The organism is Microcoleus sp. Pol7_A1 (assembly GCF_036701085.1).
Classification (GTDB): domain Bacteria; phylum Cyanobacteriota; class Cyanobacteriia; order Cyanobacteriales; family Microcoleaceae; genus Microcoleus; species Microcoleus asticus.
The window spans coordinates 179,815-295,157 of record NZ_JAUBQD010000002.1 but is presented as its reverse complement, the minus strand read 5'-3'; the positions used below and the strand labels follow the sequence as shown (position 1 = coordinate 295,157).

General features: G+C 43.6%; 93 protein-coding genes and 4 pseudogenes (1 of these 97 running past the window's edge). 58 read left to right on the top strand and 39 right to left on the bottom strand.

Going from position 1 to position 115,343, the window contains the following annotated elements; translation table 11 throughout:
- Both tnpC and QUA20_RS02825 read left to right on the top strand, forming a co-directional pair.
- Positions 1 to 1,238 carry the 3' portion of an IS66 family transposase gene (gene tnpC / locus QUA20_RS02830; RefSeq protein WP_333185210.1) on the top strand. The gene continues 208 nt to the left of window position 1, outside the view, so 1,238 of the gene's 1,446 nt are visible here — the last part of the coding sequence; the start codon falls outside the window, past its left edge; it ends in the stop codon at positions 1,236 to 1,238.
- Positions 1,239 to 2,057: 819 nt separating this feature from the next.
- Positions 2,058 to 2,357: a hypothetical protein gene (locus tag QUA20_RS02825; RefSeq protein ID WP_333185209.1), complete on the top strand. Its 300-nt coding sequence runs from the start codon at positions 2,058 to 2,060 to the stop codon at positions 2,355 to 2,357.
- Positions 2,358 to 2,486: 129 nt separating this feature from the next.
- Here the strand turns inward: QUA20_RS02825 and QUA20_RS02820 are convergent, their stop codons facing one another.
- Positions 2,487 to 2,615: a hypothetical protein gene (locus QUA20_RS02820; protein WP_333185207.1), complete on the bottom strand. Its 129-nt coding sequence runs from the start codon at positions 2,613 to 2,615 to the stop codon at positions 2,487 to 2,489.
- A 456-nt stretch (positions 2,616 to 3,071) separates the two neighbouring features.
- Between QUA20_RS02820 and QUA20_RS02815 the strand changes: the two genes are divergently transcribed.
- The 5 genes from QUA20_RS02815 (at position 3,072) to QUA20_RS02795 (ending at position 6,922) form a co-directional block, all read left to right on the top strand.
- Positions 3,072 to 3,770, top strand: a complete 699-nt coding sequence (locus QUA20_RS02815) for a thermonuclease family protein (RefSeq protein ID WP_333185206.1) — start codon at positions 3,072 to 3,074, stop codon at positions 3,768 to 3,770.
- 244 nt (positions 3,771 to 4,014) lie between these two features.
- A complete protein-coding gene (locus QUA20_RS02810; protein WP_333185204.1) occupies positions 4,015 to 4,686 on the top strand; it encodes a leucine-rich repeat domain-containing protein in 672 nt (223 codons plus the stop codon).
- A gap of 81 nt (positions 4,687 to 4,767) precedes the next feature.
- A complete protein-coding gene (locus tag QUA20_RS02805; RefSeq protein WP_333185203.1) occupies positions 4,768 to 5,811 on the top strand; it encodes a tetratricopeptide repeat protein in 1,044 nt (347 codons plus the stop codon).
- Positions 5,812 to 5,918: 107 nt separating this feature from the next.
- Positions 5,919 to 6,419 (top strand): thermonuclease family protein, encoded by a 501-nt coding sequence (locus tag QUA20_RS02800; protein ID WP_333185201.1) that lies wholly within the window; start codon positions 5,919 to 5,921, stop codon positions 6,417 to 6,419.
- A 287-nt stretch (positions 6,420 to 6,706) separates the two neighbouring features.
- The gene (locus tag QUA20_RS02795; RefSeq protein ID WP_333178684.1) at positions 6,707 to 6,922 is read left to right on the top strand and encodes a hypothetical protein; all 216 of its coding nucleotides are present in this window, start codon (positions 6,707 to 6,709) and stop codon (positions 6,920 to 6,922) included.
- Positions 6,923 to 7,282: 360 nt separating this feature from the next.
- On the opposite strand, the gene QUA20_RS02790 is transcribed toward QUA20_RS02795, so the two are convergent.
- Positions 7,283 to 7,918, bottom strand: coding sequence for a hypothetical protein (locus QUA20_RS02790; RefSeq protein ID WP_333185199.1), 636 nt, complete (start codon positions 7,916 to 7,918; stop codon positions 7,283 to 7,285).
- 236 nt (positions 7,919 to 8,154) lie between these two features.
- Here QUA20_RS02790 and QUA20_RS02785 point away from each other — a divergent pair, with 236 nt between their 5' ends.
- The 8 genes from QUA20_RS02785 to QUA20_RS02750 all read left to right on the top strand — a co-directional run bounded on the left by QUA20_RS02785 (position 8,155) and on the right by QUA20_RS02750 (position 17,190).
- Positions 8,155 to 8,454 (top strand): hypothetical protein, encoded by a 300-nt coding sequence (locus tag QUA20_RS02785; protein WP_333185197.1) that lies wholly within the window; start codon positions 8,155 to 8,157, stop codon positions 8,452 to 8,454.
- A 221-nt stretch (positions 8,455 to 8,675) separates the two neighbouring features.
- On the top strand, positions 8,676 to 8,840 hold the full coding sequence (locus QUA20_RS02780) for a hypothetical protein (RefSeq protein ID WP_333185195.1): 165 nt from the start codon (positions 8,676 to 8,678) through the stop codon (positions 8,838 to 8,840).
- Positions 8,841 to 8,916: 76 nt separating this feature from the next.
- Complete coding sequence (locus QUA20_RS02775; protein WP_333185193.1) at positions 8,917 to 9,090, top strand: hypothetical protein; 174 nt, start codon at positions 8,917 to 8,919, stop codon at positions 9,088 to 9,090.
- A 185-nt stretch (positions 9,091 to 9,275) separates the two neighbouring features.
- Complete coding sequence (locus QUA20_RS02770; RefSeq protein ID WP_333185249.1) at positions 9,276 to 11,501, top strand: DEAD/DEAH box helicase family protein; 2,226 nt, start codon at positions 9,276 to 9,278, stop codon at positions 11,499 to 11,501.
- Positions 11,502 to 11,508: 7 nt separating this feature from the next.
- Complete coding sequence (locus QUA20_RS02765) at positions 11,509 to 13,164, top strand: class I SAM-dependent DNA methyltransferase (RefSeq protein ID WP_333185192.1); 1,656 nt, start codon at positions 11,509 to 11,511, stop codon at positions 13,162 to 13,164.
- On the top strand, positions 13,161 to 14,417 hold the full coding sequence (locus QUA20_RS02760; protein WP_333185190.1) for a restriction endonuclease subunit S: 1,257 nt from the start codon (positions 13,161 to 13,163) through the stop codon (positions 14,415 to 14,417). The genes QUA20_RS02765 and QUA20_RS02760 overlap by 4 nt, the downstream gene beginning before the upstream one ends.
- A gap of 32 nt (positions 14,418 to 14,449) precedes the next feature.
- Positions 14,450 to 16,231: a DUF3696 domain-containing protein gene (locus tag QUA20_RS02755; protein ID WP_333185188.1), complete on the top strand. Its 1,782-nt coding sequence runs from the start codon at positions 14,450 to 14,452 to the stop codon at positions 16,229 to 16,231.
- A 2-nt stretch (positions 16,232 to 16,233) separates the two neighbouring features.
- The gene (locus tag QUA20_RS02750) at positions 16,234 to 17,190 is read left to right on the top strand and encodes a hypothetical protein (RefSeq protein WP_333185186.1); all 957 of its coding nucleotides are present in this window, start codon (positions 16,234 to 16,236) and stop codon (positions 17,188 to 17,190) included.
- Here QUA20_RS02750 and QUA20_RS02745 read toward each other — a convergent pair.
- A complete protein-coding gene (locus tag QUA20_RS02745; RefSeq protein WP_333185184.1) occupies positions 17,182 to 17,685 on the bottom strand; it encodes a TniQ family protein in 504 nt (167 codons plus the stop codon). The two genes, QUA20_RS02750 and QUA20_RS02745, sit on opposite strands and share 9 nt — an antisense overlap.
- Positions 17,686 to 17,755: 70 nt before the next feature.
- On the opposite strand from QUA20_RS02745, the gene QUA20_RS02740 reads away from it, so the two are divergent.
- A complete protein-coding gene (locus tag QUA20_RS02740; RefSeq protein WP_333185183.1) occupies positions 17,756 to 18,070 on the top strand; it encodes a type I restriction enzyme endonuclease domain-containing protein in 315 nt (104 codons plus the stop codon).
- A gap of 430 nt (positions 18,071 to 18,500) precedes the next feature.
- Positions 18,501 to 19,190: a leucine-rich repeat domain-containing protein gene (locus tag QUA20_RS02735; protein ID WP_333185181.1), complete on the top strand. Its 690-nt coding sequence runs from the start codon at positions 18,501 to 18,503 to the stop codon at positions 19,188 to 19,190.
- 1,600 nt (positions 19,191 to 20,790) lie between these two features.
- On the opposite strand, the gene QUA20_RS02730 is transcribed toward QUA20_RS02735, so the two are convergent.
- From QUA20_RS02730 to QUA20_RS02715, 4 genes are all read right to left on the bottom strand, one after another.
- Positions 20,791 to 22,737 (bottom strand): AAA family ATPase, encoded by a 1,947-nt coding sequence (locus QUA20_RS02730; RefSeq protein WP_333185179.1) that lies wholly within the window; start codon positions 22,735 to 22,737, stop codon positions 20,791 to 20,793.
- 6 nt (positions 22,738 to 22,743) lie between these two features.
- Complete coding sequence (locus tag QUA20_RS02725; protein WP_333185177.1) at positions 22,744 to 23,283, bottom strand: hypothetical protein; 540 nt, start codon at positions 23,281 to 23,283, stop codon at positions 22,744 to 22,746.
- Complete coding sequence (locus QUA20_RS02720) at positions 23,280 to 24,569, bottom strand: dsDNA nuclease domain-containing protein (RefSeq protein ID WP_333185175.1); 1,290 nt, start codon at positions 24,567 to 24,569, stop codon at positions 23,280 to 23,282. The genes QUA20_RS02725 and QUA20_RS02720 overlap by 4 nt, the downstream gene beginning before the upstream one ends.
- 224 nt (positions 24,570 to 24,793) lie before the next feature.
- Positions 24,794 to 24,967, bottom strand: a complete 174-nt coding sequence (locus QUA20_RS02715; RefSeq protein WP_333185174.1) for a hypothetical protein — start codon at positions 24,965 to 24,967, stop codon at positions 24,794 to 24,796.
- 367 nt (positions 24,968 to 25,334) lie between these two features.
- Between QUA20_RS02715 and QUA20_RS02710 the strand changes: the two genes are divergently transcribed.
- The 4 genes from QUA20_RS02710 to QUA20_RS02695 all read left to right on the top strand — a co-directional run bounded on the left by QUA20_RS02710 (position 25,335) and on the right by QUA20_RS02695 (position 28,856).
- The gene (locus QUA20_RS02710) at positions 25,335 to 26,150 is read left to right on the top strand and encodes a tyrosine-type recombinase/integrase (protein WP_333185172.1); all 816 of its coding nucleotides are present in this window, start codon (positions 25,335 to 25,337) and stop codon (positions 26,148 to 26,150) included.
- A 177-nt stretch (positions 26,151 to 26,327) separates the two neighbouring features.
- Positions 26,328 to 26,642 carry a type I restriction-modification system subunit M N-terminal domain-containing protein gene (locus QUA20_RS02705; protein WP_333185170.1) on the top strand — a complete coding sequence of 105 codons (315 nt, stop codon included), beginning with the start codon at positions 26,328 to 26,330 and terminating at the stop codon, positions 26,640 to 26,642.
- A gap of 263 nt (positions 26,643 to 26,905) precedes the next feature.
- A complete protein-coding gene (locus tag QUA20_RS02700; RefSeq protein ID WP_333185168.1) occupies positions 26,906 to 27,553 on the top strand; it encodes a type I restriction endonuclease subunit R in 648 nt (215 codons plus the stop codon).
- A 394-nt stretch (positions 27,554 to 27,947) separates the two neighbouring features.
- Positions 27,948 to 28,856 (top strand): GIY-YIG nuclease family protein, encoded by a 909-nt coding sequence (locus tag QUA20_RS02695; protein WP_333185166.1) that lies wholly within the window; start codon positions 27,948 to 27,950, stop codon positions 28,854 to 28,856.
- Positions 28,857 to 29,023: 167 nt separating this feature from the next.
- Here QUA20_RS02695 and QUA20_RS02690 read toward each other — a convergent pair whose 3' ends face one another.
- The 7 genes from QUA20_RS02690 to QUA20_RS02660 form a co-directional block, all read right to left on the bottom strand.
- Entirely contained in the window at positions 29,024 to 29,308 is a 285-nt protein-coding gene (locus QUA20_RS02690) for a hypothetical protein (RefSeq protein WP_333185164.1), read from the bottom strand.
- Between the two features lie 308 nt (positions 29,309 to 29,616).
- Positions 29,617 to 30,876: an MFS transporter gene (locus QUA20_RS02685; RefSeq protein WP_333185162.1), complete on the bottom strand. Its 1,260-nt coding sequence runs from the start codon at positions 30,874 to 30,876 to the stop codon at positions 29,617 to 29,619.
- Between the two features lie 640 nt (positions 30,877 to 31,516).
- Positions 31,517 to 39,175, bottom strand: coding sequence for a non-ribosomal peptide synthetase/type I polyketide synthase (locus tag QUA20_RS02680; RefSeq protein ID WP_333185160.1), 7,659 nt, complete (start codon positions 39,173 to 39,175; stop codon positions 31,517 to 31,519).
- Between the two features lie 162 nt (positions 39,176 to 39,337).
- Positions 39,338 to 39,613 carry a hypothetical protein gene (locus tag QUA20_RS02675; protein ID WP_333185159.1) on the bottom strand — a complete coding sequence of 92 codons (276 nt, stop codon included), beginning with the start codon at positions 39,611 to 39,613 and terminating at the stop codon, positions 39,338 to 39,340.
- Between the two features lie 888 nt (positions 39,614 to 40,501).
- Positions 40,502 to 40,711 (bottom strand): HepT-like ribonuclease domain-containing protein, encoded by a 210-nt coding sequence (locus QUA20_RS02670; RefSeq protein WP_333185247.1) that lies wholly within the window; start codon positions 40,709 to 40,711, stop codon positions 40,502 to 40,504.
- A gap of 3 nt (positions 40,712 to 40,714) precedes the next feature.
- Positions 40,715 to 40,846, bottom strand: a complete 132-nt coding sequence (locus QUA20_RS02665) for a nucleotidyltransferase (protein ID WP_333185157.1) — start codon at positions 40,844 to 40,846, stop codon at positions 40,715 to 40,717.
- Positions 40,843 to 41,151: a nucleotidyltransferase domain-containing protein gene (locus QUA20_RS02660; RefSeq protein ID WP_333185155.1), complete on the bottom strand. Its 309-nt coding sequence runs from the start codon at positions 41,149 to 41,151 to the stop codon at positions 40,843 to 40,845. The genes QUA20_RS02665 and QUA20_RS02660 overlap by 4 nt, the downstream gene beginning before the upstream one ends.
- A 267-nt stretch (positions 41,152 to 41,418) precedes the next feature.
- On the opposite strand from QUA20_RS02660, the pseudogene QUA20_RS02655 reads away from it, so the two are divergent.
- The 6 genes and pseudogenes from QUA20_RS02655 to QUA20_RS02630 all read left to right on the top strand — a co-directional run.
- Positions 41,419 to 41,877, top strand: a pseudogene (locus QUA20_RS02655) (GNAT family N-acetyltransferase); the annotation flags it as partial.
- Between the two features lie 139 nt (positions 41,878 to 42,016).
- Positions 42,017 to 42,250: a hypothetical protein gene (locus QUA20_RS02650; RefSeq protein WP_333185153.1), complete on the top strand. Its 234-nt coding sequence runs from the start codon at positions 42,017 to 42,019 to the stop codon at positions 42,248 to 42,250.
- Positions 42,251 to 42,681: 431 nt separating this feature from the next.
- Entirely contained in the window at positions 42,682 to 43,101 is a 420-nt protein-coding gene (locus QUA20_RS02645) for a GFA family protein (protein WP_333185151.1), read from the top strand.
- A gap of 429 nt (positions 43,102 to 43,530) precedes the next feature.
- Positions 43,531 to 43,881, top strand: a complete 351-nt coding sequence (locus QUA20_RS02640) for a hypothetical protein (protein ID WP_333185149.1) — start codon at positions 43,531 to 43,533, stop codon at positions 43,879 to 43,881.
- Positions 43,882 to 44,001: 120 nt separating this feature from the next.
- Positions 44,002 to 44,277, top strand: a pseudogene (locus tag QUA20_RS02635) (DUF6753 family protein).
- Complete coding sequence (locus QUA20_RS02630; protein WP_333185148.1) at positions 44,258 to 45,913, top strand: hypothetical protein; 1,656 nt, start codon at positions 44,258 to 44,260, stop codon at positions 45,911 to 45,913. The pseudogene QUA20_RS02635 and the gene QUA20_RS02630 overlap by 20 nt, the downstream one beginning before the upstream one ends.
- Positions 45,914 to 46,108: 195 nt before the next feature.
- Here the strand turns inward: QUA20_RS02630 and QUA20_RS02625 are convergent, their stop codons facing one another.
- A complete protein-coding gene (locus QUA20_RS02625; RefSeq protein WP_445304635.1) occupies positions 46,109 to 46,252 on the bottom strand; it encodes an element excision factor XisI family protein in 144 nt (47 codons plus the stop codon).
- Positions 46,253 to 46,323: 71 nt separating this feature from the next.
- Between QUA20_RS02625 and QUA20_RS02620 the strand changes: the two genes are divergently transcribed.
- The 8 genes from QUA20_RS02620 (at position 46,324) to QUA20_RS02585 (ending at position 58,975) form a co-directional block, all read left to right on the top strand.
- Positions 46,324 to 46,524 (top strand): hypothetical protein, encoded by a 201-nt coding sequence (locus QUA20_RS02620; RefSeq protein WP_333185146.1) that lies wholly within the window; start codon positions 46,324 to 46,326, stop codon positions 46,522 to 46,524.
- A 211-nt stretch (positions 46,525 to 46,735) separates the two neighbouring features.
- On the top strand, positions 46,736 to 47,425 hold the full coding sequence (locus QUA20_RS02615) for a VWA domain-containing protein (RefSeq protein WP_333185144.1): 690 nt from the start codon (positions 46,736 to 46,738) through the stop codon (positions 47,423 to 47,425).
- Positions 47,425 to 48,171, top strand: coding sequence for a PP2C family serine/threonine-protein phosphatase (locus QUA20_RS02610; RefSeq protein WP_333185143.1), 747 nt, complete (start codon positions 47,425 to 47,427; stop codon positions 48,169 to 48,171). Before QUA20_RS02615 ends, QUA20_RS02610 begins: the two co-directional genes overlap by 1 nt.
- The gene (locus QUA20_RS02605; protein ID WP_333185141.1) at positions 48,168 to 49,565 is read left to right on the top strand and encodes a protein kinase domain-containing protein; all 1,398 of its coding nucleotides are present in this window, start codon (positions 48,168 to 48,170) and stop codon (positions 49,563 to 49,565) included. The genes QUA20_RS02610 and QUA20_RS02605 overlap by 4 nt, the downstream gene beginning before the upstream one ends.
- A 5-nt stretch (positions 49,566 to 49,570) precedes the next feature.
- The gene (locus tag QUA20_RS02600; RefSeq protein WP_333185140.1) at positions 49,571 to 52,918 is read left to right on the top strand and encodes an AAA domain-containing protein; all 3,348 of its coding nucleotides are present in this window, start codon (positions 49,571 to 49,573) and stop codon (positions 52,916 to 52,918) included.
- A 10-nt stretch (positions 52,919 to 52,928) separates the two neighbouring features.
- Positions 52,929 to 54,461, top strand: coding sequence for a hypothetical protein (locus QUA20_RS02595; RefSeq protein WP_333185138.1), 1,533 nt, complete (start codon positions 52,929 to 52,931; stop codon positions 54,459 to 54,461).
- Positions 54,462 to 54,485: 24 nt separating this feature from the next.
- Positions 54,486 to 56,876, top strand: a complete 2,391-nt coding sequence (locus tag QUA20_RS02590) for a hypothetical protein (RefSeq protein WP_333185136.1) — start codon at positions 54,486 to 54,488, stop codon at positions 56,874 to 56,876.
- Positions 56,877 to 56,878: 2 nt separating this feature from the next.
- Complete coding sequence (locus QUA20_RS02585) at positions 56,879 to 58,975, top strand: hypothetical protein (RefSeq protein ID WP_333185134.1); 2,097 nt, start codon at positions 56,879 to 56,881, stop codon at positions 58,973 to 58,975.
- 629 nt (positions 58,976 to 59,604) lie between these two features.
- On the opposite strand, the gene QUA20_RS02580 is transcribed toward QUA20_RS02585, so the two are convergent.
- The 9 genes from QUA20_RS02580 to QUA20_RS02540 form a co-directional block, all read right to left on the bottom strand.
- The gene (locus QUA20_RS02580; RefSeq protein WP_333185132.1) at positions 59,605 to 59,880 is read right to left on the bottom strand and encodes a DUF1998 domain-containing protein; all 276 of its coding nucleotides are present in this window, start codon (positions 59,878 to 59,880) and stop codon (positions 59,605 to 59,607) included.
- A 206-nt stretch (positions 59,881 to 60,086) separates the two neighbouring features.
- Positions 60,087 to 60,809: a hypothetical protein gene (locus QUA20_RS02575; RefSeq protein WP_333185130.1), complete on the bottom strand. Its 723-nt coding sequence runs from the start codon at positions 60,807 to 60,809 to the stop codon at positions 60,087 to 60,089.
- Entirely contained in the window at positions 60,766 to 67,062 is a 6,297-nt protein-coding gene (locus tag QUA20_RS02570; protein ID WP_333185128.1) for a hypothetical protein, read from the bottom strand. Before QUA20_RS02570 ends, QUA20_RS02575 begins: the two co-directional genes overlap by 44 nt.
- A gap of 218 nt (positions 67,063 to 67,280) precedes the next feature.
- Positions 67,281 to 67,355, bottom strand: a complete 75-nt coding sequence (locus tag QUA20_RS02565; protein WP_333185245.1) for an element excision factor XisI family protein — start codon at positions 67,353 to 67,355, stop codon at positions 67,281 to 67,283.
- A 43-nt stretch (positions 67,356 to 67,398) separates the two neighbouring features.
- The gene (locus tag QUA20_RS02560) at positions 67,399 to 67,992 is read right to left on the bottom strand and encodes a hypothetical protein (RefSeq protein WP_333185126.1); all 594 of its coding nucleotides are present in this window, start codon (positions 67,990 to 67,992) and stop codon (positions 67,399 to 67,401) included.
- A 79-nt stretch (positions 67,993 to 68,071) separates the two neighbouring features.
- Positions 68,072 to 68,941: a 3'-5' exonuclease gene (locus tag QUA20_RS02555; protein ID WP_333185125.1), complete on the bottom strand. Its 870-nt coding sequence runs from the start codon at positions 68,939 to 68,941 to the stop codon at positions 68,072 to 68,074.
- Between the two features lie 498 nt (positions 68,942 to 69,439).
- Entirely contained in the window at positions 69,440 to 69,652 is a 213-nt protein-coding gene (locus QUA20_RS02550) for a hypothetical protein (protein WP_333185123.1), read from the bottom strand.
- Positions 69,653 to 69,686: 34 nt separating this feature from the next.
- Complete coding sequence (locus QUA20_RS02545) at positions 69,687 to 69,929, bottom strand: hypothetical protein (RefSeq protein WP_333054111.1); 243 nt, start codon at positions 69,927 to 69,929, stop codon at positions 69,687 to 69,689.
- Positions 69,930 to 70,543: 614 nt separating this feature from the next.
- Positions 70,544 to 71,128 carry a hypothetical protein gene (locus tag QUA20_RS02540; RefSeq protein WP_333185121.1) on the bottom strand — a complete coding sequence of 195 codons (585 nt, stop codon included), beginning with the start codon at positions 71,126 to 71,128 and terminating at the stop codon, positions 70,544 to 70,546.
- Positions 71,129 to 71,665: 537 nt separating this feature from the next.
- Here QUA20_RS02540 and QUA20_RS02535 point away from each other — a divergent pair.
- From QUA20_RS02535 to QUA20_RS02525, 3 genes are all read left to right on the top strand, one after another.
- Positions 71,666 to 72,307, top strand: a complete 642-nt coding sequence (locus QUA20_RS02535; RefSeq protein ID WP_333185119.1) for a Uma2 family endonuclease — start codon at positions 71,666 to 71,668, stop codon at positions 72,305 to 72,307.
- 161 nt (positions 72,308 to 72,468) lie between these two features.
- On the top strand, positions 72,469 to 72,879 hold the full coding sequence (locus tag QUA20_RS02530; RefSeq protein ID WP_333185117.1) for a hypothetical protein: 411 nt from the start codon (positions 72,469 to 72,471) through the stop codon (positions 72,877 to 72,879).
- 100 nt (positions 72,880 to 72,979) lie between these two features.
- Positions 72,980 to 73,192: a hypothetical protein gene (locus QUA20_RS02525; RefSeq protein ID WP_333054108.1), complete on the top strand. Its 213-nt coding sequence runs from the start codon at positions 72,980 to 72,982 to the stop codon at positions 73,190 to 73,192.
- Positions 73,193 to 73,306: 114 nt separating this feature from the next.
- Here QUA20_RS02525 and QUA20_RS02520 read toward each other — a convergent pair whose 3' ends face one another.
- A complete protein-coding gene (locus tag QUA20_RS02520) occupies positions 73,307 to 73,825 on the bottom strand; it encodes a thermonuclease family protein (RefSeq protein WP_333054106.1) in 519 nt (172 codons plus the stop codon).
- Between the two features lie 135 nt (positions 73,826 to 73,960).
- Here QUA20_RS02520 and QUA20_RS02515 point away from each other — a divergent pair.
- A pseudogene (locus QUA20_RS02515) lies at positions 73,961 to 75,032 on the top strand (IS630 family transposase).
- 71 nt (positions 75,033 to 75,103) lie between these two features.
- Here QUA20_RS02515 and QUA20_RS02510 read toward each other — a convergent pair.
- A complete protein-coding gene (locus QUA20_RS02510; protein WP_333185115.1) occupies positions 75,104 to 76,699 on the bottom strand; it encodes an IS1182 family transposase in 1,596 nt (531 codons plus the stop codon).
- Between the two features lie 301 nt (positions 76,700 to 77,000).
- Here QUA20_RS02510 and QUA20_RS02505 point away from each other — a divergent pair, with 301 nt between their 5' ends.
- From QUA20_RS02505 to dnaN, 7 genes are all read left to right on the top strand, one after another.
- Complete coding sequence (locus tag QUA20_RS02505; protein ID WP_333185113.1) at positions 77,001 to 77,126, top strand: hypothetical protein; 126 nt, start codon at positions 77,001 to 77,003, stop codon at positions 77,124 to 77,126.
- A 19-nt stretch (positions 77,127 to 77,145) separates the two neighbouring features.
- The gene (locus QUA20_RS02500; protein WP_333185111.1) at positions 77,146 to 78,237 is read left to right on the top strand and encodes an IS200/IS605 family accessory protein TnpB-related protein; all 1,092 of its coding nucleotides are present in this window, start codon (positions 77,146 to 77,148) and stop codon (positions 78,235 to 78,237) included.
- Positions 78,221 to 78,463 (top strand): hypothetical protein, encoded by a 243-nt coding sequence (locus QUA20_RS02495; RefSeq protein WP_333185109.1) that lies wholly within the window; start codon positions 78,221 to 78,223, stop codon positions 78,461 to 78,463. The genes QUA20_RS02500 and QUA20_RS02495 overlap by 17 nt, the downstream gene beginning before the upstream one ends.
- A 331-nt stretch (positions 78,464 to 78,794) precedes the next feature.
- On the top strand, positions 78,795 to 80,030 hold the full coding sequence (locus QUA20_RS02490; protein WP_333185107.1) for a hypothetical protein: 1,236 nt from the start codon (positions 78,795 to 78,797) through the stop codon (positions 80,028 to 80,030).
- A gap of 191 nt (positions 80,031 to 80,221) precedes the next feature.
- On the top strand, positions 80,222 to 80,602 hold the full coding sequence (locus QUA20_RS02485) for a hypothetical protein (RefSeq protein ID WP_333185105.1): 381 nt from the start codon (positions 80,222 to 80,224) through the stop codon (positions 80,600 to 80,602).
- Between the two features lie 269 nt (positions 80,603 to 80,871).
- Complete coding sequence (locus QUA20_RS02480) at positions 80,872 to 82,275, top strand: AAA family ATPase (RefSeq protein ID WP_333185103.1); 1,404 nt, start codon at positions 80,872 to 80,874, stop codon at positions 82,273 to 82,275.
- A 349-nt stretch (positions 82,276 to 82,624) separates the two neighbouring features.
- Positions 82,625 to 84,136, top strand: a complete 1,512-nt coding sequence (gene dnaN, locus QUA20_RS02475; RefSeq protein ID WP_333185102.1) for a DNA polymerase III subunit beta — start codon at positions 82,625 to 82,627, stop codon at positions 84,134 to 84,136.
- A gap of 169 nt (positions 84,137 to 84,305) precedes the next feature.
- On the opposite strand, the pseudogene QUA20_RS02470 reads toward dnaN, so the two are convergent.
- A pseudogene (locus QUA20_RS02470) lies at positions 84,306 to 85,019 on the bottom strand (DUF4058 family protein).
- A gap of 313 nt (positions 85,020 to 85,332) precedes the next feature.
- Here QUA20_RS02470 and dnaX point away from each other — a divergent pair.
- The gene (gene dnaX, locus QUA20_RS02465) at positions 85,333 to 86,748 is read left to right on the top strand and encodes a DNA polymerase III subunit gamma/tau (RefSeq protein ID WP_333185100.1); all 1,416 of its coding nucleotides are present in this window, start codon (positions 85,333 to 85,335) and stop codon (positions 86,746 to 86,748) included.
- Positions 86,745 to 87,695 (top strand): DNA polymerase III subunit delta, encoded by a 951-nt coding sequence (holA, locus tag QUA20_RS02460; RefSeq protein WP_194060984.1) that lies wholly within the window; start codon positions 86,745 to 86,747, stop codon positions 87,693 to 87,695. The genes dnaX and holA overlap by 4 nt, the downstream gene beginning before the upstream one ends.
- 212 nt (positions 87,696 to 87,907) lie before the next feature.
- On the opposite strand, the gene QUA20_RS02455 is transcribed toward holA, so the two are convergent.
- Together QUA20_RS02455 and QUA20_RS02450 are read right to left on the bottom strand one after the other, a co-directional pair.
- Entirely contained in the window at positions 87,908 to 88,108 is a 201-nt protein-coding gene (locus QUA20_RS02455; RefSeq protein WP_228057005.1) for a hypothetical protein, read from the bottom strand.
- A gap of 107 nt (positions 88,109 to 88,215) precedes the next feature.
- On the bottom strand, positions 88,216 to 88,476 hold the full coding sequence (locus QUA20_RS02450; protein WP_333185096.1) for a nucleotidyltransferase domain-containing protein: 261 nt from the start codon (positions 88,474 to 88,476) through the stop codon (positions 88,216 to 88,218).
- A 277-nt stretch (positions 88,477 to 88,753) separates the two neighbouring features.
- On the opposite strand from QUA20_RS02450, the gene QUA20_RS02445 reads away from it, so the two are divergent.
- Both QUA20_RS02445 and QUA20_RS02440 read left to right on the top strand, forming a co-directional pair.
- Positions 88,754 to 91,399, top strand: a complete 2,646-nt coding sequence (locus QUA20_RS02445) for a DEAD/DEAH box helicase (protein WP_333185094.1) — start codon at positions 88,754 to 88,756, stop codon at positions 91,397 to 91,399.
- A 215-nt stretch (positions 91,400 to 91,614) separates the two neighbouring features.
- A complete protein-coding gene (locus tag QUA20_RS02440) occupies positions 91,615 to 92,796 on the top strand; it encodes a hypothetical protein (protein WP_333185092.1) in 1,182 nt (393 codons plus the stop codon).
- 643 nt (positions 92,797 to 93,439) lie between these two features.
- On the opposite strand, the gene QUA20_RS02435 is transcribed toward QUA20_RS02440, so the two are convergent.
- The gene (locus QUA20_RS02435) at positions 93,440 to 93,766 is read right to left on the bottom strand and encodes a hypothetical protein (RefSeq protein WP_333185090.1); all 327 of its coding nucleotides are present in this window, start codon (positions 93,764 to 93,766) and stop codon (positions 93,440 to 93,442) included.
- 176 nt (positions 93,767 to 93,942) lie between these two features.
- Between QUA20_RS02435 and QUA20_RS02430 the strand changes: the two genes are divergently transcribed.
- The 3 genes from QUA20_RS02430 to QUA20_RS02420 all read left to right on the top strand — a co-directional run bounded on the left by QUA20_RS02430 (position 93,943) and on the right by QUA20_RS02420 (position 96,373).
- Complete coding sequence (locus QUA20_RS02430) at positions 93,943 to 94,245, top strand: hypothetical protein (protein WP_333185088.1); 303 nt, start codon at positions 93,943 to 93,945, stop codon at positions 94,243 to 94,245.
- A 597-nt stretch (positions 94,246 to 94,842) separates the two neighbouring features.
- Complete coding sequence (locus QUA20_RS02425) at positions 94,843 to 95,538, top strand: hypothetical protein (RefSeq protein WP_333185086.1); 696 nt, start codon at positions 94,843 to 94,845, stop codon at positions 95,536 to 95,538.
- Positions 95,539 to 95,686: 148 nt separating this feature from the next.
- On the top strand, positions 95,687 to 96,373 hold the full coding sequence (locus QUA20_RS02420; protein ID WP_445304634.1) for a response regulator: 687 nt from the start codon (positions 95,687 to 95,689) through the stop codon (positions 96,371 to 96,373).
- A gap of 344 nt (positions 96,374 to 96,717) precedes the next feature.
- Here QUA20_RS02420 and QUA20_RS02415 read toward each other — a convergent pair whose 3' ends face one another.
- Both QUA20_RS02415 and QUA20_RS02410 read right to left on the bottom strand, forming a co-directional pair.
- Complete coding sequence (locus QUA20_RS02415; protein WP_333185083.1) at positions 96,718 to 97,878, bottom strand: hybrid sensor histidine kinase/response regulator; 1,161 nt, start codon at positions 97,876 to 97,878, stop codon at positions 96,718 to 96,720.
- Entirely contained in the window at positions 97,878 to 99,812 is a 1,935-nt protein-coding gene (locus QUA20_RS02410) for a type IV secretion system DNA-binding domain-containing protein (RefSeq protein ID WP_333185081.1), read from the bottom strand. Before QUA20_RS02410 ends, QUA20_RS02415 begins: the two co-directional genes overlap by 1 nt.
- Positions 99,813 to 99,895: 83 nt before the next feature.
- Between QUA20_RS02410 and QUA20_RS02405 the strand changes: the two genes are divergently transcribed.
- Positions 99,896 to 100,960 (top strand): DUF5895 domain-containing protein, encoded by a 1,065-nt coding sequence (locus QUA20_RS02405; protein WP_333185079.1) that lies wholly within the window; start codon positions 99,896 to 99,898, stop codon positions 100,958 to 100,960.
- 3 nt (positions 100,961 to 100,963) lie between these two features.
- On the opposite strand, the gene QUA20_RS02400 is transcribed toward QUA20_RS02405, so the two are convergent.
- The 3 genes from QUA20_RS02400 to QUA20_RS02390 form a co-directional block, all read right to left on the bottom strand.
- Positions 100,964 to 101,602 (bottom strand): hypothetical protein, encoded by a 639-nt coding sequence (locus QUA20_RS02400; RefSeq protein ID WP_333185077.1) that lies wholly within the window; start codon positions 101,600 to 101,602, stop codon positions 100,964 to 100,966.
- Positions 101,603 to 101,998: 396 nt separating this feature from the next.
- Entirely contained in the window at positions 101,999 to 104,086 is a 2,088-nt protein-coding gene (locus QUA20_RS02395; protein ID WP_333185075.1) for a hypothetical protein, read from the bottom strand.
- Positions 104,087 to 104,189: 103 nt separating this feature from the next.
- The gene (locus QUA20_RS02390) at positions 104,190 to 104,411 is read right to left on the bottom strand and encodes a hypothetical protein (RefSeq protein ID WP_333185074.1); all 222 of its coding nucleotides are present in this window, start codon (positions 104,409 to 104,411) and stop codon (positions 104,190 to 104,192) included.
- Positions 104,412 to 104,753: 342 nt separating this feature from the next.
- Between QUA20_RS02390 and QUA20_RS02385 the strand changes: the two genes are divergently transcribed.
- Genes QUA20_RS02385 through QUA20_RS02375 form a run of 3 tightly spaced genes read left to right on the top strand, consistent with a single transcriptional unit; the run spans position 104,754 to position 105,988 of the window.
- A complete protein-coding gene (locus tag QUA20_RS02385; protein ID WP_333185073.1) occupies positions 104,754 to 105,005 on the top strand; it encodes a hypothetical protein in 252 nt (83 codons plus the stop codon).
- 39 nt (positions 105,006 to 105,044) lie between these two features.
- A complete protein-coding gene (locus QUA20_RS02380; protein ID WP_333185071.1) occupies positions 105,045 to 105,314 on the top strand; it encodes a hypothetical protein in 270 nt (89 codons plus the stop codon).
- On the top strand, positions 105,311 to 105,988 hold the full coding sequence (locus tag QUA20_RS02375) for a hypothetical protein (protein WP_333185069.1): 678 nt from the start codon (positions 105,311 to 105,313) through the stop codon (positions 105,986 to 105,988). The genes QUA20_RS02380 and QUA20_RS02375 overlap by 4 nt, the downstream gene beginning before the upstream one ends.
- 304 nt (positions 105,989 to 106,292) lie before the next feature.
- Here QUA20_RS02375 and QUA20_RS02370 read toward each other — a convergent pair whose 3' ends face one another.
- From QUA20_RS02370 to QUA20_RS02355, 4 genes are all read right to left on the bottom strand, one after another.
- A complete protein-coding gene (locus QUA20_RS02370) occupies positions 106,293 to 107,012 on the bottom strand; it encodes a hypothetical protein (protein ID WP_333185067.1) in 720 nt (239 codons plus the stop codon).
- A gap of 7 nt (positions 107,013 to 107,019) precedes the next feature.
- Positions 107,020 to 107,391: a hypothetical protein gene (locus tag QUA20_RS02365; protein ID WP_333185065.1), complete on the bottom strand. Its 372-nt coding sequence runs from the start codon at positions 107,389 to 107,391 to the stop codon at positions 107,020 to 107,022.
- A gap of 406 nt (positions 107,392 to 107,797) precedes the next feature.
- Positions 107,798 to 108,556, bottom strand: coding sequence for a peptidylprolyl isomerase (locus tag QUA20_RS02360; RefSeq protein ID WP_333185064.1), 759 nt, complete (start codon positions 108,554 to 108,556; stop codon positions 107,798 to 107,800).
- Between the two features lie 206 nt (positions 108,557 to 108,762).
- Positions 108,763 to 115,017, bottom strand: a complete 6,255-nt coding sequence (locus QUA20_RS02355; RefSeq protein WP_333185062.1) for a S8 family serine peptidase — start codon at positions 115,015 to 115,017, stop codon at positions 108,763 to 108,765.
- An 82-nt stretch (positions 115,018 to 115,099) separates the two neighbouring features.
- On the opposite strand from QUA20_RS02355, the gene QUA20_RS02350 reads away from it, so the two are divergent.
- A partial coding sequence (locus QUA20_RS02350; RefSeq protein WP_333185060.1) for a hypothetical protein occupies positions 115,100 to 115,343 on the top strand: 244 nt, incomplete at its 3' end.

The window sequence follows — 115,343 nt, the reverse complement described above, 5'->3', positions numbered from 1 at the left end:
CAACAGTCACACCAGAAGCAGACCAAAAAAAGAAACCAGGTGGACAACCAGGTCATCAGGGAAAAACCCGCAAAGGGTTTGGACGAGTAGACAGAACCGAAATTAGCTCACCCGACATCTGTCTCAATTGTGGCAGTACAGAATTAAGTCAAGTAATTAACATCCACTCTCAGCAAGTAGCAACTCTAGTCGCCAAACCAATCGAAGTCGTCGAATATCAGACACAATCGTGTAAATGCCTAGAATGTGGTGCAGTAGTCAGAGGAGAACCACATCAGGGAGTGGTTCCAGGCCAAGACTTGAGCGTTAATCTCCAAGCACTATTAGTCTGGCTGGGGAATTATGGGCATCTTTCCTACTCCAAGCTGACTGAATTGTTGTGGGAACTCGGCACGATAGAAGTGGGAGTAGGAACACTCCAAAAAACCAATCAACGAGTAGCAGCAGCAGTAGAGCCAGCTATCAAAGCACTGTGGGAATGGGCACCTCTTCAATCAAACGTTCATGTAGATGAAACGCCGTGGTGTGTGATGGGAGTCAAAGAATGGCTGTGGACGGCTAGTGGAAAAGGATTCTGTTTATTTCATGCCGCAGATACCAGGGGACGTGTGGAATTAGAAACCATGCTGGGCAAAGAATTTGCGGGAGTCTTAAGCTCAGATGATTTCAGCGTTTATAATGGTTGCCAAATCACAGCCCAACAGAAGTGTCTGGCTCATTTACGACGGCATTTCAAGAAAGTGCTGGGACTTCCTGGCAACAATAATAATGCAGCAGTCGCTCAAATATTTCTGTCATTAATTGATGAAGCTTTTCGGGCCCATGAGTCGTGGCGCAAGACGAAGGAGCAACTTACCTACGACACCTGGGCTGAGGATTTCAAAATACGATTGAATCAAGCTTTGGCCACTTGGTTCAACCAAGTTGGCTATGCAGCAGGTTTGTTACTCAAATCCTTACGAGATAAGGCTCAACAATGGTGGTATTTTCTCTCTGACCCATCGGTGCCTCCGGATAATAATTTAGCAGAACGTTCTCTACGGCTAGCTGTAACGAAACGGAAAGTTTCTGGCGGTTCTCGTTCGATGAAGCGATTTGAGGAAACTGCTAATCTTCTCAGTGTCATCCAAACCTGTCGTTTTCAAGCTCGTTCAGTAATGGCTTTTTTCCGTGAGGCTATTTCTGCCCATTCTTGTGACTTGGCTATGCCTGAGCTCATTCCCTTCTTTCAGACCTGAATCCTTACACTAATTGAATGGAAACCATGGAACTCTCTCCTTGAGAATGGTGTTTAGTTCTCCCCACTCGTTGGGAAACTAATTGAATGGAAACGCTTCAGGAGTTAAGGGAATCAGTTTACCGTCTTGTACTCCCCACTCGTTGGGGAAACTAATTGAATGGAAACCCAAAGATCCTCTAATTCTGAATCTGTTAGCTTTCTACTCCCCACTCGTTGGGGAAACTAATTGAATGGAAACACATTTCGGGGTTAGTCATTGTTTTTGTTGTAGTTGTCTCCCCACTCGTTGGGGAAACTAATTGAATGGAAACAAGGTCATGCAGACGCGAGTAGAAAGTGGTTAAACCTCCCCACTCGTTGAGGAAACTAATTGAATGGAAACTAATCGCACTTTTAGACTGGGATTCACATACTCGTCTCCCCACTCGTTGGGGAAACTAATTGAATGGAAACGTGATTGATTCCTTGCTGATTAGAGTTGCGTACATATCGTTACTCCCCACTCGCTGGGGAAACTAATTGAATGGAAACCATACGATCGACGGGGTGAGGATTAGGGGGTTCGGATCTCCCCACTCGTTGGGGAAACTAATGGAATAGAAAAGCCTGGATAGCCTATAAGGTGGCAGTCCGGGTTTTTCTGTCTTCACTCGTTGACGGCAATTAAACGATGACGCTAGAGAGTTTGCGATGGGTGCAACTAAATCAGGAAAATCTGTTGGTGGTTACAGAGCCCAAGGAGCGCGACAGATGAGGTGGCAGGGTCGGGGTCAGCTTGGACGTAGTACACTTTTTTAGACTGCACTACGGTGGCTCGGTGGATAACACACTAAAGTTGTGGGATTTGACAACTGGTACAGAACTTAAAACCTTGACGGGTCACACTGCCTACATCAATGCGATCGCAATTACCGGCGACGGCAATAGGGCTATTTCTGCGGATTTAGAAAGTGGGGAGGCGATCGCTAGTTTCAGCCTTATTTTGCTGCATCGTTACGTCGGATGGAGTAACAATCGTAGCCAGCGACGCATCCGATCGCGTATATTTCCTACGACTACCAGGGATAGAGCCACTAACATAAGTTTCTTACACAATCATCGGCAAGGCGTAATTTGAAGAGTTTCAGCATCTAAAAGTTGATGCGATCGCATATTATGAAAAGTCATCAAAAGTCATGAAAAGTCATAGCCGATCGCCCCTGATTAATCCCCGGTAGCTGGTGCGGAATTGCGCTTATTTTGACTTTTAAGTTCGATCGCCCCCAACTCCCCGGCAAATCTCGGACTGGGTTCGATCGAGATTATTCCCCATCCAAAATCTAAAATCCGTCACTTTGTCTGCAAAACGGGCGATCGGCTTGATCCGGTAACTCAATCACCCATCGTTATGCCCGGTTTGCCCGTGGATAAACCGTACTTTAGGCTGATTTTCCTTGACTTATTGTGATTTTCTTGGTTTACGTTGACTTTCCTTGATTTATTGTGGTTTTCTTGGTTTACGTTGACTTTTCTTGGTTTACGTTGATTTTCTTGATTTACGTTGATTTTCTTGATTTACGTTGATTTTTCTTGACTGATAGACCCATCGGCAACTATCGCGCACAGATTTTGAGCAGTTTGCTAAAGATTTTGAGCAGTTTGCTAAAGTTGTAAAAGTTAGATTTTGTTGTGTTTGGTTATAGTTTAAGCAAATATTCAGACTTTTGAGTCGGCTTAAGCCATGGTAAATGCCAAGTGTTGGGCAGCAAAAAACGGGAGAACTCGATCGCCCAAGCACCGCAGCAAATACAGCAATTGAGCACCTAGCAAACACTAACGGACTCTAGCAGTGATGTTTATCGTACCGATCGTCTCGACAATTACGGCTCAGGTTTCTCAGCCAAACAATCAAGCTATTAATGCCCAGGTAGTTAGCGTCGGCGATGGCGACACGCTCACGATCCGCAACGCTAACGGGCAAAACATAACCGTGAGGTTAGCTTGCATTGACACGCCTGAAAGAAATCAACCGGGAGGACAAGAGGCAGCCGATCGCCTTAGTGCGCTTCTTCCCAGAGGTGCATCAGTTAAAGTTCTACCAGTGGACAAAGACCAGTACGGGCGCACGGTTGGAGTCGTGTTCAGTGACAGAAATATTAATTTGCAGTTGCTACAAGAAGGGCAAGCCTGGGTCTACGAGGAGTACATCAGCAACTGTCGCACCAGCGCTCAACAATTGCGGCAAGCTCAGAGTTCGGCTCAACAGCAACGGCTTGGACTATGGAGCCAGAATAGTCCTTGCCCCCCTTGGAACTTTAGAAAAAATCAGTGTGCAGTAAAACCCGCTGCTGCACAAAAACCTGCACCAATTCCACAAAGACCTGCACCAGCTCAACAAACTAATTGTGACCCAAGTTACCCCGACGTGTGCATCCCACCTGCACCACCGGATTTAAATTGTGGCGACATTCCTCATCGCCGCTTTCGCGTACTACCGCCAGATCCTCACAGATTCGATCGCGACAAAGATGGTATAGGTTGCGAAAGGTAAAGGAAACCTGCCATTTTGAGTACAGTGAGGATAGGCGGGAAACTGTTAGATATTGATGAAACGGTAGCAGTTCTTCGGTGAACAAGGATAGGCTCCTTACCTAGAACATATTTATTACCAGATTATTTTTTGGCAAATGGTATTAGTGTGTTCTCTTGATGCCGTATCCTGATTCTTGCCATTTTTTCTAATAGGCTAGATTTAATTGTCACACTAAAATAAATACTACCCAGAGACAAAGGGCATGACGCGAGAGGAAGCACTGCAACGAATTGAGCGAGTTAGCAATAAAAAATTGATGCACCTGGATTTGTCGTGGCTGAAGCTGAAAGAATTGCCACCGGAAATTGTCAACTGTACGCATCTGACACGGCTTTTCCTCGGTGACAATCAGATTACCTGCATCCCAGAAACGATCGGGCAACTCCCCAATCTGACTGAGCTTCACCTCAGTGACAATCAAATTACCCAAATCCCAGAGGTGCTCGGACAATGGTCGAGTTTGAAACAGCTTTTTGTCCCTAGAAATCAGATTACTTCTATCCCAGAGGCGCTCGGACAACTGTCCAATCTGACAGTCCTTTACCTCAGTGACAATCAGATTACTTCCATTCCAGAGGCGCTCGGGCAACTGTCGAATCTGATATTCCTTGGCATCAGTGACAATCAGATTACTTCTATCCCAGAGGCGCTTGGGCAACTGTCGAATCTGAGAGGGCTTAACCTCAGTGGCAATCAAATTACCTCCATCCCAGAGGTGATTCGTGACATGGAAAAACTGGAAAAACTCGACTTGCGGGGAAATCCGCTCCCGATTCCTCCCGAAATCCTCCAAGGCGAAAGATTCCACGAGCCAGGCGATTTGCGTACCATTCTCGACTTCTACTTCCAAACCCACAATCCCAACAATACCTAAGAATTCAACGAAGCCAACTTTTGATTGTGGGGAAGAGGTCAATCGCCCTGACTTTTTCCTGACTTTACACTAAGCAGGCTAGTGATTAAGATTGAAGCAAATACAAAAAGGGTGGCTATGTTCGATCGCACTCAATGGTTTTTGGTCGGTATGTCGATCGCACTTTCGGTTCAGTTAAGTCAGCCAGTGGCAGCAACCGTACCCGTTGGTAAGGCTGTACAAATAGCACAAACTAACAGTAAGGAGGCTGCCCAGAAAGTATATGAAGAAGCCGAGAAACTCTACGAACAAGGAACAGTGGAAGCTTTAAGAGGTGCGATCGTCAAATATGAAGAAGCATTAAAACTGTATCGAAAAGCGGGCAATCGCAGTCGAGAAGCCCTCACCCTCCACAACATAGGTGGAGCCTATTTAGATTTGGGAGAACACCAAAAAGCGCTAGAGTATTACAGCCAGTCCCTTCCCCTGAAACGAACCCTTAATGATCGCGGTGGGGAAGCTACCACCCTCTACAACATCGGCGGAATCTACTTAAATTTGGGAGAAAAACAAAAAGCGCTAGATTATTACAACCAGTCCCTGTCGCTGTTTCGGGCAGTAGGCAGTCCTCACTGGGAAGCCGTTGCTCTTAACAGCATTGGCTTAGTTTACTCAGATTTGGGAGAAAAACAGAAAGCGCTAGAATATTACAGCCAATCGCTTCTCCTGAAACGGGCAATCAAGGATCAGCGTGGTGAAGCCACCATCCTGAACAACATCGGCAGAGTCTACTCAGATTTGGGAGAGAAACAGAAAGCGCTAGACTATTACAACCAGTCCCTTCCCTTGAGACGGGCAGTAGACGATCGCGGTGGAGAAGCTGTTACCCTTTCCAGCATGGCTTTTGTCAAACGCTCGCTAGGCAATTTTACCGAAGCTCTCACTGATATTGAAGCCTCTCTCAAATTAATTGAAAATCTCCGCAGTAAAATAGCCACCCCAGAAAGTCGCAGCTCATACCTTGCCACAACACAGGACTACTACGAATTTTACATCGACCTGTTAATGCAACTGCACCAAGCTAATCCTAACGCTGGTTATGATGTCAAAGCATCAGAAGCCAGGAAACGCGCTGTCAATCCCTAGAGAGCAACGCATAGCGAGAAATAAGATAGCACTGCAAAAAAACAGGCAACCCACAGCAAAATCAGCAATTAAGAATCGAGCAAATACTACACAAAATCTAGTAACTGATGTTCATCGTACCGATCGCCCCAACAATTACTGCTCAGGTTTCTCAGATAACAAACACTCAAATTAATGCCCAAGTAGTCAGCGTCAGCGACGGCGACACCCTCACGATTCGCAGCAGCAACGGTCAAAATATAACAGTAAGGTTAGCTTGCATTGACACGCCTGAAAGAAATCAAGAAGGTGGAAAAGAGGCATCTAATCGCCTTAACGCACTACTTCCAAAAGGTACATCAATCAAAGTTCAACCTGTATATAAAAACCTATATGGAGACAAAATATTGGTAGTTTTGGTAGTTTTCGGTAATAAAAATATTAATTTACAATTGGTGAAAGAAGGGCAAGCATGGGTCTATGAACATTACATTGGTATTGGTAGATGTATCAATATAGCTCAAGAATTGCGTCAAGCTCAGACTACCGCCCAACAGCAGCGAATAGGACTATGGAGTAAAAATAATCCTTGTCCACCTTGGAACTATAGAAAAAATCAGTGTAAATAAAGGCATTGCTTAATCAGGGTATGAAAAAAATAAGTTGAAAATATCCCTAAGCTTTGTCGATACTGGTTTCTATGACTTGCATATTTAGCCCTTCATACCCTAAATCAGCAACGCCCTTTACCTTTCGCTTCAAATCAATTCTACAGTTTCACGCTTGCATCGCCCACTGTCTCGGGCTATACCTGTGCTGACATAAGACATCCTTTGCTAATCTCAAAGTTAGTTCTTTACCGCAATTGCTCATGGGTAGCCAATCTACAGCCAAAACTATCTTTCTGGTCGCCTCTATGGTGGGCTGGCTTATCGTTGGTGCATCTTTGATGTATCTTTTTCCGGTCGTCGCAGATTGGTTAATATCCTCCGATCGCACCCATCTATGGATGCAGACCCTCAGCCGTAGCGGTTACAATCCTATGCTGGCTTGGGTAGGAGGAGGCATCACTCTGGTTATTACCGTGTCGGGGTATATCCTCTGGCATCAGAGGTTTGAAGGCAAGATTTAGAGCGATGGTCACAGATCGATTTGGGAGCGATCGAGTTCTGAGTTCAAAGAAGTGTGGGAGGCTTTTGCGGTGAGGCGTAAAAAAAGCCTGCCAAGACGACTATCAGAATTTTAGATATTTATGAGTGCTGGTTTGATATACAGTGCTTACTTTTTGGACAACAGCGAGTGCTATATTTCTAACAGTTTTTGCTGATGTCAAACATTATACTCTGATGTATCTGAAGTGGCAACCGCTAGTAAATTCTCAGTGATTTAGTCTTGAAGTTTCTGCTAGATGACCCTTAGCTCTTAATAAGGGCATGGTAGTGGTTTGGAAAACTTAACTTTTATTTACAATATGCTTTCTATCCTATCTACTTTATGTCAAGCGTCTTCTCATTTGCGAGAGCGCTTGATTCAACCCCTCGCTGTGAATCCAGCCTACGAAGCCACCGTAAATCATTTTGCCATCGCGATCGGCTAAAAAAATGTGGTCAACGCCGAGGGGGTTTTTCCAAGTCCTAACCGCTGTTCCATCCCTAAGTCTGATAATCGGATTGGAACTGTTAAAATCCCTGTGGTGTGCTGGTGTCATTCCTGGGACAGCTTCTAAAATGGCGCGAGCCTCCCTAGTAACATCTGAAATGTTTGCAGCGCTGGCTGCTGAAGGGCCACATCCATCTGTCACTGTTTGCTTGAGCCTTTCTTTGATATCGCCATCAAACAAGGATAATTGCTCAATCTCATCTAAAAGTTTCCCGTGTGGCTCCGATAAGCGCCTTTGGCAATAAATTGCTGTTAGCAAGTCCTCTAACCCTACTTTGGTCAGAGCATCTGCAATCAATCCCGTCAAACCTAGTACGGCAATACCTCCGAGCATTCCTGCCGGGCCACCTAGAAATGCTAGAGCTGCTGTGATTGCAGCCGCTCCTGTTAAACCTGTCGCAGCCATCGTTACTACCAGGATGATACCTGGTAAACCCAAGGCAGCTACTTTCTTGACGACTTCATCCATTTTACCAACCTTCGGTGTTGCTTTCTTTCTTTTATCAACCAGTTGCCAGCACAAAAAACCTGCTAGCGCAACAAGTTATTTATTATATCCTGACCTTGCCGTAGCAGTTTCGAGTTGTAGATGGAAAGATTAGATTATCCTGATGAATCTGTAGCGGTTTCAACCCCTAGGCTGGAGAATATAACAAAGCTGACAAAGTACCAGAAAAGCAACGAATTAAACTAACGAAACTACCTATGACAATTGGCAAACTTGAACTTATCATCAAAATTAACGAACTTCCTACCAACGTAGAGACTAACAAAGACAACTGGAAAACCTTTGAGCTTGACTGTGACGGTCGGGTAGTGTCCGTTACTGTTAAGCCAAAAATATGGAAGAAGCTTGAGGATGCTGCTGCCAACTATCCCATGTGGGTGGCTGCTATCGGTGGCAAGATGGGTGAATCAACCTCTAACGGCTTTGTGCTATCAGACCCAAATATCCAAGTCTTTGAGAAAAAACCGAAGGAACCTAAACCTGAAGCAGAGCAGTGAGAGAAGTTTGAGTAGCAATTGTGCAGAAACTTGCGAACAGAGCTGAAAGCCTTGTTTAGCAAGAATTTCAGCTAAATCAGCAAGCCAATTTGAGGTAAATGGCTTGCAGCGCTGATCTAACCCACATTCCGCACCCTTCACTGTCACACTACGAATTTTCGGAGTTTGGCTAAATTGAATTGGCGAGCGCAAGTCCAATTTCCCACTTGTGTGTATAAAAAATGACCAGTCGGGTTCACAAAATTCCGCAAAAACCGATTGTGACAGTGAAGGGTGCGGAATGTGGGATCAAGAGTGCTGAGGATCGAAATATCTATTATTCGCCAATGGACTTGTTGGCGCTGACTGTGATGGAATATTATGCTGTCTATGGGTTAGAGTTTTGAGCTATGTCAGGAAATACTGGAAACTCTCACAGCTATTGAGTCGTAGCTGTTTCAGCCGTCTGTGTTAGAAGAGCAGATGAAACGGTTTATGCTGTTATTGGATTTAAAGCGGCGATGTTTGGTAAGCTTTGACAGTGGTTTGGCGTTGAAAACGATTAATCAGGGTTTGCCTGTTGTACCGTTTTGGAGCGATCGCATTCATCAACGCTTGCGAGAGAATCTCAGTAGTTTTGGACAACAGATGAGTTGAGTGCTAATGCTTCAAGCTAGTGAAAGTGTTTCTGAGTAATGATGATCGTCTCTTGAGATGAAGGTAAGTGCTGCGATCAAAAGTTGGCACTAAATTTGGAAACCAGCTAAATCTTGCGGAATAAAGCAGAAAAGGTATTTAATCTGAGGACTTTGTGCTAATTTTGGTAAGACAGGGGTGATTTGATGAGCAACTTTAGCAAAGAGACAGACGCACGGATTAATATTGATGATCTTCTCCGCCAAGCAGGATGGAATCCGGCTGATAAATCTCAGGTAATGACTGAGGTTTCGGCTCAAATGGCAGATGGTGGGAGAGGTAGAGCCGATTATCTACTGCTTGATCAAAGGGGTCGTCCCTTGGCAGTCGTTGAAGCTAAGAAACGGGCTATTGAGCCTTATGTCGCTAAAAATCAAGCACTTCCCTACGCCCAAAAGTTGCAAGCACCGTTTATTTTTCTCAGTAATGGTGAACTAATTTATTTCTGGGACTATCAAAACGATGATGCCCGGATTGTTAATTCTTTTTTCTCACGGCGGGATTTAGAGCGATTAGTGGAAATGCGCTCAACTCGTCAACCCCTTGCTACTGTTGAAATTCCTGAATATTACACTCGACAGGGAGAAACTCGCTTCGTCCGCCCTTATCAAAAGCAAACTATGCAAGCTATGGATCATGCCGTTGAATTGGGCAAACGGCGATTTTTACTCGAATTGCCTACAGGAACAGGTAAAACAGATTTAATTTGCTTGCAACTAAAACGTCTAATTCAATCGGGATATGCTGAAAAAATCCTGTTTTTAGTAGATAGAGAACAATTAGCAAAACAGGCATTAGAAGCAATTCAAGATGTTTTAAATCAGTATGGTAGCTACTGGCTCAAACCAAGTGTAATCCGTCAAGAGCAGCAAATTACAGTTTGCCTGCTCCAAACCATGATTAGCCGTTATCAGGAGTTTACTAGCGGCTATTTTGATGTGGTTGTAGCTGATGAATGTCATCGTTCAATTTATGGGGTTTGGCAAACGGCACTTACTCATTTTGATGCCTTCCATATTGGATTAACTGCCACACCAGCAGCCTATATTGAACGTAATACTTTTGATTTTTACAACTGCCGCAATGAGCAGCCAGATTTTACTTACTCTATTCAAACAGCATTTGAACAAAAGTATCTTGTTCCCTATCGGTTCGCTACTGGCATCACTGAAATTATTGCCGAAGGCGCTGAAGTTGATGATGTTTATTATGACCCAGCCGCCTTTGAACGCAAATGGACGAATGAGGCGAGTAACCGCCTAATGATGGATGAATTTGATAGACTGGCTTGGGAGAATTACCAAGAATTAGCACCAGGACAAAAGATTGGACCTGGTAAATCAATAGTATTTGCTTTGACAAAAAATCATGCAGCACGGTTAACCAGATATCTGAACGAGTTACATCCAGAATGTAAGGGGCGTTACGCTGAAGTAATTACCAGTGATGTTGCTAATGCTGATGACTTAATTCGCCAGTTCAAATATGAGGATTATCCACAAGTTGCGGTCAGTGTTGATATGCTAAATACTGGCTTTGACTGTCGAGAAGTTTTGCATTTAGTGATGTGTCGCACTGTGCGAAGTCCGATTCTTTATCAGCAGATTCGTGGACGGGGGACAAGAACTGCGCCACATATTGATAAACAGAAATTTGTGATTTATGATTTTTTCGGAAATCACGAATATTTTAATGATAGTGATACTGATATTTATGCTGAAACTGGTAGAGGTCACGTATCAAATAAAAGCAAACCCCAACAATCCCGTTCGCGTTCAGAATTAATTGAATTAGGACTAAGGGATAGATGGCAGCAATATGTCAGTTATGTAGAAGTAGGTACAGAAGGGGAACGGGTTGATAAGCGGGATTATCTCACTAACTGGGAGCAAACTATTCAATCTGCTGTAACTAATGATCCAACACTCCAGAAAATACGGGATGGAGAATTGTTGACAGAAACAGAAGAAACGGAACTCGTGCGGCGTTTGAATACACCCCGATATTACTTTAATGAAGAAAACTTGCGGCGAGCTTACCGCAATTATAATGGCAGTTTGATTGATTTTATTCGGGCTGCATTGGGAATATTAAAGCTGAAAAGCCAGGAAGAATTACTAGAAGAAAACTTTAGAGCTTGGTTAGTTTCTCACTCTTTCGCACCTGCCCAAGCTCAGTATCTCTCATTATTAAAAAATCGGGGTATTGCCAAAGGACAGATAACCATAGATGATCTATTCTTGCCACCCCTTTCAGTTCTCAATGCTGCTGGTTTAGGTATAGAACTGTTTGGTGAGCAGGGATTACGGGATGTTTTTGATGAATTAAACCGTTCTGTGTTCGCGGTGGATGCTACAGGTACAGAGGGCTAAAAACAACATGGATCAAGAAATTCGTTGCAAACTCAAACATATTACTGATACTTTATGGGCTGGTGGGGTAACAAATCCTGTCACCTACATTGAGCAGATTTCTTATCTGATATACCTGAAGTTGTTGGATGAAGAAGAAGCAAATCGGGAATTACGCGCCCGTCTTACAGGTAGTAATAGTAATAATGCTAAATTACTATTTCCTCAGCAAGCAGAACGTTATCGCTGGTCGAAATGGCGTTTCAAAAGTGGTACTGAACTGCGGGATTTTCTGCGGGATGAAGTTTTCCCCTATATGGCAAATTCTTTGGTGAAAGATGAGCCAAAAGTGGCAGAATATTTCCGCGATGCGGTTTTAGAAATTAATGATCCCAATGTTCTCAAGTTGGTAGTTGATGAACTCGATACTTTAGAATTATTGAAAATGGGTCAGGATGTCAAAGGTGATATTTTTGAGTATTTATTAACCCATTTAGGTCAATCTGCGCTTAATGGTCAATTCCGTACTCCCCGACAAATACGGGCGTTTATGGTGGAAATGGTTGATCCTGATTTGGGGGATACTATTTGCGATTTGGCTTGTGGAACGGCAGGATTTTTAATTGATAGTATTGAATATATATTAGCTAAATATAGTGAAAATCCGATAGAAGTACCGATTTATGGTGAAGATTGGCTAGAAAAAAAAGGATTAAGTTTAGCAGAAGCAAAACAACAAATTCCCAATCTTCAAACTTATCGCAAGGGAAATGGGGATAGATTACCTGACTGGAAACTTTTGGAAGAGTCAATTTATGGCTTTGATGTTTCCCGGCAAATGATGCGAATTTCGATGATGAATTTGGTACTGCATGGAATTCGCAACGCCAAATTAAAAGTAGCAAATGTTTTGTCAGATATGGGAGGACTGACAGAAGATGATTTGCGTCGTCGCTATAAAGTAATGTTTGATAATCCTCCTTTTGCGGGAACGTTACCGAAAGATTCTATTCGTGGGGATTTACCGACAAATTCCAAAAAAAGTGAATTGCTGTTTTTAGCTGCAATCATGAAATCTTTGGTAGCGGGTGGAATGTGTGCGGTGGTTGTGCCAGAAGGGTTACTGTTTGGTTCTACGGGCGCTCATGTGGATTTGCGGAAAAAATTGGTGACAGAATACGATGTATTAGCGGTAGTTTCTTTACCTGCGGGGGTGTTTAAGCCATATACGGGGGTGAAAACGGCGGTGTTGGTAATTCGCAATCCTTTGGAGTCTGCGGTACGTCAGGTGAATCAAGTTTGGTTCTATGAAGTAAAAAATGATGGTTACGATCCTGATAAGATTTCTGGGGGTGGTAGGCCAGAAACGCCAGAACTTAATGATATTCCTAATTTATTAAAGCAGTGGAAGGTTTATCGGGAATCGGGTTTTATGCAGCCTCCAGGTTTTGAAAAAGGGGAGTTGTTAAAGTCTGGAAGTGATGAACCCCAATGTTGGTGGGCATCTTTGGAGACTATTGCTGAAAATGATTATAATTTAGCGGCTGGGCGTTATAAGCCACGGGTAACTGAGGTTGTTTCTGATGATGATCCGGTTGATTTGATTCGAGAAGTGTTGGAAATTGAAAAAGGTATTGCATCCAGTTTAGAAAAGCTGCTTCGTGATGTGGAGGCAGTTTCATGAAGTGGCCTATTGTACCCATATCCGATTTTTGTAAAACAGGAAGCGGTGGAACTCCATTAAGATCCAAATCTGATAGATATTATGGAGGTCACATTCCTTGGATAAAATCAGGGGAATTAAAAAAAGACGTAATTACTGAGACAGAGGAATATATCACTGATGCAGCTTTAGTTGAAAGTAGTGCCAAACTTATTCCATCTGGAGCAATTTTAGTTGCTATGTACGGAGCAACTGTTGGTCAAACCTCAATTTTAGGTGTTGAAGCTACAACTAATCAGGCTATATGCCATATTTTACCTAATCCACAAATAGCTATTCCTCAATTTTTATGGTATGTGTTACGTTCTAAATTATCAGAACTTTTATCTCGAAGATTTGGGGGCGCACAACCAAACATTAGTCAACAAATTATTAAAAGTACACAAATTTCTCTTCCTCCACTGTCTGAACAACGCCGAATAGTCGAGATTCTAGATCAAGCTGATGCACTGCGAAGAATGCGGGTTGAGGCTGATGCAAAAGCAGAGCGAATTTTGTCTGCGCTATTCATCAAAATGTTTGGTGATCCGGCAACTTGGACAGATGCTAATACTAAACCTCTAGGAAGTTTAGTAAATATTCAGAGTGGGGGAACACCCTCGAAAAAAAATCCAGATTATTGGGATGGTGATATTCCTTGGGTATCTGCCAAAGATATGAAACAAGATATTATTTTTGATTCTATTGATCATATCTCTCAAAAAGCGATAGAAGAAACGAATATAAAATATGTAGAACCTGGTGCAATCTTAATTGTAGTTAGAGGTATGATTCTGGCGCATACTATTCCTATTGCATTAGCAGCTACTAGATTAACAATTAATCAAGATATGAAAGCACTTTATCCTAGTTGTAATGATATTGATTCAACATATCTACACGCTGCCTTAAAAGCATCTAGCCGTAAAATATTATCCCAAGTGGGTACAGCAGGACATGGCACAAGAAAATTTGATACCGATGAATTACTAAATCTGCCAATTTTAATTTCCTCTCCGGAACAGTTGAAGAAATTCCAGATAGCAGTTACAAAGTGTAGAGCAAGTTTAGCTGGTATTAGTAGAACAAAAGAAAAACTAGAAACATTATTAAATGTTCTTCTCCAACGTGCTTTTTCTGGTGAACTTACAGCCAAATGGCGAGAAGCGCATATAAAAGAACTGCTTGCAGAAATGGAAGAACAAGCAAAAATCCTCTCAGCTAAGACCAGCTAGAAATATTAACAATTTATACTATGATACAAACTATGACTAACAATGCCCTAACTGCTATCCGACTAGGTAATTTCAAAGCTTTTGCTGAACTCCAGCGCGTTCCGATCCGACCGTTGACTCTTATTTACGGTCCCAACAGTGCCGGCAAATCCAGTATTATTCACAGTCTTTTGCTGGCAAGTCACGGCATTGAAACCGGAGAGTTAGATGTTTACCGCACTAATATAGGCGGTGAGGCGGTTGATTTAGGTGGCTTTGGGCAATATGTTTATAAACATGATCGACGACAGTGTGTAGAGTGGGCAGTAGAATTAGACAGAAAACACCTACAAGTGAGCGAGCCACTTTCCCATATCCTAAAGTCAGTGCATCTGTTGACAGTCGGAATTACTATCGGGACAGGATTCACCAGTGATCAGCTAACTCTTTTTGGGGATTTTGATCGGGAGATAGACAAAAATCAACAGGTGCGGGTGGAATCTTTTTCACTTGAGGCAGATGGGCAAAAAGTGCTTATTATGAGTCTGCGCCAAGATGGTATATTGAGACTCGATAGTCTTGACTACACACACCCCCTAATTAAACACTTTTTTGATGCAATTCCACTCACAATCTCCCCTGAGTCTGAGCCTCTAATTAAACAGGTAATATATGATTTAGTTCCCAATATTACAGCTAAAGTTTCTTGCCTACTTCCAGAAGGCATATTAGTTAATGGGAAGCCAGTAGAAATTGTCTCAGATTACTCGTCTTTACTGAGCGAGCAGCCTCTTGCCGAGCAGATACGTTTTTCGCTACCTCACCTCTTGCAAGATTTGATTAGAGGAATAAAAGAGGGCGTAGAACGCGAAATGATACGTTTACGATATTTGGGACCATTTCGGTCTTATCCACCGCGTCACTTTGCTTCTAATCGGCAACAGGATGCAAACTGGAACGCAGGTGGTGGGCGTGCCTGGGATATTCTTCTCTCCAACCCTCTGATACTCCAGAAAGTTAACGATTGGTTAGGGGATAACAAGATGAAAACCCATTATCAATTTGCAGTGCGAAATTTATTGCCTAGCTCTCAAATTGCTGGTAATTTGTCACGATTTTTAGAAAAAGGTTATCACGACCTAACAGCCAAATTAATGCTTTATGTGTCTGGATTTGGCAATAATATTCAGCAAGAACTAGAGCGGCTAACTACTGAATTGGAGAGTGAATGGGGAGATATTGGTACAGGGTCTTATAATGTAGATAATCTAATTGTTGAAATTCGTGAACTTGTTTCAACGCTTACCGATGTTGACGAAGATTCTGAGAAATGGAGTGAAGAAATTACAGAAAGCAGCACCGAGAAGTTTCCTGATTTGGTGCTTTTAGACACCCGGATACAAATACCAGTTAGTCACCGCGATGTAGGAATTGGCATTAGTCAGATAATTCCTATTCTCGTTTATTGTTATAGCTTTTCTAATGCTTTAATAGCCATAGAACAGCCTGAAATTCACCTACATCCAAAGCTTCAAGCTGAACTTGGAGATGTCTTGATTGAGTCAGCTTTGGGAGCAAACAAAAATACATTAATTGTGGAAACCCATAGTGAAAATTTGCTTCTTCGCATTATGCGGAGGATGCGGGAAACTTTTAATGAAGAACTACCCCAAGGAATTCCACCAATAACACCTGAAGATATTTCTGTACTTTATATAGAGCCTCTTAGAAAACAGAGTATAGTGCGAGAAATACCCTTAAATGAATGTGGTGAACTTCTGGAGCTATGGCCAGACGGTTTTTTTGAAGAGAGATTAAAGGAGATATTTCCCTAACTATGCTTTCTGAATACTCGCTAGGTTCATGTATTTTTGACATTGATTGTTATGTTGGCGATGATAAAGAGCGCCGCCAGTTATGCTATTCAAAATTGAAAGAACTCAAAGAAATCATTTTAGAAGAAGAAGCCCTAGTTCGTGATTTAAGAGATGGGGCATGGAGTAAGTACATTCTCAATCTTCACAAACAGAAACATCTAAATATACATCAAAATACCAAATATATAATAGAAAGGCTTAGATTGCGAAAAATTCAAGCAGCTCAAGCTACAAAATTACCATCTAGTCATGATGAGTGGTGTCAAGAAGCTATTGATTCTCATAGAAATGAGCCTTTAAATGCTATTCTAACTTCTCAGAAAACAGCAATAAATTTTCCTAATGTAGCAGAAGTTTGTTCTATTGAAGAACTAACTATTGCAAGATGGTTGCAAACCCATAGTTGTTCTGTTCGTCTCAAAAGAAATATTCAAGAATATCTAAAGTATTTGGAAGTGGTTCTAAATCAAGCTAGAATGATTAAATTTATTGACCCATATTTCGATCCAGATCCAGTAACAGGAAAAAGTTACAGAGATTTTCATCATCTTATCAACGCAGCAAGAAAAGACATAAAAGCAGCTAAAAAAAATATTGAAATTCACTTAGTTAAGAAATTTTCAGAAGCAGATGCAAAACAACAATTTCAAACTCTTTCTCCTGCTTTAAAGAACGCACATCTAACTGCTCAAGTTTTTTTCTGGGATGATTTTCATGATCGTTATCTGATTACAGATATCATTGGTATTAGCCTTAATAATGGTTTTAACACAGACAATACACTGACTACATGGACAAAATTAAGCAAGTCAGATCGGAATAATATAAATGACGAGTTTAAACCAGACTCTTCGCGTAAAAAATCTTTAGTAGGTAATCACCTATTGTGTTATGAGCTCAGTTTGCCGTTAAGCTAGTTTTTGATATACAGCTAATTCTGCAAATTTTGCCCGACAGCGATCGCATCTCCCATGCTCCCACAGTGCAGGTATCTTGAATCGTGCTTCACACTGGGGACACTTAGCTAAAAGCTTAAGCTGATGGCGATCGCACTTCCAAACAGACTTAAACTGCCACTCAATCCGATGACAAGGCGACTGGGCATAACAAGCACCACATACCCGAATCGGTTCGCACTTCATTCCCTCCCCCATTGGCGGCAGCATTTCCCATAACCCCTCAACCTCAACCCCTACCTCCTCCGCCAAAGCCTCAAATTCCTGCTGAGTAGGATAAGGATTGAAATGAAAGCGTTCCCAACGTACCACTACAGCCCCAATTTTCGCTATCTGACCTAAACTACTAGGCGTTAAGTGGTTGCATTTCCTAAACCGCCCTAAAAAATGACTTAAACTTTCTCCTGGCAAAGGCGCGATCGCAAATAGCCAAAGCTGAATTTCACTATAAGTCATGCGTACTCCCTAGCCATTCTCTACAAAATAATCTTTTCAACCTTCTTAAACCCTCTGGATAAAGACTTAATTGCCGTCTCCCTTAAAATCTCATCCAAGCAGCAAATCTGGGGGTAACAACCAGGCCCAAGCCCAGAGTACGCGGGACGTGATGGGACAAGATCAACTGCGAGAATTGGCGATCGTCCTGGTAGCACGGATACGCAAAAACGCTTCTATCGACTGGAATCTCAAAGAAAGCGTCCGAGCGAGAATGAAGGTGATGGTTAAACGTCTATTGAGACAATATGGCTATCCGCCCGATATACAAGCTCTTGCGATCGAGTTGATGTTAGAGCAGGCAAAGGTTTTCACCGAGTTTGAAGTAGAGACAAATCGTTCCTAATATTACGCAGGACAACCGAAACTCCAGTAGCGAAGCTGTAACATAGAGATAAGGATGGTATAGGTTGCGAAGGGTAAAGGAAACCCGCCATTTAGAGTACAGTGAGGATAGACGGGAAAGCTGTTATATTCTGATGAAGCTGTAGCTAGTTTTAAGCCCGGGGTCAAGATATGTACCTATCCTGATGTAGTGGGGGGAGTTCTATGGGTCTAGATGGGGATACTCCAATTTCTGATGGAGCGGTAGCGCTTTCAAGTTATAGATGGGAAAATTTTTAATTACCTCTCTCGAACATATTTAGCGCTGATTAAAATTTTGGAAACGGCATTACTGTGCTCTCCTGCGGTCGTCTCCTAATTTTTGCTGCCTTTCTCTAAACCAAAATTACTGTCACAATAATAAAAAGGAATACTACTGAGAGACAAAGGACATGACGCCAGAGGAAGCAGTGCGACGAATTGAGCGAGCGATTGATGAAAAATGGACAAAATTGGATTTGTCGGATTTAGGGTTGGAAGAAGTGCCACCAGGAATTGGCAAGTGCACGCATCTAGAATGGCTTAACTTCTGTGCAAATCAGATTAGCGAAATCCCAGAGGCAATTGGGCAACTGTCTAATCTGATAGGGCTTAACCTCCTGAACAATCAGATTACCTCTGTTCCAAAAGCTCTCGGACAACTGTCCAATCTGGAAGAGCTTAAACTCAGTAGAAATCAGATGACTTCTATTCCAGAAGTTATTGGGCAACTGTCCAATCTGACAATGCTTAGCCTCACTGGCAATCAGATTACTTTCATCCCAAAAGCGCTTGGGCAACTCTCCAATCTGATAGAGCTTAAACTCAATTTAAATCAGATTACTTCCATTCCAGAGGCGCTCGGACAACTGTCCAATCTGACAAAGCTTAACCTCGGGAACAATCAGATTACCTCCATCCCAAAAACGCTCACGCAACTGTCCAATCTGAAAGAGCTTAACCTCAGTTACAATCAAATTACCTCCATCCCAGAAGAGCTCAAACAACTGTCGAATCTGACAGAGCTTTGGGTCAGTGGAAATCAGATTACCTCCATCCCAGAAGCGCTCAGACAACTGCCGAAGCTGAAAATATATGAATAGGCTGACGAAGCTGTAACAGTTTCCAGCTCTAAATGGGGAAATTTGATATCCTGACGGAGCTGTCCCACTTCCAAGCCTTGGCTTCAAAAATACTAATATTCTGAAGCCTTTATAGCGGCTGCCCGAGTAACCCTTACGCACCAGACCTCAGCATCGAACTCGGTCTGGTAGGGTGTGTGAAGCACAAGTACAACCTTGTACCAATGCACGGTATTAGATATCGCGATGCACTCTCCAACTACTGGCACACGCCCAAATTGAAGTTTTTTTGCGTTTTCTTTTTCATATTCGCCGGGTCGCGGACGTGTAAAAACACTCTCATTAGGAATAATGACTCCTTTAGTAACATGATTTCAAACCCTATCAGGGATTGAAACCAAGCAGGAATGTCCAGCTCTCGTTTTGGCATGAATTTACGCGCAAACAACCTAAACTCGTATCAGAGATGGAAACTCCTTCGTTACTTACTGCGTTACTGCAAACCGCCACCAAAAACCTAAAGCCCTATCAGAGATTGAAACTTGACTGACTTTGATTTGGTTTGATTCCTGCTTTTTGACCAAAAAGAGCGGCTGGTATTCTGTTCGCTGGTGGCAAGTACGATCACACTTGGCGAGAATTGCCAAAACCAAAATCCCTCAATTACTCGAAAGTTGGGGGATTTGTCTTGGCTCAAAACATCCCATCAAGCATTTCAGTAACGTCTCCTTGGTCACGACCCCGATTGTCATCGTAAATCATCAAGGTGTCTAGCTTCCTGTGCCTGCTATGTTTCTGAACCTTCCGCGTATCCCCGTCTGTTGCGTCCAGCGTTGCGACCGGGGTCAGACTCAAGAGGAATAGGAAGTGGCGCAAGAATCGATCGCCTGCACCTACCTCACACAGATTAAACACGTTTGAGAAGAGTAAACGGGCGATCATCCGCTAAAATCCATAATCGGGAATGTTTGTCTGATAGCTGGTGGCTACTGAATAGGGGTAAAATGAGCAACCGAACAGAAAGTTACGCTAAGAAATTGATTGTGCCGTTTTGAATATTGCGATCGCCTCTTATAAACCTGTACCAATTGATCTGTCTGAAATTTAAAAGCCTCAAAGCCTTACTGTGCCGTCAACAAAAGCTGTACCAAACAAACTATGCTCTAATTGGTACAGTTTAAATTTCAACTCTTCAAGTTTTTGAGAGACAAAAAGAGTGATTCCCAGAATGCTTATCCAGTAAAACTTTCAGCCTTAGCGTAAGTTTCTGTACGACTGCTCATTTACCCCCGAATATGAGTGATTACCCCCCAAGGGTTACAGGAAATGTTACCGTTTTCTGGTGTAGGGATGAAGTTAGAGCCGATTCGGTTGTGTAGGGCTTGTTATGCCCAGTCCCTTGTCACCGGATAGAGTGGCAGTTTAAGACAGCAACGGAATGCGATCGGCATGGGTTGAGGTTGCTCTCTGAGTGTTTTAACTGTGGGGCGAGGTCTGAGATTCTGGCTTTGTGGGTGGATGGGTGATGTCAGAGGTGTTTTATGAGTTTTGCAGAGGCGAATAAATACCAAAAGAAACTATTGATATAAAATTTGAAAATATTTTTACTTTCATAATAAAATTATGCCCCACGATAATAACGTATAAGAGGCGGATAATTCTCATCTTTGGGAGTCATAAACCTAGTGATAATATTTATCTCAGGAGAACTAGGTGGAAAATATTCTTTATCAATGATAATAAACTGCGTTGTAGCAAGTGAATTTTCAGCAAGATTATATAAATAATTATAAAAAGATGTAAAAATATTTTGATTAACATCTTCTCCTATATTTTTCATGGGAGTATCTATAATTAAAAAATTTGGTAGGGGCAAATTATTTTCTGAAGCTGTTTTGTGTAATGCTAATGCGTAACAAACATTAAATAAAGACTTTTTACCGCCACTCCCAGCATTCTTAAAACTCCACTTAAGAGCTTCGTCACCAGCAGGTAAAATATATGGAATCCATGTTTTTCGGTTAATCTTAACTTCATAATTATCTTCTACCCCTGGTATACCTACTGCTAGTAAAGCTTCTAAAAAGTTATTTTCTAAACAAGCTATATTTTGATCGGCATTGTTCAAATTACTCTGCTCTTCTTGTATTTGTTGTTGTAGTTGCTTTTCTTCAACTCTCAATTGAGCAATTGCTCTCTCTGTTTCATTAATAGTTTCTGTTATTCCTGTGATTTTTTCTAAACCACGTAATCTTTCTTCACAAGTGGCAATGAGTCTTTCTATTTCTCTAAAATGAGCTAGAAAAGCAGAATCATAGTGATTAAGCTCCTCTGTAAGTTGTGCATCTAAACGATTTTTTTCTTGCTCGATATACCTAACGATCTCTTTTTGCTGCTCAGCGCTTTTTATGTGTCTATTTATAGATCCCTCAAGTTCATTTATTCGAGAAATTAGATCCCGTCTAACAATCTCAGACTGATTTATCGATTGGTTATCTACTGGATCTGGGTGCTTACCACACAGGTAACATAAGTTGTTAGAAGAGTCTGGATCATTGGTTGGTGTTCTACAAGCAGGGCAGAATTCAAAAAATATTCCATGTAAAATTGATGAAGCAGATTCAGTTTGGGCTAATTTAAACTTTGCGGAAACTAGCTCGGCTTTCAAAGATGTTTCCTCTTCAATCCTCTCTCTTAAATCAACTAATACTTGTTTGTCATTATCCAGTTGTTCATTAAGCTGACGAAGCTGTTCTCTTAGCCGATCAGCGAAATGAGTTTCTATTCTATACTGCTCTCGAACTCTTGCTTGTTCTGAACGAGCTAAATCTAATTCTCCTCTCACACTGTCTATTTCTTTTGTAACTTCTGTTTCAGAATTATAATTAAGTTTTTTAAGAAATTCTTTGATCTGTATAATAGCTTCACTCTTTCCTGATAATTGTTTCTGAATTTCTGCCAATTTTGTCTCTAGATTATTGAGTATTTCATTATAGTAGCCCATCACAAAACGCATAACATCACAGCTTTTTAGTTTACGAAAGCTATCTTCCATTCTATAAAAAGAAGAGTCCAAATTATCTTGATCAAGATAGCAATACCACATTATATCTCTGAAGCTTAACCGTACTAAAGGAGATTGGCTCTCTGTTTTACTTTTACGGACTTTGAGTGGATTTAAACCAAGAAAATAGAATATTAAGTCACTGAAGTTATAAATGTTATTACCCCAAATAGCTTGTTCAGTAGGTTGGAGCGGAGCTAAGACACTAGCATTAACATTATTGTTATCTTTCCAAGTCACCTGAATTTGATTGGATTTCTTTGCTTCTCGTTCAAACAGTACATCATATTCATTAATACTAGCAGCAAGTCCTACGGAAACTAATTCACTAGCAATTGCAGGAGTAGTTTCAAGACTACCCCCTAAACAGAAATCAATCAGTCGGACTATGGAAGATTTACCTGCTGATATTTGTCCGTGAAAAAATGATATTTGATGTGAAAAAAAAATCACTTCCTTTGAAAGTTTACATTGGAGTGTTAGTGTTAAAAGTCTAATTTTCATAAAGTTCTATTTCCTGTTTACCCGAAAGGTTTGTGTTTCTGGAAAGTTTTCATACATAAAGGTTATCAAATTTCTTGAACTTAAGTTAAAATTTTGTTTTAAAATGGAGGCTCTTTTTTCTATGATATAATATGATTCTTTTTTAGATAAGCTATTAGCAACTTCAATACCTTTTCTGCTTAATGTAACTTTAATTATATTTTTTTCAAATTCAAGACTTACTAAGTCTTTCGCTACTAAAAGACTAATGAAACGTCGATATTCTACACTCCAAGGTTTGTAACTGTAGTACGCTGTATTTGCTTCTATGCTCTGACGTTCATAGTCCTTAATATCCGCTTTATTCGATGATGTCCCACGAGCGGGTAAAGCTCTCTCTAAATAGACAGGATAACGAAGAAAAAAGTCTAATTCTGCTAATTTGTCTAATCCATCAATTGCTATATTTTGTTTTTGTCCGGCAAAAGTTTTTAGTAAAATCAATATCCTTCCCAAATGCAACTCGTCATTAGTCTCAATATTAGCAACAATTAAAAACAGGGTCATTTACTTTTCTCCTCATTAATGTCAAATTCTTCGCTATTAATGTCAAATTCTTCACTCCACCATATTTTACACTCTTCAGTCAAAATTCCGGCCATTCCTAATAAATGCTCATACCTTAAACCAAATAATGAACAACCCTCTTTATTCTTATACACTAAATCCAGGCATTCTCTCACTTTATTTAACATTTTGTTACCAAATAACTCATTATTTATTCGTGTCAAATCATGGGCTTCTTGGCATTGATTACGAACAATGATTCTTATATGCTCATATTGCTCTTTGGTTTTGCGTTCTCCTTTTTTATAAAGCCAAGTCACCAACTGGTTTTCCATTGAACTTTTAAGATCTTTAATATTATCTATATTATTTGCTGATATTCCCCCAGCAGCCATTTTTAATTCTAATTTTTTCATTCCTTTTGGCATTTTTGAAAGTGGTATCGAATTGCCTGTAGAAAGGAGGAATTGGTCATTTTCAACTTCTCTAAGTAAGGCTAAAATAATTTCTTTTGTAATTTGCTTACCCTTAATAATTAACTTTGTTCGTTCTTCATTAGGATTAGCCAAAATGCTATAATAACCTTCTTTAGGCGAGTCGCATACAAGTGAAGCAGCATTTAAACATTTATCAATCAATGATTTTGTGATGCGATTAACTTGATCAATTCTTAAATCTTTAATGTTTGAGAATTGAGTTAATTTCCTCAATAGGGTGGCTTCTATATCATCTAGTCCTGGCGATTGGATCAGGGTTACTTTCTTTAAAAAGTTTATTAATGTTGAAGAATCGTATTCATTAGTTAAAATTTTATTTTCCTTTAAAAGATTATAAATTTTATCAATAAAAGAATTCAAGGCTGTAGGAATGTTTTTAAAATCTGTAGTTGCTCCCGCTAATTCTAGGATATAGTATAAATTGGCTCCATTTTTCTTGTCATGCCAGAATCCACAATTGGCTGCTAAAACATACCTTGAAAAGCTATTGCCAAACATACAATCATGCTCATAGAATCTTTTGATTGATTTTTGGATATCCTCATCATTAGCTTTGAATGGTTCTTTGCCATTAGCTCTCGTCTTAACTTGAATCCCTACAAAAGTTTTATCTTGTTTTTTTACTAAAATATCCTCGTGGTGTTCACAATATATTGAACAAATTTCAGAATCTTCAAGTAATGATAGAGACTGTATCGCAGCATACACAGCCTGATAACGAAAGCGTTTTTGTGTTTCATCTCCTGGGTCATTACTTAGTACATTTTCTGGTGTAACTTGTTGATTCATAAGTCGAGTTAAAACAATTTAATTTTGCTAGTAGAATTATAGATTTATGCGAACACATTGCTTTTAAAGCTTAATGTAATTAAATAATTACCTCCTACTCACCTAACTTTTAAGGTAAATGCTGATAAATGTGAGCTAATTATACAGAAATCATAGACTAACCCGCTTTCAGTAAAGCAATCGCCTTGTCCAAATCAAACTCTAGCAGTTCAAGTGATCGCACTCTACCCCTTCACCTTCTCACGCAACCGCCCATAAATCACATCTAACCAAATCGGTACTACAAACTTACCCTCAGCTCTAGCTGCTACTTGCTCCACATCGAACTCTACCAGCTTAGAATCTCCTGCCGGCGACTCCTTGACAAAAATTAACCGGTTTGGCTCCCGATCGCTCAAAGCCCCGGATACTTCTTCTGAAGATTTTTTAGAACTTCTCTCGCAACCTCAAACGTAAAACCTACTGACAGCCAATACTCTATCGTCGCCAATGCCACAAAATCTAGGGCTTGAGCGCAGGCAAAAACAAGCCCTCATCAATGGATTATTGACACCAGCCTGTAAAAATACTCAAAACATAGAGTCAAGCATTTCGGTAACGGCTTGTTGGTCGTGGCCCCGGTTTTTTCGTCTCAAAGCATTACCCCACAGCAGCCGAAGCAAAGCATAATCGTGCTTACCAAACAAATTTGTGCGATCGCGTTGTATGACGGTCAGCCGAGGAACGGACTAATTTTCTTCAGTCCCGTCTTGAACCAAGCGACGGATGCTCTGTGTATTCTACGCCCGCCATCCAGAGCTGGACTACCACGTTAAGAAATCCCCGAGCGATGCAGTAATGCAGTATTTGCGGCAAACTTTGTGGTATCGGGTCGAGTTTACCAAGATGAAGATAGAACGGCACGGCCAAGCCAAAATACTCACGCAACAGGAAATCGAGCTTTTGTTCAACAAAGGTTTGCAAACCGCTCGTGATCGCACGCTCTTCGGCGTCTGTCTCTATACCGCTTGTCGGATTGCCGAAGCTTGTTCCCTGATGGTCAAGGATATCTACACAAACTCTGGCACCGTCCGTTCTACAATTAACTTCCGCAAAGCCAACACCAAAGGAAAACTTCAAACCAGAACGATTCCGGTCATTGAAGACTTGCGAAGTCTCCTAATATCTTGGCGTTCTCACGCCGGCCAGACTTATTTATTCCCCGGCCGCCACCCGTCCCATCATTGGAAGCATCTGCACACCAACTCAGCGGATCAGATTTTGAGAGAAGCGTTCGAGCGAACCGGCATCGAGGGAGCCTCCACCCACAGCTTCCGTCGCACCGCCCTGACTCAGATGAGCAACGCCGGAATTCCGCTGCGGATTATTCAAGAAATCAGCGGCCACAGTAACCTCGAACAGTTGCAGCACTACTTAGAGGTGAAGCCGGATCAAGTCAAAGGAGCGATCGCCTCTTTATCGATGCTTTCCTACACGGGGAAACCTACATTTTCCCCTGTAGAGGATGAATTGTCTGCTGTGCCGTTACCAAGAGAGCAACTGTCACAACTGTCACAACCCGAAGCAGACTCGCTTGCCTGAAGAAATTCCTGATTGGTGACGATCGCTTGAACCTGCGCCTGAAGCTCTCAATCCTGAGCTGGTTACAATTGTTCGTCATTCAGACGATCTCGCGTAAAATAAGAGCTTGTACGAGGTGGTGCTGTTTGTTGCCGAAGACTAGAGAATCAATCAAGGACGTAGGAATTTAACGCGAAGATGCCAGCCTTCTACACCGAACTCGAAAAACGCCTTTGGGAAGCAGCAGACGAACTCAGAGCAAACTCTAAACTCAAGCCTTCGGAATATTCCGTACCCGTTCTCGGGTTGGTTTTTCTGCTGTACGCTGACTATAAGTTTGGCTTGGTTTCACAGCAAATTGCAGCGGGAAGTAGCAGGCGGCGCACGGTGGGTAAGACGGATTACCAGGCTCTCTTGGGCACTTTATTTGCCGGAAACTGCCCTTACCTTGATTATTTGATCGATCGCCCGGAAGCTACAGCTTGGAAAAACCGATTTTGCGGGAGCTGTTGAAAATCTTAAATCGGATTCCCCGAAAGAATATTACTGAGGATGCCTTTGGGGAAATTTATCAGTACCCGATCGAATCAAGTCGTTTAGTATAGCTTTGCCTCCTCCAGAAATTAGCAATAAATTTGAGATGATAACAGGTTCGTTGAGCAGAAAGATTGTTTTATTAAATCAAAAAAATACCAACCTTCGCCAAACCTCATATAATATAGATAGATTCCACGGACACACTCTACCAATTACCAACCCTCACTTGCATTAGAGTTATGGTTCAAACTAAACCGATTTCCAAAACCATCACCAGTTTGCTTAACCTGCGAGAAAGATTTAATCTTACTCCAACAAGCAACGCTCAATTTTCTCCAGAATTTACCCAAGACTTACCCGAACTCACAGACTCGGAAACAGCCACATTAGACCAAATCAGAAACCGATTTTTGCGCCATAGAGAACGCGGTTCCTTAGCCGAAGGAACCATCAATCACTTAGTCATTTCTCCCTTATTAACCTTAGCCAGCTTATACGACGAACCCTTCTTTGTCACCACAGAACCCGAAGTCGAACTCTTCCTAGAAGACAGAGACGAAATACTCAGAGGACGCATCGACACCCTAATTATTCAACAGCAACTCTGGGTATTAGTTGTAGAATCTAAATCAACTATAGCCTTTTCTGTTGCTCTACCCCAAGCCCTCACCTACTTGATGGCAAACCCCAACCCAGAACGCCCCGTTTATGGATTAATCACCAACGGTGACGAATTCCAATTTATTAAACTTTTAATCCAACCTAACCCGAACTACGATTTATCTAATATTTTCTCCCTGCTACTCCCCCATCGCAATCAACTTTATGACATTATGCGAATCCTCAAACAAATTAGACAAATAATGGTTCAAACCACTGTTGAATAATATTAAACTCAGTAGAGTAGATTTGATTTTTCATGAGTCAATCCAAAATCTCAAATCTCAAATCTCAAACTCTTTCGCTACAACAGCACCGTCCTCCTTTAAGCTTGAACGCGAGCGGCAATTATTAACTTTATCAACTAGCGCCATCGGATTATTAGTTACATTGTTAAGAGTAGCGACCTGCAATAAAAACTTCGTTGTATCGAACAGACGGCAGCGATGGGGCACATTGTAGAAAATTCACCGCTCGCCCCGATGCGGAACCAGCGATCGAGTGACCTGCGATCGCTTTCTCCCCCAAGGCAGAAGCCCTAACCCCTGGATTTGTTAGAATCGTCGGTCATGTGGAGCGGGTGCATCTACGAAAACCGGCTCAAAGGAGAATTGACAGACAATGTGGCTAAAATTTGGTGTTGCTCCCGACGGTAACTTGGCGAGCATTGATGAGGTTGTGCGCGGAAAAACTAACCTCGTTTGTCTCTACTGCGGTGGCGGATTGACAGCAAAAAAGGGTTCGGTGAAAGAACATCACTTCGCACACACAGAGGACACTTGCAAGCCCGTGTCACAGCGGATTAAAACTAAAGCTTTCCCATCGCTGCCCCTCTACGACAGCTTCAACATACAACTTAAGGGTGATGAACTAGAACAGTTGAAGGTGCTGTGGAAAGAGTACGGGGCCCAAAATTACGGCATTCCCAAAGACTTGATAAACTTTCGGTGGGAACTCAAAGGATTGCTAGAGTCGGAGGGCGATCGCTCTTATCAGTTTACCGACTTGGGTAAAATCCCCGTCGGCGCGCTTCCCCTGGCGTTGTTCAACAAAGTCCAAGAACCGCTGCTGCTGTCGGAGTTAATGAAGTTGGAAGGCTCTGTAGAGATTGCGGAAGCTGCGGGTTTATCTTGTTTGGAAGAACGGCGGGCTGATTTGCTGATTTATCGAGCGCAGCTTCGTCGGATTCTGGTGAACTCGCTCTACTTTCTGGAGGTAAAAGCGGACGGCCACTGCTTCTATAAGATTGGGGTGACAACTCGATCGATCGAGGAACGCATCGCCGAGGTGCAGCGGGATGTGAGGGCGCATTATTCGGATGTGGTTGTCAATTTGCTAGGACTTTGGGAACACCGGGGGAATGTGGAGCTGTACTTCAAACACCGATATCAACCCTTTAACTACCGGATTGGGAAACTGACGGAGTATTTTCAATTTCCGAATGTCAAGGCGGTGCTGAATGATTTGTACGGGATGGAACCCAAGGTTCTGTCGGCTGTTGAGTCGGATGCGATCGGCGGAGCGAGGTGAGGAATTGCGATCGTATTTTCCTTAAATTTGACTTGGTAGGTGTTTTACTCATCCACTTAGAGGACAACTACCTTGAAACTGAATAACGGCAGGTTCTTGATTGAAGGAGGATTTTCTTTGCCCGCGCAACTTCACAGAAATAACATGGCCCTTAATTAGACCAAGTTTCAATTCCAATATTCTTCAACAGTCCCGCTCATTTTTAAAGAATAAACTGCTACAAGACGTGCATGAGATAAAAACTTACTGGGCGGAATTTTCCGCTTTTTCCACACATCAGGAAAGATATTTTTCTTGAAATTGACAAGATGGTTATAAGATGCCTCAACCCAAGAATCTATTTCCGACAGATTGTTTTCTTTATGAATAGAAGAGGTTTCGTTAAGTAACAAAAGACGAGCGCGTAACTTAGCCATTTGATCGGCACTGTAGCCATTTAAATTGATTTCCATACTGCTGCTTCTTTGTGAGCTACGAACTCGACTTAAAGTAAGGATAAAAATTGTTTTGCCTTTAAGAGATTTAGGTCAAACACTCTCTATATGAGGGGCGAGTGTTTGACCCTTGCTGTGGGTCGGGGGGATGTTTGTGCAGAGTGAGAAATTTGTGAAGGCGCATCAAGGCGGCTGGATGATATTTCCATCTATGGGCAAAAGAGCAACGAGACGACCTACAAGCTGTCCTGTTCAAAGTCTAGTTGGATTTTTAAAGCAGCAGGCATGATTTAAGCTTTACGCGCCGTTCTCTATTTTACGTTTTTTTAGGTAGAGCTATTTAAAATACCTAATTTAATGTAAATTGGGGCTAGTAATCGCATTATTTCTGGAAGTTTTTGTGAAAAATAAACTGTTCCTAAAATACAAGCTATCCCAGAAATAGCTAATGTTTTAGTTACTCCAATATGACTAGCTAATGCTCCAGCAAATAAATTCCCTAAAGGGAGCATACCCAAAAATGCCATTGCGTATATACTCATCACTCTACTGCGTTTATCATCTTCAACAATTGTTTGTAACAAGGTGTTGCTAGATGTGAATTGCATAATAAAGCCAAAGCCAACTATTAACATCATTAGCAAAGATAAACTCAGGATTCGAGACAAGGAAAAGCCAATTAAACCAAATCCCATAACTGCTGGAGAATAAGCAATAAAATTACCTAATCCGATGACGCTTTTACGACTCATTAAATAAACTCCACCTATTAAAGATCCAACTCCTGCTGCTGACATCAAAAAGCCGAGCGTTTGTGGCCCTCCCTGAAGCACTTCAGTTGCAAAAATCGGTACTAAAACTGTATACTGCATTCCCATAAAGCTAACCAATGCTAGTAGCATGATTATTGCTTTAATAGGCGGGAAATTGAACGTATATGCAAATCCTTCTTTAAAGCTTTTCCAGGGATGACTATGATTAGTTACGAGTTTTCTAGGCTTAAGCTCCATAGCTAGTAATGCTGCTATTGCAGCTATATAACTAAGACCATCAATTAAAAAACAAGCGCCAGAACCAACAGCAGCAATAACTAAACCTGCAATAGCTGGCCCAATTAATCGCGCCCCATTGAACATAGAAGAATTGAGTGCGATCGCATTTGCTAAATTTTCTTTTTTCTCAACTACTTCCATGATAAAAACTTGCCGGGCCGGTACATCAAATGCACTTATACTCCCTTGGACTAAACTTAAAAATATTAGATGCCAAATATTAATCAATCCTGTTAGCGTCAGAAATGCTAGTGATAAAGATTGAATCATCGACAATACTTGAGTTGCCAATAATATACGGTGTCGATCCCATCTCTCAGCCAACACGCCTGCTATTGGTAGTAAAACCAAGCTGGGGATTTGGCTAGTAAACCCAACAACCCCTAGTAACCAAGGCGAATTACTCAAATGATAAACCAGCCAAATAGTAGCAACTTGTGTCATCCAAGTTCCTACTAAAGAAAGACCTTGCCCGCAAAAAAATAGGCGACAATTTCTCGATGTTAATGCTGGAATATTTGGAATTATTCTCATCTTTGTTACCCTCAATTTAGACAAATTGTTTTATTTTTTAAGACAAAAACATTGTGATATTTTCAACTCTTTCTGATGGTTAAAAATAAGAAGTAAATTCCTAATTTTTGCAAGAAGACGTTCATTTATCCGGCGTAAAATTAGGAGGTGTGATCAACGTCAAATTGCCTTTTGTGTAAACAATTAAGTAGCTCCACCTAATTAAATATAAAACGTTCGACATTATTGCTGAATACAGGTATGAATTAAAGATTTCGGAAGGGCTATAAGCCAAGTAGGGTGAGTTTTGTAACTTCAAGCCAAAAGTTGATTCATACGCCAGAATCAGCAACGCCAAACGTTCAACTGGGTAACAAGCATGATTAGCTCTGTTTTCAACCCCAGCTACAATCGCCATTGCTAGGTCATATCCAACGCCACCCTTTTTTTTGAGGATATGTCACACTTGCTCCTATCCTTGTTTAATCTTGCGTTCGCTTGCTGGTCTTTGGCTAATCTGTGCAGTGCCATTGCTCGTTCTTTTACTCTTCTGGCTATTCCTTTGGCACTGCTTAATTCTCTTAGTGTTCGGTCTTGTTCAAAGTCTAGTTGGATTCTTAAAGCAGAGGGCATTTTTTGCAACAGAACCATCTACACAGACCTACTTTAGACAGACTTTCAACTTTTCAGCGAGAACTGAGACATGAGGTGGTTGATTCATGGTGATGTGATTACCAGAAACTTGGTGAATTTCTATCCCTTCAAACGCCAAATCTATCCAAGCTCGTTCTGGATGATGAGGAAGAGTATCATCCCGTTCGCGAGCGCGGAAGAAAACAATTCGACCTGGATAAACTTTAGGGATATAGCTAAGCATGGAGCGAACGTTAACTTTAAAGATATGGAGCAAATGGCGAAACTGCTTTAGGTCAGACTCCGAAAACCGTTGATGAGCGTTTCTTATTGTTAAGAACTTCCTTATCTGTTCGTCTGGTTCGAGTTGATGAATGTCATCCAAGGAAACTGAACCATCTCCCAGCATATTGATAAAATAAGCAAGGATTTGGGCATCTGTCTCTACTTTATGCCCGTCTGGTAATTGACCAGGCCCGGGTGTATCGAGCATAGCTAGTAATGCTACAACTTCCTGTTGCTGGTGTAGTTGTTGGGCGATCTCGAACCCAACCATCCCTCCAAAAGAAGCACCACCTATGTAATAAGGCCCTGTTGGCTGAATCAAACGCATTGCTTCAATATATTGAGTGGCCATTGCTTCAATCTCAGTCAATGGTTCGGCTTTTCCATCTATCCCTTGGGCTTGCAATCCATAAACAGGTTGCTCAGTTCCTAAATCTTGAGCCAAATAGCGATAGAAATAAACGTGACCGCCTACTGGATGTATCAAAAATAGAGGGGGCTTTAGGCTATTTCCCTTTTGAATTTCAACCAAACAGGAAGGAAGATTTGGTTTTTGAGAGAGACTAACTTTAAGAGTTCCAGAAGTGGAAGGATTTGCTTCAATTAACTCAGCCAATTCGGCAATAGTCGGTTGACTTAATAAACTATTGGGCGATAGTTCAATTAGCAAAGCATCTTGTAACTTGGAAATTAGCTGAAGTGCTAGTAAAGAATCTCCTCCCAACTCAAAAAAGTTGTCGTATATTCCCACTTGTCGGAGTTTGAAAAATTGTTGCCATATTTCAGCAATTTTTTGTTCAGTCTGATTGCGAGGAGGTACATAACTTTTTCGCATCTCGGGACTGAAGTATTCCTCTTCGGTCGTCGATGGTGTTATTTCAGACTTGGGCAAAGCCAATACCTTCTCAACAGGCTTGGCGGTTAATCCTGAAAGCTTGGATGGTGGAGCGATCCAGTAACGTTGCCGTTCAAAGGGATAGGTAGGTAAGGGAACGCGGCCAGGTTGCTGCGGGCGATAAAATTCCGACCAATTTATTTCTACACCTGCCAGCCAAAGCCGACTCAAAGTGGTGAGCAAAACTTCTACATCTGCTTGGTGTTCTTGAGGATGGCGCGTTGAAGTTAGTACAATCTGTTCTGTAGACTTGTGTGAATGCTGTTTGGCTAATGTGCTTAGCGATCGCCCTGGTCCTATTTCTAGCAGAATTTGTTCGGGTTTTTGGAAAAGTTGTTGCAACCCTTCAGCAAAGCGTACCGTACTTCGCAAGTGTTTCGCCCAGTAATAGGGGTCAGTGGCTTGTTCGGCTGCAATCCAAGTGCCGGTGACATTGGAAATGTAGGGAAATTGTGGCGGCTGAAGGTTAACCTTTTCCATCAATTGCGTGAAGGGCTTTAAGATAGGTTCCATCATCTGAGAGTGAAACGCATGGGATGTCTGCAAGCGACGATACCCGATACCTTTGGAACTCAACTTGTTTTGTAAGGTATCTATAGCTTCGATCGATCCCGAAACCACGCAATTAGACGGTCCGTTAATTAAAGCCACTTCTAGAGGCGCTTCCAAGAGGAGTTGCAAGTCTGCTTCTGGAAGTGGAACGGCAAGCATTGCGCCTGCGGGCATTTGCTGCATCAATTTTCCCCGCATCGCTACGAGAGCTAATGCGTCTTCGAGGGAGAAAACACCAGCCAGACACGCGGCTACATATTCACCAATGCTATGCCCGATCGCACAAGTAGGATACACTCCCCACTCCATCCATAGGGTTGCTAGGGCGTACTCAATGACAAATAGAGCGGGCTGTGCAATTGCCGTTTGTTTCAGTTGCTCGGTTGCGGCTTCGATATCCGCTTCCCTGGGATAGAGGACATCGCGCAAGTCCAACTGTAAGTGAGGTTTGAGCAATTCGCAACACAGATTGACTTGTTGGCGAAATATGGATTCAACCTCATAAAGTTCCCTCGTCATATGCACATACTGGGAACCCTGTCCGGAAAACATGAAGGCGACAGGACGAGTTTTGGATTCGTAAACGTTGGTAAACACTCGTTGGCTGTCGAGAGTAGTTAGAGATGCGATCGCATCTTGAAGATATTGACAAACAACAACCCGCCGATGATTAAAAGCCTTACGCCCCTTACTGAGGGTATAAGCGACATCAGCCAAATTAAGTTCAAGATGTTGCTTTAAATATTCCGCTAAATTGGCAGTGGCTTTATCGAGTGCCGTACTGGTTCTTGCAGATAAGACCAACAACTGGCACTTTCTCCCCGGTGCATCTGCTTTCTCTCGGGCCTGTAATGGCGATTCTTCCAAAACTACATGGACATTGGTACCGCCAATACCAAAAGAACTAACTCCAGCACGACGGGGAATGTCATTTGTTTCCCATGCCATTAGCTTGGTATTAACATAGAAAGGACTGTTAGCGAACTCAATCTGAGGATTGGGTTGCTCAAAATGCAAGCTGGGGGGTAGCAATTTGTGTTTCAGCGCGAGGGCAGCTTTAATCAAACCTGTTACGCCGGCAGCAGTATCCAAATGTCCGACATTGGTTTTCACCGAACCAATCGCGCAAAAACCCTTTTTCTGAGTCTGGCTGCGGAAAGCCGTTGTCAGCGCCGCAATTTCGATGGGATCGCCGAGTGGGGTGCCAGTGCCGTGCGACTCGATATAACTGATAGCTTCGGGTTCAACTCCTGCTGTCGCAAGTGCGGCGGCGATAACCGCTGCTTGCCCTTCCACGCTGGGGGCAGTATAGCCAACTTTTAAGGAACCATCGTTATTGATAGCAGAGCCTTTGATAACGGCATAAATGTGATCGCCTGAAGCAATGGCATTGTTTAATCGTTTCAAAACCACAACGCCCGCGCCATTCCCGCGAACAGTTCCCTGCGCCTTCGCATCAAAAGCGCGGCAATGACCGTCGGGAGACAAAATCATTCCTTGTTGATACAGATAGCCAGCCTCTTGCGGGAGTTTGAGAGAAACGCCGCCAGCTAAAGCCATGTCGCATTCGCCGTTGAGCAAACTAGAGCAGGCTACATGCACTGCAACTAATGAAGTTGAACAGGCCGTTTGTACGTTGATAGCAGGACCTTTGAGGTTGAGTTTGTAAGCTACCCGCGTGGACAGAAAATCTTTCTCATTACTAATCGTTATTTGGTAAGAGGAGGCTGGGTCGGCCCACTCGATATGGGGAGCTAGATTCTTAAGCAGATAATTGTTCATACCTGCTCCGGCATAAACTCCAATTTTCCCGGAGTATGTAGCCGTGTCATATCCCGCATCTTCAATAGCTTCCCACGCGCACTCTAACAACAGGCGGTGTTGGGGGTCTGTCACTTCGGCTTCTCTGGGACTAAATCCAAAGAAGGAAGCGTCAAACATCTCCGAATCTGGCACAAAGCCGCTTGCTTTGACGTAATTAGGCTGCCCCAGCATAGCCTGGTTCACTCCCAAAGAGAGCAGTTCATCGTTAGAGAAGAAGGAAATCGACTCGACACCATTTTGCAGATTTTGCCAAAATTCATCGATGTTTTTAGCGCCAGGAAAACGACCCGCCATGCCGATAATCGCTATAGCTGTCTCATCTGTTCTTTTACGGAGCAGATTTATCTGGGTGCGTGAAGGGCTGGAGGCTAAATCAATTTTTTGACCAGACTCCTGGCTGAATAATTTAGCTAAAGATTGGATGGTTGGATATTGGAACAGGTCAACGATGGACAGCTTTTGTTCCAATATTTTTGATAATTTGTTGTGAACCTGAACTAGCAGTAAAGAATGACCGCCCAGATCGAAGAAATTATCGTGAATGCCTACTGTATCTAATTGAAGTATCTCTTGCCAAACCGTGGCCAGAATTTTTTCGAGTTCGGTTTTGGGCTTGCTATCGTCGGCGAGCGGGGCTTTGGGTAGCGCTTGGGGAATAGGTAGGGCACGATGATCGACTTTGCCGTTCGGCGTGAGTGGAAAAGCTTTCATTAACACGAAAGCGGATGGCACCATGTAGTTGGGCAACTTCTTCTGAAGGTAATCCCGAAAGTTTTGATTCGCTGTCCGCTGCAAAGATTGCCACAATCCTTGGCTTTCCAGAAGATAATCTATCCCTCGATCGATTAGAGCTTGTTCTGTAGGGTCAAGATGTAAGGCAATCCCAGCTTGTTGCTCTTGGCACCACTTCACCGTTCCTTGTAGATAAATGGCTTCCGAAGCTCCAGGTAAAAGCAGGCGCAAACAAATAGGCTTGCCTGGGCTAAATGCGGGAGGGGTTCCCCCTAGCTTAACGCCGGTCTGGGAGATATCCTGAGTCCGAAGTAGGAATTTATCGTTGTCAATTTCTACCACGCACTCGCTCTCGTAAAGAAGGCGTTCGGGGATAAGCTTGGAGATAATATACCCTACCAAACGCTTGTCGCCCGGTCGGTCTTCTTGTGCTATTACTAAGCATTGCTCAACATCGGGATGTTCCTCTAAAACAACCTGGATTTCGTCTAGTTCAATGCGGAACCCACGAATCTTTAATTGGCGATCGGTACGACCAAGATACTCAATGTTCCCGTCTGCAAGGTAGCGGGCTAAGTCTCCGGTTTTGTAGATCCGCTCTCCCTGTTTGCTGTGAAAAGGATTGCTAATAAACCTTTCGGAAGTTAAATCGGGTCTGTTCGCATAACCCCGCGCTAAACCGACACCGCCTATATATAACTCTCCAGACACGCCAATAGGAACAGGTTGCAAGTGGGCATCCAGCACGTAAACTTGGGTGTTAGCAATTGGACGACCAATAGTTATGGGTTGGCTGCCATCAGTTAATTCAGCAGCGGTGGCACAAACCGTTGTTTCTGTTGGCCCGTAGGCGTTAAAGAAGCGACGACCTGGTGCCCAGCGAGTCACTAGATCGATAGAGCAAGCTTCCCCCGCAACAAGAATTGTCCGTAGCGAAGGCAAATCCTCTAAAGGTAATAATTTCAGGACTGCTGGAGGAAGCATGATAGTCGTGATAGCGGCATCCTGCAATAGTTGAATCAAACCCTCTCCTGGAAGTAAAGATTCTTTTTTTGCTAAAACTAATGCCGCCCCTGCTACCAGCGTCTTTACAATCGCCCATATAGAACCATCGAAGCCAAAGGAAAAGAATTGCAGCACCCGACTATCTGGCTGTATGTCAAGTTCTATCTGCAAGGCTTTAGTAGCTTGGTTACACAACCCTTGGTGTTGGATTAACACGCCTTTTGGTTGGCCTGTCGAGCCGGAAGTATAGATAACGTAAGCTAGATTGTGAGGATGTACGCTAATAGTTAGATTTCGCTGACTTGGTCGGGAAATTTCTTCCCAATCTGTATCCAAGCAAACTGTAAGCCCCTGATAATCGGAACATTGGTCAACTAATTTTTTCTGAGTTACGAGCACTGATACTTGCGAGTCTGACACTATATAAGCCAGACGTTCTTGGGGATAATCTGGGTCTAATGGTACATAAGCCCCACCAGCTTTAAAAATTCCCAGAATCCCTACGATCATCTCGATAGAAGGCTCGACGCATAGGCCCACCAATACTTCCGGACCTACTCCTAAAGTTTGCAGGTACTGTGCTAATTGATTGGCACGACAATTTAACTCCCTGTAGGTAAGCTGCTGTTCTTCAAATACAACTGCTACAGCATCAGGAGTTCGCTCCACTTGGGCTTCAAATATCTGATGGATACACTTGTTTTCGGGATAGTCTATCTGGGTGTTATTCCACTCCACCAGTAGCTGATGCCGTTCCGACTCAGTAAGTAGTGGCAATTTAGAAACGGGATATTCTGGGTTGGCGACAATTCCTGCTAGTAAAGTTTGTAAATGCCCTATCATTCGGTGAACGGTTGCTGCTTCAAACAGATCGCTACTGTATTCCCATTCCCCGGATATTCCTGTCTCAGTCTCCTTGAGTGACAGGGTTAAATCGAATTTAGCTGTGTTATTTTTGGGTTTTACAGCAGTTAAAGTGAGATTTGGGAATTCCAGCTTCTCTGGCGGGGTGTTTTGTAGGACAAACATTACCTGGAAGATAGGAGTGTAGCTAGCAGATCGTTCAGGCTGCAATACCTCTACTAACCGTTCAAACGGAAAATCCTGATGAGCGTGAGCATCCAGGGTAATCTGCCGTACCTGAGCAAGCAAATCTGCGAAAGTGGGATTTTCTTGCCCCTGAATTCGCAGTGCTAGGGTGTTTACAAAGAAGCCAATCAGCGGCTCTATTTCGCTGCGGAAACGGTTAGCAATGGGAGAGCCAATAACAATATCTGACTGCCCACTGTAGCGGTGTAATAAAGTGAAAAAAGCGGCCAGGAGTGTCATAAATAGAGTCACCCCTGATTTTTGGCTAAAAGTCTTTAGCTTTTGCGTTAGCTGGGCACTCAAGTTAAAGGACTCCGTAGCCCCTCGAAAAGTCTGTATGCTAGGGCGCGATCGATCTGTTGGTAGTTCTAATAAGGGCGGTGCCCCCGCTAGCTGTTGTTTCCAGTAAATCAGTTGAGTTTCTAGCAATTCTCCAGTGAACCACTGTCGCTGCCAGCAGGCAAAGTCAGCGTACTGGATGGGGAGTTCTGGTAAAGGCGAAGCTTCACCTTGAAAGAATGCCTGATATAAGATACCCAACTCCCGGAAAAATACTACCCACGACCAACCATCGCCAATAATATGATGCATCGTTATTAGCAGTACGTGGGATTGTTCTGCTAGTTGGAGCCGAGTAACGCGCAGTAGGGGACCGTTGACTAGATCGAAAGGTTGGTGGGCTTCGTAGTTAGCCAACCGCTGCACCTCCGCTGCCTGTTCTGCTTCTAGTAAATGCTGCAAGTCCACCATTGGAACAGTTACAGCCAAACTAGCCGCGATGACTTGCATGGGAGCGCCATTGACGCTGCGGAAAGTGGTACGCAGAATTTCATGACGACGCACGATTTCTGTCAAACTTTTCTCTAGAGCGACTACGTTGAGATACCCTACCAAATGTAGTAGTCTATGCATACTGTAAGTAGCACTTCTCTCTACAAATTGCTCAAAAAACCACATTCGCTGCTGGGGAAAGGAAAGTAGCAATTCTGTGGAGCGGGATGCTGGTTCGATAGTGGTTACTGACAATCCAGGTTCAGCTTGGTGAAGAGCTTCTATCCGAGAGCTTAACTCAGCAATTGTAGGTGATTCAAAAAATAAATTTAGGGTCAACAGCACACCCAAAGCTTTCTGTGTAAGAACAATGATTTGGGTTGCGTTTAAAGAATCTCCTCCTGCTTCAAAAAAGTTGTGTTTTCTGCCGACTTCTACCCCTAAAACTTGGCTCCATATAGCTGACAATACTTCTTCAGTTGGAGTGGATGGCGGGATATATTTGGTGCTGTATAGATCGGAATCAGGATGCATACTGATGTACCTTGGTAAAATCAAATTGGAACAATGATGAATGAGGGGGTCACCGTGCCGAAAGAGAAAAATTGTACGTTAAGGAATTAGTATTAAATCCCAAGTCCTGAAAATACGTTAATTTAACCCTGCTATTAAGCTCAATTCCATTAACTCTTGCAATTATTCGGGCAATTGCGGGTGATAATAGGCAGAAAAAATGCTGAGAATTAGTGCCCGTTTTTGTTCCAGAGAAATAAACGTGGAAAACTCATTGTCTTCGCTGATGGCTTCCAGCATTCGATCGACTAAACCACCGACGGGGCTAGTCATCGCAGCATGAAAACGTGGATTTTGCCACAACAAAGCTGCCAGCTTTGTAGAACCTGAGCGAGGTAGTCCAGATATGAAGTGAACTTTTACTAACCTCGCGTTGCAATGGGTTTGTATAACTGACATTTGAACTAACTATATCATACAAATGGCATATTTTTTGTATCCGCTCAATAATTCGGGGCGGACTACTCACTCAGGAACGATTTTGCGTCATTTGAAGTACATCGTTGAGCGATTTACCCCGGATTATTGAGCAGATACTATTTTTTTTATATTAATTTTTTTATTTAAAAATATTTTGGAACACAACATCAAGGTTTACTTTTGCTATCTGTATCAGGGCTTGGAGCCTCTGCCTGCCAGAAAAGTCAGATCTTGGCCATAAGTACAGAATTACTTTGGAAATTTAACAGCAGATGTCGGCGGCTGAACGCGGATTAAGCTACAGCTTGTTTCAATGTGCCTATATTTGTGAGTAAATACCATAACTCCAATGATGAGTACCAAATTTGCTCAAGTTCATGCTTGAGCAAAACCAGCAAGAAGCCCGACTTGTAATGAGCTAGCTAGTGTCGGGCAGTTGAGTAATATCAAATAAAACTCAGTAAATAAATAACTATCCTAGCTATAGCAATCCTAAATGGGTCGTAAATATTTTACCCCACCAAAAACCGCGGGGAGAGAGTAAGAAATTCACAAATAATTTAGGATTGCTATATATTTGTGAAGGAGTTAGTTGGGAAAGCCGAGCGAAAAACCACTTGAACCCGCAGTGAATTCAGTAACGCTTTCAAGGCTGGCTTCCAGTAAATGCAGTCGATGTGCACTTCGCGAGCAGAATACCCGATCGTGAGCCCAGGCATTGAAATCCCTCAGTCCTCCGTTCCACCCACTTCTGTGGGAATAAAGACGCGGGCGAGTGCGGAGCGACCGCGGGGCGCTTTTACCGTCATCAGAAATTCTTGGGAAAACCGCTGCTGCCAGGAACGCGAAGGTTTGATAGTGCTGAACTCACGTATCTAGCAACTCCTGTAAAATCTGTTCTACTGTTATTTTCAACGGAGGTAAATTATTATTCTGTACGATCGCCCAAACTAGGTTTAGCGACACTCGGAAATATTCATGGACTACCAGATTCCTAAACGCTACGATTTGCGCCCACGGCACTTGGGGATATCGACCTCTCAACTCGGACGATAACGCATTTGTTGCTTCTCCAATAATTTACAGGTGATGAACAACCCAAATTTGAATCAGTTCTTGGCTGTCAAATTCCTGCCTGCCAAGGCTAGCATATCGTTCAATTGCAGCTATTGCATCTAATATATCTTGCAGCCGTTCCGCTTCTCGCCTCATAGTGGTACAGCTTCCTGCAAAACGCGCTCGCGAATCCGTTCTTTGAGCATATCGACTGTGGCGATATCGACCTTGCGATTGAGTAGTTGTTCCAAATCAAGCAATAGCCCACCTGGAAACCAAGGCGTGATTTTTTCTAAATCGTAATCCACTAACAAATCAATATCGCTTTCTGGGGTCGCTTCGCCCCGCGCTACTGAACCGAATACGCGCACGTTGTAGGCTCCGTGCTTTTGGGCAATGGCGAGAATTTGCGATCGCTGATAATACAGTAATTCTTGAATGCCTAATCCTGTTTTTTTCATCAAGCCCTCCTCAAGTGGGGTCATTGCTCGTTAATCAGCGAAAGTAGCATAAATCTGTAAGCATTCAAAGCCAAGCTATTAAATATTGTAGAGTATTGTAGTATGCTCTCATAAGCTTTCAGAGTTAACAGGAATTCATCTGGGAATGCAAATTGAACCCTACGACCCTCACCACCAAGATGGCTGTTATTCGTCTTTCGCGGAGAGCATGGGCTCCGGTCTTTGATTCGATTCAGAAGGCGATGAACGCGCTCTGTTTACCAAGCATTCTATCCCAATCATTGGCGTGTGAGCCAGCAAAAAGCTGTCGAGGATGTGTGTGCTGCGGAAGACACGAATGTATGGGTTGCGATCGATGCCGGTTCTACTGTGGGCTTTGTAGCCGTGAAACTACACTCAGAGGACAGCATGGGTGAAATCTACATGGTTGCCGTCGATCCAGAATTTCAAGGTCGCGGCATGGGTAGCGCTCTGATAGAATTTGCTCTGGCTTGGATGAAAGACACTGGGATGTCTATTGCGATGGTTGAGACTGGAGGCGATCCTGGTCATGCTTCAGCCCGTCACACCTATGAAAAGGTGGGCTTCGAGCTATTCCCAGTCGCCAGATACTTCAAGAAGCTCGCTTGTGCAGATGTTAAGTCTCAAGGTTTACTTGGTTCTATAGCTAGTCAATCGCGATCGCCCGTTCATTCTTGTAAATCGCTGTTTAGAATCCATCTCTAGTACAGTTTTGGCTCAATTAGTGTTTGTTTAGGTAATGGTACAACCAAATACGATAAGAGCATGGAATCTAATGATAGAGGAACATATGCGGACAGACTTGCAACAACGGCAATGGATTTGTGATCTAGAAGATGTTAATTTGGTACCACAAGGAGCTTCATTTGTTAGCTTGTGGAAACAGTATACAAATGGCGTTGCTATTACGCTCTCTATTCACTCTGAGGACGGTCAGTTTGCGTTATATCGAGATGTCGGTCATGCGGCATCTGGAACAAAAAGAACTAATTGCGGTACATTTTCAACCGCAGATGCTGCGGTACATCAACTGATTCAAGAGTGCTATAGCTGGGATAATACGTGGGGAATGGAATAGCATCAAGGTATTTGAGGTATGAGAATGTGAGCTATCTTAGTTTGTAGCTCGCGCTCGCATTCTATCCTTGCAATTTAATGCGAGCGCCCGATCTTGTAGGTTGGGTTGAAGGATGAAACCCGATATTCATTACTGCTTCTCAATCTCAACCCCGGTGCGAGCGTCCAATCGAGCCATGTTTGGTTTCACCTTACCCTGATTCACAAGCAAGGACGTGGCAAGCTCAACTAAACCTAGGGCAATAGGCAATTGCACTTGAGGATATGCGGAAAAATTCAGCCTTTCCTCCAGAAAATACTTAATATACGGAACAATTCTACCTATCCACTAAATTTAAAATGATATACAGAACGATTCTGACTATCCATCTAGTTCTGGTGGATACGTAGAATTGTTCAGCCTAATAATATTTAGACACTCGGAGAGAGCAGATGGATAAGCCCAGCATTCACGGTAGTTGCCTTTGCGGAACTGTGACCTTTGAAGTGAACCCACCGTTCCAGAAAATGGCTCATTGCCACTGCTCGCGGTGTCGCAAAGGCACGGGTACAGGCCACGCCACAAATCTAACCGTTGAGCCGAGCCAGTTCCGATGGCTTTCAGGGGAGGAAGGCATCACACGTTATGACCTTCCCACGGCTCGTAGCTTCAGCAAATGGTTTTGCAGTCATTGCGGGTGCCCGCTCCCGCGTCTAACGCGCAGCGGCCTAATTGTGGTTGTTCCAGCCGGGTCGCTGGATACAGCACCGCCTATGGCTCCGACAGATCGCATTTTCTGGGCATCGAGAGCGCCGTGGAGTTGTGCTAGCGGAGGACTTCCAACCCATGCCGAGTATCCAGAGTCATGGTAGAGCAAGAACGTGCCTAAAAAGATCCTCCAGCCGTCGGCCCAGCAAGTGCGTTAGAGCGCTATTTATGCGACATGAACTACAGGTTGCAATCAAAATAAAAGCCGATCGTTGGAGGTTCTAATTGGAACTGAAGAGAGATTGCAGGTACGACTAATGCTTGGAAAGTAAAGTGTACCGCATCCTATCCTTCAACTTAATGCTGTAGAGAGGAAAGTTTTAGAACTGCCTACTAAAACACAATCAAATCGTCTGCCAATTTGAAGCATTTGAGTTTTTTCACTTTGGAGGCACGGAATGCTGGGAATTTAGGCTGCAAACAATCAGAGGGGATTGTTGTGAAATCTCGAAGACTGCAATCAGTTCCGCGATCGCCACCAACACCTCAATTTTTGGGAAACTAAACCTAGACCAAAACCCCACACCCCCGCCATGCCCAAACTCCATGAGTGCGATCGATGCCTTTTGTACGCCCGCAACCCGTACCTCATCTGTGCAGTTCATCCCACGGGCCCCACCACCGACACTTGCCTTGACTTTCGAGAAGACCCCAACGCCGAACCCGATGAACTGTGGGAACCCGAAGGAGCGAGCTACTACAGCGGCGAACTTATCCTGCAACCGAGGCAGCGGTGGACGCCAGAGCAGCAGCTAGAGCTGTTGGATACCCACCCGCTGTTTACCGGTCGGTGTCCCGAATGCGAAATGACTTATCCCAAATACGAAATCCCCCCGGTGCATTGGGATTGTTTGGAGTGCGGATGGATGGATGATTCGGTTTGATCGGTTTGAGGCGATCGTTCATAGTGATTGGGCGATCGTTAGTTTTATTGGCTACAGTGCAATGAAAAGTTAGTCGGGGAAATTGCTTTTGCTGTCAGTTCTCTGGTTCGTCAGACAGAATTGACGAGGGTAGCGACTTCTGCGCGTTCTTTGGTGGTGGCGGCGGGTATTCTGTTGACGACGTTGGGTATTGGTGCTTTGATGGGATGGATAGGTTTACTTTGGTCGCAAAAAGGATTTGCGCCCGGGAAAACGGTTCATTTTACTCAGGAGCCGGCGGAGGCTTTGCGGTAGGCGACTAACGGTGAGGGGAAGTTTGCTCGGAATTTGATGAAGTGGAATTCGGATAGTTTGATTAATTTAGAGTGTAAAAAGGATGTTCGGCGTTTGGGGTGATTCTGGAGGTGCCAGGAAAGCCAGCTACGTTGGGATTTTTTACTATTTGGATGGGAACCTTCAGAGCAGCGTATGTTTAAGGATAGACGCTAAGAGAGTAAGAGAATACGCGCTAAACGATTTTAAAAATTCTAATGATGAGATCGAAAATATGGGAGTTCCACTAAAGTCAAATATCTTTAAGCAAGGCACAAGTGGACAGAAATACTTTGCTCGTTTTCCAATTCAAGTTGCCGTCCTGTTTTCTCCTAATGATCTTAGATTTGTTGAAGCCTTTAGAGAAATTTTTCTTAATCTCGATCAATTAACAGGTGATGACGTTGCCTTTTTTGCTGTACTCGATCCACCCGAAGACTGGATAGATGCTGCCAGCAATTGGGAGTGGTGGCGAGAATATCAAGGACACATAGGTCAGGCAGGTTTTTCTTACGACGACCGTGTACTCATAGCGGAGATTGCAAGACTATTCGGAATCGCCTGGAGTTCTTTACCATCTATTGTTGTGGGAACAAACTTATGGACAGGGGAGCGTGTTATATTTCCTACATCGGTGTGCAATCTAGAGCGACAACTTGAAGCCCTAACTCGACTGGCAAGAGAATGGGGACAGCCAAATATCGATCATATTTATCAAACTTTAAGTGATTTGATTGGTGTTGAAGCAGAGTATCATCCTCCAAGCGAGGGACTACGTGATCGGTTTAGCCAATTTTACGAGGTGCTTGGTACTCCACGGGGCAGTGATAAATTTGATGTCAGGGAATATAGTCGTATTGTCCATAAAGAGTTAGAGTTAGTTGCCAATATCCTTGACCAACTCCGTCAAATGAGAAGGGATGAAGAGTTATCCTTGGCAATTTCCGCAATCGATCAGATTCTAGAAGACGTGACGGGGAGGCTAGTAGCTCCAGCAACCGTGGCCATGCAAGTCTTGAGAAACTTCTTGGAAGCTGAACGTGATATTCCATTTACAGAATTGCTCGACGAAGAGTCTGTGGTAATGCTCAAGACAGCGTTAAGAGTTGGTAGCTTCTTGGAACTGGACATAGATCGATTTAGCGACTTCCTAAATCCAACTCAACTTTCAACTCAGCGTCCGAGCCAAGTTCCGGTGAATGCTCCAAAAAAGAGACACTTTAATTCGGTAGATTTTACACCCGGCGCGCAGGGTGCCTGGAAAGCATTTGAACTTGAAATTAATTTGTCAGTCATCCAAGCTGCTCGTGCTGCGTCTAATGTAACTATGCCTGAATTTTTTGCGCGATACGATCCAAACTTAAGGGTAAGGGGAAGAGTTGATACTGGTAAAGGAAATCATAAGGATATCAATCAACGCGATCGGCACTATCCGCGAGTAGTGAGACATCGTTTTCTTCCGTTGGGAGATGCTTTATATGTCATTAAGGCAATGCCAACTCATTCTCCAGATTTTTTTGACACAGTTGTATCACGCTGTTTACAGAAACCTCTACCTTCTCATGTCTTCGATGCCTGGAAACGTATTAATCGAATTCGGAATCAGGCTTCGCATACTGAACCATTAAGCCATAAAGACTATCAACTGGTTTTAGAAGATGCTCTTTCTCCAGATATTCTGCGTACTTTAATGCAGATAAAACAGTCCCTATCCACTTAAAAAACCATTAAATAATTTAGGATAAGGGGAAAAGGTCTACCTCTAGCAGTATCCTGACGGCCATATAAGTACAGAGCAACGGCGAAGAAGGACGCTTTTCCTGCGAATACTAGGGAGTACGATGGTTACACAGGTACTGATCGCACCTGTATCCCCAAGTGCGATCGCCATTACGGAATGCTTGCTTTCCATACACTATGCGATCGCATATCCAGTATGCTCTCGGACTTGGGGAGGATGAAAGGCGAGGACAATACAATCTCTAGGTACTCCAGCAGCGACAAATTCATTTGTGATGCTATCTTCAATCCCATCATAGTAGCAGCAACCATCCATCATTTGAACTACAACTGGTAAAATCGGGGATTAACCCATCAGAAGCCCGCATCAAAACCAATTTCATCGCCCTAATGCGCCAAAAACCTGAGACTCCCGAACAATGGGCTACTTTAACCGAAGCATGGAAAGTAGCTTGCGAGTATGAGCCCACCGTTGAAGATTTTCGCTTATTGGCAGAAATTTTGTGGGAGAATCAAGACAGCGTTGAAGTTGACATTGACCTCACATTCCGTACCCTCTACTGTCACAATCGGTTTTTTAGGAATTTTTAGAACCAACCAAGTTACCTTTTAGACAACGTACAAGAAAATTATTTGGGCGATCGCCAGTCAAAAATGCTCAAAGACCCGCTATACAGGCGGAAGAAATTCTGCCAGGAGCTTGAGTTAAGGGAAGAAAAAATTATAGAACCCTATATTTTGGAGGTTTATTCACAGGTTTCATGCAGCACATTAAAATAACTTATCAGAATCCATATTGATTATGAGCAAACTCAAAGATTTTTCCATCGCCACTGCCAGAATGATGCCCGTTATTATCCTGGCAGATGTCAGTGGCAGTATGACAGCCTATGGCAAATTGGCAGCCCTGAACCGAGCGATCGCGGAAATGATCACAATTTTTGCCTCGGAACAGGATGCACGGGCCGAGATTCATGTCGCTGTCATTACATTCGGTGGAGATGGAGCCAACTTTCACCAGACACTACAACCAGCCTCCCAGATCCAGTGGACAGATATGGAGGCGAAAGGACCAACCCCGATGGGTGCGGCATTTGAACTAGCGACTCGGTTTCTGGAAAACAAAACAGAAATTCCCAGTCGCTCTTACCACCCCAATCTAATCTTAATCTCTGATGGACAGCCCACTGATGAGCGGGGACGCATTTCCGATAACTGGAAAAAACCTCTCGAACAGTTGTTAAATTCAGACCGCGCTTCTAAGGCTTTACGCTTTGCAATGGGTATCGGTCCTGATGCAGATGAAGAAACGCTCAAGGCATTTCTCATTGGGCAACATCCCGAAATTCCGGTATTTCGGGCCGACGAAACTAAAATTCAAAAATTTTTCCGCTGGGTCACAGTAACGGTTTCCAGTCGCTCTAGAAGTGTTAATCCCAATAGTGTTCCTCCAATTGACTTCGATAATCTTGATGAACTTTTGGACTTCTGATGTTAACTCCATCTGGACCTGGTTTAGAATGGTTTGGAGCATCAGTCCGAGGGCGATCGCACATCCAACAGAGTCGCCCAAATGAGGATGCCTGGATGGGAATGTCTGGTGCGTTTGGCACAGCCATTGTCATCAGTGATGGGATGGGGTCAAAACCGAATGCTCGGATAGGAGCACAAATGGCTTGCCGAGCTGTCAGGGATGCCTTGAAGCCTTGGGCGAAGTCTGAGAACGCACCTGCTGCAACCCTGCTCCGTTTAGTTCATCTTTTCTGGGGATTGCGTGTCCTACCCCAGAAGGAAGAGGACAGCGCAGCAACCTGTCTTTTTGTCGCAGTATTGCCTTCAGGTGAATTAACAATCGCTCAGCTAGGGGATGGTATTGCTGCAATTCGGAATGCTGATGGCAGCCTGGAAATTCTGCAAGGTGAACGCCAGGGATTTACCAACCAGACTACTGGGCTTGGCATTGCCAAAACAACCAAGGATTGGACAGTGATTACAAAACCAGCCTTATCACCCAATGCAGCAGTATTACTGGCGACGGATGGTATTGCTGATGATTTAGTAGCCGATCGCATTGGAGATTTCATTCATACCCTAGTTACTGAGTTTGGGTCAATGGCTCCGACGGCTCGCCGACACGCTTTACATCGGGAGCTAAGAAATTGGGCTACTCCCAACCACCTGGATGACAAAACCCTGGCAGTGATCTGGCGCAAGCAAGCAGAGGATGAATACAAATGAATCTTGAAGGCAAACGGATTACTGATGAACGCGGGCAAGCCTACGAGCTAGAGCGAAAATTGGGCGAGGGTGGACAGGGAGCAGTATACTCCGCAAGAGGCGGCAGACGAGCGATCAAAATCCTATTTAATAGCTCTAGCAACAGTCGGCGTGAGTTGCTCCGAGGACAGTTGCAGAATATCCGTCGAATGCCTGAGCTACGGGGTCTGGCGATCGCCAGACCCCTGGAAATGCTCCAAGCACCTTACCTGGGATATGTAATGGAACTCATTACGGGAATGGTTCCCATATCACGGTTGAGTAATCCTCCTCGCGATCTCGACCATCTGGCAGAGTGGTATTTGAGCAGTGGAGGATTGCGTCGTCGCCTACTGTTACTAGCAGGTTGCGCTGAAGTTCTTGCTCAACTACATGGTAAAGGGTTAGTTTACAGTGATCCATCACCTAACAATATTTTCGTCTCCACTGATTTAGATGCCCACGAAATTCGTTTGATTGATGCAGATAACCTTCATTACGAAAGCTCCTCCTCTACACGAAGTTTTCATACACCTGGTTATGGTGCGCCAGAATTAGTTTTGGGAAAATCTGGGGTTAATACCTTAACAGATGCTCATGCTTTTGCCGTTATTGCCTTCAAAACACTCTGCTTAGTTCATCCTTTAATGGGGGATTTGGTTGAGGAGGGTGAACCAGAGTTAGAAGACAAAGCGTTAGAGGGTTCTTTGCCCTGGGTGGACGATCCAAGCGACCAAAGCAATGCCACGCATCACGGCTTTCCCAGAAACATCGTGTTATCTCCCAAATTAAAGGAACTGTGCCGGCGCTGCTTTAGTGAGGGGTTACGAGAACCAGTAAAACGACCAGGAATTAGTCAATGGGTTGAGGATTTGTATTCGGCAGCCGACTTCACAGTGGAGTGTCCCGATTGCGGTAGCACCTACTACGCCAATCAACAATGCTGTCCCTGGTGTGACTACCCTCGTCCACTTCAGATGCAACTGCTAATCAAACGATGGGAATCGCTGCCAGATGTGAGAGAATGTCAAAGGTTTCTCTCACAGCAGCAAGTTCTGGCGGCTCTGGCACTGACAGAACGCCAACCGTTAATCCTTACGAATCGAATTATTAATGGCAGAACAGGAGCGGATAACCATATTCCTGCGATCGAACTCCAAATCGAAAGAACTAACGTTCGTGTTCGCAGTCTCAATGGGCAATGTTTCTGGCTGTCGTCTTTTGATGGCGAACAACGAACGGTTGTAGAAGTACAGGATGGATGGAAACGATTTCCAGCCAACGATCGACGCTATACGTGGCTGCTACATTTTGCCCCTACCGATCGCCCACACCGTCTTGCAACATTCAGGTTTGTCTCTGGAGAACAATCATAATGATAATGAGAGTCAGCGATATTCAAAGTGGACGCTTCCACACCATTGAAGTTGAACGGAGCGATCGCACATCATTTGATGGTCAAGAACTCCTATCCATCAAGAATGAAGTTTTCCTACACAGAGATGAGATCGGCAATGACATTCTTCTGGGTCATGGTTCAGATATTTGGAATATTCAAGGTAAAGACCAACAGAACCAGACACAGTTAGAAGGCATTCTTGAACGTAATCTACCAACCTTATGCTGGTTGCTGGAAATCCGTCCGAAACAACAGTCCCCCAATCAACTTTCCATTAAAGTGCATGAGTTTCCAGGTAAGCTCTACATCCCCAATGAAATGCAGTTTGGTGTTGATGAAAAAATTATTGAAGATATTCGTAATCGGCATCTGCGCCGTTCCGAGCCAGTTGATAAAATCATCGAGTGGCTGACTCATGAACTCCTTCTACCTCCAGCAAGTGAAGGCCGAAAAGCACGAATATTAATGCGAACTGGTAAAAACTACCAGGATGGACTAGAAAACTCATTTCAGCTATGCGGCAACAGGATTACAGTTGATGTGCGGACTGATGACAGTCGTTTGCGGGTTGAGCGAGTCGCGAAATCACGATCGCCAAAAGATGTTAGTCAGCAGCGTCCTCTAATTTTATTAGAGGCACCAATGTCCTTCTGTGATATGTCGATCGCCGGGACACTACGAGGAAGCATCCAAACAGAACTAGACGCACTTACCAGAAATGCAGATACTTATCTGTCCTTATGGCGGGAATATAACGAATTGGAGGAAAAGGCGATCGTCCAAAAAGCACATGAGATTGGCTGGATCGCTTACTCCTCTGAAGAAATGTTAGCGTCGGGCGATCGTCGCTTCCACCTTGAAAAAAAGGCGAATTTGCAGGAAAGGTTGCAGGCATTGAGGGATCTATCTGAGTTTTCTCTGGAAGCGAGCGATCGAGAACCTGATTTGAGCAGTTTAGAAAGTGTTGCTAGCAGCCAGAAAGTATTTTTTGGACAAATCAGTGACATCGCTCCCCAAAAACTGACTCTGGACATCCACCCATCTAATCCAGATGAATTGCTCTCTCCACCACCAAACGGATTTCTGTTTGTTTCTCTTCAAGGCGATCGCACCCGTTTAAAGCGGCGTAAACGTGCCGAAGAGCTGATCCGAACAGCAACCTGCCCTATGCCTCAACTCGGGCTGATCTTACAAGATCAAAAAATTCCCATTTCAAATTATCGCCAGCATGAGTTACTGGATAAAACCGTAAGGGAAGCTTTTCAGGCTTCCCCCACTCCCCGTCAGAAACAGGCACTGCAGGTCGCTATTAATACGCCCGATATTGCTTTAATTCAAGGGCCACCAGGAACAGGTAAAACCAAAGTTATTACTGCGATTCAAACCTGTCTGTCTGAAATTGAAAAGAACAGAAATGGCACAGTTTCCCATCGTTTGCTCCTGACCAGTTACCAGCATGATGCAGTTGAAAATGTGACCGAACGAACCGTCATATTTGGGCTTCCGGCAGTTCGCGTTGGAGGTAAATCTAGTCGTAGCGATGCCCCAGATAATGTCGATCGCTGGCGTAGAGAGCGAATTGAGGCACTTGAAGCTGAACGGGCTAGCTGGTCGGAACTGCCAGAGACAGCTTTGTTGCGTCAGGTACAAAATCTCGTCACGGGTTATGTACTAACTCCAGGAAATTTGCAGCAAACAGCAAAATTGCTAGAAGACATTTACAATTTGACAAAAATTAGGATTTCTGGAGAACTTAGCGATCGCCTCTTAGAACAAAGCCGTACCCTTACATTAGGAAATCCCACCAATTATTCAATCAATAACGAAGCTAGAGAATTAGCAATTCAAGCAATCAAGTCGCTCCGAATTGAACCAATTTCTTTCTCAGATGACGGACCGACTGCTGCATACAAAACTCTGCGTCGCCTTGAATCATTAAATTTGTTATCGGATGGCGATCGCTGCCTTCTAGAAACAGCAGCCGATTGGGATAATTTCGAGTTTCCTGGTGAGCCTCCTTTTCTCAATGATTTGGCAGCCCTCCAAATCAGACTTTTAGATCGACTTACTCCTACAGCAAATGATTCAATAACCGCACCTGTTGCCAATCCTGATATCGAATCTCTATTAGAACAAGTGCGAGATGCACTAACAGAGCAAGTGCGTCAATCCCAGTCTGGAGTCGAAGCTGTTGTAGAAGAATACCTGAACGACTTGAGAAGCGATCCTAATGGCGTCCGGCAAATGCTGCGAAATTACACCGTTGTTTTGGCAGCTACTTGTCAGCAGGCAGTAGGCAAAGAAATGGAGTCCACAACGGGAAATGTTGATAGTGTTTTTGAGACAGTCATTATTGATGAGGCAGCCAGGGCCAATCCCCTAGACTTATTTATTCCAATGGCTAAGGCAGAGCGACGGATAATTTTAGTCGGCGACCATCGCCAGCTACCCCACATTCTGGAAGAAGATGTCGAACGTCAACTGAATTCATCGAACCAGACAACTCAAGATGCCCTGAAGAAAAGCTTGTTTGAGCGGCTATTCAAACAGTTGCAGGAATGGGAAAAACGGGATGGCATTAAGCGCACCGTGACGCTGGATACTCAATACCGGATGCACCCAATCTTGGGTGATTTTGTTAGCCGCACCTTCTACGAATATCATGGAGAGCCTCCCATTAAGGCTGGTAGACCAGAAAAGGAATTCTTTCACGAGCTCCCTGGTTATCAAGATAAGGTCGCTGCCTGGATTAATGTCCCCCTCAATTTAGGAAGTGAAACCAAAGGACAGAGTAAGTCTCGTCCTGTAGAAGCTAGACGGATTGCAGAAGAACTAAAACGCCTCATTGAACACGACTCTCGTCTGACATTTGGGGTGATTGCCTTTTACAGAGCCCAGGTGACAGAACTCTGGCAGCAACTTTGCAAGCTGGAATTAGCAGAAGTTACAGATGACGGTAACTATCAGGTTGCTTCAGCATGGCGAGAAACAACAAATCATGATGGTAAACTCGTTGAGCGATTGAGAATTGGCACTGTTGACGCCTTTCAGGGCAAAGAATTCGATGTTGTGTTTCTCTCTGTGACCCGCAGTAACAATATTCCAGCAACACCCGATCGCCCAGAAACTTATCGCCAGAAATATGGCTTTTTACTGTTGGAGAATCGTCTTTGCGTGGCCATGAGCCGACAACAGCGGTTGCTGATTGCTACAGGTGACTTGGAGATGGTCAGAGCAGAAGCCGATCGGCCAGAGAGCGAACGTCAGGCAATTCGTGAATTAATTGCCTTTTATGAACTTTGTAAAACACCTCACGGAAAAGTTTTTTAGGACAACTGCCATGCCTTTCCGCAATGATACTTCTGTTCTCTATTACAATCCTTTACCCAAGGCCCGTTGGAGTCAGCGACAATATTTGCTGTATCCCGTTCGTATGTATCGAGTTGTGGCGCCCCGTGTCTCATCTCGTAAAGTCAATATTTTAGAAAAAGCAGTTTTGGGAATGTGTCGCGCAGGGATCACTGAATCTGCTAAAATTGGTCATCACCTTGATATTGGCAAAGATCTAACAGCCCTCATCATCTCTCAACTTGCCGATCGATATTACGTTGACTCACGTGGAAACCTTACTCAAAAGGGGCAAAAAGTTCTGGAAGACGAAACTTCTATCGCCCAGGATGTTACTGCTGGGTTTATCTTCCAAGATCCGTGGACAGGTGACTTATTTCCACGCTTTGCAGAGCGCGAAGAGTACGCTGATGTCCGCCTCAATAATTCAGGGTTTCCAGAATTAATCCTCGGTACAACCGGTAAGCCAAATTATCAACGGGCTTTTATGCCGCAAGTCAAAAATACGATCGAACGGCAACCTTCTCCGACTGAAATTATCAAGGCAGTTGCGAAACACGAAACAACGCTTAAAAATGTCATTCGGAGCAAAGATGATGATGATAGCTGGCTTTTTGAGAAACTTCCGACTCTCGATCGCGTAAGTTTTATTGATCGCGAACCAACCGATCTATGGCTGGCAACTTGTATATATGTACCTGAATACTCTTCAAGTGCGAATGTCTGGAACGTTTGCGATCCGTTTGGCTTAGGAGATAGCCCCTCGTTGCTCCACACGTTAGAGAAACACCGAAAAAATCAAACAATTCAGGGATTAGAAAAATTGTTGCTTAATATGCTGGGCGACCAACGAAAGGAGCAATTCAATAACCTTGATGATTGGCTAATCCTGGCCGATCGGGAAGCCTGTTTACAGGTTGAGAATAAATTGACTCCTGCAATTAGAAAATGGGAGGAGTTATTTGATGATCTAGTCGCCCTTGAGCGATTATATATTGAGGCGGAGGAAGTGACAGATTGTAAAATTCTGCTCGGCAAATTGGAGGATATTTTGACTAAATTGCAGAAGGTGGCTGAAAGACTGTTGAAAATGCTTCAGCAGGATTATCCTACCAAAGGAAAAGCCGATAGATTGAGTGACCGCAGAGAGTTGAATCGTCAACCCCTGAATGATTATGCAGAAAATGCTGGTTTCAAACAGCCTTTGCCTCCCGGATTACTGAGTGTCGATCGCAATTTAATCCGCAAAGCCGCAGATTATGGACATGGTTCGTTACGTGCCCTCATGCTAGCTACACTACTTGCTACTCCAGATAACTCCACACATCCACTCCGGCTAGCTGCTCAACAATACCCCAATCTACTGGATCTGCTGGATGAGTTAGCAGAAAAACGTAATGCTGCCGCACATAGCTCAAATCAGAGGGGTGATACTCAACCACGCAAATTAGCAGACTTGGCACCACAAATCGATACCGTGTACAGGTTAGTCGCTGGAACATTGCAACTGTCTTATCAACCGTAAAAATTTACCTTTCTGAGGATTAATATGGATCGCAGTAAAAAAGGAGTTTCAGGTAATCAAAATCAAACCGGAGTTAAAAACCCTGGAGGCAATGGAAAAAGTGATACTAATGCGGAAATAAAAACATCAACTTCAGAAAAAATAGACTTATCAAATGAGCAGATTAATACCTTATCTGGCAAGGCTTCAGAACAGCTTGCGGAAGAGGATTTAGAAACATTAGGCTCATCCCCTCCAGAGAGTTTTGACCTTAAGCAGCTTTGGGAGAAAGCAGAAATTTTTGATTTAGCTACCAAGCGCCTGGAATTTGAAAGTCAGCAACTTGAGAGCCAAAAACAAGAGTTACAGGTTAAGCAGACTGATTTAGAAGACCAGAAGCAGAAATTGACGGAAGCATCTAAACTCTTAGGAGAGGAGCGAGAGCAACTGAATCGACGACTGGCAGTGGTAAACCAACAAGAGCGCCAATTTCAAGAACGGGAAGCTAATGCAACAGCCGGATTTCTGACCCAAAATCGAGTTGCCCTATCCCAATTGGAACAACAGATTGCACAAGTCAGCCAAGAGATCGCGCAAGCTCTTAGCCAGAAGGTCGATATCCAGCAAGAACTGACAGAAGAAATTGCTCAGAAGTATGCTGAATTTGAGCAGAATATTTTTACAGAAAGACAGGAATTTGAGCAAGAGCGGCAACAACTAATTGCAGAGCGCAAATCATTGAGGAAGGAGCAAAACAGGTTAGAAATTGACCGTGAGCTACTGGATGAAGAGCGGCAATATTTTGAAGAAAAAGTAGCTCAACGTGCAGTCGCAAAAGTTGAGAGCCTTGAAGCTAATTTGCGAATTTGGAAAGAACGGTATGAGGAATCACAGAAACTACAACAAAGCTTAGAAGTAAATCTACGCAAAGCTGTTGATGCAAATAAGAGATTTGGGCAACGTAATCCAGAAGAGATTTTGACCCAGTTAGAAGACTTGCGCCGACGGAATAATGAATTAGAGCAAAAATTAGCTGAACGTCCTACAGAAGCTGCTGCGAGACGCTTGGAAGATTTGGAGGCTCAGAAAGAACAGTGGGAAGCAGAACGTTTTCGACTGATCGCAAAAGTACAGGAATTAGAGCGTTCAGCAGCCACTAATCGAATCGCAGTTCTTAATTTGGAAACGTTGCGGGATGAAAAGGAAGCTTTAGAAGCTAGCAATAATCGTCTTCGAGCAATGCTGGAAGAGTTAAGGGTAAACGTCAATGATGCGATCGCTCAATCTAAAGATCGTAGCCCCTTTGAGAAATGTGTCCAACTGGACAAAGATGAGAAGTTGCAAATTGCTCCCCCACTTTCGCAGGAATCAATCGATCTTGCACAGTTTGCTGAAGACCTTCGTTATCGTATTGCTATATCTCCCTTAGAGAAGGGTAAGCGGTTGTACTACTCAGAACAGGACATCCGAGCATTCTTGGGTGGGATTGCGATGAGTAAACTCCACATCCTACAAGGTATCAGTGGCACGGGTAAAACCAGTCTCCCTATTGCCTTCGCACGTGCATTAGGACGGCGAGGAAGAGAGAACTATAAACTGGTTGAAGTACAAGCAGGATGGCGCGATCGCCAGGATATAATTGGCTACTACAACTCTTTTGAAGGGAAATTCTATGAAACAGAGTTTCTCACAGCTTTGTACGAGGCTCAGTGTCCCGAATTTAGCGATCAAATTTATATCATCATCTTAGATGAAATGAATCTATCTCGCCCTGAACAGTATTTTGCCGACTTTCTTTCCAAATTAGAACAGGATGCCCCTGAACTGACATTAAATACCGATCTAGAACGCCCCTCACCCAAACTTTTCAAGAAGAAGGACACACTTATCATTCCACCCAACGTCTGGTTCGTTGGAACTGCAAACCAGGATGAAACTACTTTAGAATTTGCCGATAAAACTTACGATCGCGCTCATGTAATGGAACTTGAACGCAGTCAGGAAAGCTTTGATATTCCTAAACTTTCACGAAGAGATTCCATATCTTATAATGCACTGACAACTGCTTTCAAGGAAGCTCAGAAACAACATCATAGTAAAGCTACTGAAGCATTCGTCTTTCTGAATGACTACCTATCTGAGATATTGGAAAGTAAATTCAAAATTGGTTGGGGAAATCGACTACAACGTCAAATTAAGGATTACATCCCGGTTGTGATTGCGGCAGGAGGTTCCCTAACTGAAGCGACAGACCACATTCTGGCAACTAAGATTTTGCGGAAAGTGCGCGATCGCCATGACATCCAACTAGGAGATATGACCGAACTTAAGGAAACGATAGAAACATACTGGTCTGAACTAGACGCAGGTGCACCAGTCAAGTCATTTAACATTCTGGAATCGGAGTTGCAGCGGCTTGAGCGAGGAACGTATTAATTATGCAGTTTTACAATCGCTTAACTGGACAGACTCGTAAAGAAATGCCGACTCGGTTATTGTTGGGTCAATGGCAGATTCATACTGAAACAGAAACAGCTACAGTCAATGCTGTCCCCATCTCACCGCAATCCAGACTATATATTTTTCCTGATACTGGGAAACGCTGTTCAATACGAGTGTTAGATGAAAGTAGAAAGGAACAATCTTTCCCTGATTGGCAAATTCCTTCTGATTTGCTGTTGGAAAGCCTGGGATTTTTTGCTGAAACCCTCGATAAACTCGATAAACTCTCAGGTAATTTATGGGAGAAATGGGTAAATACATCGCCACTGGTGCATGATATTGGAAAAACTATTCGTCCCCAAAGATTAGAGGAACTTCTGGAAAAACATATTGGACATATTGAGGAAATTTGTCATCGTCCAAGAACTTATCTCAAGATGGAAACCGACAGATTACCTGTCTCCCGCGTGCAAAGAATTTCGCCCCATGCTACAGAGTTTTTGTCGGCTCATACAGAAGACTGGGAGAAACGAACGTTTCGGAATGTACGTCCGAAGAGAGTTTTATGTCTGATCCGAGAAGACCTGGTAGATATTTATGAGAACAAAGTCACCGCTCGATTAATTGATCATTTGCTGGAATACCTCCAGAAACGAATTATCGAAGTGAAGGCTCTTAAAAGAGAGTTAGAGCAAGCAGATGACTTCTCTAAAGACACTACTCAAAAAATCTATTGGCGAAACCGAAACCGAATTTGTAGCCTTTGGGGGGATCAGTTTCAAGCGGAAACAGCGGAAAAAACACTCAAACTATTGAAAGAGTTGCAATACAAACTACGAGGATTGCTAGATACTGAGTTATATCGTGCTATCCCCAAACAGGCAACTGTTGGGAATACCCTCAAACGAACTAATATTCTGATCAACGATCAGCATTACCGCTATGTTGACAGGTTGTGGCAAGCTTGGATGCCCTGGAAGCGTGGCCACACACAGGCTCCCCAACAGATATTTGAAACCTATAAACAAGGCTTTAAGGGGTTTGAAGCTTTCTGTTTACTTCTCGTTAGCCGCGCTTTAACAGGTAACGGAACAACAAATGATCGAGGGCTAGAATTTGAGGCTGAAGATCTGCTTTGTTTGCAACCAGATGGCTCGATTCAATTCCACAGCCCAAGAGGTAGCATAACTTTGAGGTGGCAGCATGATGGAACTATTTTATTAGACGCAAACAAAATTCAATATCTGAAATTAATTCCATTAATGCTCCCCTTAACTGCTACAGAAGATGCAAATGTAATTAATCCTATTCTTGACGAATTTCGTTCGGCTTGTTCTGAAAACCAGAACGGCACAGTAATAATTCTGTATCCAGGAACTGAGGATGAGCGACAGAAGTTACCTCAGTTACTCCAACAAGAAATTAATAGTTTAAAAAAGCCATTGGCTGTATTACCTGTTAGCCCACTAGATATTCTCAGTGTTGAGCGTATTGCTCGTGCTATCCAATGGTGGCTCTATAGCCAATACAGTCAAATCTATCCTTTCACAATTCAGGAGAAAATACCTGCGTCACTGCTGGAACAAAATTCATGGATTCTTCAGGAAGGACGACATTATAAATTACTTTGTTCACCTAAACCAGAAGAACAGGTGGATTTTGATAATCGTCTCTCACAACTAATTAATCAAGCTAAATCTCGTGGACCGAGAGCTAAAGGAGAACTACTTGAATTACAGAATCTGAATAACTTCTCGGCTCGAACAGAAGAACGATTTAAGCCATTGTTAACTTGTCCAACCTGTTACAAGAAAAGCGATCGCTTTGAGCCTCTAGATAACCAGTGCTTCCGTTGTGATTGTAACAGTGACAATGATGATTGCGGAACGGAGTGGGGAATGCGAATTTGTGGCAAGTGTAGCGAGCGTTACCCATACATCAAACTCTCTGATTCAAGTATTCTTAACTCATGGTACGATCGACAAGTAGGATCTGTCGATCGCATTTTCGGTAGAAACGTATTAGCAATCCCTTGTCGGAGTGATAAAGATACTAAAAGCTTTATCTGTCCAGCCTGTGGGGCTTGTAGTTGAAACCCATCTTCAGCACTCGCGATCGTGTCACACCACGAATTTTGGGATGAGCGAGTATTTTGGACTGGCGATGGCCACAAGGATTTCCTTGTACGTTCTCTAAAACGTAACTTAATTTGTTCTCAAAATTCCGAAAAAACCGATTGTGACAGTAGAGGAGGCCGAAGGTGGGTTGATTGCTGACAGCTTTGAATCGAATTTACTTTCACTTCGATAACAGAGCGATCGCCCTATTTTGAAAAGATGAGCTTTTACCGCTATGCCTAAATCAAAGAGGTATCCCGATAATTGGCAAGAGATTGCGCTCTCGGTCAAAGAAAATGCACTCTGGCGTTGTGCTAAGTGCCATCAACAATGCCTTAGACCCGGTAAACTCCGACCCGGTAAACAAAGTGGCTTAACGAAATCCGAGCGTTGTGCTTTGACTCTAACAGTTCACCATCGCAATCGGATACCGGAGGACAATCGCCTCGAAAACTTAATCGCATTGTGTACCGCCTGCCACCTTTCGTATCATAATCGCGGTCAGTCTAACGTATCACCGGGGCAGTTATCGTTGTTCCCAGACGATGGCATTGATTGGGATATCATCGCTTCTGGGGAATCGGCACGGGACAATTTATAAACTGTTAAGTTGAAGAATTTGTAGCTATTGCTTCTAGCAAAAATAAACCAACTTTCTTGTGCAGTCCCTGGTTTTGCTGGGGACAACCGAGCTGAATCAAGCATTTAGGGCATCCGTCAGAGCATTCGCAACTTAAGGCAAGAGACATGGCTTTAGCAGCAAATAACGGTAGCTGCTTCCCTATTTCTTCAGATGCTCCATTTCCCCCATCTGTGGTATCAAAAAAGGTTAATCTGTCTACATCAGCGGTGAAAAAATCTAAAACCCGAGGTTGTACCAATGGCTAACATGAATTTAACGCAATAGCAGCAGAGCGATCGAGTTCCACGAAGCTTATGTAATGGCTTTTAACGATTGTTTTTACTTTGTGGGGATTGCTTTGCTGTTAAGTGGGATTGCAGTTTTGGGTTTTAAAAAGGTGAAACCTGGTGCTGGTGCTGGAGGGGTTCATTAGATATTTTAGGAGTTAGGCACGGGTGGTCAGCGTTAGGCATCTATACAGGAATCTTTGTCTGAGGCATTCTCAAGATTTTCACTCAGTTCATCACGCAGTAACTGGCTAAACTCTATAAACATATCTAGTTGTTCAATTTTTGAACTTAATTCATGACGTTTGCGTTCGCGAACTTTTTCTTCGAGTTCGCCTTCTTGAGGTTCTCCAAGCAGATCGACAATTAGGGAGATATCGTCATATTTATTATCAGAAATATTTGTGGATTTTTCAATCCAAACAGCAGTTTTTTCTTCTACTGCATTGCAAGCAGCTTGCCTGAGTGCAAAATCGACCAAGACACGTGCAGCAACATCAATTGAGAGTGCCATGTTTATCCATAATTGAACCTCATTAGTTTGCTCTTCAGAGGATTCACTTTCTGTTTTATGAAAATGAGAGTTATCAAAGTAGTGCGATCGAGAGTTATCGGGATCGAGTCTATTCAGAGTATTAAAAATCGGTTCAAAACTCTTAAAAGGATATCTATCATTTGGTAATGATGAGCGGCGCTCCCAAAGTTTAAGAATTGTATTAAAGCAGCGCTGTTCGGCTTCAACTTTTGCATTGTCTGTCGCATTCTCTGCGATCGCAATTTGCTCAGCAATATAATGTGCCATCCACCGTGAAAGTGTATCGACGCCAGGTTCAAGTTCAAGCTCCCGAACAAGAGCCTTACCTAAGCTGATAGCACGTTCCTGTATCTCTGAGCTTACCATCTGCTGAGAGGATATAAATTTTGCTATTTGGGGTTGAATATTCTCCGTCATCATTGCTCCTAGTGTAATATGAAGACCTACAAAAACGACGCTGAATCTGTACTTCAACGATGAGATCGCGATCGAGAGTAGAACAGAGTATCTTGAGGAACTCTAGTGATGCACTCATTCGTATTCCATGTCTACGCGATTCTTCACTATGTTCTCTTTCAGATGAACTCCAAAGTTCACAGACAAGTGATTCTTTAGCTGTACCTGGCATAAACCATTTTCGTCGCTCTAAGTCTACAGAAAGTCTGAGTCGTTCAATGATTGAATTGCCGATTCTATAAGGTGGATAGTCAATCTCACCTGCATATGGATCGGTCGCATCAAGCCTATTATCTTGTGAACCTCTCCAAATCCATCCCTGCAATTCAAAGGGGAATTCGTTAAACTCCATCTCCTCTTCTTGATAAGCAGGCAGCTTAAAATCGTAAGGATCGACGCAAGTGCTTAACGCATTCAATAAAGACTCAGAGGTTTCACTCGAAACAAGCGCACTTGTGACATGAAAGCTTTCTTGTGGTTCACCGTTACGGTCACTCCAAGAGCCTCTGACATTTAACCAAGTTTTTCCATTATGCTCGATCAGTAGACCGTCAAGGAAATCATCAGACCTGATTTCTTGTCTCCAATTCTCTGTTATTTTGTCTTGTAACCAAGCACGTCGCTTTAGTGGAGGTGGATCGCGTCGGTCTGCTAACCATAGACGATCGGAACGAGTCAAAGTATGCCGTTGGAACCAATCAGTCCATTGGTCATCGCACCAATTATATTCATCAATGACAGGCATCTCTAACAATAACTTCGCAGCGACACTAAGCATCGCATGGTAAGAAATATAGAAACTATAGTCATCAGTACGAGGGTAACTTCCGTGACTATGCCATGTTTCTCGTTCATAACGGTGAGAATGCCACAGATTCTCACGTGGATCGTGAATGGACTCATCCTTGATTTCAATATCCCATTCTTTAAGAACAACTTCACGTGCCAGTTCCTCGACTTGATTTTCTGGAATGCCGAACACTCTTCCCAGAGGCTCGAACCAGTAATGCTCCAAGTCCCAACTAAAGTGAAGTTTCAAATTGCGATCGACTTCACCTCTAGTGTGCCAAGGGGTTTCTTCAAAGTTTTCTCTATATCCGTCTATTTCTTTGACTGGTATTTGGCTAATGCCTACTTGGCGAAGCTTTTCAGTCACACCACTGTCATAAGTTTCTGGAAAAGCAGCTTCAAGAGATAGAGCGATCTCGGCTGCAAATTTCTGGATGAGTATATGGGGTAAACCATCAAGCGCAAGATCTGCAAAAATTGAGTGATATCGTCTTAACTTTTCGGGGCTGTCTATTGCTATCCGCGCTAAAGCTATCAACAAATATAATCTTGCGTGGAGATTATAAAAAGGAAATACATGACTGCCAAAAGCATTGACACAATCTCTCTTCATCCATTCGATTAAGCCGTCAATTTCGCGATCGCAACCCGCTTCTGCAAGCCTTCGGACGCAATGTGCAGCTTGCCATCGCACGGCAGAGCGGGGTGAACCTAGCGCAGCCCAAATAAAACCAGTGAATGCACCTGAAATGTTGTCAGGTGGGAGCAGCCACTTATCCCAATGACCATCAGCATACTCTCGGTCAATCTGTATTTCAAAGCGGGAAAGTGCAAACTCAAGCAGAGCGCCTGCGTCTTGAGGTGAGATAAATGATGATACAATTTCGGAGAAACCAAAAAGCGTGCTTGCATCAACTATATTGCAAGATTCTGATAGTCCTTGAAGAACTCCTTTATAAATTGAAGAAAGTGCGCTATCATCAGGTTTAATTTTTTCAAAGAAATACTGTTTTAGATAATAATTTGTGAATTTATATGCAAAACGCTGAGCAATCAATGAAAGAACATTGTTCCACGATTTTTTGACGCTTATTTTCTGACGATATGTATCTGGAAAATTAGATAAAGCATATTCCATATCATATAAATCAGCCTTTTCAACATTAGGTAATGCTAAAAGCAATTCACTCGCTTGGCTTTCAGGTATTCTCTTAAAGACTTCCTGCCAAAAAACTTCATGAGAACGTGGGTGAGGCAAGGCATTAAAGCGATCTATCGCAGCACTTATTTCCATGCTTTTAGTCAATTTTAGATCGCCAAAAACCTCTTTCCAATCAATACTTATTGATTCTTTTCGCTCGTCAATCTGAGAGATTTGACTAGCTTTCTCTCGATCGCTTCTCTGTGGATGTTCGGCATAAAAATCTAAAACTTGTTGAAGGTCTTTATTCTTTAGTGAAAATCTATCGCTAACTCTTTTAAGGTTATGCCAGATGCTCTCGGAAGCCTCATTCAACCTAAGATCTCGGACAGCAGTATCCAAGATGTACTGGCGACGAGTCTTATCAGATTCAGTCTCTATGCAGAGCGCTACAAACTCATCATATCCATCATAGTCCCAGGAAAATGCAGATAGCGACCAACCAACTAATGGTTCAATAATCTTAGAACGCACAGCTTCACGAGCCACAGCAAGAAGTTGACCCTCGAACCATCCTACATCTCGATCGCGCCAACGACTCAGAGTGGCGAAAGCTGACGAAGGGCATAATTTTGCACAAACTTGAATGGCTTCATTGCGACTCCAATGTTTTTCACGAGCTACAGAATCACCCACTAATTCAGCACAACGTATGAAGCGATAGGCAATTTCTGGAGAAGAGCCCCCACCTTCCGCAGAACGCTTCGCCATAGCGACAACAGCTTTCCATCTATCAACCAATTCATCGCCGAACATTGAGACTGCCTCAATCGCACAATTGAAATAAGCTGCTGCGTCCGCAGGGCTTACAGGAAGAACAGCACGAGCAAGCGCTATATAATTTTCGGCTTTTGTCTCGAGTCCCTCGTTTGATACAGAAACCACCATCTCATAGCAAGACTGTTCAAGCTGGCTTCTAATCTCTGAAAGGTGTTCTAAACGGTAAGCTGCTCGAACCGCACTTAAATGATCCTGAAGCGAAAGTTTGTATTCGTTATCGAAGAGTTGTACGATCCTATGTCCTTTTTCAGAGCGATCGCAAGGCTTTTTTAAAGCTAAACTTTCAAAGCGTACACGAGCGATTTCAGACAGTAAATGATCGTGTTGTTCGTACCTCCACAACAGCAATTTCTTGGAAAGTCGATCCGCGTGTTGAAAAGCTATCTCAAGATTTTCCACGCTAGCAAGTAGAATGCGAGCGCGAATCAAATACCACGGTAACATTCCTTCAATAATCTGTTTGCAATCTTCTATATCTTGTCGATACTTTTTTTCATCTTCAAGTAACTTCTGTGGGATTAAAGCATTAATATTTGGAGCAAAATCACCTGAAATAGCACATCTAAAAGCGGTTACTCGCAGAAAAATATGTCGTTCGCCATCATAATGTTTGTAACTGACTAAGCCGAAGCCTCTTTGAGGAAGATAGTGGTTCAAAACCCGCAGAATTTGAGTTTGAGATAGTCCGATCGCAGAGCTTGCTTCTGCAAATGAAATAATAGCTGAGGTAAATCTTTGTTCTCTCCTATACTCCGTAGGTTTAGGGATACGAACTCGCTTATGAGCTAACAAGCTCAAGCACTGTCGCATTGCGTCTGTGGAAGGAAACTTACCCACTGCCATGAGTTCGTCTGCAATGGCTACCATCAAATATTGATTGCGGCAACCAAGCTGTGAAATTTCATCTACTGCCGTGAAGTTTCCTGCGTCAATAAGGCGCTTAATGAACAAACAGGTAATTTGGAACACGACTTCTGGTGGCTGCCAACCCCAAATAAAATCTACTAATTTACTCGCTCCATAAAGATGAAAATGGGCAACTGCCATTTCCACAATGTCATCCTCTTTGAGCTGCTTTTCACTGTGTATCTTGTCTTCGTTCTTGCTACGCTCCTCAAGATACAATTTTAGCCAATTGCTAGCCGATCTTAAAAAGCCTCTTGCTTCCCCTTTGAATTCCTCAACATAAGATAAAAGTGCAGCAGAATATACATTCGCTGAACCATCCCAACTGCCCCGTAACATCCGCCGCAATGCCAATTCTTGAACTCTCTGTGGAGATTGTAAAGGTGCAATAAGATCGACGTTTTGAATTAAAAGTTCAAGCTGTCGCTTATCACCTGCAACCTCTTCTCCTGCGCGTAAAGCCAGTTTTGCTGCGTCAGCATATTTTTTTTGCTTTAAGGCTGCTTTGAAAGCGAATTGCAAGCGGTACACTCGGATATTGCGCTCATCGATCGGGCTATCTTGAGGTAGATAATCGTCAGAGAGTGCTAAGCTGATAAGCTCATCATAGTTTTCCGATTGTAGTAACAGAGAAGGAAGCACTTGCGCCACATAAGAAAACTCTGAAGCCAAAGGTTTAAGGCTCATGATATATGATTCAATCTGCTGCTTTGACGCAGAGAATCTCTCTCGGAACCAAGTTTCTGTTGGCTCATCTCGAAATTGAACTGAGTTTTCCGATATCCAGAGAGGTCGCCCCAAATCAGCGACAAAGCTCACAACCGTTGAAACCTCAACCTGGGCAGCGGTAGCAAGTACATTAATTGGGATAAATGGAGTTAAATTTGCAAGACCTAGACATATCGCATTAATATGTATTTGAAAATCAGTAGGTAGCTTGTCTTTAATCGTAGAAATTGCGGATTCAAGCTGTGCTGCAATCTGTTCTTCAACCGTAGCACCTGAAGGCCCAAGACCCGCCAAAACATCTGAAACCGTATTGTGGTGTATACTCAGTGCATTCGCTTGTACTCGCGGATTGCCACCAGTCAAGCGATGAAACTCCAAGCCATCGATATCGGTTGCACTTGGAAAATGTTCTCGAAGATGAATCACTGTCTCTGACTGACTAAAAGGTTTCAATTCAATCTGTCTAACTGTACTTAAAGGCTTGAGCAAGTCGATACGCTCGGTTCTACATAGTATGATAATTCGACATCCTTCTGGAACTTCCTCACGCAATAGCTGATGAGCAAAACAAGACTCACTGAACTCTTTCGCCGCCATCTCTGCATTATCAGCCGCATCAATTAAAATAGCTAAAACAGCATCTTTATCGACTTTTCTTATGGCTGTAGAAGCCGTCTTTAATCGCGACAGAAAGGCTCTGAGAATTGCATCATCTAAATCTGTAGAGAGCGGTATCAGAATTTCGCATAATAAATCATGCAATGCAATTTCATTTGCAATTTGAACGAGAGCATCACGATGGCGATGCCTAGACTCACTTCGATTTCGATATTTTCCAGATCCGAAGCAATCGTAAACAATTCCTAACGAGCCGGTGGGTAAAGACTCTGCTAGTTGCCGAGAGAAGACTGATTTACCTACACCACCGCCCGCATGAATAATTACAGGTGTAGAAGTTTCAAGGACACTACTAAGTAAAATTTTATGTTGCTCCCGCTTGATGAAGTTTCTGGACTTTTCAAATTCCATTGGCGCAGGAAATAGATCTCTTTCAGACGTAACCTTAAAGCATTTTAAAATATCTTCACGAATTATCTCACCTTTGTTGTCAGGTAGAGCCTTATCTTGTATAAGAGCAATCAAACTGTCAATTTGAGCATTGTCAACAGCTCCAGCTAAAAACGCTGAAATTTCAGTATGTAATTCACCTCGTTGTGCAATATAGTCCCCTTCTCCATCAATTAGATCGAGAGAGTTACAAAACTCCTGCAACCTTACATCTTGTAATTCTGTATATTTTTCAAGAGTTTCCTGAAATTGCTTTCCTGCTTTACTTCCATTCTTGATTAAAGAAATTTCTTCTTTAAATGAATCGGCAATTTCACGATTAGTTATAACCGAGAATCTTACAGTCCCAAATTCATATTTATTGTCATCTGTGGATAAGAGAGCCAAAAATCGTTTGGCAAATCCCTCAATGGTATCTTTTAACCCACTTAATGTAAAAGGCTGATCCACTCTTTGGGTTGTATGTTTTAGCTGAAAGTACGTAATTTTTTTGTCATAGCCTTCGGCATCTTCGGTATATTCGGCAACATCGATTACATTTTCCCCCGTGACTTCATTCTCCTTTGAGCCTTCAATTACTATGCATTTGACGGAAGATTTTGGATGTAACATCCTGATACAGCGACGTGCTGCCCATCGGTAGTGAAATACATCACCTGCTCTTGAGTATCTGACTGAATCATTTTCCATTAATCAATCGTAGGCAGTCGAGAACAAAACAATAGGAAAATTCATCTATGCCTAACTTATAATTGTATCGTAGTTGCCATATAATACCTAATATAATATAAAAATACCGCAGATTACGACGGATGTATGTCAAACTCTTCTTACTTTCATCAGAATCTCCTTTTCTAGATCGAGTTCGGCGTACCATCCGGCTCAAACACATGAGTCGTCGCGATGTTTCACCCTAGAGCAAACTCTGTATACTGCCGCACGTAAGGCGCATGATATGCCAGCACAATGTCTTGCTTCGGCACTCCCTTTGCTACTAACCAATCGGCAATTGCGTCTTCGGTTCCATCATAGCGTTTTTCCCGATGCTGTGGGAGTCACAATACTTAAATCGCAGCCTTGACGCAGGCAATCTAAGGCATTAATTTGATGCGAATACAGTTCCTCAATTCCCAATCCCCGAAGAGCATTTTGTAAGGCCCAGGGCAAGTCTCTTGGAATGGCGTACAACGAGCCAGATGCGGGAGGGGTAATGCGAACAGCGCTAAGATTTGAAGCTAACTCAAGCGCGATCGCTCTAAATTTGGGTTGAGGAATAGCGGCAATTTCTGCTGCACTTACCTGAGAAAAGCTAGTAGGCTGTACTTGATGTGTCCCGTTTTCTTCAGCTTCGGATGAGGATTCAGGTGTTGTAGGTAAGTCCCCAGGGGCGATTTCACTTTTTTCAACAGCTTGCTGCCAATTTTTGTATAGAACGGGAATCGAGTGGCCGGGATACTTTACTATAAGTGTGTTACCCACCCAAGAAATAACCTCGCCTTGTCCGTACTTGGGAGAACAGAGCTGCTGTCCGGGGTCTAACCACTCAGGATGCTTTCGTTCGCTGTTGGGAGTCACAGCGCGGATAAGAGCAGCATAGTCAGTGGGATCGGGATTTGTCATTGTTTTGGGGATACTCCAATTGCTTCATCATAAGCTTCTTCTCCCAGACTGTTAGCATTCTCTCCCCAAGAACACAGCGTCATTGACTTTTGGATTTGTGCTTACTCTCAGGAATCGGCACGGGGCAATTGAGTCGATCCGAATCCGCCGCCATTCGTTTAATAAGCTCAAAAGCGGCCGTGCAATCTCCTAATGCTCGATGTCCGCCGTGGAGAGGAACATACTGATAATCTTTATGATAGTAGCTCCAATCACCTCCCCACTGTGCCGCCCATTCCATGAGGCACTCGGAACGTTTTTTGAGCTTTAAAATTGGCAAGTTGTGAAGGTGGCAGCAGTAATTCAAGATTTTAATATCGAATTCGGCATTGTATATCAAAATCCGTTTATCTTTAAGGACTTCAACAATGCAGGGATAGACTTCGGGGAAACTCGGAGCATCGGCTACTATTTCATCAGTTATCCCGTGTATTTCTGTTGCTTCTGCGGGGATGGGAATTGAGGGTTTTACCAAAGTATCGAGCAAGATTTCACCGAGACGATCTATAACAGCTATCTCTACAATCTGAGCATCGTACAATCCTGTCGTTTCAGTATCCAAAATTACCCAATTATTTTTCTCTAATTGTTCTCTTGCCCGTTGCACCGCGTATACCCTATCTCTTTCAATAAAGCCGACTTCTCGATACCACTCTTGATAATCCCGCTTGATTTTAGCTTTGAGGCGGTTGGCTGCTAAAGTTTCCAATTGTTTGGGAGTGGGTTTTCTTTTGGGACGGCAACATTCGGGATTAGTGGAATCGTAGAGGAGCACGTCGTATTTCCGCGTTTCGATAACGCCTGAAGGTTTCAGAGGCGATAGTCCTAATTCACCCAATTGCTTTTTAGTTTTCAGGTGCGGTGGCGGTTCGTTAGATTCTCCCCACCAAGTGTATTTTGTTAGTTCCATATTTGATAGCCAAATATCAAAACAGCACATTCCAAATATAACTCGATTTGTAGCCTTTAAAACCCACACACCAGCTCATAAAGCAAGTGAAATCAAAAGAAAAAACCCCCAGATTGGGGGATGAGTCGCCCGCTGCAAAACTAAACGACAATCTAATTATTTTATCAAAGAAGCGTCACGACCTGCGAATTGAAACAAGCAATCCCGTTTCACCATGACGCTTCATTTGGGTCTATTTTATGAAAATTGCTTGTAATATCCTGCCGTACCCAGGTTTGCATTTATTACCTGTTACCTTCACAATTTCATATTTTTAACTATCTCAAAAGATTGTTTGAGATATTTCAATATTTGCAGCATTCACCCAATTCGGAGCTAATCTCCACTCAGCAAGTCAAACGAAATCAAAACTTCCCGGACGCAATCTCCCAGCATCCACAAAAAACCAAATTCGCCCAGCAAGGGGTATCGCTGGGCTGTTTCGCGAACGGCAGATAGCTACTCTAGATGCTGGTCAATTAGGGCAATGAGTTGAGCGATCGCCTTCTGTTCTTCTAAGAGCAATTCCTTAAGCTGGCGCATCTGCTCTTGGTTCGGCGGACGGTGTACCAAATCATCAACGAAGTCAAGCAAAGGAGACTTTCTAAAAGGTCTGTCCAAGGCAGCTTCATCTCGCAAACGCTGGGTTCGCTCCAGCTTTGACCGTTGCAATCGGTTTTTCTCCTGACGGCGTGCGATAAGTCCATCAAGTCTTTGACATTCGTTTCCAGTCTTCTTCATCTCCATATATCTCTTTCACTTGTTGTTTCAACTCGGTTATCTGCTCGGTAAGACTTGCCACCTGGTCTTCAATAACGTCTGTTTTATCCTCCTGGATTTCCAGAGAAATTTCCACAGATTCGACATATTCTGTTAACTTTTGTATTGGATCGGGCTGGGGCGTGTCGCCGTTAGGGGTGTCACCGTTAAGCCCGTTGCCGTTGGTCATACTCATTCCTCACTGGTGTCATGGAAAAAACTAGCGATCGCTTTTGATACAGATGAAACTATCGCCAGCGTCGCCGAAGAAGTTGTTACTAAGTTGTTACCAAGTTCTATGCCAATTAGTTAGTTGGATTCAATGGGATTCGCTTAGTAACAATGCTCATAAATTCACCCTCAGTTGGAGCCGGCATAAGCAAACTCCACTCGCTGATATGAGCGAACTGTAGCTTGTAAAGCCAGCGAATCGTGTATGTTACCCCGTAGCTCGATCCAAAAACCATTACCCTTACACGTTCACAGCCATCAGATTGAGCTGGTAAACTGTTCAGACCAGGAATAATCGACGGTAAAGTATCGTCTGGACTAGGCACAAAATCCAGATTTTGTGAATAAACTACTTGCGGCCTGAAACTTGGTGTCCTTGCCAGCCTAATATCAAAGTTTGTTCTCATCATTTGAGCCTCCTACTCGTTCTAGGGGATTAGTCGCGTGGAAGATGTTCTAGATATTCTGCGTGGCGTGATTAGTTCTAGGTTGGACAAGTGGCGCATCAAAAAAAACTCAACCCACTAACGTGACTAAAAGAGAAATTTTAGATGGCATCTATCAACTCAAGAATTAATCGTCCCTCCCGTCGCCTGGAGATGGTGCAGCTTCCGATGAAGCCAACAGGGAACCGGAGAACAAGCGAATTAGGCGCAGCGCTTCGGGTTCAGAGAGCCAAACATCCAAGTGTTCCAAGGAATCGGAAAACAAATTCGATAGTTCGCATTCAAAGAGCGCTTGAAGCACCGTCGATGAATAGTGTTGGGCGTAGGTTATCGCTTCAATCAGGGCAAGCTTTTGGATGCGGTTGCAAGCGGTCAGCAGCGATTGCCAACAAGTGTGGAGTTGGCGGCGGGAGAATTGGTCGGCTATTGCTTCTACTAAGGCGATCGCTTCCGATTCACTTGGCAAGAAATCGAAATCTTGGGGCCATTTATCGCCAAAACATTCAACAGTACCGCACTCTTTAATGGAGCGGGTGAGCGTGTCCCTTTGGCGCAGCGAATAAACGGTCGCTTCCATCAAAACCCAAAGAGCGGGTTCTGCCATCGCGTCCACGGATGCCAACAGCGAAGGGTACAAAGAAGCACTCGTCACTCCTGGCGTTGCAGCAGCAGCGGACACCTTAACTGTTAGCGGTATTGGTATTTGTGTCATGATTGAAAAACCTCATTAATGTGAGTGCCAAACCCCGCCCCATTCGATTTCCAGTCATAGGGGGCGGGGTTTGGTTTTGGGTTTTTGACGCTAACAAAGCTTAGTGAAGCAACCACATCGGAAGTACAGATAACTGTTTTATGCTTCTGCTTGGTTTGCAGTCGTTCGTGGGTGTATGATAACTCATATGGGATGTTTAATGCAAACATCCCGTATGCACTTATTGACCCATTAAGCAAAAAACGAGCTTTAACGGGTAGTCTGGGATATATAAAGTAATTGCATTAGATATCCCAGTGACCGAGCGAAAAACTACAGAACCAGTACCCACCTTGAAAGTCACATTTCCTTCAAGAACGCTTCGAGAGCGGTTCAAGGCTATTTGTGCGTTGAACGGAAAAAATATGAATGAAGTGCTTATCGATTTGGTCAAACAGTACATAGAACAGAATCAGCGGAACGATCGCCCTGAAAGTGAAAGCGACCGGAAATCATAGGGCCGATCGCATACCTAAATGTCTACCAACTGAAAATGTTATGAGCCAAACCCAAACCATACCCCAAACAATCACGTTTGATGAGTTCGCAGCCTGGTATCCAGAGAACTCTATTCGCCGCTACGAACTGCACCACGGAGCAATTGTTGAAATGCCTTTAGGAACTGGCCGCCATTCCCGCGTTACAGGGTTTACCTGGGACGAAATCAGCGCAGAAATCAGGCGGCTGAAATTGCCTTGCTTTATCCCCGGTGACTGCCTGCTCAAACCCGTCCGCAACGAGGCGGGCTATCAGCCAGACGTAGTTGTCCTAGATGAAGTGGCTCTCGCCAACGAACCGCGCTGGGATAGGGAATCCATCATCACGATGGGGTCTTCGGTACGGCTGGCTGTAGAGGTCGTCAGCACGAACTGGCGGGACGATTACCATCTCAAATTCGCCGACTACGAAGAAATGGGCATCCCCGAATACTGGATTGCGGACTACCTCGGTTTGGGCGGCCGCAAGTTCATCGGCACTCCCAAACAACCCACGCTCTCGGTTTGCCAGTTGGTTGACGGCGAGTATCAGGTAAAACAGTTTCGGGGAGATGACCGAGTTGAGTCGCTGGCTTTCCCGGAATTGAACTTGACTGCCGAGTTGATTTTTCGAGCCGGTCTGCCCTTAACCGAGCCGAGCTAGAAGGACTGGGGGGCGATCTGGCAAATAGGTTCGATTACAGTCGATGGTTTTATGGTGCCAGACGGCTCGTATCGGACGCAGCCCAACCCAAGTCGCCGAAGCAGCGGGCTCTCAAACGGCGCAACGTGTCCGATTTTTAACGCTCAAACGCCGGCGAAAGCTTGCTGGGTGAAGGTTACACGAGTACGATTTTTGAGCGCGAAGAAATCGAAATCGAGTCTGAACTCGGTAGTCGGGGGCAAAGTCGGTTTCTGTCCGTCCCTCCAGAAATTGCCAGCGCTTACTGGCTGTGGCAAGCTCACCGGGGGAACAAAGCTGCTTTAACTATGAGCATGGGACTGATTACCGAATCTCTCGAACGGCGGTTTGACGAAGCTTTCGGCGTTACCCGCACCGAGACTGAACGAAACGAATTGCTCAGCCAGCGAGTCCAGCAGCTAGAACGCGATATCAGAGAAGCGTTTTGGGTTGACGATGAAGCCAGAATCGAACGCGACTACTACGAGCTACTGCTTCGAGAAAACGGCATTGACCCTTGGAGAATTCCGGGGGCTGAGGAGGAACCGAGTTAATTGCGATCCCCAAAATTGGAACTTTTCGATTCGGAAATTCCTTGGTAGCCAGCAGTCCAAGAAACCCATCTTTCCTGTTCAATTAAAGAGCAATCGACGAATGGAAGATAATAAGATTTCTCAATTCATTCAAGCGCTTAAATTCTTCGATCTAGAGTTAGAAGAAATGACCGGGAAGCCTGGTTATGAAGATAGAAACGGCAAAGTGATTGCGGTAAGGAAAAAAGGCGATACATCGCGGATACTGTGCGCTTATTCAACCTATGACGAACTGTTAGACTGGGCAAAAAAACAATTCCGCAACCCCAATTAACGCTTTGGTTGAGGATAATTTTACAGTCGTTTATCACCATTGGAAAGCCGCCGCACTTCCTGCCCTGTTAGATCGCTCCCAACAACCTTGGTATATACCGCTGCTTGGCGTACATCAGCTCTGATTTTGCTTGCGATAATCCCAAGGACGCTGACCGCCACCCTGAAGCCGCCACACTCCCAGCTTTTGCGATCGCCCCATCTCCTCTGCGGTATCGAATACATCAGCATTGTGGCAGTTGCCGCTGTACTGTTTGTAATGGTAAGCCATACCCGCTTTGAGCATTTCCTCCTGCACCGATTGTTCGCCGTTGGGTGTATCAAAGAGGACTTCAGCCACAGTGCGGTTGTACTTGTCCCGATCCATTTCCACAACGATGACTTTGTTGGAGGCTTTGGCGATTAGCGATCGCAAATAATCTCGCGATTCGATACCCAGCGGTTGTTTCGCTTCCGGCGCATCGATGCCACACAGTCGGAGCTTTTGTTCGCGATTGTCACACTTAACCCGAAAAGTATCGCCATCGTACACCGAACCATCTATAACGGAGCAGCGGAGGGATGCCGTTTCGCTGGGGCGCTTGGCTAGTTTGGGTTTGTCGTTGTCGGGTTGGTGGAAGTGAAACCAAATCAAACCTGCGATGGCTAACAGGGGTAAGGCGTTGACAATTTACCTAGATTTACCTAGGGCGTCGGTACAGTATAGCAATCCTAAATGATTATCAAGACTATGATACAATTATATGCAATACTCGATCGTGAATAAAAGATGAATAACTTAAAACTGCCCCTCAAAGATATGGAAAAGGAAATAACTCAATTAGAATCTTTCATTAAAAGTGATATCGATGCTGTGAGAACTTAAACGAGCAATAGCTGTAAGGATGGCTGTCGAAGGCAAGTTCTACCATGAGATTAGCAAAATTCTCGGTGTAAGTGAATTTTTTGTTGGTCATTGGAAAAAACAATTTCAAACCAAAGGCATCGAAGGAATCAAGCTAGGGCATAAAGGGTCAAAAGGGTATTTAACAGCTCTACAAAAGACTGAAGTAATTGAGTGGCTAAAGAATAAAGAATATTGAAATTTAGATGAGCTGGTTACTTATGTAGAGCGAGAGTTTGGTGTGATCTATAAATCAAAACAGAGTTACTATGAACTTTTCGATCGGGCGAAAATTAGTTGGAAAAAAACTCAAAAAATCAATCCTAAATTTGATGAAGAACTGGTAAAAAAAAAGACGGAAGAAATTAACAATATTTTATTCAAAAACAAGGCTGGCATAGAATCCGGGCAAATAATAGTATTATTTATAGATGAATGTCATCTACTTCATGGCGATCTGACTGGTTATGTTTGGGGTCAATCAAAAATCAGAATTGAAGTCCCAATTACCAATGAAAAAGATAGACAAACTTATTTTGGCGCACTCAATTATCAAAGCAAAGAATTCCATGTTCAGAGCCATCCATCTGGGGATGGAAAATCAACAGTTAAATTTATAAAATACTTACAAGATAAATATAAAAATCGCAAGATTATCTTGATTTGGGATGGAGCCAGTTATCATAAATATGGCGAATTTAGAGATTTTTTATTAGAAGTAAATGGTGACAAAGAGCCTGATGAGTGGTCAATTACTTGTATTTTATTTGCTCCAAATGCTCCCCAACAAAATCCCGTTGAAGATATTTGGTTACAGGCTAAAAACTTTTTAAGAAAGTATTGGTATTTATGTAGGTCTTTTAAGATTGTAAAATTTTTGTTTGAATTTTTTACTAACGAACATAAATTTGATTTCCCCAAAATACATAAATATAATTGCACGGAAAAAATTAATTAGGATTGCTCTAGGTCTAGAAAATCATTTAGGATTGCTATATTAGAAGTTGACAACAAAAGAGATGTATGCAATTACCCGACCAATGAATTCGACTCTATGCCCGGTTGAATTGGCAAAACCTTAGATATTCGAGCAATGACATGGAGGTTATGGACAACAGCGACTCGACGTAAATCGAAGAGATTTTTCCTTTGTCCAAGATACCGGGCACGGTCCCCCTGCCAATGACCAATATGGGCTAAAGAGTGTTCAACTGTAGTACGCTTTCTCAAGTCGAGACGACCAGTGGTAGTGGATTGACGTGCTCGCAACTCTTGCATTAAAGCTTCATCAGGATGAATTGATACACTACGTCCTCTTTTACTGTTTGTGCAGTCGGACCTCAGAGGACAAATTGCACATTCACTCGCAGGAAAATGAACAACTTTTCCCGGTTCAAATGGGATGCTTACTTGATTGGGACAACTCATTAAATGGGTATCCCAATCCAGAAAAAAGGAATTTTTATCAAACCGGCCAGAATTTCTGACCGGCCACGCCTTGCAAAATATCTTTAATTGCTCATCCCGCTGTATGACCCAATGACTAGATAAATAAGCCCGGTCAATATGTAACTCAGTTAGGTGAATATTTTGGAGTCTTAAGTCACGTTCTAGGTCAATTGTAGCAGCAGATTCGGGAGTATTTGCCCGAGTCAATGCCACCGCGCAAACTACACCGCTATCTAAATCTTTAAGGACGTGGCGTTTATACCCATCTATTTTTTTAGACCGGCTTTTCCGTCCATGCCGCATATCTGGGTCTTCAATAGAAATGCGACGGTCTTTTGCTACCCCTTTGCTTAGAGTAGGGACTCCTTGAGAGTCTAACGTCACATTTTGGGATTCAATGACTCGGGCAACATTGAGGGTCTCTTGGGCGAGGTCAAACCCATGACAATGAGACTGACCTTGCATCCATTCTTCTACAGAATCTAAGCTGTTTAGAATGATTGAGAGTGCATTTTGACGGTCGATTGGATTATCCCAGTTCAAATCTAATGCCGTTTTTAAGCTAGAACTATTGAGGATTGGCGCACCGGCTTCCGAGGCAATTTCTGCTGACTCCCGCCCCTGTCCAGCAGCTATCACACTCACTGCTTTCCGCAAAGCATGACCCAATAGATTATATGTATCTTCGACTTTCCCGGCTCCCCATAAAGGGGAGGAATCTAAGGCCGCTTTGAGTTGAGATGAGCCAAACCCACCTTTTTGTTTGGCAATCTCTACGGTGCGGTCAATTAAACGTTGATCCAGTTCTTTTTTAATTAAGCCCTTTCTGAATCTAACCAAAGTGGCTTTGCTGAAAGGGGGACTTTCACACTTGAGACAATCGAGAACTAACTGCCAACGTTGATCCATCAGCATTTCTTCAATTACTTCATCATCAGAAATGCCTAAGTAGGCTTGCAGAATAATTGCCAAGGCAATTTGTGCAGGAGGAACTGGGCTGTGACCCACGGTGCTATCTTTAAAGATTGTAGCGAGTTCCTCTTGGAACTCATCATTAAATATCAATGAACGGTTTAGTCGAAGAAACGTGAAGAGCTTGGCTCGTTTAATGCGTTTGATAATCAACTCTTCCTGGTCTAAAAGTTCAATTGGAGGATGCCATAAGGGAGGACGCATAGGTTTTTTCTTTTTTCCTGATGGTGAGAATTTAACAGGCTCCTCAATTCACATACCATATCTACCCGGTTTTGTCAATATCTAATACTGTACCGATGCCCTAGATTTTAGTTGCTAAATTCTCAGCAAGTTGACTACCCAAGTTAATTGGCGTTGGTGATTTCGATCGAAAAATCGCAACATGATGGAGAAGACTCCGCCAGCGACGTTCCAGAAGTAAAAGAAACTCTTTAAAAAGCTTGCAAATCCTGCGCGAAGCTATTAATATACTAAGATACAACCACATTGAGAGGTCGAATCAATGGCTACCATAACGTACTGCAAAGGCCTGCCCACGCCAGCAGATGAACTCAACGAACTTGGATTTACAGATTTCGAGATGTTTCTAGAAGCTTACTCCCCAATTTTCTTTCTCTGCAAGTATTGAAACAGTCAACCACTTACTCTTGAATACAGACTTCAAGAAATCCGACTGGAACACGCACCTACAGCAAACCTACGGCATCAATAAGCGCCACGCAAATGGCGTAATCAGCGCTGCCAAAGGTCGTGTAGACGGTGCTAAAGAGCATATAATTTTACACGTAAAAACTCTTGAAGGAAAGATTAAATCCATTGGCGCGTGGATTAAAAAAGCTGAGCGTAAGCTGGTATTGGCTCGTAAGTTTTATGCTAAGAAAAAATGGCAGAATTCAAAGACGGGCTGCAATTTCCCCATAGCCTGTTCAGTTCAACACAAATCTACTAATTGGCAGAACTTACGCTTTCAAATACACAACAAAAAGCGCAGACTGACTTTGTTGACGAACAAGCTCGAACACTTAAGACTCAAACCTGTCAAAGTCTTCGTCCCTCACGGTGATATTTTCGTCGTCGGCTCCAAAGACGAATCTTTTGGCAATCAAGTCTCTCAGTGGAATGGAAAAAAAATAACTTTCAGAGTCCCCAAATGCTTAGAGTCGCGATTCGGGAAAACTGTATCCTCCGAGGTTGGTGATTTTAATCGGAATATAAACAGACTGCCAAAATGCGGGGCGTATACCTGGCATTTCTACCGCAAGAACGGAAAATGGGTTATTGCCGTGCAGTTTACCCCAAATCCTGTGAATCAAGTTTCTAGAAATAGGATGTACGGTTGTATCGGTATCGATATGAATCCCGGTTCTATTGGGTGGGCTTATACTGATTCTGAAGGGAACCTCAAAGCCAAAGGGCAGATTCCATTGCAGATGGGCTTACCAAATGGCAAACAACAGGCTCAGATCGTTAATGCTTGCCTGCAACTAGCAGCAAAGGCTGCGGAATTTGAATGTCCCGTAGTTTGTGAAGAACTTGATTTCTCAACAAAAAAGGAATCTTTAGGGGAGAAAGGTAGAAAGTATGCCCGGATGTTGTCGAGTTGGGCATACAGCGAATTTTACAAGCAACTGAGTTCTATTTTGTCAAATCGCGGAATTGAGTTAATTACAGTCAACCCGGCTTATTCAAGTATTATAGGCTTGGTAAAATATCTGAGAATGTATGGCGAGTGCCAGTGACGAATCGGCTGCGCTGGTGATTGCTCGCCGAGCTATGAAATTAAGTGAAAGAATGCCTCGCTCCTTAACCGCCTATTCTAAGGTGAACCCGGAAAAGCACGTTTGGAGCGAGTGGAATCAACTGAATAGAAAGATCAAACGTTCCGCTGTAATATTACGTCGTTGTAATTATTATAGTGTTTCTAACTGGAGTTTCTTGGTCAACCTCGATATTGAGGAAGCGTAAGCGCTAAGGAAGAACGTTTAAAGCTTATACCGTAGAGCTTACCCAGGTTTACCTAGGTTTTCACAAGCGGTAAGGCGTTGAGGAACTTCTGCATTTATTGATTCCCAAACGCTTTTTCTATTGCAGAATATGCCAATTGTCGGTCAATCCACTTCTGGCAATCTTTATTAGACAACAGGGGAGGTACTTAGCAAGACTTCAAAAAAAATTAAGCCGAAATAAAGCACAAACTCGTTCGGATTTGATATTAAACCACAAAAAGTTAAGGGATCAAGCGCGAGAAGATATCCCCTAACGGGAGAAGTTGAAAACAATTAGCTTCTCAAAGGTTATGGACTCTAACACGACTTTAATTGGCTTCTCAAATACTTGCTCTAAACCTGACAACGCTCCCCCCAGTGAAGTCAAAGAAGTGGTAGCGGTAATTTTTCCTTTTCTCACTCCGCCTCCTTTCGCTCAACTTCCCTTTAAAGTAGGCGATATCGTCAAATCTGGCAACCATTACGGCACGATAACAGCCCTCCATCAAACCGATAGACCTGTAATAATTACTTGGGATGCTAGTAACAACGAAGATAGTTTGTCCTGGAATTATACCTTAGATGAAATTCGGGTGCTTAAAATATCCCTTGTGCCTCTGTTTATTCCTCAAAAAACTACTGGAGAACTTCCCGCTTGCACAACAATTGTACTAGCTAATTCGCAACAACTACAATTCAGTAACACCACTACTTTCCAAGTAGAATCGCTCACTGAACATCACATTCTCATATTTACTCTTGACCACTATTATCTCTTTCCCATCAACTTGTTCCCTGGCTACCCGACAAGTTGTGCCATAGATGTTTTTACACCCGAACAATTAGAAGCCAGTCGCTTTTTGTCTTTCAATGACCTAAAAATTAGGGCTAAGACCCATTTATTTTTTGAAGTCCCCGACAATTTATTAGAAATTGTCCTACCAATTCAAAAGCAGCAAATCAAAGAGAAATTGACTAAACAATTGAGTACAGAAAGTTATCACATTCTCGACTTTGATATTGCTTGGGAAGAAGCCTGGCAATATTGCCTTAAACATTTAGCTAAGAAACATGGATGGAGTGGTTTTCGAGAGGGCGATTGCCTCGAACAACGCCGAAATCAAGTGGAACAAAGGGGAATAGTTATTAGTTTGAATATTCAGGCACTACGCCCATTTCAAATTCAATGGGACAGTGGAGAAATTCAAAGCTACAGCTTGACTGAACTCAAAAGTTTAGGCATTACTCATATCCCAACTCTTATTAAATTATCGCCCAATGTTGCTTACCAAGTTAGCGAAGACGGCTCTTACTTTAAAGCTTGGCTTGGTTTCCGTACTAAAGCGTTAGCTAAGGCTTGGCTAATAGTTATTAAAAAGCTAGTTGGTCGCCTTAGCTACCTAATTGATTGCCAAATTCCAGAACTTCAACATACAGGTTCTAAATACGAGTATGTTGTAGAAACTCCCCGACATAAAACTTTAAAGAAGCGCTTAGAAGCTCTGCGGGAAGTGGCTGAACTTGATTTAGAAAAGATGCCAAAATGATGGGAATTGGGAAGAAAATTGGCTATTCTGTAACCAATGTAAATGCGATTAAAAACTCTGTTACCAATCCGGAAGATAAATCGCCTAGCGGCGAAAAATGTTGACTTTCTCTACTTATAAATACCCACTAATAGAGCAATCCTTTAGTGGGTTTTAATTCACTCTTCAGCTACAATTTCAAAGAAATAACCATGAACAAAATAGTAATAATTTCTGGCAGTCTTTCCATCCAGGAATTGCCATCAGAGGCTCATACATCTCTCAATCGCATCATTGAACTAGGGTTTGAAGTCAGAGTCGGTGATGCGCCTGGAGTTGATAGCTTAGTTCAGCAATACTTGCGGTCTAAGAACTACGAGAAAGTTTTGGTTTACTATGCCTTGTTTAGTGGCAATGGCAAACCCAGAAATACTTCTGGTTATCCAGTTGTTGGTATTCCTGGACACTATAGCGATCGCGATATCGAAATGTGTTCGCATTGTGACTACGGATTAGCCATTTGGGATGGACATAGCATTGGCACAGCAGTGAATATCAAACGAGTTAAGAAAACCAAAGTTATTATTGTTTAACAACTAACAACAGCAGCAAAACTAGCTCTGAATTATCATAAAATTCAGAGCTGATTTTTGATTAAACAATACTTATGATAACTTTTTTTGTCAATGACATAATCAGAGTTTTAGGTAAGTTCGCCTAACGAAAAATCAACCATTACAGCCATTCTTTTCTGAATTTCGGAACTATTGTTATAAGTCAGTTTTGATTTGAATGTTCCTCCATACTCCCCCTCAAGCTAGCGCTTATTAGGATGCGAACGAATTAGCATTACTGTACACTAATGATTCAAACTTTACTAGAACGACCGCAGGAATTTAAACAAATTCCCTTTACTCTCAAGCCGCAGCAGCAGCAAGCACTCAACAATTTGAGAACATTTGCAAGCAGCACTTCCGCATTCTTCTTGCTTTGCGGTTATGCAGGCACGGGAAAAAGCACACTTATTTTCCTTATAATCAAAGAACTCTTAGCTCAAAGCAAGCGCATTGCCCTCACAGCACCCACTAACAAAGCCGTCGGTATCCTCAGAAAAATGGCAGCATCTCAAGGCATTTTCGGAGTAGATTTTATGACGATACACCAGCTTTTAGGCTTAGGCATGGTTCGCAAAGAACAAGAGAAAGTCTTAGAACAGACAAGCTGTTGTTACCTCCACCTCTATGATATCATTTTCCTCGATGAATGTTCGATGGTTGGAACTCAATTGTGGTCTTGGATTGAGCGCAGATTTGAACATACTCTCTTCAATCAGCGGAAATTAATTCTCATGGGCGACCCAGCGCAACTTAATCCTGTTGGAGAAAAGCGCTCGCCTGCTTTCAATATTGCCAATAAAGCTGTATTAACTCAAGTGGTTAGACAAGCTGGAGAAAGCCCCGTCCTTGATTTTATTACGGAATGTCGCTCATTTGTCAAGAGTAAAACAGATGTCTTTTTGCCACATCCGAATTACAACTCATTAGACAAATCTAACGGTGCATTCAAAGTTAAACCAGAAGCACTCATCCAATATGCTATCAAAACCATCAAGCGAGAATTTGCCTCAAATCCTGATTGTTTCCGGATTTTGTGCTGGACAAACAAGCGAGTCAACTATTACAATCAGGCTGTTCGAGAACAACTTTATAGTCGAACAACTGCCCGATTTATATCTGGAGAAAGGTTAATTACTAAGAAACCAGTTCTGGCTCCTGATGGTAAGACTGTGATTTTAGCCACATCAACTGAATTTACCATACAGCAAGTTGAAATAAGTCAGCACTACGGCTACCGAGTATGGCTGTTGAAGATTATGACTGATGATGGTCTATTTCGGCAAATCTTTGTGCTGCATGAATCGGAAAGTAAGCGCTACCAAGCTGAATTGAAAGAGAAACTCAAAAGTGCCAAACGTAATGGATTTCTCTGGCGGAAGTATTACTGGTTTAAAGATGATGTATTTGCCGAAGTTGACAATTGCTTTGCCCTGACTATTCACAATTCTCAAGGTAGCACTTTTGATGAAGTTGGTTTGGACAGCAATGACATTTTGACTCGACTTTTGGTAGGCAAAGAAATGAGCAGCCAAGAGAAACTTAAAGAGTACCACCGTCTTTTATATGTTGGAACAAGCAGATGTCGCCAACGAATACTATTTGTCCCTCCTAATTCATTCAGAGTGCAACGAGTATTAGCTCAATTTTAGGGGAAGGGGAAGGGGAAGGAAAGATAAATTTTCGCTTTTTTGAGTTGAACTTTCTTCTCTCAGGACTTACGCACACGATGCCAGAAATCGGGTTTCTTCGTAGATATCTAGTTGAGAAAGCAACAATTTTTCAGAGAAAGCCGGTTTATGAGCGTAAGTTCTGTTATCTCACTTATCAAAATCTAAATAATCAGTTTGCTTCAACTTGAACATAACGCGAGTTTACTGAACTTGTTCTACCCTTTCCCCTCCCCTTCTCTTAACCTTCCCCTTCCCCTTCCCCTTCCCCTTCCCCCTCCTCACTGCTATCGCAGCGACCAATTAAATTCTTGACACCCGACTAATTATTATGGCCAAATCTCGACTTTCTGGAACACCTTCTAAAGAGGAAGTAGTGGAGAGAACAGCTAAGAAAAAACCCTCAACTGTAACAGGCACTAATTTGACTCCTACTACGAAGCCATCAGTCAAAAAAACAACTAAGCTTTCTTCTCCCCTACCCAAAACAACACAAATAGAAGAAGTAGAAGCGAACTACATTACAGATAATGGAACTTCTACACCTTCTGATACCCCAACAAATCCAACTCTAGAAACCCATCTCAATAATGAAATCACAGCATCTCTAACTCCGACCTCTTCCCCATCGACTGTTAAAATTGCCTGTGATTTAAGAGAATTCAACGATTACATACAGACACTCAAAAGCATCATTCCTAGCAATACCAGTCATCCTATTTTGTGCAATATCTTGATTGAGGCTGATGCCGAAAATCAACAACTGCACCTCACTGGGTACAATTTGGAATTTGGAATGCAAGTAAATTTTGATGCCAATGTCAATCAACCCGGAAAACTCACCCTCCCCGCACCTATACTCGCTGATATTCTGGGGAAATTTCCGAACGGCCGCCTTACCTTAAAGAGTTCCTTTGAAATTATCAAAGGAAGTGATATTCCCTCTGTCAGTGCGACTTTAAGTTCATCAAATAGCAAGCACGTTATTCGCGGGTTAGCTGCGGATGAATTTCCGACTATCCCTAGTGTTAAACAAAAACTTGTAACACTTCCTGCTAGTGTATTAATCGCTGTCCTCAAAGCTAGCTTATTTGCTGTTACTTCTGAGGAAACCAAACGCATTTTGATGGGAGCTAACTTTCAACTGAGTCATGACGCAGACAGAAGACTTAACCAACTAAGAGTGTGGACGACTGACGGGCATCGGGTAGCTATGATTGTCGGATTGAGTGAAAGCAGCAATTCTCAGTTTTTAAACTTTCAAACAGTAAATTTTACTGTTCCCGCTAAGGTACTCCGGGTATTGGAGCGTTCTGTAAATGCCAGTGACAAAGTTACGATTTATTATGACGGTTCGGCAGAACAACCTAGCAAATTTGTGGCGTTTGAGTGGAATAATTTGCGACTAACAGCACAGTTACTTGAAGGAAATTACCCGAAATGCGACCAGATTATTGCTCCTTATCGGTCTGAACTTAGTCATCAAATCGTAGTTGAAAGACTCAGCTTTTTAAAAGCTTTAGAGAGGTTGGCTACTCATAGTGACAAGTCTCATATCACGGCAATTTTTGACTTTGATTTAGAGGCGCAACAGGTGCGAGCTTCACTCAACAATACTCTTAGTTCTGGTACTGAGACAGTTGATGCCAAACTCTGGGGTTGTGACTTTCGGCTCAAGTGCGATATCCGCTATTTGATTGATACAATTAAAGCTGTTTCTAGTTCAGATTTGCGGTTCCTGATGGCAACTCCTACGGCTCCTCTACTGATTGTACCTTTTGGCACGCCAGCTTCGGGTACAGAGGCGTTAGAGTGCGAATACGTTGTGGCTCCGCAAGAATAATCGTGCATATGGGGAGTGGCATCTAAATTGGATGCCCTCTCTACAAATTACTCTATGAACGGCGATCGCATCTATCAAGTTGATATGTACACCGGGGCAGAAGTCAGGCATTCCCGATTGCGATCGCTGTCATACGATTCCGTCAACGATCACCCATTGATAATCACTCTCACGAGCGCGGTGGAACAGGCTGCTGTGAGTAATCAATTGCCAAGTCTAAGGCTGCTTCTTGATAAAGTTGTCCCAAAACCTCAGATAAATTCACAACAGGTTCTTGCTCTAATGGCTGCAAAGGAAACAAGAATTGGGGAATCGATTCACGCACATTAAACGGGTAGAGTTCAGCTTCGGGACGGAGATTAGTCCGACTGACCAGAATGCGGTAGTCTGAGCGAATCGAAACATCCATTGGTATAAAGTTTCCCATTCTTAGCAGATCGATTTCAACTAAGTGAGTAGCCCTGTTCAACACTTTTTGTCGCTTGGTGAGGTACTTTTCTCGACCTTCACCCACTCGTTTATTCTTAGGAGAGAGAACTTCTACCACCGTTACCACCTTTCCAGTCTTGACCTCCCGAATCTCCAGATAGCGTTCGGTAATTTCTTCAGTCAGAGGCAATGTTACTCGAATTGGCTTGGTTATTACCCCAGTTGTTACCGCAGAAGCTCGCTCAGCTTAAGGGTTTTGTTGGAAAACTGACGCATCGGGAATACCGACCAGTAGAGCATAATCGTAAACCCGTTTTTCTACAGCCGCTCGATACTTTGGTATGAGTAAGGGATTGAGCGAGGGTGCTAGTTCGACAATCAGCCAAGAGTGAACCTCTGACCACGAAGAAGGATTTTCAAGATAAGGATTCATGCCTGGAAAATTCGGTGCCATAATCGCAAGATAACGAAGTGGAAAAGGGATGATAGAAAGAGGTACGTTCCATCTCTAATACAATCTATTTGGCAAAAATGCGGAGCATCACACTCCCATCCTCTCTCGGTTCTAAGGGGGATCGTGGCATCAAGTTACGTATGCTTTATTTCAATACCAAATTCTCTAAAAAAACCATATATCCAGCACGTCTAAATGATGAATCGTACAACGGATTTAGACTTGCTATATATCCCCCTTATTCTTCCCCACTCCCCACTCGTTCCCCTCCCCTATCGGGGAATAGTTACCAGAAGTATTCTAACGACTCAAAATGTACCAACCACTGCACCTCAAATACCGACCCAAAAGCCTCCAAGAATTAGTGGGTCAAGACACCATCAAAACAACCTTGACCAATGCCATCACCTCCGACAAAATTGCTCAAGCTTACCTGTTTACTGGCCCCAGAGGAACAGGCAAAACCTCAACCGCTCGCATCCTTGCTAAATCACTCAATTGTTTGAATAACAAAAAGCCAACCGCCACTCCTTGCGGGGAATGTTCAAGCTGCAAAACCATTGACTCCTGTTCAAGCTTAGACGTAACTGAAATCGATGCTGCCTCTCACAATGGCGTGGATGATGCCAGAGAATTAATACAACACAGCAACTTTGCCCCAGCGATGAGCCGTTACCGCATTTGGATTTTAGACGAGTGTCACCAACTCAGTACCAGCGCTCAAAATGCTCTCCTCAAATGCCTTGAAGAACCTCCGGCTCATGTGGTGTTTATTCTCTGTACGACTGAAGCACATAAAGTCCTGCCGACAATTATCTCCCGCTGCCAAACTTTTAACTTCCGAGCCTTGTCAGTTGATGCTATTGTCGGACAATTGCACAAAATTAGCTCTGCTGAATCTATTGCGATCGCAAGTGAGGCCATGCGGGCGATCGCTCGCACCTGTGACGGGGGGTTAAGAGATGCCCTGCAATTACTTTCTCAGCTTTCACTGCTAAACTCAGAGATTACCCTAACTCAAGTTGCAGAAGTATCTGGCAGTATCAGCGAGCAAGAGTCGATCGCCCTTCTCAAAGCCATTCATTCTGGCGATACCCTAAGCGTACTGCAATCTTCGAGAACGCTCATTGACAGCGGCAAAACCCCTAAACTTATTCTCAGCAGCTTGCTAGCAGCAATGAGAGATTTGCTCATTGTCAAATCAACGCGCCACTGCCAGAATTTAATTGCAGGGCCAGTAGGCTACTCACAACTGCGATCGATCGCTCTTCATCTGGATTTTGAAACAATTGATGCGGCTTGTGCACAATTGCAGAAATCAGAATTTCAATTGAGAACTAGCACCAATGCTGCTACCTGGTTAGAAGTCTGCCTGCTGAACTTGATGCTGTCAAGCAAACCCGCTGCCCCCGAAACGCGGTTGCCGGCAACTTCCCAATCTAATCAGCCTGACAAATTTGATAAAACCCCTCAAAAAATAGAGGCAGATTCTCCTGACTTTGAAACAACTTGGGCGCAAGTAGTAGCAGCAGCGAAACCAGGCAATCGTAGCCTATTAAACCGCGCTCAAATTGCCGAACTTTCGGCTGATTCATGTGTGTTAGCAGTAGAAAGAAAGTACGCGAACAAGTTTCAGAGTCACCTTGAATCCGTGCAGCGGATTGTTACTAAAGCTTTAGGCCGCTCGGTTACTGTCACTGTCAAACAACAGGAGGAGTTAGCAGCATGATTAGCATCCTAATTGGGAATGACACCTACGCAATTGAACGAGAAGTTGAAAAGTTTAAGACTCAAACTCATCCTCTCTGGCGAGATTTCAACATCCATCGGTTTGATGCTTCTTCCCTGGATATAGCTATTTCTGCGGCTGCTTCAGTTCCTTTTGGTGTCGGAAGTAAACTTATCGTAGTTGAGAATTGTGATTTCAAGCAATTTGGGGAGACGGGGCTAGAACTACTGCAAATCTTGCCCCATTTACCTACCACAACGCACTTAGTTTTCACTGCTGCTGTTATCGACAAACGGCTCAAGGTAGTCAAGCATTTATTGCTGTTTGGTAAACTTAAGGAGTTTACTCTCATTCCTCCTTGGCGTACTGATTTAATTGAAAATGCGATCGCTGCTACTGCTAAACAGATGAATCTCTCAATTGCCAGAGATGCTGTCAGTTATCTAGCGGTAGCGATTGGTAACGATTCTGCTAGAAGAGTTAGTGAACTGGAGAAATTAGCCATTTATGCTGCGGGCGATCGCATTACCAAAGAAGCTGCTAAAATCCTCGTTCCAGCTACCACAGCCAACTGTTTTCAACTGGCAGAAGCTCTTTTAAAAGGTCAAGCAGTGGCGGCAATTAAGGTGCTTGATGAATTGCTATCTCGGGCAGAGTTTTCTTTAGCAATTATTGCTACTCTTCAAACTCAGTTTAAAACTTGGCTGTGGGTAAAAGCTACTCTGGATTCCGGCGGCAAACTTTCTGATAGTGAAATTGCTAGTATGTGCGGAATTAGTAACCCCAAACGGCTGTATTTCCTTAAGCAGGAGGTTAAGGAAGTATCTGCGAACTTCTTAAGTCGATCGCTATCCATTTTGTTTGATTTAGAAATTGCCCTCAAAACCGGAGAAAAGTCTGATTCAATGTTGCCTGCTTTGCTCAGAATCACTCAACTCACTAAATAACAGAAAAGGCTGCCGAATTAAATTGGCAGCCTTTTACAGCGTATCCCAGATTTCTGGAGTGCAGTAGGGACACGGCATTGCCGTGTCCCTACGTGGATTTATCAATCCGGGATGTACTTCATAAACGTGGAATCTGCTGTATTAATCCTGTTTTTTTTGTTTTGGGGTAGCGATCGCCACTCTAACATTCTTCTTTTCCTTCTGCTATATTTTTAGGGACTCAATCCCAAACTTAACCTCACTTCTTGCGGGACTTCTTTGCAAAACTTTAATGCTTGACGTGCTGTATCCTTATCAGCAGAAGCCCCTGGATAACGATAAGCAACCGCAAAAGCAGTTAACGCTAAAAGTTTCTGGCGAGAAATATCATAATTAGGTTCAACAGGTAAAAGTAAATCCAATAAAAATGTCAAATTATGAGTTTTACTAAAACTAATTCCCGCAAAGCCGTAGTAAAATCCCCTTCAGCTTTATCAACCCATTCAACTGTTAGCGGATTCATAAATCAGCTTTCCTTTTTCTATAATTTCTCGCAAAAAAAATCATTCCAGGCTAGGCGTTGCTCAATCTCTACAGGAGTTCGCACTAACAAATCTATGGCAAACTTTGGTTGAACTTTATTTAAAATTTCCCAAGTTTTGCGAAAATTGCTCCCTTTGTATGGCAAAATCACTAGCAGATATACATCCGAGTCATTTTGAGGGTTTCCATAAGCATAGGAGCCAAATAAAATAATTTTTTCTGGCTGAAATTCATTGACAATAGCCTGACTTAATTGCATGATGTTCTCCCTTTCTATCATACTCAATCAATGCTCCTTTATTGATTTTTTTGTAATTAAGACCAGTCTCAAATAGGAATAAATTGCATTTAGTTTAATCAATTAAATTTATTCTAGCATAATTGTAAAGTCTGTCAAGATCGTCTTAAGTCTAAAAGGTTGTAACTCCTACCAAAAGCAGTCCGACTCCCAGTTGGTTTTTTTATTAATTTCCTCTCTCGTTCTTTTTCCTACCTATCGGTAGTAAGAGAGAAAAGATTCATTCTTAGAGTGACCAATGCCTCCCAATTATATCAACCTTCTTTCCCAACTAATAGCCAGACATGATTTTCACCAAAATAACTTCCCAGAAGCAAGCCACTTGCAGCCAACTGCAACAGCCGATTTGTGTGAGTTTTTAGGCGAAGAGGTTATTTATCAGACAATCGCGACTGCTACAACTCCTAAGCTCTACAAAATTCCTCAAGACTTGCCACCTTCAATAATTTCTGCTTTGCACAGCCAAGGCATTGAACAGCTTTATTCGCACCAAATTAAAACACTCAAAGCCGTGCGCCAGGGCAAAGATGTCATCCTCAGCACAGCAACAGCTTCTGGCAAATCTTTAAGTGCGTACTTGCCTATTTTAGAGGGCATTCTCCAACATCAATTTACTGCACTCTCTATTTATGGCTTGAAAGCTTTAACAGCCGACCAAAGTCAAAAACTTGCCGATTTGCTCCAACTGATTCCTGAGCCTGCCCGCCCGCGTCTTGCCCTTCTAACTGGGGATACTCCTCCCAAAACCAGAGAACAATTATTAGCTGCAAACCCTAGCATAATCAGCGCAACACCAGAGTTAATTCACTATGCGCTGAAAGGCGTTCACTGGAGTCAGCCTTGGCAGCATTTTTTAAGTCGCCTCCGCTATATTGTCCTAGATGAAGCTCACACTTTTAACGGAGTTTACGGAGCTAACATGGCTAGCTTAATTCGCCGCTTAAAATTGGCAGTAGACGAGCGCGGGGGTTGTTCTCAAAAACTGCAATTCCTGATGTTGAGTGCTACCGTTGGCAATCCCGTAAAATTAGCCAAGTTACTATCTGGTAGAAGTCGAAAGCGAAATATCAATAAACCCGAGCGGTTAGTTTGGATTAACTCTAGCGGAGCTGCTGTCCCAGAACGGCAATTAATTGTTACTAAACCGACTCATGATGCTAATTCAGATGTTGCTCGCATCATTATGTTTTTGTTGCAGCAAGGGAAAAGCGGAATTTGCTTCGGTAACGGCAGACAAGCAATTAAGAACTTGTGGGCAACTTTTAAGCAAGAAGCTGTAACTCAAACTAACTCGGGAATTGAGTCGCAAGTAGCAATTTTCTACGGCAGTTTAACAAGCGAGCGCCGCATGGAAATTATTAACTCTTTGCAGTCAGGAACAGTTAAGTGTATCCTCAGCACTAGCGCTCTCGAAGCAGGAATTGATTTGCCTCAACTTGATTTTGCTATTATTAGGGGATGGCCGGGAAGCTTGCAAGCTTTTAGGCAGAGGGCTGGCCGGGCTGGTCGCACAAACTCCGGTTTAATTGTTTTCATTCCCATTGCACAATCACCTTTGGATAACTATTTTGCCGATCGCCCTGAATTGTTAGTGTCAGCCGAATCTGAATTGGTGAGCTTTAATGCCAATTATCCCATAGATATTGCCAAACATTTGATGTGCGCGGCTGTCGAAACAGGCATTCCTGTCAGTAAGCTCAAGCACTACTTTGGCAAGAGCGCTCCTCAAATTGCAACGGCTTTAATTGAGCAAGGTGTTCTTCACAAAAGTCGGGATAAATTATGGGCTAAGGGCTTTCCCCATAAAGATGTAAACTTTCGAGGGGGAACGGGTGCTAGCACGATACAACTGGTGGATGCGGAGACTCAAGAAGAGATTGAACTCCTCAGTGCGGAGATTGCTTATCGAGAGGTATTTCCTGGTGCTATTTACCGCACGCAAAACTCAGACGGCTGTTTGGTGACTTATACTTCGCGCTCGCTCTTGAATGGCAAAGCTATTTTGCAAAACACCCCTGAAACTCGACTGTTTACTGTAGCGATTAGCCACACTGATACCAGTCTCAAGCAGAATTTGAGTTTGCCTCAACAAATCCCGTTGGTCATTCCAGAAGTTGAAGGAAATGTTCAAACCAATTCAACGGATAGTAAGGCAATTCCAGCTCAAGCTATTCTGGAACTGGTTTGGGGAGAAATTAGCCAACTCGTCACTGGTTATCAATTATTAACTCGCAATTACGAGTTAACTTGTCTCAATAGAAAGTGCGTCAATTACAGAGAGCATTTACCAAAATGTACTGCCTGTCCTGTTTGTGGCAAGAGAACTCGCTCTGCTGAGCTAACATCGGTTCTTAATGAGGTAAACTTTGAGCAACCTTACGAAATCAAATTTGCGACTCCTGTACTGCAAATTAGTTTTAATTCCCCGGTTGAATGTTATCTGCAACAGGTAGTAACAGCTACTCGCCAGGAATTGCTTCAATCTCAACAGCAGATGGAGCCCGGATATCAGCAATTGTGGGAGTACCCCGCGAATTTGTTGGCTATTCACAGTTTCGGCCATCAAATTTTAGCAGCTTTACCTCTGACTATTTTGGCTTCCGCTAATGATGTGAATTTTGTGGTAGAGAAGAGAGGTGCAAATGACTATGCAGGACTCTTTTACGATTTAGCAGAAGGAGGTTCGGGAACCTCGGAAGCTATTTTTCGTTCTCTCCCTCAATTAGCTCATGCGGCTGCTGAGTTAGCCCGCAGTTGTTCTTGCAGTTCTGGCTGTCCTAAATGTTTGATTCAGTCGGGATGCCCTGATGGTAACAAAGCTTTACTCAAGCAGGTGGGGCTGCTGCTGTGCGAAGCATTTTCTACTCCTCAAATATCAAAATAATTGGTGGAATAGACGGCTGAGAAAGGGGAATGGGGAGAGAGAAATAGGGAAGAGGGGAGTGGGGAATAGAGTGTAGCTTTTTTGTTTGAAAAAAGCTACACTGTATTCCCAATTTTTTTTACTGTTTTTATTAAACAAGACGCTGCTTGCATCAACATAGAATTGTGCGAACCGCTACTGCGGTTTTTAGGGGTGCATTTTTCAGACTTGCACTCATGAAAAACAAGCTTGTCTTGCCAATCATTGACTCCAAAACTAGAGAGTCAATGCTGTTACATTTCAGAAATCAACCCTATAAACCAAAGAAAAAACAAGCTTTAATCCCCAACCTCAAACGAGATTTAAAGCCGGGCTGGCTTTTAACAATTCTCGCACAAATAGACCGATGTTTGTGGGGAAGGTGGGATTATTGGGCTTTGTGTCAAGCTGTCCCTAGTCATGCCTGGATGCGGTGGAAGATGGAGCCAATGCTAGCCATTCTGGAAAACAGAAAACCCGAAAATTTACCCAAATTTGTAATTGAGGAAACTTTGCCAGCAGAACCGATTCCCCAAATTGAATGGCAGCATTCTTCTGCCGCAGAAGCCATGTTAGATAATAGCCTCAATTGCATTCCCCAACACGGAGAATGGAAAACTTGGTCAGCTTGGGACTATTTGGAGTTTTTCTTGGACTGGGTTTTGTTCGCATTCGGACATCCAGCTTATAAAATGTTACCCAAAGAACCCGCCGGCTGTGAAGGTGCATCAATGCGCCTTTATCAGATGTTTGACCTGTCAATTCTCATGCTGTATCCTGAAGATTATATGGGCAGACTGCTACCCCAAATCTGCGGAAAGACTGCTCAAAAAAGTTCAGGATTTTATCCGACACCCTTAGCTTTGTGCCAGTTGATATCTAAGTTGGTCAGTGGTGATAAGACAGAGCGAATTTCCAGCTTCAATGAACCTGCGTGCGGTACGGGTGCTTTAATGTTAACACAGTCGAATTACTGTCTGAGCGGTATCGGTCAAGATATAGACCCTACTCTGTTAAAATGCGCTTTGTTTCAGTTTTATCTGTTTTCACCTTGGCTGGCTGTTCCGATTTGGTGGTTGGGTCAAACTGATTTGCTCCTTGGCAATAGTTTAAGTAGCGATCGACCCCAATCAACGAACGCCACTTATTGGTATAATGAGTGGTTTGAGCCTGTCGAGTCTCAGGCTAAAAATGATACTGATTGTCCTGTCGAACATGAAATAAGTTCAGGAGAAAGCTCAGAAGTTATTGACTTGAATGATCAGACATTAATTCACTCAAATCCATTAGTTCAAGAAGTTGTTAAGGGCAAACACCGACCCAGAAAGATGACGACATCGCCTCACCAATTTACGCTGTTTAATTTAGACGAGTTCTAGCTCAATACCTACCTATCGAACGATTGTTGTGGTGCAGGTGAAGAGTTGAGTAAATCGCATTTAAGGTTTTTTTCACTGTTAGCAACCAAGCTACCGATATTGCTGGCAAGCTATCACGCATGAGTTCGTAATTCGGAAAGCAACAAGCCGAAGAAAGCGCCGTCAGACACTCAGTTGCGAGCGCGACTACACAACCAATTTAGGGTGCATAAACGTCAGAACCACTAATTTATCAATGTCTATGCACCCTAAATGACTCGCTTGCTTTAGGGTGCATAAACGCCAGAACCACTAATTTATCAATGTCTATGCACCCTAAACATCGGTAATTTAGGGTGCATGGATGCCAAAACCATTAATCTATCAATCGCTATGCACCCTAAACACCGGTAATTTAGGGTGCATGGATGCCAAAACCATTAATCTATCAATCGCTATGCACCCTAAACGCCGATAATTTAGGGTGCATGGATGCCAGAACCAGTAATCTATCAATGTCTATGCACCCTAAACGCCGATAATTTAGGGTGCATGGATGCCAGAACCAGTAATCTATCAATCGCTATGCACCCTAAACGCCGATAATTTAGGGTGCATAAACGTCAGAATTACTAATCTATCAATCGCTATGCACCCTAAAAACTTAAGGCTTGAGCTTGCCCAGATAGAACGAATGATGCGTGCCGCCCTTACGAAATCTCAAGTAGGCATAGGGGCCGCATCCTTTGATTGTCTTGGATTCGATGTATCCCGTACTACCGCGCGCACCAGTAGCAGCCATTTTTTCTTCCCGTTTTTCTTCCCAGTCTGAGTCGGCTTCCAACTCCGACAACCTTTTCTCTTCAGCGTCAATTAGCACGTCAATTGCATCGAGAAGGTACTTGAGCTCTTCCAGCTTAAGTTGATAGCAATCCTGCAACACGCTGTGCAGCGTTGCAATTTTCACGGAACAACTGCGCTTTTTGGGCATAACCAGTCAAATTTATGGGGCAAAAGCGATAGCATACTCTGCAAATATCGAGTCATTGCACCCTAAACTGATAGAGCACAAGCGGGCTAAAGTTTCCACTCACACCTCGTGTCTTGTACAATTTCTAGTATAGGCTTACCGCTTGTTAAAACTGTAGCACAGATATAAGGTCGAGCATGGGACGGAAACAGAGATCGCCTTCAGGCATTGTTTTTCGGGCACGAGTTGCGCGACAGACGCCGGAAAAACTTGAAAAGCTTGCAGCTTCGATGGGTCACTTGTACGGAGGCAAGGGAAAACCCGGTGCCCTACTAGATATGCTGGCATCTGGAGATTTGGTTCTCGTACCAAAAACCGCAACAGATGTCATCAAATCTGTGGCACAGTTTTTGGAAGAAACCGAGCAGCCTGCCGTCAAATTGGATGGTAAGCGGGGGGACGGTACTCAAACAATTCCTGCCGGGTCACAGCAAATCTAGACCGGTCTGTTCCTGATGTTGGTAAAACAAACGATGCTTGAGTGCGAATTGCTTGAATGTCCTCAGAACTCCGTTCAAAAGACAGCACAAACTGAGTCCTTTGATAGCGCAAGTCAGCAATTGTTACCTCCCCGGGCTTCCCTTTACAGATGGTGAGTGCTTGGGAAACAGCTAATCGTCTCTAATCTCACACAAGATTGGATTAAAACTGTGCGTTTTTTTCCACCTCCTTGTAAGCGGGTATTACTTATTTAGTTGAAATACCTTGCTTGAATAACACTTCAGTTAGTGGCAAAAATGCTTTTTTAAATTAAAAAAAACATAAATTTTGGCTTGCTTTCAACTAGGAAATTGGTAATTTTTTTTCCATGATTCTACAATAAAAGGCGAGGCAGTGTCAGGCGATCGCCTGACAGGAGTATTTTTGCTTAAAGACTATCCAATCGAACGCGAGGTATGAATATTCTCAACATTGCTTCATGCTCTGTGACAGTTGAGGGTGCAGGATGTGGGCTATAAATTTTTAATCCTATTCCGCACTCCCGGACTTTTTCTGTGGCGATCGCCGCTATTGCTCAGCCTTTTATAATCTGAGCAATGTACCTCCTTACTCTATCCGACCTCAATCAAACTATTCATACTAGCCCAGTACAAGAGCCACCTCTTGTTCCTTCCTATCTGCAAGAACGCTTGCAACTGCTTGTCAAGCAAATTTTAATGGGATTACCTGTGGAGCCAATTCTCAACAGTCACCCCCAGTTCCAGCAGTGGGTTTTCCAGCTCCAAGAACTAGCGCCATCACTGTTTTTACCGCAGCGAAAACTGTTTGTTGACATTCCAATTCAAACAAAACTAGACCGAACAAAAAGGGGAGTGACAGAAGAAAGTTCTTCCCCTTCTCCTCCATTTAAAGTGATACAAGTCCGTGCAAATGTGGGTCTAGTCAAAGGGACGCCCAAACTATTTGAGTGGGCGATTCGCCATCCTGTACTGACTTGGCAAGACCGAGTTAAGTTGTGGGTAGCTGCCGAATTCTTCGAGATCGAGCCTCACAAGCTACAACTGATTATTTTGGCACTGCACCCGACTCAACCTGCAGAAAAAGTTCTGTTTGCCTGGGACAGCAAGCAACACCGACACACTCAAAATTGGCTTTTGACTACCATTGAACGAGAGAGAAAACAAACAGTTATCAAGCTCAATGGTCATCTAACACCTCAACCGAAGGAAGTAGCAACAGCTATCAATTTGGATGAAATCAATTTGGATGAAATCAACGAAGTGTCGATCTAATATGTTCACATTTTGTTGTCATCTTCCTATCGAGAGATATCCACCTATTCCCGACGCAATCGCCCATTAATACTTTTCTTCTTTCCATAGGAGGATGACACTCTTTAATATGAGAAAAAACAATAGATATGGATAAAATGTAGTAGGAATGTTAACCGTGACTGCAATTACCGCCACCCAACCAAAAACAAGCCAACTAAAAACCATCCTGATAGTTGAAGATGACCCGATGATGCAGCTCGGTCTACAGCATATCCTCAATAACCAACCCCATTTAACAGTTGTCGCACAAGCTGTTAACGGCAACGAAGCCGTCAGTGCTGCACTGCAACACCAACCAGACATCGCCCTGATGGACATTGACTTGCCCGGAATCGACGGTATTGCAGCCGCGCAGCAAATCAGAGCCGCACTGCCGCATACTCGCATCCTGATGCTCACCCACCACAGCAATCCAACTCAGGTAATGGCGGCTTTGTCAAGCGGCGCTCACGGCTACTGCGTTAAAGGCACTAACGCAGAACAACTTCTAGCAGCGATTACGACTGTGCAAGAAGGTGGCAGTTACCTAGACCCTAAGATTGCCGACTGCGTGCTGCAAAATCTCAAAACGCCACTGCCCGAAAGCTATGCGAATGACGACATCAAGCTGACAGAACGGGAAATGCAGGTTTTGCAGCAGCTAGTTGAGGGTAAAAGCAATAAACAAATCGCCGCTCAACTAGGAATGAGCGTCCACACCGCCAAAGGTCATGTAGAGATGATTATAGCTAAATTTGAAGCGAGCGATCGCACCCAGGCAGCCGTTAAAGCACTGCGTTTGGGCCTGGTTTAGTCGTTAGAGTTAAGAAAGTGACATTTTCCTACACCTGTAACCGGGTTGCTCAACGGTTCAAAGATTAATGTTGTAGTTGCCATTGTTCCCAAAACTCCTAGGGTTTCTGCATATTTTAGAGTGACGGCAGTCCAACTGAAGGAAACGCTAATTTTGCGTATTTAAGAAGTGACATCGCAATCGAGATTAACTGTTCCTAGTGGGGGCAGCAGTCTTCGAGATCATTTTTGGCTGGCGCGATTGTGAATAAATGGCGTCATGAGATTTCATTTCTAAAGTTTATCAAATAGGCGCTCGTATTTGATAAACTTTAGAAATGAAAAATTACCGTCTCTGACAGCTTGTCAATCTTCAAACTTTGGCAATGTCAACCAAAACCTCGCTCCTTTTCCCAATTCGCTATCAACGCCAATCTCTCCGCCGTGAGCCTCAACAATTTGCCTGCAAATGTAAAGTCCCAATCCCAATCCTTGCCTTAAACTAACTCCAACTCCCCTCGTGTAAGGCTCGAATAATCTTGCACATTGCTGAGGAGAAATTCCGGCCCCATTGTCTGCAACCGTACAGCGAACCATCTCACTTTCCTTTTTAGCTTCTACAGTCAAAATAAACCCAGACTGATTGTATTTAACAGCATTGTCGATCAGATTGCCAAACACCCGCCAGAGCTGCTGGGCATCAGCATTGACTAAAGGCAAATCGGCTGCAAAAAGCTGCTTAACCTTGACTCGATGCTGGTTGAGAATTGGTAATCTTTCAATAAGAATATTTTGGACTAAAGCGGGCAGCGACAGCGGCTTCATGGCTAAAGAAGCACTTTTTACATCAAACTGTTGTGTTGCTGTTAGTGACTCAATCAACTGGAGTTGGCGCGAACAACTTTGCACCATAACCTCCACAGTCCGCCTATCAATAGCAATGTTACTGGCAGCATCATTGAGGCGACTTCGCAGCAGCAGCGACATTCCCGATAGAGGCGATCGCAAATCGTGCGAAACAGCGTGCAACAGCATTCTTAAATTGGCTTCTGCTTGCTGTCTTTCTTGAATTTCCTGGCTGAGCTGAACATTTTGTGTAGCCAATTGCACGTTAGCGCAGCGAAGTTGTTGCTGCAAGCGCTGCATTTTAAGTTGGGCAGATACCCGCGCTAACACTTCAACAGGCTCAAAAGGTTTTATAATGTAGTCAGCACCGCCCGCCTCAAACCCTTTTACTTTGTCAAATACATCATCTAAAGCGCTGATGAAAATTATAGGGATATCACAAGTAGCTTCAGATGCTTTAAGTTGACGGCAGACTTCATAACCATCCATACCGGGCATTTTTATGTCTAGCAAAATCAAGTCGGGCGCTTGCAACTCTACTGCTTTTAAAGCTCGCTGTCCACTAATCAACTTCCTGACTTTGTAACCGTTTTCAATTAGCACTTGAGACAGCAGTTGAATGTTGGCTGGAATATCGTCAACAATCAAAATGTCAGCCAAAAATTGTTTAGTTTGCTCCATTATCGATCGCCACCAAATGACAGATTTTTAAGTTTTGTCCGAATATTGCCAACCGCTATTTTCTCAGCCGCGCTGTTCGCACCAGCAGCATTAACAGGCGACTTAACATCAGCCACAGTCACGGGTTCTTCTGGATCGTTCGGATGTGGCAGCAATTGGTAAGCGAATCGAATTCGCTGATCCAGCTCTTCATCTATATTGAGCAGTTTACCCGTCTGCTGCTCTACTGACAAAGCTTTCGCCCGCCTTTCAAGCTGCGGTCTGATGCTGCTGTCCCACAGTTGTTCAGACTCTTTAGCTCGCTTTATGTCGCCTGGCCGCACCGGAATCTTGAGAGGGTAGGGAAATAAAGCTTCCGTCCCCGTTGCGTAGGCCGGTGAAGTGATGACGCACTTGCCTTGAGGAAACCTCAGAATTTCGTCAGGACTAATCAGCGGTTTCTTTTGCAACTGTTCGCTCCAGTTGACAGAACGGCTCGTTTGTTGCCCCGTCGAGCTGCCGGTCGATCGATTTTTTACCAGCACTTCCACTTCCCCGTACCGCTTAGAATATTTCTCGGCTGTCTCAAAATCGCCGGGGTTGAAGAGGACGTGAGTTGACAGAGCACTGGCGATCGCAGCCCCTTTTTTATCCCCATAGAGATTATAGAGTTGATTTAGTGATTGAATGCCAACAATCGGCACGCCGCCAGCAGAACGATATTCGTTAGCCCACTGATCCATTCTGTCGAACTTGAGAGACGGAAACTCGTCTAAGCAGTACAAAAATGGGTCAGAACGTACCCGACTCAAATTAGACACCACACATAAGTGAATAGCAGCAGCTAACAGCGGTCCCACTACAGTGCGCCTTTGGTCATCTAATTTGAAAATAATGCACTTTTTGCCTTCTAAAGCAATCGGAATGGTGCTGCGACCAATAAATGCCCGCAGCAAATCTTTTTGAATGAAACTGGAGTAGGTTGCCTCTGCGGTTGCCTTAATGCCCGCCACTGTTTTTTCAGCATCTTTTGAACTTAATAACTGCGAAAAACTAGAGGCAATCCACCTGTCCATTTTGAGGGGATGACCGTCGGGTCGGTGAACGGCGTGGTCGATGCGCTTGACCAAATCAGGCAGTTGAATAATTGCGTACACAAAAGCTAAATCCGGGTAAGGACTGCTTTTTGCCAACTGCACTAAACCCTTCGCCATCAACTCGCCTGCTTTCTCAAAAAACTCATTGCCTTTACTCTCCCCCGGACTAGCATTTCGAGCAATTACTTGTCCAATTTCTGCTGCCATTACTGCATCTTGTGCATCTCTCATAAAATCCAGAGGATTGATAGTGCCGCTGTAAGCTTCCCCTGGCGCAAACACTTGCACATCGTAGCCATAGCGCACTGCAAGGGGTGCAAGCACTTTCATCTGGTCTCCTTTTTTGTCGTAAATAATGGCAGGAAAACCTTGCTGGAATGCACTTTCAACCATCCGGTCAATGACGCTGAATGTTTTGCCAGAACCCGGAGCACCAATGACTAAAGTTCCGCGTTCTGCGTGGGGAAACCAAACCGTCGGATTTGCACCTAATAGCGTTTGCAATCGAGCACTCAATCCCTGACAACCTTTAAACCAATAAGTCGGCGTACCGCTCCACAAAGTAACGGGCTGCCGTTTTTTTTCTTTCATTTGCTTGAGGGCAGAGCCTGTGGCTGCCAATTTTTCTGCCGTCCCGCACAGCCGCCCGGAGGTAATTTTACCCTTCCCATTTCCAACTAATTTGGAAGCAATAAGTAAGCCTGCCATTAGCCCTAACATTGCCAGTCCCTCTGGCTTCATAAACTGACCCAACAACCCCCCCAAATCTATGCTAGTTAACGAACGTTTAGGAGGTTGAACTGCCATTGGTACTAAGGTAGCTTTGTGAATTTTAGGCAGAAATTGCAAATTGTTCATTTTTTTTAGCTTTTAAAAAAACTAAAGGATTCAGATAGCGGCTATCGCCTCAAGGGGGAGACCCTTACAAAAATAGGTAAACAATGGTAAGAAGCAATAACGCGAAATCTCCAAGTAAGACAATACAGAATTCTAGTGGAAACTCCAACACGCAAAAGAACAAGAGTGCTGATTATTACGAGATAGATCCGGAGCTATTCAACAGTGAATACAACCAAACTCGCAAGCCCTCTTTGCCCTACGGAATCGTGATTAACGATAACCCAGCAGGTATTTTGCTCCCGAACGACCAGCTTGCCAAAGCCGAGTGGCACGCAATGCCTAATCAAGAGGAATTGACAACGGTCGAACTAAGCGAACAAGTGACGGGCTTACTGCTCCAAAAAGCGAGAATGTTGGTATTAGCTTTTGTGCCTGAGTACATCCGCTACAAAGATATTGAAGAAAATGGAGAATTAGCAGGTACTTTTATTGGGCTTTACGACGAATATCGCGATGCCCTCGATAAAAAGACGCAGGAAGTGTGTTCCGAACACGCTCTCATCTTTCTAAATCCCAAAAACCAACCCCTGCATCAGGTACCGATTGTCGTCCGCTTCAAGAACGTAGCCCTGTGGAGCTTCAAGAGCGCTAGAGAAGAATTTTACCGCAATTTGGAACGAGCATTTGCTGATTGCTTTGGGAGAGATTACAGCGGTAAAAATGACAAGTGGCGCTCTTTGGGAGTGTTGAATGTCGAGTTTAGAGCTCTTAAAGAAGGGGAAGGCAAAAATAAATCCTTTTGCTGTAAAACTCACAGCATTACTCAGCCAACTGATGCTAATTTTCACAAGCTATTTCTCGGTCAAAAACCACAAAAAAAATTGATTTGGGGACTGCACAATAGCATTGCTGGCTTCATTGAGGCTAGCGATGCCCAGTTGCCAGCTATAGCTGCTGGTGTCGAACCTGAAGTCCAGGCGTTGCCAGAAAGCGTAACTAACCGCAAAAATCGAGGTAAATTGTCACCCCCTCGCAAAATTGCACAAGTTGAAGGAGGAACAGACTCAGAATTAGAGGAGTTAGATGAATTTTCCGAGGCGGCTGAGGTTGAAGTTGAGGTTGATTCAGAAGAAGATTTTGACTTCGATGAACCCGCAGACTACTAAACACTAACCATCTTTGAAAAGCTGGCTGTCAGCAAGTTGATAGGTAAGGCCGTCGTAGCAAAATTGAAGCTGGCGGCGGCCTTCTTTGGAAAGCTGATTCACTCCTAGACAAGGCAAACCCTCGTGCGAAGAACTGTCAGCCTTAAACAAAGGAGTTTTCGGCGGTTTATGGGGGTCGAGATAAGCTGCAAATACTTCTGTTGGCATTTGACTTGAATCATTAGGAATTAAGTAGCCAACATAAAGGCAGCCTTTTGTGCCGCACAGAGTGGAATTATTGAAATCATAAAGGTTCAGCCGTCCTACCGAGCCATTAACTTGCCACACTCGCATTCTCTTAATTGCTTCCGCCGCTGCACTTTGCCTAGCCGCTACTTTGAGTTCTGGAAGGCTGCTGTGTTCCTTTACGATTAGGGTTAAAGTTTCTTTTGGAGTGACTCGCAAAGCTTGTTGCCAAGAAGCTGGTGCGGTTGTTGCTGAACTAGAATTCGTGCAAGCAACTGTCCCCAATAATAGCGACAGCGCGGTAAAAACTGTCAAACCAATGCGAAACCAGTAACCAAGTTGATTTAACCAAACCGGGGGGTTGACAATCTTTTGGGTGCCTGCAGTTTGCTGCTTAACTCTATTTTGTTTAACCATTTGTTACTTCACTCCTACAAAATACAAGAAAAAACAGGACACTAAAGCAGAAGAAAAAGACAATAAAAGAGAGATTGTTTGGCTGAACTAAGCTGTTGTATGTCTAAATCTTACAGTCAATTTTTATGACTTCCTTCGGGGAATACAAAACGACTCTACAATTTAGATCCTGAACAGCTTAGAAGTCATATCTAATCAGTTGACATCGGAATTATTATCTCTCTCTTCTCTTTCTCTGTGTCCTCTGTGTCCTCTGTGGTTTAATCATTCCGATACTACCAATTTTGATATCAATGCCATAAAATTAATGGTTTCAGCAATTAAAAACGTCCTGGTTGTAGAGAAGGTTGTTAGACTTGTTAATAACTTGCTTTTCCACCTCCTCTTTCCCCTGGTTCAATGGGAGAGTGCAGCCGTGCCAAAACTAATTGCTAGTCCCAAACCAATTAGTATCAGAAAAATTTGCTGCTTTCGCTTGTGAAAAAGTCGAATTAAAAACCACATTCCCCCCAAAAAAGAGCTAATGAACAGCGCAACCTTAATACTCAAACTAGCATTTAAAGTAATGCCGGAGCCGACAGAGTTGGTGATGCCATTGCTGTCACCAGAATTTGCTTGGCAATTGTCGCTGGTATTGTGGTTATAAAGCTCTCGAACTTTTTCCCCGTACTGTTTGAGAGAGTAGCCGCCTAAAATGTTGGAATAGCTGGCATCAATTTTACTGCCAGAACCCCCAAAGTGTTTTTGCGCTACTCGCTCAATTAAGCGATCGCCCTTGAACACCTGCCCAGTTTTAGGGTCAATTTCCTGTTGGCTGCTGACTAAGTTCTCAGCTAGAGAATTTTGCAAGACTTTATCCTGAACAGCAGGAGGAAAATATTGGAAGAGTTCCTCTCTTGTAGGTTTTTGGCCTTTGTTGACGTTCAGGATAAAGTTAGCCCCCCCTGGAATTGAGCTGACAGCACGCTGCACGTCTTCCCGGTAACTCATCAACTGATAGCGACCGATCGCCCGCCCGCAGTTGCGAGATCCTTCGGTACAAACCATCTCGCCAATAGCTTCGTAATCGCCACTGGCTGCATTTTCCAAATTGGCGATTCCTTCGGAAAGCTTCGCTAATGCCTCCCCTAATGAAGCCACATCCACACCGTTAACGTAAGTTGCGGGGCGCGCGCACTCTCGCTTGGATTCAGGTACAGGCTGAGTTAGTAAAGGGTTTTCTTTAGTTTGATTTGAACTCAGCGGCTTTGAAGGTTTTGTTTCAGAGGCGACGCCTTTTGAGCGAGAAATACTGTTAGAAGAACCGCCATCCAATCGACCGACAAACATAGGCGAATTAACGCTGTAACTGAGAAACGGAACCGGACCAATAATGTAAGGTGATTTGCCGCAGGGCAAACTAAACCTGAAGTACAGAGCCGTGTCAACAGTATCGCTGGTTTCTGACGGTTCCATTACTACTACTTTAAACACTTCCCCAAAAGGATGCCGGCCCGTCGGTTCCCAACCGGTCAAACAGCCAGAACCGCCTCGCACTTCCTGGTATTTGCCACTAATCCACTGCTTGCCTTCTAGCGGCCCTGTGGCGCGGCGACCGACGTTTTCCATGTCGTCGAGTTCGATATAAGCGCAATCTTTCTCGCAGGCTACCGCAAATCCTTCTACATCAGAACCGGAAATTGTGTTATTGCGTTTGCTTTCGTACCGACTGTAAATCGTGTCAATTCGCATGATTGTGCTGCCAATAGACGCAATAGGAACCGGAAAATTAGAAAGTGGGACTTGACTCAGCAGCGGAATATTGCTGATGAGTTCCTCTGACCAGCCAGAGAACTGTTCTAAATTTACGCTATTAAGGTTGGGGATTTGGGCGATCTCAAACTCAGATAGATCAATTTGGTTAAGTTTTGCCTGCGCTAGTTGCGGTACTTGTTTTACAGCTTGACCAATTGGTAATTGGTTGATGTTAGGGTTCACTCCGGCTATTTGAGAAGATAAAGAAGCAATTGGAGCAACATCGCTCAATTGAAATTGGCTAAGATTCGGAACAATTTCAGCCAAGTGACCGACAGTTTGCTTACCAGCTAAGGGAAAGGCGGACAAGCTGATATTCTCTAAATTGATATCCCCTAGTGCCAATTGTTCAATTGCTTGCAAAGATAGAATTTCAGGTTTGACATCGTTAATGTCCCCCAACTTTAAGATGTTGTCAACAGAAGTGCCGGCTTGCCAGCTTCGACCGCCAGAACTTCCAGAACTAGCAACCGCGGGTAGGGAACTAAAGGTAATCTGGTTCCAATCTGGCAGCAAAACTCTAGATTGTTCTTTTTCCCAAATTTTAGTAGGTAAGGAACTGGCGCTAGCAATTAATGGAAAGCTGAAGAAAGTAATGCATATCGCAGCACAAATTAGGCAGAGTGTACTGGCAGCTATTAAGGCAGAGCCTATCTGGCTTGATTTTTTTAACTGCTTGGGACTGTTCATGGAAATCCTCTTGATGTTAACTAAAATCGCGAAAAAGAAAGCTGCTCTATTTTTTCTGAGTTGATGCGTCCAGCACTGCATTTCTCGATCTTCGCTTTTTTCTTTAATCAAGCTCCAGTTCCAACTGTGGATTCGGCCGGACTGCTGAATCTGTCCAAGGAGTATCTGCTAAGTTGGACAAATCATAAACATTTTCTTGGTAAGCGTCGTCAAAATTACCTTGACGAACTTCCCTAGGTGATGAGTAACCGACAGTCAAATCGGGTTGCGATTCGTAACCGGAGTTGTTATAGCCGAAATTAGGTTCGATCGATGAATTGTGCATGGTTTTTCTTAGTTTATGTGGTGAATAGTTTCAACTTAAATCGCATCTAGTTTTTGCAACTTCATCCCTGTGAGCGATTTCGTTCAGTAAAAATTACCCCCTCCACATGGAGGGGGTAGCTCTATGAAAGTTGTTTTGTAGTTTCTCTTTTGTACTGCATCCAGGTATTACCCATAGCTGTATGCCTGTAGCTATCAAGGGCGCGGTAGTCATCCCAAACGTTGTTTCCAAACCCCTTACTATTCAGTTGATTTCAGGTGTAGATCGCCCAGTCATACATAAATTTATCAACGTTAGAAACTGTATTAGGCTATCATCTAGTTATCGAGTTAGGTGTTGCAATTGAATCGCCCCATCCAGCTTCTTCGAGTTCGAGATATGCAGGTGGTTGATGCCCTCCTGACCTCGGTCAACCAAAAGCATTTAGAAGATGCCGCTACCCTCTGGGAACCAATCCTTAGAGGTAGTGGAGAAGAAGATGAATACTGGGATTGGGTTAGTAAAAGCTATAGAACTCAGTTTTTACCGGGAGATGAACTATATGCCATTGAGTGCGATGGCACAACTCAGGGTTTAATGACAATTGATATTTAAAAAAAACGCTGCTATATTGAGTCTCAATTAAGACGTAGATTGGTGTATATCAGGGCCCTAGCAACGGCTCCTTGGAATCGACCTGCTATCACCAATCCTCCTACTTACAAAGGAGTAGGTGGAAATCTGATAAATTTTGCGATCGCCCGCAGCGAAGAATTAGGATACCAAGGGAGAATAGGCTTGCACGCATTGCCTGGTGCGCTAGTATTTTATAGAAAATTGAGAGTGGGGCTGCTAGACTGCGGTCCAGATCCTGAAGAACCCGACAATCTTAATTACTTTGAAACATTAAGGACAGACAGATGAGTAAATCAATTCCCTCCGAGCCTCAATCCACAATAGATGATACAATCCGCCACCAGCGTTTGAGGGAGCTGGTAGAAGCTGAAGATGCAGCTAACGGAGAAGTTGGCTGCGGCCGGAATTTAGGAGATCGACCTTCAGTGTATCTGAAAACCTGTGGCATCAATATATCTGATGAGAAGTTAAGAAATTTGTTGAGGGAGTATTTGGGTCATTTATTGATGGAAATAGATTTTGACTCGATCGTCACCCAAGTGAGTTATTTTATAGAATCGCTAGTAGTGCAAGAAAGCAGTCGATCGCCGGATAGTCAACCGAAATTAACGCCCTTAGAATCAGTTGCAGAATACATTCCCACGCCAGAACTCAAACAGTGTATTGAATCGGAATTGGGAGAGTTTTGTTCGCCAAGTGCGATGGAGCAAATTGTTCTGTATACTTGCCAAGTAATTCACAATTCAATTCTACAACCCCGACATAAGTGGCTCCAACCTATTTGGGTGTTAAATTCTCTGGAAAAGGTGTATATTGCTCAGGCTTCTAGTTTAGATGCAGCAATTGCCCGAGTGAAAGCACAGTACCCTCACGAAACCGGAGAATTGCAAGTTATCAAAGTCGGAGGTGTTCTCGCGCCCGATCGAGTTATTTCCTTGGACTTGACTGACGATTTTAGATAAAAAAATTGCCCAGTTAACCGCGACAGATTATCCCGAAGCTCATCACTTCGGGCATATAAAAAACTTTTGCTTTGCACTGGCTGGAATTACTGTTGCCTAAGCCCTGAGATATTAGTTGACTCGCGTTGATGGGAGGTAACGAAGTCACTGCTATTCAAGTTCCCATAATGGCAAATGCAGCAGAAGTAATAGAACTAGCTGGTACATTAGACACTGTAGTTTAGACTAAAAAATGAGCGCAGCTAAAAGTAGCCACCTTTTAAGCTCAGGCAAGCTGTTGCTCAAAAACTCAAAAAGTAGAAGATTAAACAGCTAATCTTGAAGACTTTTTGCGTCGAGAAACCCGTTTTTTGACAGTGGGATAGCATGGTGCCTTAGTCCGTACCTTTCCTGTTTCCCAACCAGGAGATTTTCCCCTATGTTTAGGCAATTTCGTAGGAGTACCAATGTCAACTAAAACCGACAACATTGATTGGGCAACACGTCCAGGGGTTAAATTGGTGGTAGCAGATTGCCAAGGTAATACATTCTCAATCACTAAATCCCTAGCTAGCCAGAGTTGCCAAGTCATCAACGGCATTAAATCACTCCAACGCTCAGATTGTTCGGGAGTTCTCAAGTTAGGCAATGTCCAATGTAATCGTTGCTTAGCAAATCGATACCAATGATCCACTCCAAAACGTCGTAAATACTTAAACCAAACAGTTTCTAAGGGTAGAGTTCGTTCTCCCACCCAAGCCAACCATAAGGGTGGAAACGGCTGACCGTTTGACATGGGCTTCATTCTTTCGACCAGGATTAAATTGACTTTTTGTCCAGGGACACGATAAAAATGCAAGTCAAGCCATTGTCTGACTCGGACTTGTCCCAACTCTGGATGTTCGTCAATTTCGATCGCAGTATCAGCTTGCAGCCATGTGGTTGGGTCGTTGAGTCTCATTTTTTGCCCATGTTTCCGTGGTCTACCGCGACCACTATAAGCGGGTGGTGCTGACCACAAGCAGGCATTCTTTCGGACTCTCATTAAACAATCAGCTTGAATGGAAGCTTGCGCTAGCGCTAATACCCAAGTTGCATTGCCATATTCGGGCGTCTAAGACTGCTAATACTGGGTTGATGCTCTGTTCACAGACAAGTTTAAGTTGGGAAGCTGCTTGAAGTATGGGTGAAGACCCACTACTTATTCTTTCATGGAGTAGGGGTAATGCCCAACTTCCTTGAGCTTCAGGTATCCACGCAATGGTACTGTACCCCTGTCCCACAATGCAGCCCCTCTGATATTCATGGGTTCTGTCTTTTAAGGTTTTGGCGAATGGTCTCCCCCATGCAGTATGATCGATCGCCACTAATATATGTTCTGTTGCAGGTACTTGCTGTTCTAATTGCTCTTGATACAACTCCATCAGTTTTTTCCGGTCTGGCCTACAGTCTTGTAAGGCTTCATAGACGCTTGGCCATTGACGCTTGAATAATGGATTGAGTGAAAATTCCGCTAAACATGACGCATTTCTGGTGGTCATCACTGCATCCATCAGCTCGAATGTTGCATCCTTGGCTCGTATCAATAACTCGTATGCTGCTTGACGAAAGTCCTTTAATCGTTCACTGTTCATTTAAGGAGTGGATAGGTTTTCTTTTTCACCCTCATTCTCTCCTTAACGGTGGCTCTAGTTCTTCTTTTGCCACCGTTCTCATCTTTAGTTAGTCTAAACTACAGTTAGACAGAATGGTCAGTAATTCTTGATTAGCAGCGATGCGGACGAAGGTATCTCGTGCAGAGATGCCAGTACCTCGAGCGATCGGCTCAATTCAAGCTGGGTAATTCAACTTGACATTCATATTTTGTAGTTTCTCTTTTAACCATTCCTCAAACAGAAGATTTTCCAAATCTCGCTTTAAAGCACCTTCTAACGCAGCAGGTAGCAGTTGCTCCACTTTCAACAAACAATAGCGTCCCTCAATTTGAAGCGGACCAATAATTTGTCCAACTTGTGCATTCTCTGTAGCCTTGCGAATCATTTCTGGCATCTGAGAGCGAATAACTGGTCCCATTACGCCACCTACTACGGCATCATCTACTGTGGAATATTGTTTAGCTAATTGGACAAAATCTGCCCCTCGTTCCAATTGCGCTTTCAAATCTCGAGCAATTTCTGGATGCTGTACGACAATACGGGAAAGAACAACCCGATCCAAACCTTCTTTATTTTGCACAAAGTATTTTTGTACTTTTAATGCCGTGACTTTTTCTTTGAAGTTTTCTTGTTTGATGCGAAAACTCACTTGCTGCTTGAAATCAGCATAATTAATTCCATTTGTAAATAACCATTTTTGGAAACTTTCAGGGCTGGTTAATTGCTGCTGCAAGCGAAATTCTAGGATAAATTGTTCTACGATATCGGTTTCTGGTTCGGAAATCTCTAAAGCTTGGATTTCGTTTTCTAACAGATACTGCTGGGCAATTTCTAACACAACGGTTGATAGTTTACCAGCCGTGCGGAGATAGCCAAGGGATTGCTCTAAAGATAAAGTTACACCGTCGATCGTTAAAAAATTGTTGATGTCCATTGGGAATGTTTGTTAATAAGGGCATTTTAACTTGTGGGGGCGGGTGACAACTATTCCTAATTTACCCGCCCCACATTGATACTAACTCAAGTTGCTAGTTATAATACTTTGACGCCTAAAAACCCGGGTTCTTGTGATATGGGACTGTTTTTAACCAGTTTTTGGGAGCAGAAACCGGGTTTTTGAATAACTAGCAACTTGCGTTACTAGCTAACAAGCAATTTGAGCAGAGTAGGATTAGTAGCTACTTTAGCCAGCGAGTTGGCGACACCTTTGAAATCGCCATCGCCTACTGCTTTGAAAGCATTGACTAAATCCTCGACACCGGGAACCATGTACATACCTTCAAAGAAAGCATCCAAATACTTACCCTCTCTTAAGTTAACAGCAGCTTTGGCTAAATGTTCGCCTTCCGCGAATCCAGCAACTTTGAATCCTGTAGAAAGCGCCTTAAGATAATCGCCCTGCTGCAAACTCCACGCCATGTCTACCCAGTCTTTGCCTTGTGAGAACCCAGCTAGCGAGAACCCAGTGGAAATGGCACTAAGGTAATTCTTGTCTTTGACATCCCACGCCATGTTAACCCACTGCTCTACATTCTTAAAGCCAACGGCTGATAACCCTTGAGTGACAGCAGCACGGTCATTGTTAGGATTGCTGTCTTTAAGATCCCGCACCCAAGAACTACTAGCGAACTGTGTACCCGCAACAGAGAGTAATTCATCTGCAACCTTGCTAGTTTGATTGTCTTTGAGTGCGATCGCAGAGTTGACCAATGCTGTGGCTTGGTTTGAATTGATGCTTAATTTGTCCAGTCCAGCAACTTCTAGACCTGCCGTGAGAGCTTTCGTATAATCGCCATCTTTCAAACCCCAGGCAATGCCTACAAATTTGTCAGCATTGCTGAATCCAGCACCGGACAAACCTGCACCTAAAACGCTCTTCCAGTCACCATCTTTCATTGCCCAGGCAACATCCACAAAGGTGTTTGCTACCTTATCTTTTACCTCAAGCTCTTTTAGTACATCTTTCAATGCTGTCTCGTAGTCTTTACTAATAATACCCCAGCCGACATCTATTAGGATATTGACCACTTTCTCTGGAACAGCAGTGCCACCGGGTATTATTTTTAGTACCCCATTGACCCCGCTCTTAACAACTCCTTTCCAATCCTTTTGAGCAAGGGCAATTAATCCCTCGATACCGTTGACAACAGTGCCAACATAGGGAACTTTCTTTAAGACATCGACGACAGCACGAACGTCTACGCCATCTAGATTGCTCTTAATGTTCTCGCTGATATCCTTTGAGAACTGCTTGACACTATCGCTGAATCGGTCAGAGAAACCTTTCTTGCGCTGATTCTGCGCTTGCCGTTGGCGTTCTAACTCCTCTTGTTGCAATTTCTCAAGTGTGGCTACCGCTTCCTGATCCTCTTTTGTTTTTTGCTTCAATTCAGCTTCTGCTAACGCTAAAGCAGCGTTAGCATCTGCAAGATTCTTTTCTGCTGCTTTAGATTTTGCTAGTGCGTCTTGATATGCCAGCGCTGCTGCTGCTGCCAGTGATGCTGCTGCATCGTATGCAGCTTGAGCGTCTGCTAATATCTGCTGTGCCTGCGCTTCTGCTGCTGCTAGTCCAGCTTGGGCATCGTCAATAAGTTTCTGTGCCTCTGCTTGGGTCTGTACCAAGACCGCTTCAGCAGACGCAACAATGCGGTTGGCTTCCTCTACGGCTGCTTCCAAAGCTTGTTGGGCAGTTTCAATAGCCTCCTGCGAGGACTGGTCAGCATTTGCTAAAGCTGTCCGGGCATCGTCTATTAACTTCTGTGCCCTTACTTTTTCGGCTTCTAGTGTATTCTGGGCATTTGTAACCGCATTCTGGGCAACCGCTTTGGAGTTTTCTAGATTAGTTTGAGCCGTGGCAACTATCTTCTTAGCATTTTGTTCAGCCTCTTGCTTTTTCTTCTCTTCCTCCCGTCGTTTTGCTTCCGCTGCTGCTGCATCTGCTGCTGCCTTAGCTTTAGCTGCTGCTGCTGCATCTGCTGCTGCCTTAGCTTTAGCTGCATCTGCTGCTGCCTTAGCTTTAGCTGCTGCTGCTGCATCTGCTGCTGCCTTAGCTGCTGCTGCTTTTTTCCGCGCCTCCTCCAGCTTCGCTGCCGCTTGTTTCCGGGCTGCCTCTTCTTTCTTCTTGTCTTCTTCTTTTTTCAGGTTGAGTAATATTGCAGCTGTTGTTGTCTCAGGTGATGGCACAACGACAGCCACGACTACTGCTGCTTCCTCGACCCATCCAGGAACTCCCCAAGCGCGTCGCTCTGTAGAAGTTATTTCATCCGAATCTATCCAGGCCGATTGTTCGAGTTTGGATTCCAGGTCATAGTAGTGGTGCAGGTTATAGAATTCAGGCCAGTAAACTTCTGGGATATTTCCGTTCTTGAGGGTAGCCTGAACCAAATCAATATTAGGAGGTGTGTAAACTTCTGGTTTTGTTGCCTTCGCCAGATGGACTGCTGCTGAGATGTTCAGCAATCCCAAACCAGTCTCAGCGTCCCAATTAGACGCATTCAGGTCGGTAGCTGTACGTTTGAGGATATCGATAACCTGGGTGTAGTTCAGGCTTGGATTGGCTGCCCAGATTAGAGATGCAGCACCCGTGACTTTGGCAGTTGCCACTGATGTACCAGATGCACCATTGGTAGCAGTGCCTTGTGCTAGGATATCCACCCCTTTGCCGTAGTTGGCATAATCGACCTCTCCATAGCTGGAATAGGCTGCTTTCTGCCAGCCTTCAGCAGCGCCAACCACCAGGATATTGTCAAACTCCTTAGTAGCCTGAGCAAGTGCTGACATAGTAGTTCCTTGGTTCCCAGTAGAGGTAGCAACCAGAACATTATTCTGTTGAGCGTAAATCAAAGCTGCCCGTTCCAGGGAAGTCAATTCGTAGCGAGTAGTAACACTTCCATCCGGATTGATTTGGGTCAAGTCAAAGCTAAGGTTGACTACAGCATTTGGTTGCCCCGATGCCTTAGCAGCGTCCACAAACTCAATCAATGACTGCGCCCAGTCTCCAGAACCAATCGCACGACCTAGCCATAGAGGAGATTTGTCATTAATGCCATCAATTCCAATACCATTGTTACGAGTGGCAGCAATTACCTCTAACATCTGAGTACCATGTTGATCTCCCTCTCCTGGTTGCAACAAGGGGTCGCTGTCACCATCTACCCAATCCTTACCCAGACTGATTCGAGAGGCATTAATGTCAGGATTATTAGCCTGGAAGCCTGAGTCAATTAGACCAATGAGGGGTAAACCATTTTTCAGCAAAATATCTGCTGGTGAGGTTTTATACCAGCGATTTTCAGAAGCCAGAATCTTCGCCCAAACATCGATTTCAGCTTGAGAGTCGTCTACCCACTCGCTCCAAGAGTTTTTCCGGCCATCGTACTCAGTCCAGGCATCATCCGTAATTTTATGACTTTGAACATCTAAAGCTTGATAGTCTTTCCAAGCTTCTGCCATGATTGAATTTTTGGCATTTTGCAGTTGCTCGTACTGACTCCAGTAATCACCCATAACTTGGCTACGCTGGTTTTCCAGTATTTGATACTCGCTCCAAGCTTGACTCATGAATGCTTCTTTAGAATTCTTAAGAGCATCCAACTGATTCTCAGCATCACCCATCACTTGATGACGGTAGGTATCCAGGTTCTGGTACTGGCTCCAAAGGCTATTCATTACAGTTTCTTTATTGCCTTTGAGAGCATAGTATTCATTCCAGGCATTATCCATACCCTGCTCGCGGTATGCAGCTAAGTTGTAGTATTGATTCCAAGCATCGCCCATCTCCTGACGACGGTAGGCATCCATGCTCTGGTACTGATTCCATAGACTGCTCATCACCGTCTCTTTACTGCCCTTGAAAGCGTTGGATTGATTCCAGGCATCAGCCATAGCTGTAAGCCTGTAGCTATCGAGGGCGCGGTAGTCATCCCAAACATCGTTTCCAAACCCCTTGCCATTCAGTTGACTCCAGGTGTAGTACACCCAGTCATACATGAATTGACCATTGTTAGAAACTGTACTGTTTGCGTAGTCAACCCACTGATTCAAGTAATTGCCAGTATTAGATAGGTCGTTCCAGGTATAGTACGCCCAGTCATACATGAATTGACCATTGTTAGAAACGGTATTTTTTGCGTAGTCAACCCACTCATTTGTGTAGTTACCACTGCTGGAGAGATTGCTTTCTACATACTCTACCCAATCATTCATGTAGTCTCCAGAGTAGGACAGTTCCCTCCCAACGTTGTATACCTGCTCGTACATATCGTTACCAACGTTTAAGAGTCGATCGCTGGCAAGACTTATTCCAGCATCCATTGAGGTTGGGGTTTTAGAAAGCGTAGTCCAAAGGTTGCGTGCTGCGTTGTACAACTCACCATCAACATTGGAGAGTTGAATTTTTAGTGGCTGTAACTGGCTATCAATAGAGTTTTCAGTTGCCAAAATAGAGTCTTTAAAGTCGTCAACCTGTTTGCGAATCTGGCTGTCAATGCCAGTTAATACATTTTGAAGATGATTTAAACTTTGAGTCTCCTGATTGTTGAGAGTAGTTAATTCTTGCTTAACCTCATATAGCCAGTTATTAACTGAATTTTTGGCTGTAGCAACAGGCTTTTGTGCTGTAGCAACAGGTTTTTGTAAAGTTGGCTGTGTAGTAAATGCGATCGTGCCTCTCTCCTCATTCTCACCCAACACATTTCCTACTGCTGGTTGCTGTGTAGTAGAAACCAGAGGGTTTGCTTCTTTTATTAATGTAATTCCATCCATCTCCTGACTCGCCACTGTCTCTGCTACGGTGGGCTGGGTATTAGCATCAGTTGTAGGCGCGATCGCACCTCCATTATCCCCAGTAACATTGGAAACAGAATTGTCTGCTGTTACTGAATTTGGCGCTCTGGTAGAAGTTGGATTAACAGCGATCGCTCCTGAATTATTATCCGTTACTACTGCTGAATCGGAAGTTTTGGGAGTATCGGATACGATCGCTCCTCCAACCCCCGTGACGCTAGATGAAGACTCGGTTGTCACCACTGGCTGTTGTGCAGATACTGGTGTAGTTGAGCCAGAGTTAAGCGGCGCGATCGCTTTATTTTCGCTCTCAGAAGTTACCGCTGGTTTATCTGTGACAGGGGAAGTTTCCACAATGGAAACTGATGGTTGCTCGATCGCGGATTTGCTCTCACCGGAGTTGGTAGAAGTTACGTCAGTTTCAGTTTTAGCAGGATCGGATTTTGCCACTGCTGTATTGGCAACAGGGGTATCTGATTTTGACACTTCAGAGGCGATCGCTCCTAAATTATTATCTGCTGCTACGGCTGAATCGGGATTTGTTGGAAGAGTGTTAGATGCGATATCTCCTCCATCCTCCGTGACGCTAGATGAAGAGTCAGTTGTAACAACTGGCTGTGGTGGCGATACTGATGCAGTCGATCCAGAGTCAAGAGGCTGATTTTCGCTCTCAGAAGTTACCGCTGTTTTATCTGTGACAGGAGCAGCTTCCTCAACGGAAACTGATGGTTTTTCTGTTGCGGGTGCGATCGCATCGGAGTTTGTAGAAGTTACGTTAGCCTGGTTTTTAGGCGGATCGGATGTTGCGGGTGCAGTAGTGACAGCAGGGGAATCAGATTTTGGGACTTCTGGCGCGATCGCTCCTGTTTTGCTGTTATTATCTACCTGGTTATCTTTATTACCGAAAACGCTATCGTACAACTCATCTGTTACCAACTCCCCAACTTTAGGATTTTCCGGTGTTACGTAAGGTTTAGCATACTCAATTAACGCTTTCCCTAAGTTAGTTGGACGCCAATCTTTGTTTAAATCGATGACGCTATCTATACTGACTGCGCTTCCCGTCGCACCCCGAACCTGGAAAATAATGTCATTGTAGTCGCTATCTGTACCTGGCTTGTCTACCCGCAAATCTTCCATCACAAAGGTATTTCCTACACCCGTGACATCGGCAATTTGCCCTGTCATAAAGCTACTATTTGGGTTAGCCATTGGCAGGGAAAATAAAGGCCGTGCGTCATCACCTGTTGCAGACTTGTTTGCAACTTGCTGTAAATTAGCTCCGTTAGGAACTAAGATGAAAGCAAACCTATCTCCGGGCAGCATGGTAAAGGTTTTAACGCCTTTATATTCGCCTCCATCGCGATTAATCTCGTAAGGGAGATCGCCATTAAATTTGGCTCCTTCAGTAGTATCATTAATGACTACATAACCCAAACTAGAATTACTTACCGATCTGCGTGCAGCCTCGCTAATAAAGGCATCTGAGTTTTGAGCTAATTTTTCCATCCCCTCCAGATTAAAAATCCCTAACTCTCCCTCATATCCACCACCGTCAAACAGGTAATCAATCCCAACCTTGCCAGTTTCATCAACTTTGAATACCCCCATGTTAAATGTAAAGCTTTGTGATGCTAGCTGGGTGATATCCCCGTCAGTTGTGCTGGTTGTGGCTCCTTGAGTTTCGCCCGCAGTGGTTGAATTTATTGAAGTTGTAATCTTTGAATTTGCCTCGCTATCTTTGGGAGTTGTAGCCGTTGCTTCAGCAGGGGTGACACTAGAGTTTGTTGTAGAATTAGTTAAAGTTTTATTGTCTGTAGAGATGACGGAAGGAGTCGAGGAATTTGCAGTCGTTACCTCAGTATTTGTTGGGGTTTTGCTTGAATCGGTTATATTTGATGTAGGTGCGATAGCTACATTTTCATTGGAAGTAATAG

Bases quoted from the DNA above. Each gene is read 5' to 3' on its own strand.
- QUA20_RS02420 (WP_445304634.1), top strand. From the start codon at position 95,687: ATGTTAACCGTGACTGCAATTACCGCCACCCAACCAAAAACAAGCCAA.
- dnaN (WP_333185102.1), top strand. From the start codon at position 82,625: ATGGCCAAATCTCGACTTTCTGGAACACCTTCTAAAGAGGAAGTAGTG.
- QUA20_RS02775 (WP_333185193.1), top strand. From the start codon at position 8,917: ATGAAACGGTTTATGCTGTTATTGGATTTAAAGCGGCGATGTTTGGTA.
- QUA20_RS02490 (WP_333185107.1), top strand. From the start codon at position 78,795: ATGGACTCTAACACGACTTTAATTGGCTTCTCAAATACTTGCTCTAAA.
- QUA20_RS02790 (WP_333185199.1), bottom strand. From the start codon at position 7,918: ATGGATGAAGTCGTCAAGAAAGTAGCTGCCTTGGGTTTACCAGGTATC.
- QUA20_RS02390 (WP_333185074.1), bottom strand. From the start codon at position 104,411: ATGCACAATTCATCGATCGAACCTAATTTCGGCTATAACAACTCCGGT.
- QUA20_RS02755 (WP_333185188.1), top strand. From the start codon at position 14,450: ATGACTAACAATGCCCTAACTGCTATCCGACTAGGTAATTTCAAAGCT.
- QUA20_RS02750 (WP_333185186.1), top strand. From the start codon at position 16,234: ATGCTTTCTGAATACTCGCTAGGTTCATGTATTTTTGACATTGATTGT.
- QUA20_RS02690 (WP_333185164.1), bottom strand. From the start codon at position 29,308: ATGGAAATCAATTTAAATGGCTACAGTGCCGATCAAATGGCTAAGTTA.
- QUA20_RS02585 (WP_333185134.1), top strand. From the start codon at position 56,879: ATGCAGTTTTACAATCGCTTAACTGGACAGACTCGTAAAGAAATGCCG.
- QUA20_RS02780 (WP_333185195.1), top strand. From the start codon at position 8,676: ATGACCAGTCGGGTTCACAAAATTCCGCAAAAACCGATTGTGACAGTG.
- QUA20_RS02785 (WP_333185197.1), top strand. From the start codon at position 8,155: ATGACAATTGGCAAACTTGAACTTATCATCAAAATTAACGAACTTCCT.
- QUA20_RS02605 (WP_333185141.1), top strand. From the start codon at position 48,168: ATGAATCTTGAAGGCAAACGGATTACTGATGAACGCGGGCAAGCCTAC.
- QUA20_RS02540 (WP_333185121.1), bottom strand. From the start codon at position 71,128: ATGACACAAATACCAATACCGCTAACAGTTAAGGTGTCCGCTGCTGCT.
- QUA20_RS02630 (WP_333185148.1), top strand. From the start codon at position 44,258: ATGTTCGGCGTTTGGGGTGATTCTGGAGGTGCCAGGAAAGCCAGCTAC.
- QUA20_RS02360 (WP_333185064.1), bottom strand. From the start codon at position 108,556: ATGGACATCAACAATTTTTTAACGATCGACGGTGTAACTTTATCTTTA.
- QUA20_RS02665 (WP_333185157.1), bottom strand. From the start codon at position 40,846: ATGAGGCGAGAAGCGGAACGGCTGCAAGATATATTAGATGCAATAGCT.
- QUA20_RS02450 (WP_333185096.1), bottom strand. From the start codon at position 88,476: ATGCAATTAAGTCAGGCTATTGTCAATGAATTTCAGCCAGAAAAAATT.
- dnaX (WP_333185100.1), top strand. From the start codon at position 85,333: ATGTACCAACCACTGCACCTCAAATACCGACCCAAAAGCCTCCAAGAA.
- QUA20_RS02560 (WP_333185126.1), bottom strand. From the start codon at position 67,992: ATGACAAATCCCGATCCCACTGACTATGCTGCTCTTATCCGCGCTGTG.
- QUA20_RS02720 (WP_333185175.1), bottom strand. From the start codon at position 24,569: ATGAATCAACAAGTTACACCAGAAAATGTACTAAGTAATGACCCAGGA.
- QUA20_RS02445 (WP_333185094.1), top strand. From the start codon at position 88,754: ATGCCTCCCAATTATATCAACCTTCTTTCCCAACTAATAGCCAGACAT.
- QUA20_RS02545 (WP_333054111.1), bottom strand. From the start codon at position 69,929: ATGACCAACGGCAACGGGCTTAACGGTGACACCCCTAACGGCGACACG.
- QUA20_RS02405 (WP_333185079.1), top strand. From the start codon at position 99,896: ATGGTAAGAAGCAATAACGCGAAATCTCCAAGTAAGACAATACAGAAT.
- QUA20_RS02700 (WP_333185168.1), top strand. From the start codon at position 26,906: ATGGTTCAAACTAAACCGATTTCCAAAACCATCACCAGTTTGCTTAAC.
- QUA20_RS02680 (WP_333185160.1), bottom strand. From the start codon at position 39,175: ATGCATCCTGATTCCGATCTATACAGCACCAAATATATCCCGCCATCC.
- QUA20_RS02610 (WP_333185143.1), top strand. From the start codon at position 47,425: ATGTTAACTCCATCTGGACCTGGTTTAGAATGGTTTGGAGCATCAGTC.
- QUA20_RS02555 (WP_333185125.1), bottom strand. From the start codon at position 68,941: ATGGAACTAACAAAATACACTTGGTGGGGAGAATCTAACGAACCGCCA.
- QUA20_RS02480 (WP_333185103.1), top strand. From the start codon at position 80,872: ATGATTCAAACTTTACTAGAACGACCGCAGGAATTTAAACAAATTCCC.
- QUA20_RS02760 (WP_333185190.1), top strand. From the start codon at position 13,161: ATGAAGTGGCCTATTGTACCCATATCCGATTTTTGTAAAACAGGAAGC.
- QUA20_RS02705 (WP_333185170.1), top strand. From the start codon at position 26,328: ATGCCAGCCTTCTACACCGAACTCGAAAAACGCCTTTGGGAAGCAGCA.
- QUA20_RS02710 (WP_333185172.1), top strand. From the start codon at position 25,335: ATGCTCTGTGTATTCTACGCCCGCCATCCAGAGCTGGACTACCACGTT.
- QUA20_RS02430 (WP_333185088.1), top strand. From the start codon at position 93,943: ATGGGACGGAAACAGAGATCGCCTTCAGGCATTGTTTTTCGGGCACGA.
- QUA20_RS02365 (WP_333185065.1), bottom strand. From the start codon at position 107,391: ATGGAGTTGTATCAAGAGCAATTAGAACAGCAAGTACCTGCAACAGAA.
- QUA20_RS02395 (WP_333185075.1), bottom strand. From the start codon at position 104,086: ATGAACAGTCCCAAGCAGTTAAAAAAATCAAGCCAGATAGGCTCTGCC.
- QUA20_RS02600 (WP_333185140.1), top strand. From the start codon at position 49,571: ATGAGAGTCAGCGATATTCAAAGTGGACGCTTCCACACCATTGAAGTT.
- QUA20_RS02745 (WP_333185184.1), bottom strand. From the start codon at position 17,685: ATGACTTATAGTGAAATTCAGCTTTGGCTATTTGCGATCGCGCCTTTG.
- QUA20_RS02400 (WP_333185077.1), bottom strand. From the start codon at position 101,602: ATGGTTAAACAAAATAGAGTTAAGCAGCAAACTGCAGGCACCCAAAAG.
- QUA20_RS02370 (WP_333185067.1), bottom strand. From the start codon at position 107,012: ATGAGAGTCCGAAAGAATGCCTGCTTGTGGTCAGCACCACCCGCTTAT.
- QUA20_RS02440 (WP_333185092.1), top strand. From the start codon at position 91,615: ATGAAAAACAAGCTTGTCTTGCCAATCATTGACTCCAAAACTAGAGAG.
- QUA20_RS02495 (WP_333185109.1), top strand. From the start codon at position 78,221: ATGGCGAGTGCCAGTGACGAATCGGCTGCGCTGGTGATTGCTCGCCGA.
- QUA20_RS02510 (WP_333185115.1), bottom strand. From the start codon at position 76,699: ATGCGTCCTCCCTTATGGCATCCTCCAATTGAACTTTTAGACCAGGAA.
- QUA20_RS02620 (WP_333185146.1), top strand. From the start codon at position 46,324: ATGCGCCAAAAACCTGAGACTCCCGAACAATGGGCTACTTTAACCGAA.
- QUA20_RS02575 (WP_333185130.1), bottom strand. From the start codon at position 60,809: ATGGTAAGCTCAGAGATACAGGAACGTGCTATCAGCTTAGGTAAGGCT.
- QUA20_RS02415 (WP_333185083.1), bottom strand. From the start codon at position 97,878: ATGGAGCAAACTAAACAATTTTTGGCTGACATTTTGATTGTTGACGAT.
- QUA20_RS02815 (WP_333185206.1), top strand. From the start codon at position 3,072: ATGTTTATCGTACCGATCGTCTCGACAATTACGGCTCAGGTTTCTCAG.
- QUA20_RS02640 (WP_333185149.1), top strand. From the start codon at position 43,531: ATGCCCAAACTCCATGAGTGCGATCGATGCCTTTTGTACGCCCGCAAC.
- QUA20_RS02695 (WP_333185166.1), top strand. From the start codon at position 27,948: ATGTGGCTAAAATTTGGTGTTGCTCCCGACGGTAACTTGGCGAGCATT.
- QUA20_RS02425 (WP_333185086.1), top strand. From the start codon at position 94,843: ATGTACCTCCTTACTCTATCCGACCTCAATCAAACTATTCATACTAGC.
- QUA20_RS02810 (WP_333185204.1), top strand. From the start codon at position 4,015: ATGACGCGAGAGGAAGCACTGCAACGAATTGAGCGAGTTAGCAATAAA.
- QUA20_RS02765 (WP_333185192.1), top strand. From the start codon at position 11,509: ATGGATCAAGAAATTCGTTGCAAACTCAAACATATTACTGATACTTTA.
- QUA20_RS02590 (WP_333185136.1), top strand. From the start codon at position 54,486: ATGGATCGCAGTAAAAAAGGAGTTTCAGGTAATCAAAATCAAACCGGA.
- QUA20_RS02505 (WP_333185113.1), top strand. From the start codon at position 77,001: ATGGCTACCATAACGTACTGCAAAGGCCTGCCCACGCCAGCAGATGAA.
- QUA20_RS02435 (WP_333185090.1), bottom strand. From the start codon at position 93,766: ATGCCCAAAAAGCGCAGTTGTTCCGTGAAAATTGCAACGCTGCACAGC.
- QUA20_RS02770 (WP_333185249.1), top strand. From the start codon at position 9,276: ATGAGCAACTTTAGCAAAGAGACAGACGCACGGATTAATATTGATGAT.
- QUA20_RS02725 (WP_333185177.1), bottom strand. From the start codon at position 23,283: ATGACCCTGTTTTTAATTGTTGCTAATATTGAGACTAATGACGAGTTG.
- QUA20_RS02410 (WP_333185081.1), bottom strand. From the start codon at position 99,812: ATGAACAATTTGCAATTTCTGCCTAAAATTCACAAAGCTACCTTAGTA.
- QUA20_RS02625 (WP_445304635.1), bottom strand. From the start codon at position 46,252: ATGATGGATGGTTGCTGCTACTATGATGGGATTGAAGATAGCATCACA.
- QUA20_RS02795 (WP_333178684.1), top strand. From the start codon at position 6,707: ATGGTGGGCTGGCTTATCGTTGGTGCATCTTTGATGTATCTTTTTCCG.
- QUA20_RS02525 (WP_333054108.1), top strand. From the start codon at position 72,980: ATGGAAGATAATAAGATTTCTCAATTCATTCAAGCGCTTAAATTCTTC.
- QUA20_RS02535 (WP_333185119.1), top strand. From the start codon at position 71,666: ATGAGCCAAACCCAAACCATACCCCAAACAATCACGTTTGATGAGTTC.
- QUA20_RS02355 (WP_333185062.1), bottom strand. From the start codon at position 115,017: ATGGGGGTATTCAAAGTTGATGAAACTGGCAAGGTTGGGATTGATTAC.
- holA (WP_194060984.1), top strand. From the start codon at position 86,745: ATGATTAGCATCCTAATTGGGAATGACACCTACGCAATTGAACGAGAA.
- QUA20_RS02645 (WP_333185151.1), top strand. From the start codon at position 42,682: ATGGATAAGCCCAGCATTCACGGTAGTTGCCTTTGCGGAACTGTGACC.
- QUA20_RS02735 (WP_333185181.1), top strand. From the start codon at position 18,501: ATGACGCCAGAGGAAGCAGTGCGACGAATTGAGCGAGCGATTGATGAA.
- QUA20_RS02485 (WP_333185105.1), top strand. From the start codon at position 80,222: ATGAACAAAATAGTAATAATTTCTGGCAGTCTTTCCATCCAGGAATTG.
- QUA20_RS02800 (WP_333185201.1), top strand. From the start codon at position 5,919: ATGTTCATCGTACCGATCGCCCCAACAATTACTGCTCAGGTTTCTCAG.
- QUA20_RS02660 (WP_333185155.1), bottom strand. From the start codon at position 41,151: ATGAAAAAAACAGGATTAGGCATTCAAGAATTACTGTATTATCAGCGA.
- QUA20_RS02375 (WP_333185069.1), top strand. From the start codon at position 105,311: ATGAGTAAATCAATTCCCTCCGAGCCTCAATCCACAATAGATGATACA.
- QUA20_RS02570 (WP_333185128.1), bottom strand. From the start codon at position 67,062: ATGGAAAATGATTCAGTCAGATACTCAAGAGCAGGTGATGTATTTCAC.
- QUA20_RS02615 (WP_333185144.1), top strand. From the start codon at position 46,736: ATGAGCAAACTCAAAGATTTTTCCATCGCCACTGCCAGAATGATGCCC.
- QUA20_RS02675 (WP_333185159.1), bottom strand. From the start codon at position 39,613: ATGTCAGTTATACAAACCCATTGCAACGCGAGGTTAGTAAAAGTTCAC.
- QUA20_RS02730 (WP_333185179.1), bottom strand. From the start codon at position 22,737: ATGAAAATTAGACTTTTAACACTAACACTCCAATGTAAACTTTCAAAG.
- QUA20_RS02595 (WP_333185138.1), top strand. From the start codon at position 52,929: ATGCCTTTCCGCAATGATACTTCTGTTCTCTATTACAATCCTTTACCC.
- QUA20_RS02685 (WP_333185162.1), bottom strand. From the start codon at position 30,876: ATGAGAATAATTCCAAATATTCCAGCATTAACATCGAGAAATTGTCGC.